Below are 115,343 nucleotides of genomic sequence, written 5' to 3' on the forward strand. Positions count from 1 at the left end.
GTCATCCCGATTTTTATTTGCGGGTGTAGTTCAATGGTAGAACTTTAGCCTTCCAAGCTAATAGCGTGGGTTCGATTCCCATCACCCGCTTCATGTTTCATTAGAAAGCCTCTGTATACAGAGGCTTTTGTTTTTTTCATAGAAACAACACCTCATTAATAATACCAATCTCCTCTATATTCGTTTGTTAAGTGAAAGAATACCTCCGAACTCCTTCATTAAATTCTGCTAAAAGAATCAAAAAATTATAAATACACTCTTTAATTTATTGCGTCACTGTGATAAAGTATACAAAAGCTTGCTTTGCCGGTCATGTTTCTTTATGTTTCGTCTGGTTTGTAACAATGGAAATCATGCAGATACGAATCGATTCAGGTACAACAAACATTCCCAGTCTAACTGTATATTTATGAAAAATTTAGAATAGGTATGAGTTATTCGAGTAATGAAAAGTACGTGAAAAAGGTATCATGCGACAGCATTTGACCATTGATCGAAGCAGAACAAGAAAATGAATAATAAAGCGTGTTTTTGTGCTATAAATCAGGGTAAATCCCCTTTTTTGCTAGTAGAAAAATAAAGATTTTCGTACCATTTTATTGTATGATGTTATGAAGGTGTCAAATTTACGTGTACGAATGGAACGATCAGATGGGAGGATAAGCATGACTGAAACTATGGTAACCGCCAGCAAAAGCCAATCCAACAACCTGCTTCGGCGAGACGTGCGGTTCCTGGGCAATATACTCGGAGAAGTTCTTGTCCATCAAGGAGGCACGGAGCTTCTAGATATCGTTGAGAAGATTCGGGAAACGAGCAAATCGTTGCGTGCAGAGTTCTTGCCAGAACTTTATGCAGAGTTCAAAACGATGATCCAGGAATTAGACTCGGAAAATCGCCATCAGGTGATTCGAGCTTTTGCGATTTATTTTCAATTAGTTAACATTGCTGAACAAAACCATCGGATCCGGCGTAAACGGGATTATGAACGTTCTGCAGGGGACGCTGTGCAGCCAGGATCGATTGAAAAAGCAGTACAAGATCTGAAGGAACGCGGACTGTCTCACACGGAAGTAGAGGATATTCTAGACGAGTTATCGCTGGAATTGGTGATGACAGCTCATCCAACCGAAGCCATGCGTCGGGTTATACTGGACATCCACAAACGGATATCCGAAGATGTCATGTCACTTGATAATCCTACGCTGACGTTGCGTGAACGTGAACAGTTGCGGGAGAAGCTGCTGAACGAAGTCATTACACTATGGCAGACTGATGAGCTTCGTGACCGTAAACCGACTGTGCTTGATGAAGTACGGAACGGAATGTATTACTTTCATGAAACGTTGTTCCATGTACTTCCGGATGTATACCAGGAGCTTGAACGCTGCCTGAATAAATTTTATCCTGACCATGACTGGCATGTGCCGACGTATTTGCGGTTCGGTTCCTGGATCGGTGGAGACCGGGATGGAAATCCTTCGGTAACTTCAGATGTAACATGGCAGACACTGTTGATGCAGCGTAAGCTCGCTTTACGTGAGTATCAACGGATTATGATTGAACTTATGGGACATCTCAGCTTCAGTACGAACATCATCCACGTATCGGATGAGCTGGTACAGTCGATTGAGCAAGACCGTAGTTGTGTAACATTGAAAAAAGTGGATATGTGGCGGAATGAAAAAGAGCCATATCGTATTAAATTGGCATATATGATTGCCAAGCTGAACAATGTCCTGGATGAGAACAAAGTAGGACAGCCTGATCGCTATGACAGCGCTCAAGGACTGATGGATGATCTGATGATTATCGATCGCAGCCTGCGTCATCACTTTGCAGACTATGTAGCGGATACGACCATTCGCAAAATGATTCGTCAAGTGGAGTTGTTCGGTTTCCATACAGCTGCATTGGATGTGCGTCAGCACAGCAAAGAGCATGAAAATGCGATGTCAGAGATTTTGGCCAAGATGAACATCGTAGAAGATTATGCTCGTTTGACGGAAGATGGCAAAATCGATTTACTGGCTCGTTTGCTGGATGATCCTCGTCCGTTGACTTCCCCTTATCACCAATACACAGAGGGGACCAAAGAGTGTCTGGACGTATTCCGTACGATCAAGCGTGCTCAGAGCGAGTTTGGGGCCGGTTGTATCACAAGCTACCTGATTAGTATGACCCAAGGGGCAAGTGACCTGCTTGAGGTTATGGTATTTGCTAAAGAAGTAGGTTTGTTCCGCAAAGAACATAACGGTGAAGTGGTATCTACGCTTCAAGCGGTTCCATTGTTTGAAACGATTGATGATCTTCATGCCGCTTCGGAAATTATGGAGAAGCTGTTCAACCTTCCGGTATATCGCGCAAGTGTGAGTGGACGGAATGAACTGCATGAAATCATGTTGGGTTACTCGGACAGCAACAAGGATGGCGGAGTGGTTACAGCCAACTGGGAGTTGCGCGTGGCGATGAATGCTATCACTGCTGTTGGTAATAAACACGGCGTTAAGCTGAAGTTCTTCCATGGTAGAGGTGGGGCGCTCGGACGTGGAGGCATGCCTCTCAACCGCAGTATTCTTGCTCAACCACCACACACCATTGGTGGAGGAATCAAGATTACAGAGCAGGGTGAGGTTATCTCTTCCCGTTATTCCCTTCAGGGCATTGCATACCGCAGTCTTGAGCAGGCTACATCGGCTTTGATTACAGCTGCACTAAACGGTCTGGAGCCGCAAGAGTCGGAATCAGAGCGTCAGTGGGACAGCATCATCAAAGATATTTCCGAAGTATCTCTGACGAAATACCAGGATCTCATTTTCCGTGATCCAGACTTCTTTACTTTCTTCAAGGAATCGACACCGCTACCTGAGGTTGGGGAACTGAATATTGGTTCACGTCCATCCAAACGGAAAAACAGCGACAAGTTCGAGGATCTGAGAGCGATTCCTTGGGTATTTGCCTGGACCCAAAGTCGTTATCTGCTTCCCGCATGGTATGCGGCAGGAACGGGACTGCAAAGTTACTATCAGGATAAAGAAGAAAATCTGGTTGTCCTGAAAGAAATGTATGAAAACTTCCCATTCTTCCGTACACTAATTGATACGGTGCAGATGGCTGTTGCCAAAGCGGATCTAGTCATTGCGAAGGAATACTCGGCTATGACTTCCAATGAGGAAGCACGTGATCGCATCTATGGTCAGATTGAATCGGAATTCAAGCTCACCAAAGACCTGATTCTGAAAATTACCGGAGAAGCTGAAATTCTGGATGATGTACCGGTGATTCAAGAGTCGATCCGACTTCGTAATCCGTATGTCGATCCTTTGTCCTACATGCAGGTCCAACTACTGAGTGAGCTCAGAGATATGCGTGAGCGTGGCGAGGATGACACAGAGTTACTGCGTGAAGTGTTGCTTACGATTAACGGCATTGCAGCAGGACTTCGGAATACGGGTTGATCGTTAATCTGCTTAAAATATATGAAGTGAATTTTCCAGCCGTATAGATAGTAAAAGCTTAATTCTTTCCTCAGCTTGAGTGAGAGATGAAACGGGACTCCTTCGGGAGTTCCCGTTTTTACTGTTTTTGGCGGATATTTTCCGGCACAGTCTTGATTTTTGACCAAAGTTGATTTACGATTTGATTGGTGAATTACAAGTGTGGACGGGTATCAGAAGGCGGAAGACCCATCAGCATGTCTGGGGGAATAAGGGTGGACAATTTGGAGAACAGGCTTGTTAAGCTGGTACTGAAGGGTGACCAGCGGGCCTTTGCAGAAATCGTTGAATTATACAAGGACAAACTGTTTCATCTGGCATACCGGATGCTGAACAATCGTCATGAAGCCGAAGACGTTGTACAGGAGACGTTTTTGCGTGTGTTTCGCAATATGGAGAAGTATGATCCGAACCAGAAGTTCTCAACCTGGATATACCGGATTGCAACCAATCTGTGTATTGACCGCTTACGGCGGAAGAAACCTTCTTATTCATTGGATGCAGAACTGAATGATCAGGAAGGGTCTGATGGTTATGCGATGCTTCCAAGCGATGATCGTACACCAGAAAGTGAAGCACTTTTGTCTGAAACACAGACACTAATCCGTGAAGCGATTGACAGTTTGCCGGCCAAGTATAAATCAGTCATGATTTTGAGATATTTACAGGACTTGTCGCTACAGGAAATCAGTGATGTGACAGGTATGCCCGTAACAACGATTAAGACTCGTGTTCATCGTGGGCGTGATTTTTTGCGTAAAAAACTGGAGTATAAGTTGTAAATGTAAAACGTCTTTTATTTGGGCGAATTTATTTGAAACATATCCGAAACGGATACGTATGTAATGTATGCAAGTCTTATGCGTGCTTTTTGGCGATGCAAGGACTAAGTGATCTAAGAAAGGATTGGCTCTCATATGGATTGCAACTCGGCCGTCTCTTTAATGCATGAATGTTTGGATGAGTCGTTGTCCCCGGCCCAGAAGGTTGAACTGAAAAGTCACCTTGTGACCTGTCCGGATTGTCGCATGCGCTTTAAAGAGTTGGAACAGACGGAAATGCTACTCTTTGCCATGAAACACTATTCACCGTCTGCCTCGGATGAGCTGACCAATCGAATTATGAATGCTCTGCCCCAGCCCAAGAGACAGCAAATATGGCTCAAATGGGTCAAAGGACATCCCGCGCTGACGGCGGCAGCCTTCTTTTTGGTCGTGATGCTCTTTAGCGCCTGGAATTTCTGGAATCAGAATAACGAAATGGTCGTTAAGGGAAATAATCTGGACCAGATCGTGATTGAAGGAAACACGGTTATTGTTCCGGAGGGCAAGTCCATTGCTGGCGATCTTACGATAGAGAATGGAACTGCTCAGGTATACGGTGATGTAAATGGCAATCTGACGGTCATCGACGGACAGTTGTATCAGGCTTCAACGGCACATATTTCCGGTCAGGTGAAAAGTATTGATCAGGCGCTGGACTGGTTCTGGTACAAAATAACCAATATGGTAAATGAAGTGGCTTACCGCTAAATCAGGGTAGATTCTTCAATGGTATATACCAAGCAGGGTACCTCCAGATTGCTGGGGTACTCTTTTTTTATCTAATGACTTTGTAATTTATGGGATTTGTGTTGTTTCTGCGCAGTTTGTGACTCCCGTAACTTGCAACCTGAACGTTAACGTTATAACCTAGATACTAAAGAGAACATACTACTACATATAGATAAGCTTTTTGCATAAATCCAAAGAGCGTCTTTCAATCCGCAAAATATAGATCGAAATAATTCTATTCGTCTATACGTTAGTTGGATCAGAGTGCTCCTTCCTGGCCAACTTTTGTACCTGAGAGTGAGCTTGAATGGATTTTGCAAATGCGAGAAAAGGATTAATTAAATCCTAATGGGTTAATATGAGAGCAGGGTTTACTCATCAATGGGGATAGCGGGGGCTGGCTTATGAACTATTTTGCTGACTTAACGTGGAAAGAGTCCATTAAGGACGTTATCGATATATTGATCGTTACCTATATTATGTACAAATTGATTTTGCTTGTGCGGGGTACCCGTGCGGTTCAGCTGCTTAAAGGTATTCTGTTCCTTGTAGTGATCTGGGCACTAAGTACGTGGCTAAACCTCTATACGCTCAAATGGCTAATGAACCAGATGTTTACGTTTGGTGTCGTTGCAGTCTTTATTATCTTCCAACCGGAACTTCGCCGCGGTCTGGAGCAATTGGGTCGAGGCAAACTATTTGGACGCTCGGCAGCAGCAAGTGATGAAGAATTAACGGTGTTAATTGGTGAGATTATTAAGTCCGTGAATTATTTGTCACGACGTAAAATTGGTGCACTGGTTGTATTCGAACGGGAAACGGGTCTGAACGATTACACGGAGTCCGGGATCCAGATGCAATCTCTGGTCAGCTCAGAGCTGATGATTAACATTTTTATTCCGAATACACCGCTCCATGATGGAGCCGTCATTATACAGGGCAAACAGATTTCGGCGGCAGCCTGTTATTTGCCTTTGTCCGAGAATCCGTTTATTAGCAAAGAGCTAGGAACGCGTCACCGTGCAGCAATCGGGATTACCGAGGTTGCGGATGCGATCTGTTTGGTTGTTTCGGAGGAGACAGGACAAGTGTCGCTTGCGATGAATGGACAGGTTGTTCGTGATATTAAGGAAGAATCATTGATTGCCAAACTGTACGAAGAACTGCGTCCAACGTCCAATCTGACTAAAAAGAATGGTTGGACTACCTTCTGGAAACGGAAGGGGGGACGTAAAAATGGATAAATGGTTCAATAACAACAATTTTGCCAAGATTCTCGCTTTAGCGGTGAGTTTGTTGCTCTGGTTCATGATACATCTGGATGAAGTACCAACTACGCCAACAATCTCGACCGGGACAACGAATAAGGTTGTGGAGCGCACTGTGCCTGTTCAGCCTTATGGACTCGACAGCAACTCCTATGTACTTACTTCATTAAGTACGGATGAGGTCCGTCTGGAGATTAAAGGGCAGCGTTCGATGTTAACTTCGATTTTTACGAATGATGATTATAAAGTGCTAGTGGATCTTAGTCAGGTGAAGGATGGGTCCAATACACTGCCATTGGTGCCTGATCTGCCTTCCGGGGTTGAGGTAGTCAGCATGGAGCCTTCCATGGTTACGGTCAACGTGGAAAAATTGGGCACCAAATCCTTCGATGTGAATATTGTACCCGAAGGAGAACCATCCGCCGGATATAACGCTGGAACGCCCGTTGTTGAACCTTCAGGTCCAGTTAAGGTAACTCTGCCGGAAGGGCAGCTTGACGCCGTAGAGAAGGTTCAGGGCAGTGTGAGCGTGAAGGATGCGAAGGATGACGTGACGCAGAAAAAAGTGAAGCTTCAGGCATATGATGCCGAAGGCAAGGTCATTGAAAATGCGATTGTTACACCAGAAACCGTAGAAGTCCGTATTCCTGTCAGTCAGCCCTATACAACTGTGCCCTTAAGAATCAAATATTCGGGACAGTTGCCGGAGGGAATGGTGCTCTCCACGGTTGAGCCAAGCGTGAAAGAAGTCTCGGTTTACGGAACAGAGGATGCGCTTGCGGGTATACAGTCCTACGACCAAGTAACCCTTGATCTTACTCAGTTCGATGAGGCAGGGACGTCGACAGTTAACGTGGACTTGACGCCGCCGCCCGGTTTTGAGAAAATCGAGCCTAGTTCGATTCAGCTTAAGGTGACGGTATCGCCTTATGATGAGCTTCAGGAGACGACCAAAGTCTTTCCGAACGTACCCATTACGCTTACTGGCGAGGGGAACGGGCTGGAAGGGACACTGGTTACTCCCAAAAGTGGCGGCTTGAATATTACGCTTAGAGGTTCTTCAACGATGCTTGAAGGTCTAAGTAGCGATGATATCAAGTTGACTGCGGATCTTGCTGGACTTGCGGTAGGTACGCATGAAATAAAGCTTGAGGCTGACTTGCCTCGGTTTGCCAAACTGGATGAATCATCAGTTGATCTGAGCGCTACCGTCAAAATTAGCGAAAAGTCTGATGATACGACGGTTGCTCCTGGCGAAGATCCGAATGATGAAGGGACGGTGGGGCCTGATCCTTCACCAGCCGAAGTCGAGAATGGGGATACCGAAACTGCTCCTGGAGAAGAAGAAACAGAATCGAATACGGACAATCAGGAGCAGAGCCAGCAGGGGAATACCAGTCGAGGTAACTCCAATAACAGTGGTAGCAGTAATAGTGGCTCCAATCCGTAAAAGAAAATGTTCAGTACAGAATTTTAAAAATAACGTTTATGCTCTTATATGATGCGAATAGAAGGAGTTAGATCATGGGGAAATATTTTGGTACAGACGGCGTAAGAGGTGTTGCCAATAAAGAGTTAACGGCGGAGCTGGCTTACAGCATCGGACGTTGTGGTGGTTATGTACTTGCTGGTGGTGTGGAAAGACCAAAAGTGGTTATCGGTATGGATACCCGAATCTCGGGGCTTATGCTGGAATCCGCACTGGTTGCAGGTTTGCTGTCCATTGGCGCCGATGTAATTCGTCTGGGCGTTGTATCCACTCCTGGAGTGGCGTATATTGCTCGTCTGCTGAAAGCCGATGCAGGGGTAATGATCTCGGCTTCCCACAATCCGGTTGAGGATAACGGAATCAAATTTTTTGGGGGAGATGGCTTCAAACTGTCGGATGAGACGGAGAACCGGATCGAAGAATTGATGGATGCAGATACGGATCAATTGCCGCGCCCTGTGGGTGGTGGTTTGGGAACCGTAATTGTGGATGAAGAATCCCGTTATCGCTATTTGGACTACCTGAAAACAACGGTAAATGAATCGTTCTCAGGACTCAAAATTGTTCTGGACTGTGCTAATGGAGCAGCTTATGAGCTGGCACCCAAATTATTCAGAGAACTTGGTGCAGAAGTCATTGCCATTGGCGCTGAGCCTAACGGCCTGAATATCAATGAGCAATGCGGATCAACTCACCCGGAGCATTTGAAACAAGAGGTGCTGAAACATAATGCGGATCTGGGCCTTGCTTTTGACGGGGATGCGGATCGACTGATCGCTATTGATGAGACAGGCGCTGAGGTTGATGGTGACTTCATTCTGTGCATCTGTGGTGATGCGATGAATCGTGCAGGCAAGCTGAAAGACAGTACCGTGGTATCTACCGTAATGAGTAACATCGGATTCTACAAAGCAACGGAGAAACTGGCATTGAAAACAGCAAAGACTGCCGTGGGTGACCGTTATGTGATGGAAGAAATGCGCCGTGGGGGTTATAACCTGGGTGGAGAGCAGTCCGGTCATGTTATTTTCCTGGATTACAATACAACAGGCGACGGCATGCTGACAGCGATTCAGCTCGTGGACACGATGAAAGCTTCCGGTAAAAAACTGAGTGAACTTAAGGCTCTGATGACCCAATATCCACAAGTATTGGTGAACGTTCGCGTTGAAGATAAGAGCAAATACGAGGGCAATTCGGCGATTGAGCAAGCTATTGCTACAGTAGAGCAGCATCTGGGTGATAATGGACGTGTACTCGTTCGTGCGTCCGGGACTGAATCCTTGATCCGCGTTATGGCGGAAGGACCAGATAAGGATGAACTTGAACAATTCGTATCTCAAATTGCAGATGTTGTGCAAAAAGAACTGGTATAGGACCTGATCTATAGGCCTTCCAAACACGGTTGTATCAAGGGAATCACTGTCTCATAAGGTTTAATCTAACAGGGTTTATGCCATACAAACCCATATTCCTACGTCCCGGCCTAGTGAGACCATGGGTCTGTTTAACCGGTCGGGATTGTGGGTAAATATGCCGAAATTGTCACAGGTACTTTGCTCCATTGCAAAATGAACCTGACGTGCATATAATGAGTGGAGTCGTCATTCAGACACAGAAAGTGAGGATCGTAAGGTACTAGTTACACAAGCGCCAGAGCTTGAAGTTGCGCGGGAAGGATTTTGATCGGTATGAATCTTGAAATAATGAAGATGCTACTGAGCAAGATCGACGGCAATCAAGCTGACGAGGTGGAGGTGTTCGGATTGTTCGGCGGGGACCTCCCGGTGATGCACCAGAGCCGTGAACCGGATTGCGGAAAATGGATGGGTGACTGTCCACACAACGTGCCGGTAGGTGCAAGATTCAACTAAAATTCAAATGAATGTGCGCGAAGAGCGTGAACAGTGCGCGGACGGGAAAATGATGTACATTCATGATTGCATCTAATAACAGCTTATGACTGCGGAGCGGCAAGAGGCTGCTCTGATCATTGATAATTGAATAATTGAAAGTTTTCATGATACGTTAGGCAATCATTTTCATTTTTTCGATATGCCGTGCCAGCCTGTTTCTCTTCGTGACACAGTATTCATATACAATCGGAGGAAATAAACTATGTGCGGTATTGTTGGATATATTGGTAATAAGAACACTCAATCGGTATTGGTCGAAGGATTGAAGAAACTCGAGTATCGTGGTTATGATTCTGCAGGTATCGCGGTATTCACACCAGAAGGTCTGCAAATCACGAAAGCTCTTGGTCGTCTTGCGAATCTTGAAGCTAAGCTGGATGGTGCACCACTGGTAGGTAATGCCGGAATCGGACACACACGTTGGGCAACTCATGGTAAACCATCGGATGAGAACTCTCATCCACACACGGATGGAAGCCAGAAGTTCTCTGTTGTGCATAACGGTATTATTGAGAACTACCTGGATCTGAAGGACGAATTGATGGCTCAAGGTCACACGTTCACTTCCGAGACAGATACTGAGGTTATTTCTCACCTGATCGCACGTGAATACAATGGTGATATCGTTAAAACAGTGCAAAAAGTGATCACGTTGTTGCGTGGCGCATTCGCACTGGGTGTATTGACAGAGCATGAGCCTGAGAAACTCGTAGCTGTGCGTCAAGCAAGCCCATTGATTATTGGTATTGGTGAAGGCGAGAACTTCATTGGTTCCGACATCCCGGCAATTCTGGAACATACACGTAACGTGTACATTCTGAATGATGGTGAAATGGCTGTATTGACACATGATGCTGTCGAATTGATGACGATTGAAGGTAACTTTATTTCTCGGGAAATGATTCGTGTCGATTGGGATGCTGTAACTGCAGAAAAAGGCGGATTCGAGCACTTCATGCTGAAAGAAATTCATGAGCAACCAAAAGCATATCGTGATACAATGCTGGGTCGCATCGATAATGAAAGCAAAAAGGTTCAACTTCCTGAGTTGAAAATGACTGAAGAACAAATCAAAAATATCCGTAACGTTCAAATCATTGCATGTGGTACAGCGTACCATGCAGGTCTGGTTGGACGTACTGTAATCGAGCAACTGGTACGTATTCCGGTAGAAACAGATGTTGCTTCCGAATACCGTTATCGTTCCCCGATCGTAAGCAAAGATACACTTGTGATCGTGGTGAGCCAATCCGGTGAAACGGCTGATACACTTGCTGCACTGCGTGAAGCACAGTCAAATGGTGCACATGTACTCGCCATCACTAACGTTGTAGGTAGCTCCATTGCACGTGATGCGGACGATGTGATTGCAACACTGGCAGGACCGGAAATTGCAGTAGCTTCTACCAAAGCGTATACTTCGCAGTTGATCGCGTTCAACCTGCTGGGTCTGTACCTTGCACAAGTTCGTGGCACGCAAACAGCAGAAGAGATTGCTCACATGCTGGCAGCAATGCAAGCATTGCCTGAGCAAGTTGAATCCATGCTGGAGCAAGCGGAAGCTATTAAAGGATATGCAGAGCAAATCTCCAAACATGAACATCTCTTCTTCATCGGCCGCGGTCTGGATTATGCAGTTGCACAAGAAGGATCGTTGAAACTGAAAGAGATCTCTTATATTCACTCCGAAGCGTATGCTGCGGGTGAGTTGAAACATGGTACGCTCGCATTGATCGAGGACGGTATCCCTGTCATTGCTCTGGCAACGCAGGAGAACGTTTTGGAGAAAACCGTGAGCAACATCAAAGAAGTGAAAGCACGTGGCGCAGACGTACTGGCAATTACGTACGAAGAGCACGTAGCACCATTGCTGAAATCCGTTGACCAAGCGTTTGCAATTCCTAAGACGCTGCCACTGCTTAGCCCGGCTCTGTCCGTTGTAGCATTGCAATTGCTTGCATACTACGCTTCCCTGGCACTGGGTCACGATGTGGATAAACCACGTAACCTGGCGAAAAGCGTAACGGTAGAGTAAGGGATTGTTAAATTCTTATAATATTTAAGTTTGTTTAATTAAAAAGGGTCCTGATGACAGTTGTCATTAGGACCCTTTTTGTTATGAACCTTTCCATTATGAATCTAACGTTAAAGTTCCTATGTCGAAATCAGTAGAGGGCACATTTGTGAAATCCTTTGACTGAAGCCAAGTCCATAGGGGAAGCACTCTGGTTATAAGGACCGCACAGAGATTTTATCTATTTTTCGAATGAAAGTAATGACTCTCTACACGATTAATTTCTAACTGGTAATGCCCACGAGCAACAGGATAATTTGAAATGAGTTTACAAATGATGCTCATAAATAGAGTTCTCCATTGGCATGTTCGTGTTGAAATTTATTGTTGGTTACGCCCAAGTCGTAATCGTTTCAACCGGGAGACGATAGGAAGGATAGCCATCTTTGGCTGCTTTACCTATGGAGATCAACATCACGGGCTGGAAACGCTCTTTATCCAAGCCGAAGGCTTCAGCGATCTTGCCTTTGTCATAACCGGCCATAGGGTTGGTATCATAGCCATGAGCACGGGCAACGAGCATGAGTTGCATGGATATGAGACCTGAGTCAATGAGATTAATATCACGTAGTTCGGATGCGTTTATGTTCGCATAATAAGGTTTTACCTGCTGCATTTGCATATCCATGATGTCTTGTGGCATGTATCCAAGTTCCACTGATTTATTGAAAATCTCTTCCATGTATTCAACGTTATTGGCATCGTAAAACACGGCAATGACAGCCGAGGACGTTAGTGCCTGTGTCTGGTTAAAAGAGGCTAGTGGTGCAAGCTTCTCTTTGCCTTCAGCACTGTCGATGACAAGAAAACGCCACGGTTGCATGTTAATCGCCGAAGGGGCACGTGAAGCTTTCGCCAGTATCTCGGTCATCTCCTGGCGGCTGATTTTGACTTCAGGGTCATAGACTTTAACGGAATGGCGCTCCAAGACGATGGTATCAAAATCATTTGTTTTGTTGAATTGGCCGGTAATTGTATTCATATGGATATCTCTCCTCATATCTAATATTGGTGAGAGTGGGTTATGGGATTACCTCAATTCGTCTCACTATGAGGATTGTAAACTATGAAGTATACTTTATAGCAAGAAAAAGAAACGAGGGCGATCCATATGAAAATTAGTGAAGTAGCCAAGAGTGTAAACCTTCCGATATCCACTATTCGTTATTATGAGAAGATAGGTATTATCACGGATGAACATATGCTGAGAGATCAAAATAACTATCGGATATATGCCGAGAGCATTATTCAGCATCTGGATGTAGTTAAACAATGTTTAGCTGTTGGTTTTACGATCCATGAGATCCAATCTATGATCTCTAAACAGGGATTTTCAAGTAATGAACAAGCGAGCATTATCCAAGCGAAAATAACAGAAATTGAAGATGCACAGAAAAAATTAGAGAATTCCAAACAAAATCTGTACGATATTCTTAAGGCGGATATCACTTGTGAGGATGGTTTTGGTAAGTATTGAGCCGCACGTCCCTCTTGAGCTTTTCATTCAGTACACTCTAACATCAAATCGAAACAATGGAATACAGACCATCCTGTATACGTAGACTACCGGGTTGCCCCGTTACAACCTTCACCTCAGTGGCAAATACCCCGGGCATACGTCCGTCTGGGAACCAGGGCATCTCTTTATCGATTACAATAAACATGCCTTCTGCGTCACCGATGGGGGCAAATTGCTTTCCGTCTCCGGCAAAGGGTTCAAGGTGATACTGTCCATTCATTTTGCTTATGGTACCGGGTACATCTTCGACAGGCAGGCCAATCTCGCTAATGCATAGAAGCTGCCTAGAATCAAAGGTTTCTTCGACTGCATTATCCAACGAATGGTGAGCGATGAACTCCATCAAATTACCACTCGGGTCATAGAAATAGAAAGCAGTTGCGTCCCAGTAGGGAAAATAGAACTCGTCTTTATCGTCCTTGGAAAGCAAAGAGATGTTTCGATCTTGAGCCCACTTCTTGGCTTCAGCAAGTTGGTTTGTCGGAATCGTAAATGCGACATGATAGAAGGGCTTTTCCTGGCCAGGAGCTTGCTGAAATGAAAGGACCGAATTTCCTGTGCGGAACGATACGGACGATGTACTCTCCTCCAGTAGCTCCAACTCCAATAACGTACCGTAAAACTGCTTCATTGCCTCCATTTGATGTGTGAACAAGTTAACCTCTTTTATTTGCAATTCAAGTCACTCTCCCTCTGAACTTATCCTTGATTAAAATAATCAATGGTTTTCTCAATGAATGCTTTGGCAGATTGGGTCAGGTAACGGTCGGACCGATGAATGATCTCAAAGTGACGGTAAGGAGCATCGTCCGTGATTCGGATGATGCGTAATGTCGGTTCATTCATTGCCTTGATCAGTGGATAGGGCAGTATCGTACCGCCAACGTTAGCTTTGACCAGACTAATAATGGAGGTTGCCGAACTTGTCTCCATAATTGTATTCAAGGTGAAACCATATTTCCGGCAATAGCCATCAACCAGTTCTCTGCCTGTGAATCCTTCTGGGAACATTACGGTCTGAATATCGCGCAGTTCCTTAATTCCAATCTCATTTCGTTCAGCCCAAGCGTGGTTTTCCGAAACGACGAGTACGTATTCTTCGCTGCACAAAGGAATGCGGACAAGACGGTCATCTGAAATGGAAGTAAGCTCAATGCCGATGTCTACTTCGTTATCCAACACTTGATTCAATACATAAATCGAAGAAACAACCTTTAATTTCACCTTGGGAAAATGGGCATGAAAATTAACGAGCAATGGAGTAAGACGGTAGTCCAAATCGGACGGTAGGACTCCAATCACCAGCTTGCCTCGCTGATCATTGCGGAATTCAGCTAATGCATCTTGGGTATTCTGTAAATGCCGAACCATTTGTACACAGTGCTCCAGAAATAGCATTCCCGCCTGCGTCATCACAATCTTTTTGCCTACCCGGTCGAACAAGGGAACACCTAACTCATCCTCCAACGCTCGAATCTGTTGGCTCAAGGTAGGTTGAGAAATGCCGATTTTATCTGCAGCACGTGTGAAATGGAGTTCCTCACAAACGACGATAAAGTTCTCCATTTGACGGATTTCCATATGCTTCCCCTCTAATCATTGGTTTTTGTAATCATTTTAATATAAACTATTGTATTGTTCAATCATTATAATACATCTATACTAGTCTTGCACCACAAAAAGATCTACAGCCTGGATCATTAGTGAATGCAACTAAATAACAATACATGAGGTGAGCCATAGTGAAACTATTTTATATCGTCCTGGCGCTTATTCTGGCTTCATTGAATTTGCGACCACCCATTACATCCATTTCTCCCTTAATGAGTACCATACAAAGTGATCTGGGTATTAGCGGAATTGCAGCAAGTCTGTTAACTACGCTTCCCGTATTATGTATGGGTATATTCGCTCCATTTTCCGTAAAGCTAAGCAGGAGGTGGGGGAATGAGGGCGCGATCGTTTTGGCTTTAACCCTCATTGGAATAGGTACGGCATTGCGGTTGTTCGTGGGTGCAACGCCTCTGATGATGTTTACTTCATTTCTATCCGGTGTTGGGATTGCATTGGCTGGTCCGTTGTTGTCCAGTTTTATCAAGCAGTATTTCCCTACGCGAGTTGCTGCTATGGTGGGGCTCTACTCTACAGCAATGGTCGTGGGGGCCAGCATTAGTGTTGGATTATCGGTTCCCCTTCAAAATCTCCTGGGGGGTTCGTGGAAGGGATCATTAGCGATGTGGGCATTGCTCGCCGTCATTGCTTTGCCGATCTGGATAAAATTAGCCTTGTCAGCACGAAAGGATCGACAATCCGGGCAGGTTTCAGCTGTGAATGTTGAAGCTCTTCCAGTGAAAAATAGTCGAGCATGGGTGCTGACATTGTTCTTCGGACTGATGGCAGCGATCTTCTATTCATTGACTGCATGGCTTGCGCCTGCGATCCAGAGCCAGGGATATACGAAAGAGATTGCCGGCAGCATCCAAACGTTATTTACGTTAATTTCATTGCCGTCTACGTTATTCATTCCAATGCTCGTTCACCGTTACCAAAGACGTGTATTCTGGCTTGTTGGATGTGCGTTAATGGAGTTAATAGGAGTCTTAATGCTGAACCTGTCCGTCAGTCCTTGGCTGGCCGCGATCCCACTCGGCATTGGTGCCGGGGGACTATTCCCTATCGCTCTAATGTTGCCCATTGATGAGACGAATAACGCTCAGGAAGCCAGCGCTTGGTCAGCCATGACCCAATCGGGCGGTTACATTCTGGGCGCCCTCGGTCCACTGGCGATCGGCTGGCTCCATGATACCACGGGCAGTTTTGTCCAAGCGTTCTATGGTCTGGCTATAATCATCGTGCTGCAAATCATAGTTCAGTTGGCGATAGGCAATAAAAAAAGCTCTCCAGCGGTTCATGATAAATCAGAGTCCAGAGTTTGACGGAAAAAGAGTGATATCAATGTGCGATGAATCGTAAACATTAAGTGGTTATTGGTGGCGGTAGTTAAACATGGTCGAGCAAGTCCAGATAGTGCTGTCGTAAGGATTCCTTTAAGGTATCGGGCTCCATGATCTTGATGGACTTGCCAAAGTTTGCGAGATAGCGAATGATGAACTCAATCTCATGGAATTCATACGACCCGACTAAATAGGCGTATCCATTTTGTCCAGTATCAGCTCCAGATTCGTTAATGATTCGCATGGATGGAAACTGTTCTTGCTGGAACAGTTCAACCCCGGCTTCATTGATCAGACATTTGAATGGGATAGCGTTCTCTGATGGTTTCCATAACGAGTGGGCATCCTGTAGATTGAGTTCATTAATATGTGGTATAGGTTCGATATCTGTCGCCTCGGATGAGGTGATCCGGTCACATCGGAACACACGGTACGCCTGTTTATCGAGATCATACGCCTGACAATACCAGTAGCCTTTCATGGCATAGAGGGCGATTGGCTGAATGGTGCGTATGCTGGGCTTAGTTTTATCGGGATTTGAGCTGGTATCTGGGTTACTGCTACTACTGCGAATATATTGATACGTAATCTGTATCACTATATTCTGTACAGCGGCCATTAATAGAAACTCCAAATGCTCACTATCCCGGATTTGCTCGGTGTGTCGAAAAGAGACCCGATGCTGGATTTGCTCAATATCCTGTCTCTGGTTTTCGGATAAGGCACTTAGAAACTTCTCGTGAATGGAACGAAAAGAGATCTGAAAGGGCAGGTTGGTAAAGCTGCGCAATGCCTGCATGGCAAAGTAGAGGGCATGAAGCTCACTTGTATTAAATGAAATGGGTGGCAGCTGCATTTGCTGAAGCAAACGATATCCCCCATAACGTCCATACTCGGCATAAATGGGAGCACCGATTTCCTCCAATGACGCGATGTCTCGTAATGCGGTTCTCTTGGATATCTGAAACTCCTGCATGAGATCTTGCAGGGTGAAGTGTTGCTTTTGATTGATAAAGCGCAGCATCTGGTTCATGCGTTCTGATTTTTTCATAAAAAAACCTCTCAATGGTGCCATGGATTGGCACCTTTTGTCGTTATAGTAAACAGTGTAATCCAATCACACGAAGGAGGCAATACAGATGAATTTTGAAGTGATCCCGTTTCTGTCGATGAATGGAGACGCTGCGGCAGCCATTGCTTTTTATGAGAAGTACCTGGGGGCCAATGTGTTGTTCAAGAAAAATTATAAAGAGATGAAGGAAATGAATCCGGGGTTTGAGTATCCTGAAGGGCAGGATGAATATATAACACATTCGGTACTCCAGATCGGGGTAAATAAATTGATGATTGCTGAGGAAGAAATGGATACGGGTCGACCGTGGCAGCAGGGAAACAGCACGTCATTATGCATTCAATCGAAAGATAAAAGTACGATGACGGAGCTGTATAATTCGCTGGTACAACATGAGCAGGTTAGGGTGTTGGTGCCTTATGAGCAAAACGAGTTTAGTCCGGGGTATGGAATCGTCCGTGATCCGTTCGGAATCGTGATTCAGCTTTGTGTGACGGTGCATGATTTTTAATTAGGTAAAAGTGAATCCGTAATGAGCCTGGAGGATGTATATCCTTTGGGCTCATTTTGAATTCTTTAGAAGTTGTGGTCTTCTTTTCCCTATACTTTTTGCAAACGGGTAGCGTCCAGCTTGGCAAGACGTTTCATCACTTTCTTCAGCATAACGGAAGCTTTGACACGGAGAGGAAGATCGTTGGATATTTCGATGCTGTACGTACCAGCGAGAATTTGCTCTTTGAGCTCGGCAACCGATGCACATGGACGATCCAGCACATTGAACACACTACCGTATTGCAGGCACTGGTGGGTATCGCTTCCGGCAGTGACGGGTTTACCGAGGGACTGGGCGAATGGTTCAACCTGACCGCGGCACGCCTCGATGCCGTATTGATACATATCCTTGGCGTTCAGATCAAAAGCGTCCAGACGTCCCAATAAATCACGGTCGAGTTGATACAGCGGGGTGGACTCGCGGAAAGGGTGTGCGCCAATTTTGAGCAAAGGCCATGCTTCGGCCATATCCAACAGATTGGCAAAAGGAATGAATGAACCTTTGGCTGTATATTGCTCCAGGCCGCTGCGGACGGCAAGAATATGTTCTTTTTGACCCACCAGCAAAATATGTCCTGTCTCCTGAATATCCACTTCCATGCCGGGAAAAATGCGCAGTCCATCTGCATCGTAGTACTCCCCGTTGTATGGATAAAGACGATCCAGCGTCTCATAGACCTCGTAGAAGTTGCGGGTGTTAAAATGTTCGGTAAGCGCAAGGGCTTCGAGCCCGCTGGCTATGGCTTCGTTGACCATTTCGGTGAAGTAATCGACCGAGAAATCAGAGTTTTTGGATAATTTGCCGTGTGTATGAAGATCAATGCGCATAGAAGACACTCCTTTATTCCATGAATGATTAATGGTATGAATAGTTACAGCATTTTATTTTGAATTACAGAATCTCGTAATGCCCGCCGAGCCAGAACAGCAGTGCAACATAGATTGCCGATCCGGCGAGAAATCCGAGGTCACGTGAGGTGATTTTCAGATGGGCGAGCTTCAGGCGTTTGGACTCAGGATGCTTCATGCCGTACGAGAAACCGCGTGTCTCCAGTGCTTCCACCGTTGTGCGGGAACGTTTGGCGGTAGCCAGCATTAGCGGGAAGAAAGACACAATGAACAGCTTCATATAGTAGACAACGAGTCGCCAGTAGAGCCATCCGTGCCGGGAGGGAACCTGACCCCGCAGTCTGTAGGACAGCATGATGTTGCGGAATTCACCGAACAGCACCGGCAATATGCGATAAGCATAAGAGAGGCTGAAAGAGAACGTCGCAGGCATGCCGAGCGCAAGTAACCCATCGCCGATCCGTTCCGGGTCCATGCCCGAAAAGACGGTGATACTCGCCAGCGAGACGATGGACAGCTTCAAGGTGAGCAGCAGCAGGGGGAATGCAGATTCCAGATTGCCGCCGAAGAACAGCGAGATGATAAACATCCAACCGACCTGGCCGATTAATCCTAAGCAGAGAATGATAATGATAAAAGGAGCGGCTCTGGACAATATGGTGGTAGTCACCATCAACAGAAACATGCCGAGCAGCACAGTTCCGTTATGAACAAACCAGGGAACGATGGCAAAAAAGAGATACCAGATCAGCATGGCACGGGGATCAATCCGCGACAGGCTGGCATGTCCGCTGCCATATACGGTATTCATCAGCTCAAGCTGAATGCGTTCAATGGATATTTTGTCAAACCAGTTGCGGACAAGCTGCATGATGCATATCCTCCTTGGTGAGTGATTGATTCAAGAGAGTATCAACAAAAGCCTCGGTTGTCGGTGAAAGTGTCGGTAGACCCATCCGGTGGGAGAGCTCCATGATCTGTGTAAGCGCAAGTCCGGAGCGGCGCAGAAGGGACTCATCCGCAAACACGTCGGCAGGTGTGCCGTCTGCTTCCACCTGACCATTGTGAAGCACGATAACGCGACTAGCCCACTGGGTAACCAGCTGCATATCATGCGTGGCAATGACGGTTGTTCGCACATGCTGATCCAGCTCATCCAGTACACCTATCAGTTCCTCGCGGGTGGCAAGGTCCAGATTGGCGGTGGGCTCATCCAGCAGCATAAGTGAAGGCTTCATGGCTGCACCGATGGCAAGTGTGACACGCCGCTGTTGTCCGCCACTGAGAAGCCGGGCATCCCGCTCTTGCAGCGGAGTAAGCCGAAAACGCTCCAGTACATGTGCAATTTGCTGGTCAGCTTCCGGGATGCGACGGTTCTTCAGGAAATACGCGACTTCTTTACGAACACTGTCTTCGATAAACATTTCGGAAGAGTTCTGAAAAATATAGGCGACCTTCCCCGCCAGCTGCTCCAAAGAGGAACGGTGCGTAACTTCACCCAGAACACTGACACTGCCTTCTTGAGGTAGGCTAATGCCAGCCATCATCTTCAGTAAGGAGGATTTACCCGCACCATTGTTGCCAATCAAGGCAATCCGTTCTCCTTCATGGAGTGAAATATTAACTCCACGAATGACTTCATGTTCTTTTTTGCCCAGTCCTCTGTAACGCAGCCGGGTTTGATGAAACTGTACAATGGGCATCAACGGTTCAGCAGCCGAGGCAGGCGTTAAACGCTTGGTATTTGCAATTTGGCTAGAAACGTCGCGTGCCAAGTTCGAATAGGATGAAGGTTCATTTTGCAAAGAAGCGGATGGAATGGATGGGTAATGCTCGGCAAAATAAACGTTTGCTTCTTCCACAGTAATCGGGAAGCGTTGTTCTGAACCTGAGAGGCCCGCAATTGTTTTTTCTCCCTGCGATAACTCTGCAGCCTGAATAGCTGCCCGTGTAACCTCAGGAGGTTGAATGCCCAGCCGTTCCAGATCCGCAATTCGATTCAAACCTTCCTTAACAGGAAGGTTCCACAAGACCCGGCCTTTGTCCATCAATACCACATCTGCGCAGAAGTCGGCGATAAATTCAGTATGGTGCTCGATGACGATAATCGTCTTGCCATATTCCGTATTCAATTTCGAAAGACACTCATAGATGAGTCTTGCATGCTGCGGGTCAAGCTGTGAGACAGGTTCATCCACGATCAGGATATCGGGGTCGAGCGACAGAGCTCCGGCCAGAGCGAGCAGATGTTTCTGCCCACCACTCAATTCCCAGATGTATCGGTTATGAATGGTATCCAGACCACACATGGCAAGTGCGCGTTCTCCGAGCTCCCGATAGTTGGGCAGTCCGTAGTTGAGTGGTGCAAAGCAAGCCTCGTCCAAGACGGTGGGACGCACGAGCTGGTTATCGAAATCCTGATAGACGTAACCGATCTTTCTGGACAGATCTGCAACACTTCGCCCTTCGGCAGGCATGCCAAGTACATGAACTTCACCGGAGAAGTCTCCTGTGTAGAATTGAGGAATAAGGCCATTGAACAACTTGCACAGGGTGGATTTGCCGCAGCCGTTGCCCCCGATAATGGCTGTAAAACTGCCTCGTGGGAGTTCGAGTGAAGCTCCGTTCAGGACGGGCTCTTCGGAGCCAGGATACGTAAAGATGACATTTTGAATGGAAATGGCAGAATCCGATGCGGAAACAGAAGCTGATGTGGACATTTCATTATGCATAAGGGCGATTCTCCGTACCGGGTACCGTTTTGTTTTTGCTTCGTTTAGCGCGCATGATCAGTAATGTCACCACAGCAACCAATGCGGCAGCTCCGATACTAATCCATATTGAAGCCGAACCATATTGATCTGCATAGTCCGTCTCCCAAACAGCGAAGTTGATATCCATTTCGGACAGGGATTCCGCACCAAAGGCCAGCCCAAGCAGCAGCACACCGATCAGGATCAGTTTCGGACGGAAGAAGCCGATTCCTTCATACTTCATCCCTGGATTACGAGGTTTGATGCCGAGCAGTGGTTCAATTTTGCCATAGAGTAGGGGTACGAGATACAGCGTAGGCAGCAGAGCGAACAGGATGCCTGAGAACAGTACGTCATTCAGAAAGCCAACCCCTTCAATCAGCACAACACTTTCCGCAAGTCCAGGGACGGCTTCCAGCTGCTCCACACCAATCCACACTTTACCGATATCCACCAGTGAACTAAGGAACTGATGAATGATGACGCCTGTCATAGCTGCGATTCCGACCTGTCTGCGATTGCGAGGATCACTGACCATACGTCCTGCGACATACATGGCAAAGGAAAAGGTAAGGAATTTCTCCAGCTCGCCCAGTCCGCCAAATTGCCCCAGCATCAGCTCACCGAAGATCACTTCGCCAAGAGCCGCACCAAGGGCAGCAATCATGGGGTGGAACAAAATGCAAAGTGTCAGCGGAATGAAGGCAAAGTACTCAACAGACAATTCAATCGGTCCAAGCTGGAGCTTGGGAATAAGCTCTGTGAACATGTTGGACAAGCCGTACAGTGACATGGATAGCACAAACACCATCATTTTCTGTGAAGACGTCAGCGTATAACGCTCAGTCATCTTCTTCATCGATACATACCTCCCTGAAAGTTGGTGATCATCATAGCCACAGTCTAGGGGCAGAGTATTAACGGGAAAGAAGATATTTGTAAATCGGATGTAATTTTTATTACACATTAAGATGTTAATGAAAAAAATATTACATACATAACCCACTTATTATTCTCTCAACTGATATACTGAGTGCAGAGCGAGAAAAGGAGTGCATACGGAATGAATTTGTTTACTCATAAAGAACAGCTGTCGCCAGGTCATCTGAAAATTGCTGATTTTGTTGAACGCAATCCGGAAGAGATTCTGTTCATGACGGAACAGGAGATTGCCGACAGGCTGGGGGTCAGTATTGCGACCGTATCCCGTTTCTGGCGGGCGGTTGGATATGACAATGCCAAAGCATTCAAAATCCGGCTTCGTACATCCGAAGACACTACACCTGCCCTTAAATTAAATAAAACCATATCCCGCATGGATACGGACAGCCTTCCCGTTCAGTTACTGGAGGCCTCCGTCAGCCATTTGCAGGAGACGTTATCCCATATGAAGCAGGGGGATCTGGAGCACGCAGCAGCGATCCTTGCTGAAGCACGAAGAGTATATGTGTATGCTCCAGGGCCTTCCGCTGGTTTGGCGGAATTATTGTCCTTTCGGCTATCCCGATTCGGATTGACGGTCATCCACCTCGCCGGAGGTGGCCATGAATTATTGGAATCACTGATGCATATGCAACGGGAGGATGTTGTGCTGCTGATGTGTTTTACAAGACTCTTGCCTGAAGCAGAGGTCATTCTGGATTATGCCAGAGATACAGGCAGTAAAGCCGTACTTGTAACAGATCGGGAAGACCTCTTATATGGATTGGGGACGGAGTTATCTTTTTACGTTAGTAGAGGGGAGCTTGGCGAATTTCATTCCATGGTTACTCCACTACTGTTAATGGAACAACTGGTGCTGGCGGTGGGATTGATGCAGAAGGACCATGCGCTGTCTAAGCTGGAGCGGCTCGCTGACTTGCGCAGTCGGTACGCAGATAAATTGCCGCGAGACTGATGGATGAAACAGGTAGCGTAATATACAGAGACGACTACTGATAACATCAAATCTATGGAAGGTTATACCATAATTAGGGGCGGTTAATCCGCTCCTTTTTGTGTTAGAATTTGCTCATGAAAAATATTGTTTAGACAGTTAGTTTATTGGGTATAAAAAGTCAAGCCGTAACGAATTGTTAGAAATTGATTTGGGAGTGATCCAATTGACTGCAATTGGAGTATACAATAATAGAGTCGTCTCTATTCAGTTGAATACATAATTGCACTACAACAGGAACTGCCAGAATGAGAACGGTTTAATCATGGGAAGAAGTCAGGGAGTGGGGATCGCTTTGCCTATAGTAGATGTGGAAAAAAAAGATGTTGTTACCGATGCGCTGGTCATTAAGGCCATGGAGAAAAGTCTGGCTATCATTCGATTCGATATGGATCGACGGGTTACGTATGTAAATGAAGTTTTTGCCCAGACGATGGGCTATTCCGTAGCTGAGATGTATGGCATGCAGCATGAGCAATTTTGTTTCGACGAATTCGTGAAAAGCCCTGACTATAATGCGTTTTGGAGTAGTATTTTTAACGGTACTAGCTTCCAGGATAAGGTTGAACGCAAGGATGCAAAGGGAAATCCCGTATGGCTTGAAGCGACATATATGCCCGTCTATGATGAATTGAATCAGAATATATTGGGTGTGTCCAAAATAGCTACAAACATCACGACCCGTCAGAATAATATTTCAGCTGTAGTTAATGAACTGAAGACGATGTCACATGATCTGAACGAACATGCTGATATCGGCATTGAGCGAAGCCGTGAGCTGATGTCCAGTATCACGTATATATCTGAAGTTTCCGCCCACAACCGAGCGACACTGAATCATTTGCAAGAACAGGCACGTTCTATCCAGGGAGTTGTTAAAACGATTCGCGAAATTGCGTCGCAGACCCAGCTTCTGGCCCTGAACGCTGCGATTGAAGCGGCACATGCAGGCGAATATGGGCGCGGGTTCGATGTTGTAGCCAAGGAAGTACGCAAACTATCGGCTATGGTCGAAAATTCCATTAATGAGATTCGGGATAGTGTGAATGGGATAACCAAAGAGATTACGAACATTTCTGGCGGAACACAGAAGGTTGAAGGCTACGTGGAGCGAAGTCAGCAGCAGATCGAGGTGGCGTTGAATGATTTTACAACCATTGCGGCGTCTGCACATCTACTTGATGAGAAGGCGCAACACGTAACCAAAATCGTATAGATAAGGTAAACTCCAATAACCCCTAGGGAAGCGGGTGCCAATAGAGGCATCTGCTTTTTTGTTGTTCAAAAAAACGGGAATTATTGTGAGCAATCGGGGAAACAATACTCTGGAATACCTGCAAGTTCATAGCGCAGAGAAATGTTGGGGTGAGGGTGATGTGGTCAACGATTTGGTCGTACGTGCCGGAGTGGCCCATATGGTTACAGGCTTTTTTGTTATGTGTCATTCCGCTATCGATTCTGAAAATAACCCGTTGGATTCGTTCTTCCGTGGATCAGGGAAGCTTCGCAATTTCTACAGATCAAAACCAAGGCAATAACGACGAGCAATCTGTATCATCAGGATCTGATGAGAACCAGGGTTTAGAAACAGGGCGTTATGCCAATATCAAGCTTACCGGGAATTATGTTACCGATTTAATTAGTTCAAAGGAGACCTTTGCTCAGAATGCTGATGTACATATTCGAGAGTTTACAATACGAGGCACGAATACAAGGGCAGCGGTCATGTATATTGATGGTCTTGTGGACCAGCAATTGATTGATGAGCATCTGATTACACCTCTGATGATCAGGGGTGTACCGGAACTGCAACAGGAGAGCTTCCTTCATCCAGCCGATATACATCAGATTAAGAACTATCTAAGTAATCAGCTTCTGCCTGTCAGCCAGATACAGGAGACCGAATCGTTACAGGAGCTGGCCTTGGGAGTACTTGGGGGTAAAAATGCACTCCTTGTGGATGGCATGCAAGGTGCACTGCTGATTGGCACACCCAAAGGAATAAGCCGCAACATTGAAGAGCCCTTGTCCGAAGCATTGCTTCGCGGGCCAAGAATTGGATTTACGGAGCATCTCAGTGACAATACAGGTATACTGCGACGCTTCGGAAGCAATCAGAGTTTGTTTATTCAGAAATTTGAAGTGGGTACCCGGATCAAGAAGGATCTTGCTATCGCGTATATAGAGGATATTGCCGATCCTGAGCTTGTGGCAGAGGTCCAGAGGCGCATAGAAGGATTGGATATGGATGTCATGCTGGAATCCGGTTATGTGGAGCAGCTAATTGAAGACGATGAGCTGAGTCCGTTTCAACAGATCCAAAACACGGAAAGGCCAGACCGCGTAATCAGCGGAATGTTAGAGGGACGTGTTGCCATACTGCTTGATGGTACACCGTTTGCCTTAATTGTGCCCGCAACCTTCAGCATGCTGCTGCAATCTCCTGAGGATTATTATGAGCGCTGGATACCAGGCACATTTCTGCGCATGCTTCGTTTTCTGGCAGCCATGATTGCGCTATTTGCTCCTGCCTTGTACATCTCCTTTATTTCATTTCATCCTGGTCTGATTCCCACGAAGTTGGCATTGACCATTATTGAGACGCGAAATGGTGTACCGTTTCCTTCCATTATTGAAGCACTCATTATGGAGACAGCCATTGAAATATTGCGTGAGGCTGGTATCCGTCTGCCCAAACCGATCGGTCCGGCGATGGGCATCGTCGGTGGTCTCATTATCGGGGATGCAGCCGTACAGGCCGGTATTGTCAGTCCATTTCTCGTCATCGTAGTTGCGGTAACGGCGATCTCCTCATTTTCCATCCCTACCTATAGTGCTGGAATTACACTGCGAATTTTGCGTTTTACAGGCATGTTCAGTGCAGCGGCGCTTGGATTATTCGGGGTGATTATGTTCTTCCTGCTTATTTGCAGCCATCTCGTGCGCCTGAAAAGCTTTGGGGTTCCCTATGTCAGCCCAGTGGTTCCGTATAGCTTGAGCGAATGGAAGGACTTGCTGATCCGTGCACCATTAAAAATGATGAGGCGGCGTCCGCGCATGATGAACCCTACCGATCCGGATCGCAAGAAATAGATGAATAGCAAGATTAACATAAACATTTTAAACCAGAGCAAAGAGGTGATAACGTGAATCGTCCCACGGATAAGCTGACGACAACCCAGACCGGAGTCATGATTATCAATTACATGCTGGGCGCTGGGATTTTGACACTTCCGCGTACTACGGTTGAGGCGGTAGACACACCGGATGTCTGGATCTCCATCATCATATCCGGGCTAATCGCCACGTTTATCGGCATTATGCTCGTCATCCTGTGCCGACGATTTCCTGGCAAAACGGGTTTTCAGTTTGTTCAGGAAATAACAGGTTCATGGATTGCTTTTATACTGGGAGCGGTTGCGATTATCTATTTTCTGGTCATTTCGGCATTTGAAATTCGGGTCATGGCAGAAGTAACCGGACTTTATCTGCTGGAAGGAACACCGGTCTGGGCTATTGTTATGGTCTTCATGTGGGTGGGCATCTATTTGAACTCAGGCGGTCTTGGTGCAGTAGCACGTTTATTCGAGATTATTTTGCCCATCACACTTATCATTTTTGTCATTGCGATTTTGCTTAGTAGCAAACTGTTTGAAATTAATAACCTGAGACCCGTATTGGGAGAAGGGATTATGCCGGTATTCAAGGGACTTAAGTCAACTTTGCTTGCGTATACGGGCTATGAAGTGATGTTTGTCATCATGGCTTATATGCAGCACCCGCAAAAAGGGATCAAAGCGGTAATGTGGGGTACGCTCGTTCCGACAGGCATCTACTTAATTACGGTAGTTATGGTAATCGGAAGTCTTTCCATTGAAGGCATGAAAACTCGAACGTGGCCTACCCTGGATCTGATGAGAAGCTTTGAGCTACAGGGATTGATCTTTGAGCGTTTTGAATCGCTGCTGCTCGTGATCTGGATCATGCAAATCTTCTCGACCTTCTCGATCACACACTATGCAGCTACCGTTGGCTGTGCCCAGTTGTTCAAAAGCAAGAAAATTTTACCTGCCATGTTTATCCTGTTGCCTGTAATTTATATCATTGCCTTAATTCCCAAGGATGTGAACGAAACATTTCAACTGGGGGATGCGGTGGGTAATTTATCCATTTACCTATTTGGAATTCTGCCTACAGTCCTGCTGTTGATTAGCATCCTCCGCAAAAAAGGAGGGAAGTACGCATGAGTCGCAAAGTCAGATTAGCGCTATTGCTGCCTGGATTAATGCTGCTGTTGTTTACCTCTGGATGCTGGAGCAGCAAAGAGATTGAGGATCTTAGTGTGTACGTGGGACTGGGTATTGATGTTGCCAAAGAGACAGAATTTGAGAAGAGTGTGAATGAACAGGGTGGACACTATCCGAAAAGGAATAATATCACAGCTACGGTTCAGATTGTTCCTAAGGGATCATCCAAGGAAGAGAGCCAGCAAGGATCCCCTGGAGCAGGGAAGTCCTATTTTAACGAACAATTAACAGGCGATTCAGTTATACAGATATTTCGTCAGTTCTCTCTGAGAAGAGACCGGCCGCTGATTGGACATCATCTGAAAGTCATCGTGGTGTCCTCCGAGGTGACCCGGAAATTCAGACTGGATCAACTGCTTGATTTTGTGTTGCGTGATAATGATATTCGGCCAAGCTGTCTGGTTGTTGTCAGTGATCGCAGGGCACTGGATGCATTGACGTCCAACGATCCCAGTGAGATTCCTTCATTCTACCTTACCGGACTTGTGGACAATGTGTATCGTACCAATAAAATTCTGCCACCAGTCTCACTCGCCAAATTGGATGCAACCATGCAATCAGGGTCGAGCTATTTGCTGCAAAATGTCATCTCCTATGAGGGGGAACACAAGTTTTCGGGAGCGGCCATTTTTAGCGGGAAAACGAACCGATGGATCGGAAGTCTGAATCAGACGGACATGGAGGGACTATCCTGGGTACAAGGAAAAGCGAAAGGTGGAGTCGTTAAGACGTATACACACAAAGACGGCAGCACTATAACCTACGAGATTAAACACATAAAATCGAAAATTATTCCCACAGTTAAGGGGGACGATATTTCATTTCATGTTCAAATTGAATCAGACGGCTGGTTTATGGAAAATTGGACAGCTCCGGAAGCGCATGGTTCTGAGCATTATCTGGATGGTCTGGAGAAGGACTTCGGTCATATGGCTGAACAACAGGTAGATCAATTGCTTCACAAAATGCAGGATGTCTACAAGGTGGATGCAGCAGGGTTTGGCGATAAGCTGCGAATCAAATATCCACGGGTATGGAAGAAAATTAAAAATAACTGGGACGAAACGTTTAGTGAAATTCCGATCACGTATGATATTAAAGTTAAAATCACAAATCAGGGATCATCGACGGAATAAGGGGACATTCTTTTTGTTTTTCTGATCGCTGCAATTAGTTTGAATTGTGCCTACGGAAGTGGTGACGGAAGCGGTAGGTATCTGATCCGTGGGGACCCAAAGCTAATTTTTGAGAAGTGACTTATACAACATGTACAGAGAAGAGCCCTCTCTATCCGATAAAGGATTGTAGAGGACTCTTTCTGCGTGCTTTTTCGATGGACACAAGCCTAGAATCTCTTTACTTAATTGAGGATAAGCGGATTGCCACCAGCTAATGAGCTTAACCAATTATTTGTTCTCCACTGAAATGGAACCCAAGGAAGTCTGTATGGAGAGCAAAGGGCCGCCGCCATTAATGTCTGTTTTTCCCTTTGCCGCACCCGAGACTTTGCCCAAATCTGTCGCTGTTTTCAACGTGTATGCAAGGTTGGCTGGGAGAATGGCTGTGACCGTGCCTACTTCTGTTGAAGCTTTAAGCTGGCTTCCTTCGGCAAGGTTGTTCAGATCGAGACGAATAGTGCCTGCATCGGATGTAATCGATGATTTTCCGTCCACTTCAACTTCGGCAAGTTCAATCGATCCCGTATTGTTGGATATATCATAACTGCCTTTCAGACCGGTGAGTGAAATAGTGCCTACCTCGGTGGATATCTCATACTCCGCGACTTGGGCAGGAACTTCCACAACATAGTTAACAGTAAAATGGGAGTTCCCCAGATTTTTGTTGGCCCAGGACCATATATCCGTTCCATCCTGTCCCTTGGCTTGAAGCTGGACGGACGTCCTCTTTCCTTTGGTTATCAAGGAGAATTCCGCATTCTGGCCGAGTTCTTCCAGCGTAGATTCACCAGAACGATTGTTTAATGCCTGAAGGGTTGTGCGGACATGAAGCCCGCTGTCTTCACTGCGACGTATCTCAATATTTCCAACGGAATTTTCAATAATCAGTGTATTGGAAACCTCCTGCAGGCTTGCTTCAGCAAGCTCCTTGTCTATGGCGTTGCTGCTAATCAACTTCATCCATCCGGACTCTGCACCTTGTGAAGTGCTGCCTTCGGATGGTGATGTGATGGGGTTATTCGTGCATGCAGCCAACAGACTGACTGAACTCAGGGCAACCAGAAGCTTTTTGTATACTCTTCGCATGTTCTTGTCTCCTTCATCCTTCATATGTTCATGTATTATTCAACGACCAGGATACGTGGGGATGCATCTCGGATCACTCTCGAGGATACCCAGGAGCCAAGAGCTGCGGCAAGAATACTTAGACAAGCAAAGATTATAATGCCTCCCCAGTTCAAAATGAGAGGAATCTGTACAATCCCGTATCCCGATAGGACTTTTTCAAGCAGACGCGGCAGCACATACACACCGACAACGACTCCAAGTACTGCGCCGATGGCGGATAGAGCTGCAACGCCCATGGCAACGGACAATCGAATTCTTCTAGAAGTCATGCCTATGGACTTGTAAATACCGTAGGTTTTGCTTTCTTTACGAATACTGATTCGGCAGGTACTAAAAATGATGATAAACGTAACGAGAATAAACAACAGACCGATGAGAGCCATGGGGTAAACGAAAATGCTTGCAGCTTCAGCATATACGGAATCAAGCAGGGTTTTCTGCGTGACGATGGAAGCAGAGTCTTTGAATTGTTCGTTTAACTGCTGCGCAATGGTCTCTGCCTGCGATGGATCATTGACATTGATAAAGGCTACATTGACATCCTCATAATTGGGGTTCACACTTCGCACAGCATCAACGGTAATACGCCCAGATACAGACAGGTTGGAGATAGCCTGGTAGACGCCTGTGATCATGAACGTACGCTGTTCACCCTCGATATAAAGGTCGATCAGGTCGCCCAAATCCTTGTTCAACATGCGTGCAACACCTACACCAATCGAAATTTCATTTTCACGTTCAGGATTGGTACCTCTCAATGTTTCGAACCCAAGCTCTTTGTAATTCCCATCAAGTACACTCAGGTAGAGACTGGTGGATTGGCCGGCCATTTTCGCTGATGACTCGGGACTGACGACCCCTGTGATGTTCCCTTGCCAGCCCACATTTTTGATGCGAGGGTCCTCTTCCAGCACCTGCTTTAACTCATCCTTGGGGAAGGTAGATTTGTTCACAACGACGGCGGCGATGTTAGCATTGTCGTAGCCCCACTTGGCAGCTGTCTGATAAATTCCGGTAATGCTGGTCAGTACAACATATCCAAGGACAAGCACAGAGGCAGCCATCGTGGTTAACAGCAGCATCAGAACAGAGCTCTTGGTATTCTTGATCAGATTTCGAATGCCAATGACGGCGGCTACTGGCAGCCGGGCAAATCCAACCCGGTTGGCTAGAGGCGAATTCATTCGTCGGGCCAAGCGGGTATTTTCTGTTTCCGACATACCGTAGCGGATGGCTTGAACAGGCTCGATGCTGCGCGCCTTTTTGGCGTATAACACAACGAATAATATTACCAGCGCAAACAGCAGTATGCCGACTAACATGGCTGCTCCGATGCCTTCCATCGGTACATCTCCATTGCCAGTTCGCAGAGAAGACACAGAAATGTTGATAATGAATTTGGATACAAACACGCTCAGCGCCAGTCCTGGAATAACGGCAATGATGGACAGCAAAGCATATTGAATAACATAGGTACCGATTGTTCTCCCGGAGGTCAATCCCAGTGATTTCAGAATCCCTATTGTTTTGTAGTTGGCCAGAATGGCATCCGAAATGGTAAATCCAATGGTGATGAGAGCGATAACCATCATGACAGCACCCAGGAAAATCATAATGAATCCAATAATCTGATTGATAATCAGATAGAAGGAAGAGATACTCTCAAACTCCATCTTGGTTTCCAAGAAAGGGGTAGGGGTCTCACTGTTGTAACGATCCCAATAGCTGGAGTTGGTTCGATAATCATCAAAATGGATACCCATCATATAATTATCTTTTCCTGCGAGTGCCTGGAAGTCATTCTGGTAGTCTGTACTGTTCATCCAGATCCTTGCCGCATTGGTGAATGGTGCACCGTAAGGTACATCGACTACAATCGCGGATACCCGAAGATCAAGCGCGGAGGACCCTGTTTTGAAATTAACGGTATCTCCTACGGCTATATCATAGGCATTCGCCATTGAAGTGGGAATCCATACGCTCCCTTGTTCGGGAGCCGAACTCTGCGCACCACTCGAAAAGATCAGTTCATCGACGGCCCAGGGCGGCTGAGGGGTATTCATCATGTACAGATAAAGGTTGGGAATGTCCATGCCTTTGAAGGCGATTCCGGACAAGGTACGATACGTGAGCAAAGGTGAAACCTCAACTCCGTCCTGTTCAGCCCACCAGTCATAGACGGCTTTAGGATCATTCAGTCCTTTATCAAACGTCAATATTTGATGGGACCCGTTGGTCCGGCTGTGCATTTCGTTGAACAGATTACCCGTGTTGGCCAGAATAATAACCGCAGTGGATACCAGAAGTGTAGACAGCAAAATGAGCAGGGTGATAAACAGATTCTGTGTCTTATTTTTGCTCAGGTAGGAAAGGCTCAGTTTCAACATAGCAGCCATAAATTACTCCTTTCCCGACACAAACGCGAAGACCATCGATTCCCGATTCTGGATCTGGTGTTCGTCATATTTGTCAAACTCGAGAATACCTCCAACCTTGCCATCCCGGATAAAGATCAGACGATCCGCCCGGCAGGCTGCCTTGATATCATGCGTAACCATCACAACAGACTGTCCCTTACGGTTGATATCGGTCAGGATATCCAGCACGGCTTTCCCGTGCTCATAGTTGAGGCTTCCCGTGGGTTCATCTGCCAAGATGATGTCCGGTGAATTGATCAGCGCACGTGCAATAGCTGCTCGTTGCTGCTGGCCACCCGAGGTTTGGGAGGGGAGACGGCTATTCTGTCCGTCGATATCCATTGCCTTCATGAGGTGGGTGGCACGTGCCTTGACCTCACTTTTTTTGCTTCCGGCAATGTAACCTGGCAAGGCGATGTTGTCCTGGATGGAAAGATCGGGCACCAGATTGATACTTTGGTAGATGTAGCCGATTCTACGGGTACGGAATTCGGATATTTCCCGCTCACTATAGGCGTCAATACGCTGATCCTGAAAATAAACCTCGCCGGCTGTTACTTGGTCTAGTCCGCTTAACAGATAGAGCAGCGTTGATTTGCCTGAGCCGGAATTACCCATGATGACAGTGAAGTCCCCTTCATAAATATCAAGATCGACGTTGCGAATGGCATGATATTGCTCGCTTCCAGTATTATATGTCTTGCATAAGTTTTGAGCGCGGATAATGGATGTTTTGGTCAAACAGATCACTCCCGATTGTAATATAGGGTTCATTCTAAAGGAGGGATATTGATGAAGCCTTATCAAATTATGAATAAAGTATTACAGGCACCATACGGACAGACAGGGTCTCTTATTCGCTCAGCAGATCGGGAGATTAAACTGAAAGATTGTACCCTGTCCTTCTTTGCTTGAAAAGGAGATATGTCCCCCGTGCGCCTCAATAATGCTTTTGCAGATAGACAAACCTAGGCCTGTCCCTTCGTGAGCGTTTCTGTTTGACCAGGAAGTCTGGCCTTTAAAATAACGTTCAAAAACAAAAGGCATGTCCTGTGCACGTATTCCCTGACCTGAATCAGCGATTGTAACGTTGAGTTGGTCGGCTTCCAACTCTACATTTATACGAATGGCGTCTCCTGGAGAAGTATGCTTAAGAGCGTTCGAGACTAGATTGGAAATGACTTGTTCAATTCGAATAGGGTCCATTTGGATTAATACATTTGGAATGTTTTTGGGTGCTTCATAAATCATTCCACTCGTTAGAACAACATGTCCAATCGGTTTTAACATACGCTCAAAGGTGGGGCTGCTATATACTTCATAAGGCTCCACCGATATCTGGCCCAGCTCCTGCAATGCATGAACAAGCAGGTCCTCGACAAGACGAGCTGTTTTGTCCGTATTGGTCTGCATGACTTTCATATACTCCATCAGAGTTTCTTTATCGGAGCATATTCCTTCCAGAATAGCTTCTATGTAGGCTTTTACTGTTGTAATCGGTGTTTTGATATCATGAGAAATATTGGTAATGAGTTCTTTTTGCGCAGTTTCCTGCCGGATACGAAGTTCGCTTAAATGCATAATTTCTGTACGCATCAGATCAAACATGGCGTATAGTTCGCTCATCTCATCCATGCGGTTATACTGTACCGGTTCATTATATTGTCCTTTGAGAATGGATTCGGCATGTTTCTTCAACTGATGAATGGGGGAGAGCAGCTGTGTCTTAAATTTTCTCTTCATCAACACTAGATAAATGCCAAGAACCATAGAGGTGATCAAAAGCGTACCCAAAATAAAGAAAGGGAATATCACCGTTTCTTTCACCATAACCATTGCCTTAGGAATCGTGAAGAGGGCATTGCCAATCTGGCTTCCTTCGGGACCAGCCATAACAGGGAAAGCGATGTTAAGCGAATCGTTTCCGTTCGTGGCCTGTACGGCATGATTCAGATCATAATGCAGGGCTGATCGCAGATTGACTTGTTTTCCTTCGGAGGTGGGAGAAGAGGACAGCAATATAGTCCCATCCAATCCAACATAAGAAAGCTCTACCCCGTTTTCCTTGACGATAGAAAGAAGATTTTCTCGTACTCTTGTTTCCTGCAGGAGATGAATATTCTGTTCCAGGTTAAGCAGGATGGGGTTAACCCGGAGACGGACTTGCTGGATGGACACAGTAGACTCAGTCGAATTTCTGGTTTCAAGCAGATTAAGAAATAAAACCAGACTGCATCCGACCAGAATAATCAGGAGGATGAATGTCGTTTTGAGCCATCGTGCGGACCATGTGTTTAGTGACAAGTTGCCTCCTCCAATCTTTGCCTATTCATGATTGAATTTGTATCCGACGCCCCAGACGGTCTTTAGAACAGCAGGATGGGAAGGGTCTGCCTCAATTTTTTCTCTTAGTCTGCGAATATACACGGTCACCGTATTTTCATCTCCGTATGCAGCATATCCCCAGATCGCATCCAGCAATTGAGACTTGGAGAAGACCTGGTTTTTATTGCTCGCCAGATAATGCAGCAGCTCAAATTCCTTGGCGGAAAGAGAAACCTCGTTACCGTCTAGGGTAACTTTATAGGCTTTCTTGTCAATTTCCAGGTTAGCCAAACGTAGCAGATCTGTTCTGTCCCGCTCGCTCGCTAAAGTTAAACTGTCATATCGTCTAAAGTGCGCATTAATTCGTGCGAGTAATTCGCTCAGGGAGAAGGGTTTGGTCATATAGTCATCCGCCCCGAATCCCAGGCCGAGTACCTTGTCGGTATCACTGCCTCGTGCACTCAATATGAAAATGGGAATGTTGTTTCTCCGCCGAATTTCCCGGCATACATCGATCCCGTCCATATCCGGAAGCATGATGTCCAGAATAATATAATCCGGCTGCAACATGTCCATCATCTGCAACCCGTCTTGTCCATTGCTGGCCACTGCGGCTTCATACTGATTTTTGGTCAAATAATCTCGCAAAATGCGCGAAATATCATGTTCGTCTTCGATAATTAAAATTTTACGTTTGGTTTCCATTGAAATCTCTCCAAATAGTAGAGTGGTAGTGTATAAGACTATCCTATGTATGAATCTGTAAGAATACTATATTTTAACTATACAGGTTTGTTTTCGTGAAGTCATGGGAACTACAAGAGGTTTTTTTGAAAGAAAGCAGCCGATTGAAATCAGCTGCTTTCATTATAAAGAAGGAAGAGGATCGAGCCACAACTACACTTATAAATGCTCCAAATCGATGGATTGATGGGCCTGGGATTTGAGATATTCAGCCGGGGACATTCCAAAGTGGGATCGGAATACCCGGTGAAAATAGGAATAGCTTGCAAAGCCGCATGTTTCGGCAATATGCTCTAGAGTCATATCGCTGTACTTCATACGCTCCAAGGCAGCGTTCAGCCGAATCTCAATCGCATACTGGATCATCGTTTGGCCATAGTGCTCCTTGAACAATCGCACCGCACGAGACAGGCTTAGTCCTGCGTAGCGGGCGGCTTCTTCGAGTTTGAAGGTCACAGTGGCATGCTCTTCAATGAATCGTTTCAGCTTCAATGTCGAGGAAACAGAACGATCCGTCTGGATATTCTCCTTGATGGCCCGATCGATATACAGACACAAACCACGCAGCAGTACGTCATTCAGTTCTATATTTTCCTCCAGCGGTCCACGGCGTTTCTCCAGGAGCATACTGCGCCAGAGACTGACCAATTTATCATCCAGCCCGATGTGGCTCACTGTGGAACGGTGGTAACGCTTCCACCAGCTATCAATCCAATCCCCTTCACAGAACAAATAATAGTCTCCGCTGGACAATCGGCCCTCCTTGTGAGGTTCTTCAACCACGAGATAGTAGTCGTCTCCGGGTTTGAGTAGCAGTAAATCCCCGCCAGTCATCTTAAATTCTTCATCCTGCACATATACCTTGCAAGATCCTTCGGTTTGCAGACGGAACAGATAAGTCTGCAACTCGCCCTTCATATTATGATTAAACGCCTTATAGTGATAGGAATAGTCACAGATCAGTACTGAGGTTTCCAAAAGATGTAATCCTCCAAATTTAAAAATTTGATCAGATAGTTCATGTTCTGACGATATTGTATATGTTCATTCTAGCCTGTTTTGCGTTAGGATGATACCAGATAGAGCAATGAAAGCAAATTTGAGAGCAGAGGTGCATCTATTATGAAAAAACTTAATATTGGTTTGCAATTGTTTACACTCCGTGATGAAACTGCAGCAGATTTCCGTGGAACTTTGCGCAAAGTAGCAGAGCTTGGTTATGAAGGTGTCGAATTCGCCGGATATGGTGACATTCCTGCCGAAGAAATGAAAGCGCTATTGGATGAGCTTGGACTAAAAGGTTTTAGCAGCCACGTTTCATTACATGCTATGCGTGAAGATCTGCAACAACAAATCGACTACCTCAAAACTATTGGGGCTCAATATATGATCTGCCCTTACCTGATGCCTGAAGATCGTCCAGAGAATGCAGAAGGCTGGACAAAACTGTTCAACGAATTGCAACAATATGGTGCAGAAGCGACTAAACAAGGTCTGATCTTCGGTTATCATAACCATGATTTTGAATTCCACGGTCAGGTTGGCGACGAAAATGCCTTTGATGCAATGTTTGTTCAAACGACACCTGAAGCGGTTCAAGTGGAAATGGACGTATGTTGGGTGCAATTTGCTGGACAAAATCCGATTGAGTATATCAACAAATATGCAGGTCGTCTGCCGTTGCTTCACTTGAAAGACTTCAGTAAAGACGAACAGGGCCAAATGAAGACATTGGAACTGGGACAAGGTTCCGTTAATCTGCCAGCTGTTATTGAAGCGGCTACAAGTGCAGGTGTAGAATGGCTGATCGTGGAACAGGACGTTTGCCAGAATCCACCGCTTGAAAGCGTAGCCAACAGCCATAACTGGCTGAAACAGAATTACTTGAACCAATTCTAATTTATTTGTCAAAGGAGACATTTGTACATGAGTAAAATTAAAGTTGCTGTATTCGGCTGTGGAGCCATTGCCGAGCGCAGACATATTCCAGAGTACGCTGCCAATGAGAACGTAGAACTTGTCGCTTTTGCCGATCCGATCGTGGAGCGTGCGGAGAAGATGGCCGAAACTTACGGCGGTAAAGCTTACTCTAGCTACGAAGAATTGCTTGCAAGCGAAGAAGTGGATGCGGTCAGCGTTTGTACGCCGAACTACCTGCATGCTTCGATGGCCATTGCTGCTGCGAATGCCGGTAAACATGTACTGGTGGAAAAACCGATGGCGGTTACTACCGAAGAAGGCGAGCAAATGATTGAAGCTGCCAAGAAAAACGGTGTGTATCTGATGGTTGGACACAACCAACGTTTGATGCCTCCACACGTAAAAGCCAAAGAAATTCTGGACTCCGGCAAACTCGGTAAAGTCCTGAATTTCCGTACTTCCTTTGGTCATCCAGGTCCGGAAGGCTGGAGCGTAGACGGTGCAGAAAGCTGGTTCTTCCGCAAAGAAGAAGCGATTATGGGAGCCATGGGTGACCTGGGCGTGCACAAATCGGACTTTATCCGCTATTTGCTGGATGATGAAGTATCCGAGGTTGCTGGTTTCATCAGCACACTGCACAAGGAAAACACCAAAGTGGACGATAACGCAACATGCCTGCTTCGCATGAAGAGCGGTGCAATCGGTACGCTGGTAGCGAGCTGGACACAATACAGAGCAGGAGATAACAGTACGGTTCTGTGGTGTGAAAATGGTGTGATGAAGATCGGAACGGTAGATGGTGACGAGGTTATCGTTGAGCTGACTAACGGCACGGTTGAAACATACAAAGTTGGCGCAATGTCTACCAACGAGAAACAAGTACCAAGCGGCGTTATTGATGCTTTTGTAGAATCGATTGTAACGCAAACACCTCCAAGCATTTCCGGTGAAGAAGGTCTGCGTTCCCTGCAAGTGATTCTGGCAGCATTTGAATCCGAGAAGACTGGTCAAATCGTGAAGCTGTAATCGTAACGATATCATCGTCATTACTTAAAAAATCTGACTATCTCATATTAAAAAGGGGCTTACCTCCAGAGAAATATTTCTGGCGGGTAGTCTCTTTTTATTACTTTTTCATGACAGCCAGATGGGTAGAATCCGTAATAGAGGACAAGTCTGGACCCGAAGTTTGGCGATTTGCTGATCCTAGCGAAAAGCGATTATTGATCCTGCCTGCGGCATGGCTACAATGGTTGAATGGTTAGCTGGCATTCCAAAAAGGACTGACCACTCCGCTACATCGCGGAAGAGTCAGTCCTTTCACCATCAAGATTGAATTAAAAGTGTATGCCAGTTTTACACGCTTGGTTTTACATTACTGCCCAAATCCAGCCAATCGAGTTCTTCACGAGTTAGTGTGATACGAGAACCTTCGTCACAGGAGAGCAATTCTGCCTGATTCTGGGCACCTATCAACGCACAGGTTGGAAACGGCTGATTCAATACATAAGCGAGAGCAATCTGGATGGGGGAAGTCTTTTTCGACTCGGCCAATTGTTCAGCACGGTGCAAACGTTCCCAGTTACCGTCACTGTAAAACACACGAACCAGATCTTCATTGTCCCGAACTTCAGGTGTGAATCGTCCGGTAAAGAAGCCACGAGCCTGGGAAGACCAGGACAGCAAAGGAAGCTTGGTGCGTTCATGCCATGCCAGTGTTTCATCGTCTGCCGATACACAGCCGGCCCAGAACGGTTCATTCGCTTTGGCGAGACTGAGATTCGGACTGCTGAATGTAAAACCTTTCAGACCGTTAGCAGCTGCATATGCATTAGCTTCTTCTAGCCGCTGCCAGGTCCAGTTGGAGGCGCCGATCGCGCCGATTTTGCCGGATTCAATATGTTCGTTCAATGCTTCGAGAATCACTCCAACGGGTGTGTTGGGATCGTCCCGATGCAGGGCATATAGCTCCACATGTTCCGTTTGCAGCCGTTCCAGACTGGTTAGAAGGTCACTGCGGATAGCATCAGCGTTAACGCGTGGGCCATTCTGGTCATGATGCGCACCTTTGGTCAAAATAACGATCTCGTTACGGTTACCCCGTTCCTGCATATAACGTCCGAGCACTTCTTCACTCTGCCCGCCACAATAAATATGCGCGGAGTCAACGGTATTACCGCCAATCGCCAAGAATGCATCCATGTTCGTAGCTGCTTTCTCATAGGAATCATGGTAAAAATAATCGGTTCCTTTAATCAGTCGGGAGATAGGTTTACCTGCACCAGCAATTTCAATGTATTCCATAATTCAGTTCATCCTCTCTACTTATAGTGTAATGCGTGTACGTTCTTCCGCTGAACGAAGACAAGCTTCGAGTACTTTCATATTGGCTATAGCATCGGATGGATCGAAGCGCAGAGCTTTACCTTGAAGCACAGCTCGTGCCATATCGTCGCCCTGGAGGGAGTAGTGATTGACCTGTGGGACTTCAATCTCCTTACGCTCACCGTCAACAGTTACGAAGAAGTTGGAGCTGCGATCCCTATTGCTGATAAAGGCAGAAGGAACCTCAATGATGCCATCTGTTCCAAGTACCTCCAGTGTGTTGCGGAAGGCTGCCCACATGCTGCTGTCAAAGGTGACGCCAATATGATTGTCGAACTCAAGCAAGCCGGAAGCCATCATATCCACATGATCATGTTCAGGGGAGAACATGCCAATGACGGTTGCCGCCGAAGGCTCTTGGCCAAGTATCAAGCGTGCTGCACTGATGGAATAACAGCCGATATCATACAGCGAACCGCCGCCCCAATCACGTCGAAAGCGAACATTACCTGTTGAGCCTGAACTGTTGAACGAAAATGTACTATGAATGCCGCGGATCTCACCAATTTCTCCGCTGGCGATAATATCCTTAATCTGATCATAACGTGGATGATGTCGGTACATGAGAGCTTCAGCGAGATGCACACCAGCGTCTTCGCAGGCTTGCACCATTTCCCGAGCTTCCTGCTCCGTCAGTGCCAGTGGTTTCTCACACAAAATATGTTTACCAGCTTCTGCGGCACGGAGTGTCCATTCCCGGTGCAGATGGTTCGGAAGCGGGATGTAGACCGCATCAATGGAATCGTCAGCAAGCAAAGCTTCATAGCTGCCATAAGCTTGAGGAATGCCGAGTTTGTCAGCAGTTTGTTTTGCTTTTTCTTCATCTCGACTAGCAATGGCAGTCACTTCATTCAACTCGGATTGCTGCAAACCTGGAATAACGGATCCTACGGCAATGCTAGCGCTACCAAGAATTCCCCAGCGCAGTTTTCGATCTGAATTCATTTGTTGTTTCCTCCTATGAATGAATGTATATTGTGATTATAAGTAATAGATGAATGAATTAAAATGATAATATATTGAAATGAGTTAACACAATATTGTTTAGAAAAGAGAATGGGCCATGATGAGACAGACTGTATTGTTAACCCTACAGGATATTCCGTATTTTTGTTATCCAGAATCCGTTGGACTTTATGTCGACCACCCTGAGCACACCGTATTACGAGAGGCTGGCGCACTTAACAACTTCAATATTCACTACGTTGCTGCGGGCAAGGGCTACGTGGAAGTGGAGGGGGTAGTGCATGAGCTTCGTGCGGGTCAGGCTGTACTGTATTTCCCGTTGCAGCGGCAGCATTACTACAGCAGCGAAGATGACCCATGGGATGTGCGGTGGGTTCATTTTTACGGTGAACGGCTGCATGATTATATGATTGAGCGGGGGTTGCATCGCAACCTGTTGTGGACGCTGCGGCAGCAGGCTCCATGGGAAGAAGCGCATATGGCCCTACTGAATGAAGCCGAGCAGAACCGGATGCTGCGTCCTGCCCAACTATCTACCCTGACCTACGCTGTGCTGGCCGAATTCGTGCAGCATGCTGTTCCACTGAAAAGCACACGCACAAGCAAGGCTGAGAGTCGTATCCTTGGACTGCTTCCACAGATGCAGCAGGAGGCATGCCAACCGTTTTTGTTACAGGATTGGGCGGATATGGCGGGTGTGAGTTCGTATTACTTTTGCAAAATGTTCAAGAGTGCCGTGGAAATGACCCCGATGGAATTTATAACCCGTTCGCGGTTGCAGATGGCGAAGCAGTGGCTGCTGGAACGGCCAACGGCCAACATTGGACAGATCGCAGAGGAGGCGGGGTACCCAAATGCCAGTTATTTTAACCGCCAGTTTTTAGCCCATGAAGGCATGACTCCGACCGATTATCGCGGGCTTTACCACAGTTAAATGTAATGATGTCCGTTTGTTTGATTCTGTGGAAATCTTCGACGTTTGACAGAGCGTTCAATCAAGTCTATTATAGATAAATTAAATCCGTATATAATGAGGTGCCCTCATGAAATATTCGAAAGCTACAAACTATGCCCTGCACACCATGCTTTTCCTGGTTGCAACCGAACCGGAACAACTGGTCAGTGTACATCAATTAGCTGAGATGCAAAAAGTATCTCCAACCTATTTGTCTAAAATATTGACCAAGCTGGTCAAAGCCGGCATGATCGAATCGACCTCGGGTGCCAATGGTGGTTATCGGCTTAGTCGGAAGAATCCGGACCCTTCATTTCTGGAGATTATCCATGCCATTGAAGGACAGGCTTCCCTGTTCGAATGCTCGCAGGACCATAACGAAGGCTGCCTGATTCAGCAGGTGATGGTTCGTGCGGAAGAAGAGATGGAGAGCTATTTGAACAATAAAAAAATGTCTGAGCTGGCTGCCCAGATGAAGGCTGCACATTCCGTATAATATATTTGCTTACATCTTAGATTTCTGGAGGGACAACACATGAGCCAAACAACCATCACAGGACTGGAACAACTGCTTGCACTGGAAAACATTCGGAACACCAAAGCTCGCTATTGCCGTTATATTGATACGAAGCAGTGGGATACATTAGGTGAAGTGTTCGCTCCGGATGCCGTAGCTGATTTCAGTACAGAAGGCAATCCCATCCCGGTATTAACAGGTCGCGACACCATCGTTCAAGTATTCCGGGATTTGGTGGATGTTGCCGTAACTGTGCATCATGTACATAGCGCCGAAGTTGAATTTGTATCCGAGAATGAAGCCAAAGTCATCTCTCCAATGGAAGATTGGGTGACGTTCCCTGAAGGCAATGACAATAAATCCTTTCACGGATTTGGACATTACCATGAAACGTTTGTCAAAATCGATGGCCAATGGCTCATCCAGCATACTAGCCTGAAGCGTCTTCGTCTGGATCTGTTTGAATAGTGTTTGTATTCATATAAATGAATATTGAAACGATGATAAACAAAACCCCAAGAGCGCTATAGCTGCGTCCTTGGGGCTTTGTTTTGTTCAAGCTTTTTCGTTCACTCAGGCTTGCATCCGAGGATCTGCTTAGAGTGAAAGGGTCTGACGTTTCTCTTTTGATAATTGTTGTGTGACAACAAGCATGCCTAATGAAATCAGAACGAGCAGTAGACATACCCAATAGGAATTTCGATATCCCCACGCTCCGGCTGTCCATCCCCCGACCAGACTACCAAATAATCTTCCCAACGTGGAGGCATTGGAATAGAGTGTTGACGCATAGCCGGGCATGGACGGAAGCAGATCCTGCATGTAACTGATACCGATAGCAGAGATGACGGCGACAAAGAATGCGAGCAATAGTTGTCCTGCCAGCAAGTGCCACAGTTCCGTGGAGAACAAAACAATGACATAATAAGCGGCACCCATCAAGGAGCCCCATAACATGAGTGAGCGGTTGGGATATTTAGAGGCGAGCAGACCCAAGCCTAACATAATCGGAATCTCGAGCCCCGCGCAAAGACTGGAGATCCAGCCAACTTCCCGGGTTCCCCCGCCCAGATGGTGAATAATGAACAGAGATGCATTCAGGTTATTCATCCAGTGTGCCATATATAGAAGTGTGGTAATGAGAAACGGCATGTAGATCCTTGCATCCTGATGCAATTTTATGTGTATGCCACCTGAAGATGCACCGATAGAAGGAGGCTCGGGAGCTTTTTTTAACAGAAAGAAAAATAATAACGCATTGATCAAAAAAATAAAACACGTTGAACTAAAAATACCGGTGTATCCAATATACGCAATCAGTAAAGTTCCGAGTAAAGGTCCTGTAATAAATCCCAGTGAAAACGCGGAGCGCAGGGTTGAATTGGCCACAGCATGATCGACGTCCGTTGCGGTATTGACCGCTTCTCTTGCAGCTGCGAACAATTGTGGCATGGCGGGAGATCCGAGCGCAGTCAGCACCGTCATATAGATAAATAATAAAGTGAAGTCGTGAATCCACAGATATCCGCCAAAAGCCAGAGCATTGCAAATCATGGCAGACACCAGAATTTTTTTGCGAGCCCCGGGTTGATCCGATCGTCTGGCGATCCAGGAACTGAACAGCACACCCGCCATAAGTGTTACTGCAGTGAATAATCCGAATGTTGCGATGGATACTTCAAGGCGGGTTGTAAAGTAGACCGCAAGAAAGGGCGCGCTGATTGAAATAGCCATACCTTGCAACAACATACAAACGAGAAACAGCCGGTATGTAGGGATACGAAATAGTGAATCAAACTGTTGAAGCTTCATGTGCGAAAGACATCCCCTTGATTTTATCATTTTCAAAATATCTATACGATCTGTTTATAATATAAGAATAACAGAGATAAAGTAATACGTATTGATACCTTATAGTCTAATAACAAACAAAAAAGCCAGAGATCAGACTCTATCGGTCCAATCCTGGCTTTCTTATATGAAGAATCTATTATAAGTAAGAACCTATATAACCTGCTTAGTGTGAAGCGATGGTTTTCTTCCGTGACTGCATTCTCAGATACACCTGGGAGAAAACAATGGATGCCAGAGCAACCACAGTCATGCCCCAGAAAATATTAGTATAAGCCGATGATAGTGGCAATTGCTGCATGGCTGTCAATGCCACGCCAGTTACGGCAACACTAAATGCTCCGCTGAAGAACTGGCTAAGCTGGAACAGTCCCATGCCTGCGCCTACCTGATCCATCGTCAGATTGCCCGACAACTCATTGGAGACACTCGTTGTCAGTGCAGAGAAGCCTACGCTAAGCAGAATGTATACGGCCATAATGGCATAGATGCTGTCGTCTGCAAATAGAGCAAACAATCCGGCCGCAGCGAGCAGCAACCATGGTGCGAACTTGAGCAGTTGTGTATTGCCGTGTCGGTCAATCATGCGGCCAATCCGATTGGATAACAGCATGGACACGATTGCACCCGGGAAGATGACAAGCCCGGACTGGGCCGGAGTCAGGCCATACAGATGTGCCAAAATTTGCGGTAGCAGGAACAGCGTTGAGAAGTTGTTAATATACGAGACAATCCCCAGTGAGCTGAGCATCATATATTTTTTGTTTTTGAACAGAGCCGGTTGCACAAAGGGATCAGCCGCACGGCGAATTCGTAGCCAGAACAGGACCAGTGCAGCCGCACCAATAACGAGGGTTACCCATTCACGTGAAGTCAGGAATAGCAGGACACCGGTTGTTCCAATCGCCAGTAACAGCGCGCCGAGCAAGTCGAATGACCCCTTTTGCGGCATCTCACTTGGAAGCAGTCTGAAAAATACAGGGATCAGAAACAAGGTTAGTCCAGTAACGATAAACAGATCATGCCATCCGAGGAACTGTGTAATACTGCCGCCGATCACAGGTCCAAGTCCAAGACCCAGTGAGCTGGCCGACATGACAACAGCCATGGATTTCCCCCGGCGGTCACTTGGAATGTAACGAGTAATAAGAACGATAGCTAGCCCTGGTACAGAAGCTGCACCCGCAGCCTGAATCAGACGTGCAATGAGCAGAAGGATAAAATGGTTACTGAAGAAACCAAGAACGGATGCCGCACCAAGCAGTGTAAGACCGGTCGTAAACAGGGTGCGAATCGGAATAAAATCCGATAGACGTGAGAACGTGATCGAGGAAATAGCAAAAACGATGGAATAACCGGTGACAATCCAGGAAGAAGAGACAGATGAGAGCATAAATTCAGCTGCAATTTTGGGTAGGGCCAGATTGAACATCATCGTATTCATAACGACAAGCACAACCGTGAAGCCAAGCAGACTTACGATTAACCCTTCCTGTATTCCTGCTGTCCGTTCCCCAGATGATGCAGTTGCGGTGTTGTTCATAAAAACCTCCTAGATTGATGTGTATTTCGCAACATTTCAGAAACGGTGTGTAACATTTGCAAAATGTGGTATAGAGTGAATCCCATGCCTGACAGCAGGGATACATAAACGAAATATGTTTGTAAGTTCGATTGGTATCGAACATTAGAAATATATCATGGAACTATGCTAAAATACAATGGATAGTCTGAAAAAAAAGGAGACTACAACGATGAAAATTTTGCACCATCCTCAAGTGCAGGATATCGAACTTTCTTCCGTATTGTACGCATTAAGTGATCCGATCCGTCTTGGGATAGTAACCGAAGCAGCCAGAAATGGTGAGCAGCCATGCAGTCATTTTCGTGTACCTGTTGTAAAATCTACGATGTCACACCATGTTCGGACCCTGCGGGAAGCCGGAGTCATTCGGGTAAGAGTACAAGGTACACAGCATTTCCTGACGCTAAGATCCGAGGATCTGGAAGTGCGTTTTCCTGGTCTGTTGCAGCCTTTATTACAAGCGGCAGCTCAGTCTGAAATACATGATTCCTAAAAAATGTCCTTTCTTCAAGTTGAAGAGGGGACATTTTTTTATGTTGGGTATATTCCATACTGCTGCGACATTCTATGTCGTACCATGCCCTCTATAATAACGGTGAACACACAAACCATATCGAAAAGAGGTTCACAAACGTTGGCAAAAACAAAAAGAGGACGCGTCCTGTGGAATCTACCATCCCGAGGAAGAGGAACATGCCCGGTGTGCAGCAGCACCCGGATTAAATTGTTGTATTCGCAAACGAAAACTGATGGTACAAGTTTGAAAGTATGCAAGAAATGCTCCAAAGCTGTGCAGTCCAGAGTGGACAAGGTAACCGTATAATATAACAGGCCTGTTCTTCGGAACGGGCCATGTCTTTTGGTATAATACAATTACGAAATACGGAATAAGCCAGGGGGGCGGGGAAATGAGCAATATGCATCGTATTCACTGGTTTGACGAGCAGATTCGGAGTGGACGTTTTCCGAACAGCAGCTGGCTTGCACGTGAATTTGAAATATCCCGGCGCCAGGCCCAGCGTGATATCGAATATATGGCGATTTCTCTACGTGCCCCCCTGGTGTATATCGCAAAATATCGGGGGTATTGTTACGAGGATCAGACCTACCGGCTGCCCCATTTATATATGACGGAAGAAGAACAGCGGGTGCTTAAGTATCTGGCGCATCGTTATCGGCATTACAATTATGATCAATCAGATGCGGTGAAGCGTGTGGCGCATTTGCTGGAGCGTTTTACGCTCGAGGAACAGCAGACAGGAAGCAGTCAGCTTCCTGTGTTTAAAGCAGATCCGCAGCAGCTTCAGTTCTTTGAGATTTTGTCCCATGCGATTGCCGAATCCCGCAAAGTACATATCCATTACAGAGATCATGCCGGAGAACGGCTATTTACCTGGTGTCCATTGAAGATGCTGTCCCAGTTCAACGCCGATTATGTGGTCGGCTATGAAATAGACCCTTTACAGCAAACGGCCATCCGACTTGAGGGCATGATTCATGTGCAGATGACGAACGAGACGTTTCAGTGTCAGACAGATAGGTTGCTGGGTGCATGGGAAGAGGCGCTGCCTGTCCGTAAACCGTTTGTCGCTGAGATAAGGCTGAAAGAAGTGCAGCAAACAGAACTGTGGCAAGGATATCGGATTCGGGAGAAGCAAGATCAGGTTCACTGGATTGAATTTTATGACACGGATGCTTTCTTACAGCATTTGTTCATTAGCGAGTGGGAGGAAATGTTGTCCCCAACGTGGCTTAGACGAAAGCTTCAGCAAAGTGCTGAAAGCATAATCGATAGGCTCGCCGTACAGCACAAGGCCAACGTGAATTAGAGCAACCACGGAGAGGAGATTTTTTTTGACTGAAGTTGTGTTAGACAACCTGATCATGAAGCGAGAGTCCAAATCGTATGTGGATAGCCTACACGCTGTATTGACCCATGCGGGTCTGTTTCAGGCTTCCAAGTATGTGCTCGCTGGATATACGGGTATGGCATTCAAACTTTCAGTGCATCGCAGACTACTGCCCATGTCGGTTACAGCCTATGGTCAATGGGGAGAATCCCATCGCCCTGGAATCGATAACTTGGGGATATTGACGATCTGGGATGGGGGACGGACACGTCATCCCACATTCGGGTATTACCAGCGGGATGCGGTGAGTTGGGTAAAACGCAGTTTGGATGGAGGCATCGGGGTGATTTACTGGATTCCGGAATTTGGTGTCATTCATGGGTATGATGACGGTGATCGCATCTTTTATGTGCAAGATGGCTGGAGTAAGGAACCACAGATTTTGCTGTATGACAATTTCGGATTGAACTTCACCGGGTTCTGGTATTGTCAGGTCTTTGGTGACCAGGTACATATGCCCGAACAAGAGATGCTGTTGGAATCATTGAGATTGGCGATTGAGGATTGGGATATTCCTTATCGACTGCTGCCTGATCGAAATATCGCTTCGGGCAGACTGGCGTATGATGTGTGGGTGCAAGCCCTACGGAGTGGAGATTACGATCATTCGGGTGCTACGTATATTTTGGAATCCTATTGCCAGTCCCGAACTGAAATTCAGATGTATTTGCAGGATGTGCGGGGCATATGGACCGAACTGGACCAAGCCTATGCATGTTATGAACAGCTTGGAGCATTGATTATACAGATGAAGGGATGCATGATTCAGGAACATAACAGATGGATCATGCAAGCAGACGCCACAGAGAAGCTGGCACAGGCTTTATTGGAAGCAAAAGCACTGGAAGAGCAGGCTGTTGATTATTTTCGTGTGATATCCCTAAAGTATCCTGACCGCAAACGGTCCACCGTGCCACGTTGGGGAGCGCACTCGGCGAGATAGAGAGGAGTAGAGGATGGGAAGCAAAATACTGCCGGATTGGATTGATTCTACACAGAGCAGGAATTCTTCACGTGAACACATATCATGGAACGGAGCGGGCTCTTATATAGATGCGATGTACAGAATTCTGGTGCATAAACAGTGGACGGATTTACCGCGTCACATGATTGCGGGAATGACCGCAAGTGTGTTTCGATTAGTAGTGGATCGGCGTCTAACGACAGAATCAATCTCAGCGTACAACTGGATGGCCGAGAACTTTGTAGCTGCTGATTTCATAGGCGTCACGACCGGACAACACGGGGGATTTTCGTTCGAGCCGACCTTTCCGCTCTATCAGAAGCAGGCCCTGTTGGATATTAAAGCTTCCATTGACCGGGGTGTAGGGGCCATTCTATGGCATGACCAGTTTGTCATTTGCACTGGATATGATGATGGGGAGCAGATGCTGTTCATTTGTGAGAGTCAAGAAAATGAAGTCATTTGTCTGCCCTATGATTCTTTTGGTCGGAACAGTACACCATACTGGTACTATCAGGTGCTTGAATCCCATTCAACTGTAGACATATGGGAAGTATGTAAGGAATCATTAATTCAGGCCGTATACAAATGGGAGACCCATGATTACATGCTACCACCTCAGGATTACGCATGTGGACCTGCTGCTTATGCAGCCATTGCTGATGCCCTACAATCTGGTGTATATGAAACCGATCAAGCTGCCATTGTTTTGCGCTATTATGCTGATTCGAGAAAGGATATGGCCTCCTATGTTGCAGAGCTTGAGCATTTATCCAATCAGATGAATCATGTTGTGCAGGCGTACGCGTTACTCGCAGACCTATATGCTCAGATGATGGAGAAGGTTGAGGATTCAACAGCGTGGGATGCGAAGGAACCAGGGCATGTGCTAAGGGTGATCCATCTGATTGAGCAAGCAGGGGAAACGGAACAGCGTGCCATTGATGCCATTAAGCAGGCCTTCCCAGAGACGATTGGCAATCGTTTTGAGGATATTGGATTAAGATGAATGGAACAGTGCACATACTTCAAAATGGAAAGATTATTGACAAATAGACCGGAAATGACCGCTGAGTGCGGTCGTTTTCGGTCTTATTTGAGTTTAAGTAAGCCACATATATGGGCGGGTTGAAAGACGACCCTCATACATTAACTGCACTAGCATTCATAGTCTCGCATGAGCTTCAATTCGAGTTGGATCCGATGGAACATGGCGGGGCCAACATTCTGGCTACATTGTCGAAGGTTGCCTGCCAGTCGGTCGTAATGATGTTCGCGATATAACCATCTGGCCGTATCATGACCAGCGTGTCGCTGGTGATGCCGTAGATACGAGTCAATTTGCCGCTGGAGTCATGGAGGACGTTTTGTTCTGAATCGTGTGCGGTATCAACGACGTAGCAGTGTAATTCGGCACCGCTGGTCGGCCAGTTCAACTTGGGAAGTATCTTGGCAGCGTTAGGACCAAAGGCAAGCAAAGTGAAGTGAGGCCCTTGATAGATGTCGAACAGACGCCGTTCCCCACCAGGTCCGTTGCAGGGAGCATCTGGCGCCCGGTCACCGACATGAAGGGTCTTTGTGGCCGATTCTTCGCTAGACGCGAGCGGCCCACCATGGTACGAAAGTCTAAGCTGTCGCTCCTCATCTCCGCGCTTCAGGCTAGCCAGGCGATTTTTGTCTAGCTTGGCGTACAGCTCGCTGGATTTGCTGAGGACGCGAGCGGCAATGGGTTGACGCTCGGCCTCGTAGCTGTGAAGCAGACTATCGGGTGCCCCAGCAGTGACCTGCCCTATTTTCCAGCCAAGGTTATAGGCGTCCTGTATACCCGTGTTGAGACCCTGTGCACCGGCCGGGGTATGGACATGAGCAGCATCGCCTGCAATGAAGACACGTCCCGACCGATAGTGTTCAGCCAGTCGAACGTTGGGGCGAAACACCGAACTCCAGGTAATGTCGTAGAGACGCAAACCTGTGAGATTGTGGAATTGAGTGGCCAGTGCGGCTTCGTCAAGGTTAGGCTTTTCATCTGGTGCCAGCCTGATCATGACTTGGAACTGATCGGAGTGTGGCAGCGGGCAGGCACCGACAAACGTGCCACGTGTGCGTGGCCACATATGCCACCTATTGCGAGACAGTTTGTCGATCGAGCCGTCAATAATGAGCGTACGGTCAGAGTCGGTAGTCTCTCCGATAAATCGGATACCTGCCCCTTTGCGAACGCTGCTCGAACCTCCATCTGCTCCGACGAGATATCTGCTGCGAACCTTCTCCCCGGAAGAGAGAGTCGCCGTTACTCCATCGGCATCCTGTTCGAATTGCTCCAACCCGTTGTTAAATTCAATGGTTAAGCCGAGACGTTTCAGTAGGCGGTGTAAGATGGCATCCGTTCGGTGTTGCGCCAACAGGAGAATGTTTGGATACGGATCGCTCGGTGTTGGTTTATTTTGCTGCTGCATGCGCCAAGGCACAGTTAGCGGTCCAATATGAAAACCGGCAAGCGGGTAAGAACTTCCCTCTGACTGAGCCTCTTCCAGCACGCCGAAGTCCTCCAAAACCTCCTGGGTTCTTGGTTGAACTCCCTTGGCACGGGAACCTTGAAAGGCGTGAGGGGCTTTGTCAACGAGTCGGACACGAAGGCCGCGTCGAAGCAGGTCGACTGCAAGAGCGGAGCCAGTCGGTCCAGCTCCAGCGATGAGTACGTCAATATCGTAATGTTGGGTCAGTTGAATCTCCTCCTGATCACCCATATCGCAATGGATGAGATATGATGCTTTGTTTATTGTTTCTTAGAAACTTTTTAATTTCCGATGAAACAATCATAGTTTAATCCTTTACTGCTGTCAATATTGTTTCCAGGAAACTTTAATTGTCGGACATACCCTGATATACTGGTATGAAGCTAACAATCGTTGGAGGAAAATTGAATGATCAACCCATCGGAAAATCAAAATAGAGATCACTTAATTCAAGAAGTATTGGAAGCAGTGAAAGATATACAGATCAGATTCCAATCAGAAGATGACGAAGAAAAACAGTGGTTGCTCCAAAATAGTCCTAATCCGGCTGTTGAAGAGCTAATCAAAGAAATGACGGTGACAATGCTGCATGTGCTGGATGCTATTGGTACACTCGAGCCAGTAAACGGCATAACCATTTCAAAGCAATTCGGCTTCTCCAAAGGGACGGTCTCCAAAATCACGAGAAGACTCGTGTCTCAAAACATCATCGTAACCGAGTCACTTCCGGATAACAAAAAAGAAGTTCTATTCCGTACCACATCGCTCGGAAAAGAGATTTATCGTTTGCATCAGGGCCTGCATCATCAGATTGATCTTGGGGTTCATCATTTCTTGCAACGGTATAACGAGGATGAGTTACAGTTTCTCGTCAACACTCTCCAAAAGACGCTGCATACATCATGGATTCATACGGAAGCAGAGGAGGAGGCTATTGAACCCGCCCCAAGAAAGGCGCATACTACTGAGGATTCAGAAGCTCATAGGGCCAATAGTTCTACATCATTGACCGATGAAATGAATGAAATCATGTCTATGCTCAACAAGTTGGATTCCCGTAATTTGAAGAAAGCAAAAACCATATTAAATGATGTTTTTTTTGTAGACTATGAGGACTAGCCACATAATATTTCATAAGGAAATGGTGTGCAGGTTTCTGCGAACAATAAATGTAGCTATAGCAAAATACCGGATAAGGCTGATAGGCCTATCCGGTATTTTTTCGTATTTTGCCACATCTGAGTCCATTGCTCATCCTTATTTCAACCTGTACAAGAAAAAATAACCATAAATTCGATTTTGGGGTAATGTGAAGCTCCCTTTGTTCCGAATATTATAATAGATGGTCTTTTTTGGATGGAGGATATTGAAGGACAACAGGGGGCGGGAGTATGGTGCATAATCCGGAAACCATTCAGGAATGTATCGAAAAGGCACGACAGAGGCTCTACCAGATTGCAAACGCTCATAAAGAACTGTGGCATCCGGAGGTCATTCGTCAATCGATGGTTCTGGATGAACTCATTAATCAATATAACAATGCCATTCGCGGAAAGACATCCCGAAGTAAATAACGGCGCGTTATAAACCTCGGGATGAAATGATGCGAATGCATTCAGTTTTAGTATACGAACCCTATTCTTTTACGGCCCCAAGCACAATTCCTTTTACAAAGAAACGCTGCAAGAATGGATACACGAGGAGGATTGGCAGTGCCCCAATAAAGATCTGGGCTGCGTTAACGGTACGCTGCGACATGTTCTGAAGCTGCGTCGCATCGACATTCATATTGGAGAAATCCTGTTGCACGATAATGGTTTGCATTAACGTAGCGAGCGGATATTTGGCTGCGTCATTCATATAGATCAACCCGTCGAACCAGGAATTCCACTGCCCCACCATGGTGAATAGGGAGATCGTTGCAATGGCCGGCATGGACACAGGCAGATAGATGCGGAACAATGTGGTGATATGGTTGGCACCATCGATGAACGCCGCTTCTTCTAGCTCTTTGGGCACGTTACGGAAGAAGTTCATCATGAGAATCAGGTTCCAGACCGCCACAGCGCCCGGCAAAATCAGAGCCCACATGGTGTTGATCAGTCCCAGCTTTTGAATCAGGATATAGGAAGGGATCAGTCCGCCACTGAACAGCATCGTGAAGATGAAAAACCACGCGTACAGTGAACGTCCCTTGAAGTTCAGACTTTCCTTGGATAAAGGATAGGCTGTTAAGGTGACCAGCACCATACTGAGCAGCGTACCGAACACGGTACGTTGCACTGAGATCCAGAGCGCGCTAAGAAAGTTACTGTTACCAAACGTTTTGGTATAAGCGTCGACTGTAAAATCAATCGGCCAGAGCGTTACCAGATTGGCGGAAGCTGCTGCTTTACCGCTGAAGGAAACCGCCAGAATGTGGACAAGCGGCAGCACACACAGCAGCGAGACGGCCGCGATGAAGAACAGGTTGAAGCCGTTAAATATACGGTATCCGGTCGTTTTGTGATACACCTTAATTCCTCCTTAGAAAATGCGGTAATTAGCGATTTTGTAAGCCATCCGGTAGGCAGTAATAACGAGGAACATGGCGACAAAGGATTTAAACAAACCAACCGCAGTCGCAAAGCTCATTTTGCCATTCAAAATACCCATCCGATAAACAAACGTGTCAATAATATCGCCTTTATCATATACAAGTGGATTGTACAGGTTGAAAATCTGGTCAAATCCAGCATTAAGAATATTCCCCAGTGATAGCGTTCCCACCACAATGATCATCGGCACGAGTGCAGGCAGCGTAATGTGTAGGGTCTGCTTAAGCCGTGTTGCCCCGTCAACTTCGGAAGCTTCGTACAGAGCAGGGTTAATGCCCGCAAGGGCTGCAAGAAAGACAATGGTACCAAATCCGAATTCCTTCCATACATCACTGATGACCACGGTTACACGGAACCAGTCGCCATCTCCCAGAAAGAAGATCGGTTCAACGCCAACAGCCGCCAGCACCTGGTTAATCAGACCGCCTTCGGGGGAAAGCATGTCCAGCAGTATGCCGCCCAGTACAACCCAAGACAAGAAATGGGGTAGGTATACCAGCGTCTGTGAGAACCGTTTGAACGTGGAATTACGTACTTCATTCAGCAAAATGGCAAACACGACCGGGGCCACGAGTCCGGCCACAATCTTCATGGCGGCAATCAGTACGGTGTTCCAGATGACCTGAACACTATCCGGATATTCGAACATGAATCGGAAGTTATCCCATCCTACCCATTTGGAGCCGGTGAATCCCAGCCATGGTTTGAAATCCTGAAACGCAATAATAATGCCGCCCATAGGCACATAGGCGAACAGCAATGTGAGCAATACCGAAGGCAGCAGCATCAGATGCAGCGGCCAATTGCGTTTGAAATTCCAGCGGGTACGTTTGCGTGGATTGTGTGTTGCCTGCCGCACCGGCGTATTGGTCGTTAGTGGTTGTTCCATAGCCATCAGGTCCCTCCTTTATATCGTCCAGCCTCTGCATAATGAGGCTAGTAAGCCTCTGCAAATAGTGGAGCAACTGAATTATAGCAATGGAAACGAGCGGGCTATAGAACAACATTTCAAGGCGGATGTTGATTTATTAACTTGTTAAAAACGTATACCGAATAGTGACTCATTTGAAATTCAGTATAGATATGTAAGGGGTTTCAATATAAAATAGGACTTCGATGTGTATCTTTACTTTAATCCGGGACAGGGTGAAGCAATGAAATTTACAGTATTCTCAAAAACAGTCATGCTGCTGGTCTGCTTGCTGGTACCCATCTTGCTGCTCTATACCTACGCGAATCAGGCGAACGTGGACATGATCGTCGAGGAGAAGCAACAGTCCAGCTTGAACCAGTTCAACTATTTTAGCTCTCAGGTGGATAAAAATATTGAACAGCTCTCGCTTTATGGGCTGACTTTACTGCGTGATCCAAGCATTCTACACTATCGTTACATGACAGAATCGACCAGCCAATATGAGAAAAACAGCATCTATCTCGATATTCTCGACAAATTGTCACTATACCAGTCCACCAGCCGCTGGAAGAACGATATTACCATTGTTCTGCCTCAGGCAGAGCTGGTCCTATCCACCATGTCCAACCGGACGGTCTTCAATGAGAAGATGTTAAACTTTCCACAGCCAGGCCGATGGCAGTTGAACGAAGGCAGCTTCACTTATTTCTTTACGGATAACTACGAGTGGAATGAAAAACCTGTGACCACGGATGTACGAACGGTGATGGAGATTGATTTTGACCCGATGAACATTGTTGCCATGCTGGATGATTTCAAGGAGGCCCAGGGAGGAGATCCCTTTCTTCTCGTCCCTGGCAACGAGCCTCTGTTAAATCGGAGTGCGGACCCCGAGCTCGTGGAAGCGGTGATGCGGGACATGCCATTAACCGAATTGGATAGTGAAGGCAACCATCAGCTGGAGGTGGGGGGCAAGCAGTACTTGGTCAGTTATGTGCTCTCCAAACAACTAAACGGAATCTATGTTAACCCGGTTGTACTGGATGATTTGCTTACGCCGATGGACAAGAGCCGAAATATGTTTATAACCTCGATTTTGCTGCTGCTCGTGCTCAGTATTGGCGCTGCCCTGTTGTTATACCGAAAGGTACAGGTGCCGATACAACGTCTGATGAGAGGATTGCAGCAGATTCGCAAAGGACAGCTGTCCACACGAATTCCGGTCGATCACTCCCGGGATGAATTCGCTTATCTGACGCAGAGCTTCAATCACATGGCCGAGCAGATTCAGGAGCTGATCGAAAAGGTATACGAGGAACGCATTCGCTCGCGGGAAGCGACGTTGAAGCATCTGCAATCACAGATCAATCCTCATTTCCTGTATAATTGTCTGTTTTATATTAAAAATATGACGCAGCTCGGCAACCGCGAAGCGGTTATTGCCATGTCGCTCAGCCTGGGAGATTACTATCGCTACATCACACGTGATGAGAACGATATGACGACCGTGGAAGAGGAAATCCGGTTGTTGGACAATTATTTGTCCATCCAACAGATGCGCACCAACCGTTTGTCGTATGAGATCGCTGTACCGCAAGAACTGATGCAGCAGCACATTCCGAGGCTGCTGATCCAGCCTATTGTGGAGAATGCAGTCATTCACGGCATTGAACCGATGGAGGGTAGCGGTCACATCGTAGTTACAGGTATGGCAGCACAAGAGCAAATCGATGGAAGGGAATACACACGATACAGTCTGTTTGTCGATAACGACGGTGTTACTTTGACGTCGGAAGAGATTGCTAGTCTTGAGCGAGAAATCAATGAACCGATGGGTGAAGAAATAGGCACGGGTACCTGGAATGTACACCAGCGGCTCGTTACACGATATGGTCATTCTTCAGGGCTTCATTTTGGAGTGATCCCTTATGGGGGTCTCAGTGTGGAAATACGATGGTTTGAGGAGGAATATCCTAATGATGAATCTAATGGTCGTGGATGATGAACATTCAGCGGTGGAATCGATTGCAGCCTCCATACCGTGGAGAGAACATGGGATTGGGCACGTATATAAGGCGTACTCGGTGAAAGAGGCATTGCAGCAAATGGCCGCACATCAGGTCCATATTATCATCACCGATATTCGTATGCCGGGCTTGTCTGGTCTGGATTTGGTGAGTCATATTCGTCAAAAGTGGGAGCGGACCAAATGTATCATTTTATCTGGACATGCATCCTTTGATTATGCGAAGCAGGCACTCCGTCATGGAACAGTGAGTTATCTGCTGAAACCAGTGCGGGATGAGGAGTTGATTGAAGCCGTGCAGCAGGCCTCCGTCCAGATTCGGCTGGAGGGAGAGAAACAGTTGATGCACCAGCGCGCCATGTATTCGGTGAGAGAACATTTACCGGAGAAGCGGGCGGGATTAATGAAGGATGTGCTGCTTGGACATAAATTTGTAGAGAGCGAACTTGTGGAGAAGCTGGAGCAATTCGAGATTGGATTCCGTCCCCAGGACAAAATGCAGCTGCTGCTTATCCGCTATGATGACCCACAGCCAACAAACAAGGCATTCCGTTTAATGAAATACGCCATCTCTAACGTCGTGGAAGAAATCTTTGGCAGCAGCTATCATCTCTGCCATACGGACGATGCGTATGATGATCTCGTTTTCATGGCAAGTCCGAAACAGGCACAGTCTGAACCGGAACTGCTGATGGGGCGGCTCGGAGAACGGCTGCTTCACAGTGTGAAGCAGTATTTAAACGCGACGATTTCACTATCAGTCAGCCGGATAGGCCGTTTTCCAGAGCAAGTTCCGCAGCTTTACCATCAAGCTGTAAGTGCCTTGCGCAAGCAGGCGGAAGCAGGCAAAGGGTTGCATCTCAATGCGGCTGCCGGCTCCCATGGATCAACATTGAAATCACTTGCGGCACTGTATGAGCCACCCGGACTGACCGCACTGCTGGAAGCAGGACGGATGGAGGACGCCAATCGCAAGATTGATGCGATTTTTGCCGAGTTATCGGATAGTGTGTTCCCGGAGCATGTCTATGTTGCTTTTCACTATCTCGCAGCCGCATTCTCCTACATGGCTCATCGGGAGGGCAGACAGTTGTCCGATGTCCTTGGTGAGCAGTATCAGCAACTGTTGAAGGACGGCTACGGCGTGTCACTTCGGAGTCTGGAAGCATGGACCCGGAGCGTGATGGAACAATGGGCTCTAAGCACAACCGATACGGGCCAGGAAAGTGGATCGAACATGATCAGACAGGTCCAGCAATGGATTGACCACCATCTGGGAGAAGATCTTTCCTTGCAAGTTATTGCGGGGGAGGTTCATCTGCACCCGGTATATTTGTCCAAAATGTATAAACAATCGACGGGTGAAGGCATTAGTGACTACATTATCCGTTCCCGGATGGAACGTGCTGTTCACTTGCTGAAACACACGGCAATGAAGATTTATGAAGTCGGTCAGGAAGTGGGATATAACAATACCCCTTATTTCATTCAAGTATTCCGTAAACATTATGGCCTGACCCCGCAGGATTTTCGGAACGGTTAACAAATCAATATGAACATTGAAATTGTGATATATGTTTGCTTCCCCGGCTGCACTATCCTTTTCATGTAAGGGTATTCAAAGTGATTGAGGAGGGGTTTCATGTATAGAAAAATGATGACTGCATTGCTTGCACTGACGATGGTTGCCGTAACGGCATGCAGTTCGGGGGCAAAGGAAGAACCATCCAAGGAAGCGGCTGCACCACTTGCGCTGCAAGATGGTAAGTATGAACCTGCGGTTCAGATGAGCTATTTGCGAGCCTGGAATGATGATACAAAGTTTAAGAACGGAGAAACTGCACAGAACAACGTGCACACCAAATGGGCCAAAGAACGTTTGGGCATCGATCTGACCACACCTTGGGCTGTATCCGTGACCAATGATGCTTTTTACACGAAGCTTCGTCTCTCCCTGTCGGCTAATGAAGAGCTGCCGGATATCGTCTCCATCCGTGGTGACTACAATCTGGTGCGTGAGTTGATTGAGTCGGGTAAATTCGCCGATGCAGGTGAACTGTTCGATAAGTATGCATCTGACACATGGAAAGGGGCTGCTGAATCCGCACCGGAAGAGTGGTACCCGTACATGTATGAAGGTAAACGGTATGGCGTTCCGATCTTTGACTATGCTTACAACGGAGACCCGGTAATGTTTATCCGTGAAGACTGGCTGAAGAAGCTTGGACTGGAAGAACCAAAAACGATCGATGAGCTCGTTACGGTGATGGATGCATTTACGAATCAGGATCCGGATGGTAACGGTAAGAAAGATACGTACGGTCTGACGGTCGGCATGAAAAATGCCCTCAATACCTGGATGACTGAATCTGGCTGGATCTTCGGAATGTATAACACGATGCCAGGACAGTGGAATCTGAATGCAGAAGGAACACTGGAATACGGCTCGGTTCAACCGGGTGTGAAAGAAGGACTTGCAACGATGAAAGACTGGTTGTCCAAAGGCTATCTGCCGAAGGAAGCCGGCGTATATGATGAGATTAAGGCGGCTGAATTGTTTACAGCAGGCAAAGCGGGAATCATTGTGGGACCGCACTGGATGCCGAACTGGCCGATCGATGATGTGAAGAAAAATGTGGACGGCGCTACCTACAAAGCAATTGCCCTTCCAACCGGACCGACTGGCGAGAGCCATCACCACGGTTCAGGTGCTAGCAACGGGGTCGTGTTGATCAACAAGGATATGGCAAACCCAGAAATATTCTTCACGTATCAAAATTATTTGTTTGATAACTTCGCTAATCCAGAAGTGGGTGGGGAGTTCGAACATGGCTTTGCCCAAGGATATGACTTTGATATTGTAGATGGCAAAGTGCTTGGTGAAGCTGATTTGAAAGACGGCGTATCCCCGCTGAAGTATACACTTACTTATGATGGTGCCCGTATTCCTAACCTGATGATGGATACGTTGGCAGAACTCGCTACAGGTAAGGAAGCAGAAACACCTTTCGAGAAAAATACGAAAATTGCCAACAAACCTGAAGTATTTGCTGCGGCTCAAGTCGTGGTAGCTCATAAGGATGATGCAATCAAGAACAAATTTACGGGTGCACCTACGGATACGATGAAGATGAAGAAAGATGCGCTCGACAAGCTGGAGAAAGATACGTTCAGCAAAATCATTTACGGTCAGGTTGGCATCGATGAATTCGACGCGTTCGTAACGAAGTGGAAATCCATGGGCGGCGATCAAATCACAACGGAAGTCAATGAATGGTTCAAAACAGTTAATTAATACCTTGAATGATTTACGAGATGAATTATACTAAAGTAATACAAGAAGGAAGAGGTATTTCGTGAATACACCGGATTTGGGCGGAAAGTCGCCTGAATCCGGTGTTTTTGTTTTGTATGCGGAATGCTTAGACATGTACGAAAGAGCTTATCCATTAATTTCTCTGCGTACAACCGTGCGTAAGACTTATTGTTTCGCAGATGCGTGAGAGAGTAAGATAATAGGTAATATACGAACATCAATACGTAATTTTTAGCATAGATGGTTTGAGGAATGATCTGATAAATGGGAAGGCGGTTGAAGCATGAGTACACTCTATGATCAGGCAATGGAAGAGATGATTGAGGTCATTGAAGAATGGTTTAGTGAACAGTTGAAGCGGGATGACCTGGAAAAGGCTGTGAAGCGAACTACGCTGCAAATGGGGATTTTTAATGATATTTTGCTGGATTACAGACCTGGACGGACTACAGTAGACAGTGTGGATCTTGGATTGGATGAGGGATTGAAATCGAAGAATCCCGGTCCCTTTACCGAGGAACAGGTACGAAATGAGATCCAGCCCAAGCTTGTAGAAGTGGTTCAAGAGAAATTGGACAAGCTGGTGGATACACCGTTGATCGATTATCGGTTTACCTTTCGCGGGAAATTTCCAACGACAGAAGGAAAGCTGCAAGTGACCATGCTCGAATATATCAACGAAGGGAAAAGGCAGCAGTTGCTTGAGCGCATTCATACATACGTAGACCATAAGCTGCTAAAAGGTTCATATCCAACAAAGCCGTTGGAATCCTTTTTTTTGACGCGTCACCTGCTTGACCCGAAATTGTTCCCTGAACTGGACGTAGCGTGGACTATAGCGCAATATGATCGCATACAGGAGTTAAATAAAGGGCGTCAGGAAGCTCTGGCGGAGCATCGTGGTGATATTATTCGTGCGATAACGTCTTGGGCGGAGAATCATTTTTTGCCACGTTACTTTGATGTACAGCCTTCTGCATACAGCGCCAATGTATATACACTTAAGCCAGGTGCTTCTTTGGAGGAGGACCAGCCAAAGAGCGAGCATGGGCAGCAGGTGGCACAGCCTATCGATCTGCTGCTATATGCAGCTGTGATGATTCTTCGTTATGAGCCTAGTTACAGTAAACCGAAAGGCCTTACTTTCTTGGAACTGGCCAAACAATTGGGTAGTAGCCGTGCGGTTCGTATGATGACGGAAGGTAGCGGAACCTATGCCAAGGAAGATATTCATGTAAAAAATGAGCAGATGGAATGCACAGCCAACGATGTGTTCTCGATCATTACTATCATCATTCGCAAGGAAGAAGTAGCTGCCTACGAACAGGCCATTGCTTTTATCACCCGTTTGCTAAAGCAGGGCTTCCCCAAAAGTTACAAGATCAAGCTCAAATCCAGCGTGAAGCAGTATCTGTCTGTTAAAGGGCTTGCGAAGTCTGACACCCATCGATTTTTCGCAAATGCGCTGGAGTACCCGGAGCTGCGTCCGCTGCTTGAAGAATATGCACGTGCAGCGATTGGAGAGTTCGAATTTTATGCGGATACAGAGGGTGAAAAGAACTGTATGCCAGGCAGTTATGCAACCTTCGGACTTGGATTGGCAGATGAGCGGTATTTCCCGTTGGTTGAATATTACATGGGTGAAGTGGATGATGAGCACCAGTTGGTACAGGATAAATTCACCGTTGCCTTTGCTGAGACACATGGTGTAACGGCCAGTTCCATACCTGCATTAGTTACCTGCCTGCGTCGCTCTACGGATTCCCTGAAGCTGAAGATTCAGCCAGAGTTGGAGGATGAGGAGAAGCTTGAACTTCTGGTCCAATCGCTGCAAGGAATGGAAACCTATGAAGTGGAGCATGTGCTGTATCCGATCTGGGGCAAGGTAGCGAAGCTTGCAACGCTGGCACGCAAGGCTGAGGGAAGACGGAAAGAGTTGCTGTTAGAGCTGTTAAAGGCCGCAGGGAAATAAGGAAAGGCCCGTTAGGGCTTTATAAAGGTTAATGTATAGGGATACAAGTAAAGGTGGATGAGTATATGGGGCCATTGAATCGAGATGCATGGAAAGGGCTGTCTGCTCAGGAAAAAGAGGAATTGTTGCGTGTGATGGTCAGTCATTTTCCTACAGGTATGAAGTATGAAGGCTTGGAGACATTTGAACGATTCGGTCAGCGAATCGAGACAGGTGTATTTTCGTATGATGAGCAGAGATTTGTGTTTGTGCCTGGTGATCGGGTGACACTCGGCTGGGATCGCTGGCAGGATGGAATGAACGAAGAAACGTCAGCCGATTTATTAGAGACGGTCAGTGAGTATGGTGTGGAAGACGTGGATTCTTTTTTAAGTAGCCAGATGTCTCCGGTCAGGGAAGTGCACATTGCTCCCATGCTGGTGGAATGCAGGAACCACTCACTTGGCTGGAGTGAAGTGACGGAAGCTGAAGCGATGGCACAAGAGAGTTCCTATTTTGCAGAAGAGTTGGAGAAATTCAAGCTGTCCGATCTGAATCAGTATGAACTGCATCAAGAGTTTCGTTTGGTTCGTCAAGGTGAGACAGTACAGATATTTTGGTTCAATGATGATTTGACGTTGGAGTATTTCATCGAGGAAGAAGCAAAAGCGGGTTTTGGTTTGCTTACTGAAGATGAGTGGGAGTATCTGTACGGAGGGGGCTGCCGCACGTTATTTCCATGGGGAGACAGCTTCGACTACACGATGAAATTGAAGCATTTTGGAAGCCTCGAAGAGGTGGAGGGAATTGTGGATGAATCGGCAGAGCCGGACCCTTCTCTAGTAGTTGAGAATGACCGTTCGTATGATCTGGAACTGCCCAATTTTTTTGGTGTCCAGTTTGCTGGAGATCCCTATAATTATGAGCTTACGCTTGATGGATCTGGAAACATGATGCTCAAAGGTGGCGACGGTGGCGCGATGATCTGTGGTGGCATGGGACCGTTGGTCGGCTTCCTACCGGCTGCGGCCGTATACTATCGTGATGGTAATGCAGGTGAGTTGGACTGGGAGGATATGATCGATTACATGAACTATCGGAGAGTGATTCGTTTAGCGGATTTGGAGGTGTAAACGTTATTTAAAAATAGATCTTCGACTGCGAACTGGAAGTAAATGTAATGAATGTTTAGGTCGGAAGTTCTATACTTAACAGGTCACATAAAATATACATTACTAGAGAAGGAGTTAAGTATGTCCAGAATATCTATTTGTTTAGTTACTGTGTTGGCTTGCGTTATGCTTTTTTCCTTACCCGGACTAACAGTTGCAGCTTCTAGCCCTGAAACCAACAAGCAAAGCACGCAATCCGCAACCACTTCTTTAAAGGAACGTGTGAGGCACAGCATTAATTTTGCGATCAGAGAACATGAGGTTGTTGTAGAAACCATCCGAACGAGTTTTGATACAGGTGAAAGAAAGGTGAATGAATATCACTTTACCGAGAATGCAGTTCTCCCCCAAATTTATACGGGCTCAACGATAACTTCAGGGCATTCTGATACAATTGTTTCCGATACACCACTAGGCTTAAAGGGTTACATAACTTACTATGCTACGGATAACAATCAATATTATTACGTCTTATATGAGTATGATTACAGTAGCAACTCTCTTCGCAAGGTACATGAAGGTGAAAATAGAATTTACTTGGAGCCACAATTAGGGATATTTTATACGCTTTATGTAAAAGAAGAACATAAACCAATATACTATTCCATGACTACAGGCAACAAGGTATATACTGGCGGGCAAATTTTGCTTGAGAAGGATTTTACCGATACGGATTATGCCATCTCACCACTCCCGCAAACCCGTAACGTTGGTGTATATTGCACAAGTAAGTACCAATGTAACTATATTGAATATGGTGGTGCCAAAGGAAAGACAGCCAAGGTGAAACAGCTTTGGATGAAGCATGACATAAAGACAGGGCTGTCTACCAAAGCTTTTCAGGCAAGTACAGATGTTAATCTGAATATCTCACAAACCAACACAAGAGACCGCAAATCCGATTGGACTGTTGTTGCGACCAAGAATGGAAAGAAAATAACACTTCTGAAAGATCGTATTGGCTATGTTCATACGTCTGTCTCACCAGAAAGAAAAACGCTGATACTGGTTACTGAGAATGGACTGGATAGTAAGATGGAATCGTCCACGGTTCATTTATATGACCTAAAGACCCTCAAACTGATTCGAACTTATGATTCTCCCTATCGTGCTCGCACAGAGGGTGTTCAGTGGATAACAGAGGATGAATACATTATTGAACAGTATTTTTCAGCTCCAGGTTCATTTCCTCCCTCTCTATATATCATTTCAGAGAATAAACATCTGAAACTGCAATATGATACATACCGAGAATGGAAGGGCTACTGGGATTCATTTCAATTTTCTGGCATATTCTTTCCTTTACAACCCGTAGCCATCAAGTCCGGAGAGGGAGTATTGAATTATAAGGGACAACCTTCATTTTATTTGGAGGGGCAACATTATGTTCCTCTAGAGGAATTTGCCAAGGCTTTTCATATTCAATATGTATTGGGTAAGGACCAAATCACATTCAGTCGTGGACAGCGTTCTTCCAGTGTGGCTCGATCCTCAAGTAAATTGCTGACACTCTATAACCAGACCTTTATTCCTTTGGGACAATGGAACAAGGATTTGGGGCTCAAAGTGTCTGAAACGAAGGCTTACTGGAGTAACAAAGAATTATTAATTAGTGATGATGAGCGTAATACGAGTACAGTCATGACACCAGAAAACCTTGCTTTTCATGCGAGTGCCCGGCGAATGGAAAGAGTAGGGGATATGTACAAGTTGGATCAGATCAATACAAAGTCATTGGAATCATTTTATCCGGATCGTATTGACGGTGTGGTTCTGAATTTTGACCGAACTTTGACTTTATCAACTTCTACTCTCCATTACATGGATCTAACTAGAGTGTTGTTTACCAATCAGGACTATACCAAGGTGCTTGGGATGTTTTCCATAACGGACATGCCAGAAGCGAGGTGGGGAATCAGTACGGAAAAGATTCCAGAGCAGGCGTTACAAGATGGTGTTCTGACCATGATTATACCAACGAAGGAAGATGAATCTACACTTGTCTACACTTTGAAACTTCCAGGCCCTTTTGACAAAAATAATTTCTAATCCTAGATGCTCAGAAGTACAGCTGAAATTTTATATAGCTGTGCTTCTGGGCATTTATTGGATCAATATAATGAAATTTGTTGTCTGACCGTACAGATGATTTTTACATAAGAAAAAAACACATCGAAGTCTCACTTGTTTATAGAGAACTTCAATGTGTCTTGATATAAATATTTATTTTTATGTTAGTTGATTTTCTAAGAATTAGCCTTTATTTCACTTTTTTCACAGATACAGCCATTTGCTCCAGCTGTGTGTGAGTCAATGCATTATTTGCCGAGCTAAGGGTTACATAGCGATCATCCAGTTTGAATGTCAGCATGTCGGTTTGATCCGGTGTGTACCATTTGGCGGTAACGCCGTTTGGCAATTTAACATTTTTACCGTCATAGCTGAAGGAATAGTCTTTAGGCGACACAGTGACATTCATGTGATTGAAGACAAAGTTTACACCATCGCCGCCAGCAGCTACGTTTTTGAATGAATCTCCGGCAATCATGTGATGTGGTGCGTAAGCAGTCTCGAATCCTTGGAATTTCGCAAAGGCTTTGCGGATGGCGGCTGACTGTTCTTGGGTATATTTCACATCAGCGAAGCCCGTAACGCCCTGATCATTGCCTTGAACCTTTTGCACAGATACAGCAACTTGCTGCAACTGAGCCTGAGACAGCTTATGGTCAGGTGAGCTTATTGTGACATAACGATCATCCAGTTTGAACGTGAGCATACCCGTTTGATCGGGTGTGTACCATTTGGCTGTGACACCATTGGACAGTTTTACGTCTTTGCTATTGTAACCGTCCGAATAGTCTCTTGGAGACACATCCACTTTCATATGATTAAAAGTAAAGCTTACTCCATCGCCGCCAGCACCTACACTTTTGAACGTATCACCTGCAATCATCTGTTGAGGAGCGTATGCTGTCTCGAAGCCGTCGAACTGTGCAAACGCCTTTTGAATGGCTTCTTTTTGCGCTGCACTATAGCTCACATTGCTCAATGTAGAAGGATTGCTTGTAGCTTCGCCGATGATCACCTGTCCTTTTTTACCGTCATACGATACAGGTACATGCAGCGCATCAGCAATGGCACGTACAGGCAGATAAGTTGAATTGTTGTAAGTGATTGGAGCCAGTTTCTTGCCGTTACCATCCGTTGGTGAGTACGCCGCACCGTCTACATTGAAGCTGATCCCATGGTTGAGATATGCCGAGATTTTCTCCAGCTGTGTACCTGCGAATACGCCCGTTGCTCCTGTTAATGTCATGCCCAGTACCATCATCGTTGCTGCGGATTTCTTGAAGTTTTTCTTCATGTGTATAACTCTCCTTTAGTTTATATAAGTTGATTTGGGGGATTTACACCTTACCACTCCGAGTGCAGTACCAACTTCCGATCGCTCTTATCCCCAGATTTTCTTGAATCCTTTTATAAGGGGGAAATCCGGGGATAAAGGCGAACGCTACGCTTCTTCAGATTGGTTCTGCCCTCTCCGTTATGGTGTAAAAGTCAGATTCAACTTATATATTTTGTTTTTTAAAATGGCTTGCTGTCCTTATGGCTTTATATTACCCGCTGAACATATCCAGAATAATTCTGAATTATCTCCAACTTGTAAACATGTGTAAGGATCTTGGCATTTGGAATTTGTTATTTACAGAGGAGAGCATTCACATTATAGATGTTGGAGAAGCAAGGAGAGAGAAATGGGAGAGAATGTAGATGATTTTGAGCAGGGATACACGCAGGAAGGTAAGTTTTTCAGCAGGAAAAGTCTTTATGAACAAATTCATTTGTGGGTGATACGTGGACTCTTGGCCATCATAAGAGAGAGGGGAATGGTTCGCCAAACCATCCCATATGTACAACGAAATTTTAAAATTACTCGAAAAGTTCAGACATGTACTTTGCTGAGAGTAAGCGCTATTCAGTTCACTAAATACAGGACGAAACCGCCTATGCCGAGAACGATGGCACCAACGTATACATAAGTAAGTTTGCTCAGATTTTGCTTGGTCCTGCGATCATATTCGGGGTTGCTGGTCTGATTCGCTTTCGAATTCCCGATGATCATGGTAGCAATTCCACCGAACAGGGCAATGCCAATAATTAAAATATAGGGCAGCAATGTCATGCGATGAACCTCCTTCATTGAAATCAATTGTTCTGTTCATTGTACTTCAAGTTTACCTTGGATGTAAGCTTTTTATTGATAAATTAAGGAAAATAAAGTCCTTCACTTACAGTATGTATGCAGTGCTGAATGGAGCGAATCACTATAATTTTAAAATTTTAAATTTGAGATAAACCTTGTTGTGGCGCGTATTTGCGGCTTTCCTGGACGGAGGATGCAATTTTTTTTTGCCCAGAAAGGTGATCCAGATTGAAGAACCCTGCGTTACACCCTATGAAGACGACGACGAGGAAACAAAGGATAAACAAAACTAACCGAGGAGTGAACACGTAATGAAAATGAAAATGAAGAAATTTATCGCACCCATGCTGAGCTTGACGTTATTAATGCCAGGAATCGCCGGGGCTGCTGCAGCACCACAGACACCAATGACTACAATGAAGGCAAGTGTTAATACACCTGCTGCTGACCTGAGAGCGAGCCTGGATCACCTGTTATCCGAACACTTTGCACTCGCAGTAACCGCAATGGCGAAGGCATATGACGGAGCAAAAGATGCAGACGCAGCTTACAAAGCACTCGACCAAAATGCATTGGATATGCAGCCGGCAATCGCTTCCCTTTACGGTGATGCAGGAGCCAAAGAATTCGAACGTATCTTCCGCGCTCATAACAAATATACAGATGATCTTGTGAAAGCAACTAAGATGGGTAACCAGGCTGGAATCAAACAGGCACAGAATAATATTAACGGTTTTGTAGAAGAATTCTCTACATTCCTCAGCACCGCAACGGAAGGCAAATTGCCAAAAGCGGCAGCTAAAAATGCTTTGAAAGTACATGAAGATCTCGTGCAAAAAGTATTTGATGAATATGTAGCAGGTGACTATACAGATGCATACAAAGCTTACCGTGAAGGTTTCAAAGAAATGTTCGACGTGAGTAAAGCACTTTCCACAGCAATCACAACACAAATGCCTGAGAAATTCGAGAATAGCAAAGCGGACACACCAGCAGCTGATCTGAGATCTGCACTGAACCACTTGGCTTCCGAGCACTTCGCTCTGTCGGCTCTGCAGATGCAAGAACAATATGATGGCCGCACAGCAGCATCCAATGCACTGGTTACAGCTGAAGCTGGAAACACAGCGGATTTCAAAGCAGCGATCGCTTCCATTTACGGTAATGACGGTGCCAATGCGTTCGAGAAAATTTGGGTAACCAACCACGTGAATGCACAAAGCGACTATGTAACAGCCGTTAAAAACAATGATGCAACCGCTCGTGCAGCTGTCGAGAAACGTATTGACGGATTCACAACGGAGTTCGCGACATTCCTGGATTCCGCAACAGCGGGTAACTTGCCAAAAGCTGCCGGACAGCAAGCATTGACTACACATGAGAAGCAAGTACAACAAGTATTGGATCAATACGCTGCGGCTAACTACGGAGGTTCGTACACGACCAACCGTGAAGGATTCAAAGTTATGTTTGGTGTAGGTCAAGCCTTGGGTAATGCAATTGTCACGCAATTCAATGATAAATTCCAAGAGCAACCCACTACACCGACAATGCCTGAAACAGAGACAACAACTGTATGGATGCAGCTGAACAGCAAAACGCTGAAAATCAATGACAAAACAACCAACATGGACACCACGCCAATGCTCTGGAAAAACACAACCTACATTCCATTGCGCTTCTTGAGCGAAGGAATTGGTGCAACCGTGAAATGGGATAAAAAAGCACAACAAGTAACTGTAATGGCTGGCAATGATACACTGAAGTTCTGGGTGAACAACAATGTTATGGAAGTGAACGGCATGAAGAAAAATGTGGGCGCAACAGTCTTTGTTAACAAAGATGGACGTACACAAGTGCCACTGCGTTTCATCGCTGAGCTTCTTGGCTGGGATGTAAAATGGGCGCAAAAAGATGGCTCCATCACACTGACTAAATCCATGTAATCACTATTTATAAAAAGAAGAACGAAAAAAGCTGCCCCATACGGCAGCTTTTTTCGTTTTCATTTCAGCGCCTTTACCTTCATCTTACTTGGTGAACCTGCAATCCAATCTGCATCACATGGACGCAAAAAGGCCACATCAAAATATTCAAAAATTTGGTATAATCAAGGGAGCCAGCAACCTCGCCGTAACGTATAATTGATCACGGTACGGTGGTGGACTGTACATAATCTGATTCACTAGCCCGTTGGAGTCATGTATGTTGTATTATTATTCGGTATGATCAAACAGGAAAAGGGGGTTCAAGCGGATGGACACAGCTTCAAAGCCTGAGCGACGGGCAAAACATATTGATACCCGTCTGTTTATTGCCTGGGCCGTATCAGTCATTGCGACTGGGGGCAGTCTTTATTTTAGTGAGATTAAGGGATACATCCCCTGTGATCTGTGCTGGTTCCAACGGATCTTCATGTATCCGTTAACGATTTTACTGGGCATTGCCTACTTCAAGGATGACGCGGGAATTACCAAGTATGTTCTTCCCCTTAGTTTCATTGGAGGCGGAATCTCGTTATACCATGTAACGATTCAGCGTATTTACTCGGCTACGGGCAGTTCAGTGGCATGCGGACAAATTCCGTGTTATACCGATTACTTGAACTGGTTTGGTTTTATCACAATTCCGTTACTTGCACTGATCGCATTTATCATCATTATTGTTATGCTGTGGGGAATTGGCAAAACACCAAAATCTTCTTCATAAGAAAGGACAGATGATTGATGAGCGGACAAGTCCGTTGGTTCATGCCCTTCATCATTCTGACCCTCCTGATCGTAGGGTGTTCGGAACAGAAGCAGTCCCAGTCAGGTGAGATGCCGGAGATGATCAAGGTGAAGCTCATGGTACCGGACAAGGTGTCCATTAAGGAAAATGTTGCCTTGCAGATCCAGCTTACACAAGGGGGGCAGCCTGTGAATGATGCGGACCGTGTGCAGCTTCAGATCTGGAATGAAGAGGATGAACCGGAGGCACCATCTCTGGAACAAGGCATGATGAGTGCAGAAGAGCTTGAAGCCAAGGGAGCCATCACCGCGAAATCAGCAGGTGAAGGATTATACGAAGCAAGCTACACGTTTGAGCAATCCGGAGTCTATATCGTACAGGTCCATGTTACTGCTGGTGCAATGCACACCATGCCCCGAACGAAGGTAACTGTGAAAGAATAAATCGATAAATACAGCCCGATAATGTTGACGTACAAGCTACTTCCGGCCGCGTCGTTTATCGGGTTTTTGCATGTGTAATTCGTGATTGTAAATTTCTCGTTTTTATACCTTGACCTTGAAGTATACTTCAAGGTTTATCCTTGATGTATTACAACATGTTGGAGGTAAGTCGATGAGAATTTTGGAATGGATTTTGGTCATTGTGACGGTTATTAGCGCAGTAGTCATATTGATGGCTCCCAAACGTCGGGCAGTGAAAGTGGGTACGTTGTCGGCATTGGCACTGGTTATTCTATTGCATGGGGTAATCGATCGTTTTCGTGTGCAGCTGTTGCCCACCTATATCGTAGCCCTTGTTTTACTGATTGTATTGGCGATTCAGCTGTGGAAGTCCGGACGCAATATGCAGAACATACAAAAACCGAAACGTCGTTCGTGGTTCAAAACCATCTTGGCATCTATTCTGGTGCTGGCTCTCAGTGCAGGTTCAATGGTGCTAACGTCGCTTTTCCCTGCATTCACGATGCCTGAACCGACAGGTTCATTCGCCATAGGCACCTATTCGCAGCAGTTAACGGATGAATCTCGGGAAGAGACCAAGACGGCTGAAGCGGGTGATAAGCGAGAACTTATGATTAATGTCTGGTATCCTGTAGATCAGGAAACAGCCAAAGGATTACCGCTAGAGCATTATCCTGCCGAGTTGGGAGAGGCGATCAGTCTCGTATTTGGCATTCCACCGGTGGTGTTCAGTTATCTTGATACGATTCCCACGCATGTGGTCAAAGGCGCTGAGGTGTCTGCCGCACAGAGCAAGTATCCAGTATTGCTGTTTTCACCTGGAATACGCTCTGCACGCTTTCAAAGTATGACCGCGATTGAGGAACTGGTAAGCCACGGCTACATTGTTGTTGGGATCGACCATCCGTATACCTCAGCTCAAGTGACATTCCCGGATGGACATGTTGCTTCGTATGAGCCGGATCCTGACGATCTAACGTCAGAGGAAGTGTATCAACATAATATAGAAGGTGTTGGCATTCGTGCAGCTGACGCAAGCTTTGTACTGGATACGCTCACCCAGTGGAATAAACATGATCCGAATCAACTGCTCGAAGGCAAGTTTGATCTGGATCATGTCGGTATCTTTGGTCACTCTTATGGTGGTGCGACAACAGCGGAAGCACTAGCGCAGGATAGCCGTTTCAAAGCAGGACTCAGTTTGGAAGGCGGATTCTGGGGGAGCGTATCCACTACAGCCTTGAAACAGCCGTTTATGTATATCATGTCAGGTGGAACAGCCAAAAGTTTTGACCCGAACGCCACTGCCAAGGATAAAGTGTTTTATCCCGAGTTTGAAACGGATTTGGATCGGGTGATGACAAGCAGTCTCAATGACACGTATTACTTGACCGTGGATCATTTCTTCCATCAGAGTTTCACGGATATTCCGTTAATTTCACCTAAACTGTTTGCCAAAGGCATAACACCAGAGCATAATGTGGACATTACAAGATCATATACATTGGCCTTCTTTGACCGTTACTTGAAGGGAGAAGAGCAGCAGCCTTTGCTGGAAGGGTCGTCAGACCGTTTTCCCGAGGCTACTTATGATAACAAGTATACCAAGTTGCGGAGCAACCAGGCGGAATAACGCGGAGATGGATGGAGGAGTAGCATGAAAACCATGACAAGAGGAGAGTTAGCCAAACGTACGGGTGTGAGCATGGCAACGCTCCGGTATTACGAGGACAGTGGAATTCTGCCTGCTCCCCGTCGTTCGTCCAACGGATATCGTGTGTATACCGAGGATTATCTGGTTAAGGTCAAATTCATTAAGGATGCTCAATCGCTGGGTTATTCTTTAAAAGAAATACAGGATACGTTACAGCTGCTTAGTCAAGAGGACATGGAGAGTGAAGCACTTAAAACACTTGTACGTGACCGAATTGAAGAGATTCAGTCGCATATCGATAACCTGCAGCAGATGCAGACACTTCTTGCCGGGTTGCTCCTGACGCCAGAGCATGATATTCACAATTACATTGAATCTTTCCGGATCAACAAGGAAGAAGGCAATTCATAAGATAACCCTTTAATCAATAAACACCTTCATAGATCATCCCTGACGCGTTTGGCGTGAGAGATATCTTTGAAGGTGTCTTTTATGTTTCCGGCTCTGCATAACGATTCAAGCAATTCAAAACAGGCCTGCTTCGCGCAGGAAATGGTGCACAATTTCTGTCTGGTATTTGATCCGGTCTGATCGGTTCAGACTCCAGCAGGTCTCCACGGTAACCGAGCGGGCTTGAAGCAGGCGAGCTGCGGCTGTTCGTGCTGAACCGGGCAACTCGTGTTGCTTCAGATTGAAGTGCCTGTCACGAATGGGAATCGACCGATTCATTCGCCCTATAATTCGTTTGCATAACGGAACAGCCTTGCTGCCCGGATTGGTAATCAGAGTTTGTCCTAGTACCCGTGAGCTGCGTTGGGATAATCCATTGGCTTCATGCAGGTCCAGCCACCAGGTAGGTCCATATTGACGAGCAAGCCGAAAGACAGCGGAAGCAAGCGGATGTTTGGCTTTGCCAGAAATATGCCGCGGGAAGGTGCGATTTAAATCAGGTTTTCCTCGGCTTTTGTTTCGATAAGCCTTTTGATTTACTCGTGGAATAATAATGAGGAGTCCACGAGCCACGTGTCGACGCCCTGCCATGCAGTCATTAGCCAGCTTCTGCGCAGCGGCCATGCTCGCGGTTTCATTTCCGTGAACTCCCGATGTAATCATGATAACGGGTCCTGGCTTCGTGCCTCGAACGAGGTAATAGGGAGTGGCGTGTGCACTGGATGCAGCAAGTGTGTGTTTGGTAACAAGCATGACACTTCACCTCCGCTATTACAGTACGTTATGTCCTTCCCGTATGTAACGGCATTTGAACAGGCCTTCATCCAGTTCTGAATAAAATAGGCCAGTCAGTACACTCGATGAATAATATCCTCGAAATCCGGTTCTTTCATCTCGACATCCTCAATCTCGCCCCATTGTTCGAGCTGTTTCAGAATGTCCATTGTGCTCCACTTTTTTCGATTTACCTCGACATTGACGATCTGGCCCTCTGCCCCTGTGATCTGAATGGCGGATGATATAACATCCGGGATATGATACGAACCGCGATACGTAACTCGAATAATCGTTGGCAGACCGATGGTGTCCCGCAGAGAGGGGATGGAACCGTCATACGTAAGTTGACCGTGATTGATCACCATCACCCGACTGCATAGCTGCTCAATGTCGTCCATGTCATGAGTGGTCAGCAAAATCGTTTTGCCAAACTCTTCATTTAACGTACGAAGAAATTGACGTATGTTCCGCTTTGCGTTCACATCCAGTCCAATCGTCGGCTCATCGAGAAAAAGCAATTCCGGGTCATGCAGCATGGAAGCTGCCAGGTCGGCACGCATTCGCTGTCCAAGCGAGAGCTTGCGGACAGGCGTAGCCCAGAACGATTCCAGATCCAGCAGCTCGGCGAACTGGGCCAATCGTTTCGTTTTGTCCTCCGCACGAACTCCGTACATCTCGGCCAGAATATCATACGAATCCTTCACGGGCAGGTCCCACCAGAGCTGGCTGCGCTGTCCGAACACAACACCGAGACGTCCAACCGTGCGGCGTCTTTCCTGGTGTGGATTCATACCACCGAGCAACACCTCACCCGAGGTCGGATGAAGGATGCCCGTCAGCATTTTGATCGTGGTGGATTTGCCAGCCCCATTGGGGCCGATATATCCAACAAATTCTCCTTTGCCAATATCAAAGCTAATGTCTCGAACCGCTTCCTTGGACAGATACTCACGTGAAAACAAGGTGCGAAGCCCGGAGAACCGGCCCTCGCGAACCACAGGGGTTTTGAATTCCTTTTGCAGATGCCGCGCTGTAATCATAGTCATGACGATATTCTCCTCCTTAGCTACCTGTACTTTGATATTTGGTTAAACCGAATTTCCAGAAACGCAGACTTGCGGCCAGACTCAGGAAGGCTACAACAATAATGGCACCAAGAACCCACGCACCTAGTTCGCCGCGAAGCAAATAAAGTGACGGAACATAGTTAACGAAACCCACCGGGATTACGGTCAGCAGAATGCCAGACATCCATTTGGGATACAACGTCAGCGGATATTGGGCAGCCGTACGCGCCGCATCCTCGGTGATCGTCTGCAATTCCTCAATGCGTGTGGTCCAGAATCCAAGCGTTGCCGTGGCAAGCCCAATCGAAAAAAGAATGATGGCACCGGTCAAGATGACGAGCAGTGAGAAGGGGATGACAGTCCAGCTGATCTGTCCGCTATGCATCATGCCTGCCAGAGACCAACAGAGAATAAAACCGCCTTGTAACACTTCACCAGCCATGATCCGGAAATTTTGTGGCAGTAAGGCCAGCAACACGGGCATCGGACGGGTTAACAGTTGATCGAGTTCGCCGCCGACCAGATACTTTTCCAGATGATGCACTTCGTTGCCAAACGTTCGATACAGTGTCTTGGATAGGGTCATGATCGCGAAGAGGTAACCAATTTCATGAAGGGACCAGCCTTTAATGGCTCCGAATTTGTGCAGCACCAGAGCAACCATCAGAAACTCGGAGATTTGAATCAATGCGGCCAGAACGGAGGCCATGACAAAATTGAACTTGTATTGCATCCGACTGCGGATGCTTGTTCGAATGAGCATTTTATATAAAGTGAGCCAGGAAGTTGTTTTCATCCGCCCTGCACCTCCACTTTACGGCGCAATACCTGGGTGATCGCCAGACAGACGAATGTCATGAGGACGCACCAAATCAAGGTTCCCCATAACAAGGAGCCATTTTCATAACCCAGATAGATTCGGGTCGGGACATAGAGCAGGAAAGGATAGGGAGATAACCAGGCAATTCGTTCAAGCCAGTCTGGCAGCCATTCCAGCGGAATGAAGAAACCAGCAAGCAGATTCATCATGGCGTGATTGCCCCAATGCAGCCAGGAGGACTCCGTAGTCCACATCGCGGTGGCGCCAATAATGTAATTCATACAGATGGATAAATAGGATGCGCCGGCAAGACCAATTGCGGCAAATAACAGGGTTGAAGCTTCTGAGGGCCATTGCAGAGAAAATACGATGGAGAAGAGTAGGTAAATTGGAATGCTTTTGTACACGAACTGGTAGGCAATCTGCCCCCATTCACGTGCCATCAGGTGGGTGAACAGATGAACCGGCCTCATGAGATCAAGCGCGATCTGCCCTGTCCTGACCGTGAGTGGAATACCAAGTCCATTGGTGAGAAAACCCGAGATCCAGAGAGAGGATTGCGTAAACGCAATGTAACTGATCATCCCCTGTGTCCCGTACTCTCCGAGAGAATGATCGGCCCCGATGCCAATCCAGAGACAGGCATACATGTAACCGAACATGGCGCTTGCCAGGTTATGTACCATGTGGGCCCCGCGGTATTGCAGGTTCCGGGAGTAGGCTTTGGAAGCCAGAGTGAAATAAAGCATGTGACACCTCCGATAAGTTGGTTGAACGGCGGTTCCGTTCACTTCAGTCAAGGCGAAAAAGAGAGAAGGACAACAGCATACCAATATATTCCTTCACAGGCAAGACATTTTTTTGGCATATACCGGAAGAAATGAGGCTGTTCAACAATGCGCCACAAGACAGTGGTTTGTCCGTTCCTTTATAATTGGGGGGCAAAGACGCAAACGTTTACAATATGAACTATTCAAATTTTAAATAATCCGCCGGGCATGTGCCTGACGATTGAGGATACAGCTTCAACAATCCGGCAAGAGAGAAGGTTGGAATGAGTAAAATTGCATGGGTCACGGACAGTACGAGCACACTCGATCCGCTATTTGCTGAGCAGAATCATGTGTACATCGTACCTCTTCGGATCGTTTTTGGAGAGGAATGTTATCGGGAGACAGAAGACATCTCGTCGGAATTATTCTATGAGAAACTGGATGGGGCTTCACGCGCAAGCAGCTCACAGCCGCCGATTGGTGAATTTATAGAACTGTATGAGTCGTTGAAAGGTAAGTACGATGAGATCATTACCATTCATTGCTCCACTGCGCTTAGCGGTACGCTGCACACATCGATGCAGGCTGCCGAAATCGCAGGTGTGACGGTTACCGCCATTGATTCCAGAGCAGGGGCTTATCCGCTGCGGGAGATGATTTTGCAAGGATTGGAATGGCAGAAGCAAGGCCAGACAGCATCCGAAATCAAACTTCACATCGAACAGATGATTAATAACATGTCCTTTTACCTCATTCCGGCCAGTCTTCAGCATCTACACCGCAGTGGGCGTGTGTCGGGGACCCAGCTTATTCTTAGCCAATTGTTGAAAATTCATCTGCTGCTTCGATTCGAAGAGGGCAAAGTGGTTGTGAATGAGAAAATTCGTACGTTCAAACGGGCCAAACAGCGCATGCTGGATGTGCTCAAGGTGGATATGGGGAAAGTGAAGCATGTATGTATCATGCATGCGAACAATCAGGAAGAAGCCGTTACAATCAAACAGCAGATTGCAGATTTGCTTCCCCGCTTGAAGACGGAAATTATGCCTTTTATCCCTGTGGTCGGAATTCATGCAGGTGCGGGCACGATTGGACTGTGCTGGATACGAAGCGAGACGGTATAAGGTTGTAAATGAGACCTGGCAGGAGGTTCACTTTGAAACATGAAGTGGCGAACCTGCCGGGTTTTTCGTATTTCATTGCCAATTGATGCAAACTGTGAGGTAATAAAGGAAAACGTTCAAGTTGGAGGGAATCTCGTGTCAAGTTATCGCTTGCTGCTTGTTGAAGATGATCGCTCAATTAGTGAAATGGTCGGTCCTTATTTGGAAAAAGAGGGCTATGACGTCTCTTATGCATATGACGGACTGGAGGCGGAACGTCAATTCAGCCAATCACCGTCAGGCTATGACTTGGTCATTCTCGATCTGATGCTGCCACACAAAAATGGGATGGAAGTGCTCCAGACCATCCGTGCCACCAGTCTGGTGCCAGTGCTCATCCTGTCTGCTAAGGACGGAGAGGTGGACAAAGCCCTCGGCCTGGGATTCGGCGCTGATGATTACTTGAGCAAACCATTCTCGCTGATCGAGCTGACAGCTCGGATCAAGGCGGCTATTCGTCGTGCCAACTATACCGCACAGCCTGCAACTGTGGTCGCTCCGAAGGTACAGCGCATTCACATTGGCGGACTTGTGGTCGATACGGAAACGTATGAGGTCGAGCGTGATGGCATACCTGTAAAGCTTACTTCCAAGGAATTTGGGATTCTCAAAATGTTTATCACCCACCCTGGCAAAGTATTTACCAAGGCTCAAATCTACGCTTCTGTCTGGAATGATCATTATTATGGCGACGAAAATATCATTAATGTTCATATGCGCCGTCTGCGCGAGAAGCTGGAAGTTGACCCCTCCAACCCCCAGTATATCAAAACATTGTGGGGGATCGGTTATAAGCTGGAGGTGGACCCGGCATGACGTTGATCTTGGCTTTTTCTACCGGGATCTTGGCTCTTGTCGTCATTTTGTTGAGCGTAAGGCTGCATAAACGCAGTACCCATCTAACTTACATACATGAGAAATTGACCTCTATTATAGATAAGAACACATTTGAACGCCTGCTCGTCTTTAACAGTGACCTCCAGATAAGCCAGCTCCTTAAGGACATGAATCAGTTACTGGATCATGCACATCGGGCTGAGGCGGGTTATGCCAATCAGGAGAAGGAGATGCGCAACATGTTCTCCAATATCTCACATGATCTGAAGACGCCGCTTACGGTTGTGCTTGGTTATAGTGAAACGCTGCTGCATAGCACTTCCCTAACCGATCAGGAACGCGTAATCATGACAGCCAAAATCCAGGATAAAGCGCAGGAGGTGCTGCGTCTGATTCATTCCTTTTTTGACCTGGCGAAGCTGGAGTCGGGGGATAACGAGCTTGCTCTGACTAGGGTCAATGTAAGCGAATTGTGTCGCTTGAAGATGATCTCTTTTTATGACATGTTAACGAATCTAGGTCTGCAAGTGGAGCTGTCCATTCCGGAAAGCGATGTCTTCGTGAAAGGTAATGAGGAAGCACTGGACCGTGTGCTGGATAATCTGATCACCAATGCCATGAAATATGGAGCAGATGGCAAGGTGCTTGGCCTTTCACTGGAGTATTCAATAGGCGAACAAGTAACACTTAGCATCTGGGATCGAGGCAAGGGCATTCCTGAACAGGAGCACAGCCGTGTATTTGAACGTATGTATACGCTGGAGGATTCCCGTAATCGTCTCTATCAGGGAAGTGGTCTGGGTCTGACCATTACGAAGCGGCTGGTGGAGCGGATGGGTGGAAGTATTGAGTTGCATAGCGTACCTTTTGTACGAACTGTATTTTCGGTTTCTTTGAAACCTTGTTAGGCGCAATTTATACCTTTCACGATAAGCTTAAGGTTTTTGTAAGATTTGATTAATAAAAAAGAAGACTTTTCTCTTTACAATACAGATATAAGAACTCGTCAGGGACGAACGTAAAGGAGAATAAAGAACATGACCTATATTGCGCGGACCATAGGTGTGACTAAGACGTATGCAGGGGCAGAGGTTGTATCGAACGTCAATATGAGTATCAAGCAAGGGGAGATTTACGGGTTTCTTGGTCCGAATGGTGCGGGGAAAACGACGATGATGAAGATGCTCACCAACCTCGTGAAGCCGACTGTAGGCGAGATTGAATTGTTTGGAGAAAAGCTCACGCCTACTTCTTATGAATTGCTGAAACGAATGGGCAGCATCATTGAATATCCTTTTTTCTACGATAATCTGTCGGCCAAGGAAAATCTGGATCTCCATTGTGAATACATGGGGTTTCATAACAAAAAGGTCATTAACGACATGATGGAAAGTGTAGGTCTCAAGGACACAGGCAAGAAGCCTGTTCGTGACTTTTCCCTGGGGATGAAGCAGAGACTGGGCATCGCTCGTGCGCTGATCACAACACCGGAACTTCTCATTCTGGATGAACCGATTAACGGGCTCGATCCCGTAGGCATCAAGGAGATGCGCGATTTGTTCAAACGTCTCAGCTCCCAGTATCGTATTACCTTGCTGATCTCCAGCCATATTCTTGGGGAAATCGAGCAGGTTGCAGACACCGTTGGGGTCATTCGAAATGGGCGGCTGGTTGAAGAAGTATCCATGGACAGCATTCGTGGGAGCCACAGCGAGTACATTGAGCTGCAAACGTTGGACCCACGTAAAGCGACCTATGTGATGGAACATCAGCTAGGGTTGAAAAATTATAAAATGATCGATGACCATACCGTACGTATCTATGATCCGGGCATTGCTCCATCGGAATTGACAGGCAAGCTGATCGGGCATGGCGTTGAGATTGAATCCATTTTCAAACGTGCTCATTCATTGGAAGAACACTTCATGAGCTTAATGAAAGGGGATGGGGACGTTGCTTAAACTGATCCAGCTGGAACTGCGCAAACATCGGTTTGCTCGAAATTTCAGAACGGCAGGAATCGCCAATCTCGTCCTTATCCTGTTTCTCATCATGATAGGATTCACCGACCAAGGGGCAGAAGATTATACTTTTGCTGATTACCATGTCTCCTTCATGTTAATAGATACGTTCGCCAGAGCCGTATTTATCATCTTGGGCGGTGCGCTGATAGCGAAACTGATTATTAGTGAGTATCGAAATAAAACGATGAACGTCATGTTTACCTATCCGATCAAGCGCCAGAAAATCATTGCTGCCAAGTTGATTATCATCTTTATTTTTACCTTTATGATGATTTTGTTTACCGATCTGCTGATGGGAGCCTTGCTGGTTATCACAAACCAATTCTACTCCTTCATTCCCGACACGTTGACGATGAGTGATGCACTGGTACTGCTGCTGAAGTACACGATTAGTTCCTTGTCCGCTGCGGCCATGGCTCTGATCCCTCTATTCTTCGGAATGCGCAAACATTCGGTCACGACCACACTGGTATCATCCATTCTGCTTGTACTTGTGGTGTGTTCCGGATTTAATGGACCTTCTGTGTCAATTAACTCTATCGTCTTCATTCCATTAACACTGGGGGCGATCGGACTGTGGATTGCTTCGCTGTCCATGATTCGTCTGGAGACAAAAGATGTGAACTGATTCCTTTGGAAACCATACTCCGTATGGCTTCACATGCCATTGACATCTGCTCGTACAAGGGATAGGATAATGTCAACTGAAGGACGAAGGAGAATGCAACTACCATGACGATTCCAAAAACATTAACAATCGCTGGTTCGGATACGAGCGGCGGTGCTGGGATTCAAGCAGATTTGAAAACTTTTCAGGAGCTTGGTGTGTATGGCATGACTGTGCTGACTACTGTTGTGGCTATGGAGCCTGATACGTGGGATCACCAGGTCTTTCCTGTGGAATTAAATGTAGTCGAAGCTCAACTGCGCACCGTTCTGGATGGCATCGGCTTTGATGCAATGAAGACGGGCATGCTGGGTTCTGTAGACATCATTGAATTGGTTGCGAAGCACATCCGCCGGAGCGGACTGCCACAGATCGTTATCGATCCGGTAATGGTCTGCAAAGGTACGGACGAAGTGCTGCAACCTGAGAATACAGAAGCAATGATCGAATTCCTGTTGCCGGGTGCTGATCTGGTTACCCCGAATCTGTTTGAAGCATCGCAGCTCGCGAAAAGTGGACTGATCCGCTCCAAGGAGCAGATGGAAGCTGCAGCAGCTGTCATTCACGATCATGGGGCGAAACATGTCCTGATCAAGGACAGAGGCGTTATTAACCCGGGTAAAGCAATGGATCTTCTCTATGACGGAACGAACTACGAATGGTTTGAAGCCGATGTTGTTGGCTCCGGATATACACATGGTGCAGGCTGCACCACATCTGCGGCAATTACCGCAGGTTTGGCGCGCGGTCTTACTGTGAAAGAGGCTGTTCGTGAAGGTAAAGCCTTCGTGACCAAAGCGATTGCTGGCGGATTCCCGCTGAACCGCTTTGTTGGCCCAACGTTGCATGTAGCACACCGACTGGAGAATCAACGCTAAGCGGTGCGCACATGTAGTGTGTAATCGCGGAGAAAAAACGTGGTCTCAGCCGGAAGTAGCTGTCAATGAGCAGGGGTTTGCTCGTTGACGGCTTCTTTTTTGTGCAAAAACGTATGGGATTTAGTAACTTATGGTATATATTAATCGTATATAAGATGGAGTTCATTCCAGAACATGGCTGGACACACGGACGACACACGGAATCGTTATGTTAACAACAGAATGCTAAAAGGAGAGTCGGCCATGGTCAGAACAGTGCTTCTGGTGGAAGACGAAAGCCGCATTCGTGAGATTGTGGCCGATTATTTCATAAAAGAACAATGGAACGTTATTGAAGCAGAACATGGGGTAGAGGCGCTGGAATTGCTGGCACTGCATGAAGTCGATCTAGTCATTCTAGATGTGCTGATGCCGGAAATGGATGGATGGACCCTCTGTGGGCATATTCGTTCCCAGTCGACCGTACCTATTATAATGCTGACTGCCCGATCCGAAGATGATGACAAGATTCATGGCTTCCAGCTCGGCGTGGATGATTATGTTACGAAGCCATTCAGTCCTCGTGTACTGGTGGCACGTGCAGAGACATTAATGAAGCGAGTAGAGGGTGCCGTTAGCAAGGAGCAGAGTGTGATCCGGTTTGGATGTGCGACAATTGATCCCTGGGCGCGGCGGCTTGAGAAGGATGGAATCGAAGTGGAGCTTGCTCCCAAAGAATATGACCTGCTGCTGTATTTAACTCGCAATCAGGGAATTGTACTGTCCCGTGATGCCATACTTAATCGGGTATGGGGATATGATTTTGAGGGCGATTCGCGTGTGGTGGATACCCATATCAAAAAGCTTCGCAGCAAACTTGGGGATGAAGCCAAGTGTATCCGAACCGTTATCGGTACGGGTTATCGATTCGAGGCCGAGGCATGAGACGTAACGGTGTAACGATGAAACTGTTTCTGGTCATGGCCGGGTTTCTGCTTCTTCTATATGGAACAACGGTGATCGCCCAACTCGTCTGGTTCCCGGACTTTTACCAGCATCAGAAGATCAGCAGCATTAAGAAGAAATTGACGAAATTCGAACAACAATATTCCACTGGACATTGGAACGATGTGCAGCTGGCCAAGGAAACCGGGAAATTCATGCGGCAGAATCAGTCGCATCTAGTCATCCTGACGAATACAGGTAAGCTGGTCAATGACCCATTCCACATCGTGCTTCTGCAAGAGGATGGCAAGCAGGTAAATATATCGCTGTCGTTGTTTATCAACAGCGAGAACGCAGGATGGCTTGCTTCACACTTGAAATATGGTCAGCAATTGACCGTTACAGGCTCAGCAAGTGGAATGAATGATCCTATGGTTTATCCACTCAGGATAAAGGATCAGAGCTCCGTGGTCAGTGGAACGGAAGATTTTCAGGAGTTAACAGAGCCGGTAGAAGAATGGTCAGGAACATTGAAGGACGTTGTTCTTCCCAACCTGGGGACATGGAGCCAGAGACAGGGTCTGCTCGTGCAGGCGCTGGATAGCCGCTTCCCGCTGTCTACGGAAGATCAGCTTAGTCTCGCCAACGGAAAAATGATTAATGAGGAATGGACCGATAGCTGGAGTGGTGTACGAAATGTGCTTACGATTGCTCCGGTGCACAGCTCGGGACCCCAGCAACAGCTCATTTTTTCCCTGACGTCCCTGCAGGAGATGAGGGAGGCGAGTGAAGCTACACAACTATTTTATGCGTATTTTGGTATTGCTGCATTTGTGCTGATTGTTTTCCTTTCACTGCTTCTGTCCCGAATTGTCACCAAGCCATTGCTTGCCCTGAACCATGTTGCCAAAAAGATGTCCACCCTTGATTTCACAGTGAAATCGCCCATCCGCCGCAATGACGAGATTGGCAGTCTGTCCAACAGTCTCAACGCGCTGTCGACGACATTGGGTCAGACTTTGGAAGAACTAAGGCAGGCGAACAGTCAGATGCGTACCGATATGGAGATGAAGCAGCGGATTGAACAGCGTCAACGGGAGTTTTTTGCCGATGCATCCCATGAGCTCAAAACGCCTATCAGCATTATCAAAGGGTACTCCGAAGGGTTGAAAGATGGAGTCAGTGAGAGCAAACGTGAGCGTTACATCGAGATCATTGCCGATGAAGCGGTCAAAATGGAAACGATGGTCGAAGAGATGCTGGATCTGGTACGGTTGGAATCCCAAGCGATTAAGCTGAACACCGATGCAGTGGCTCTTGGAGATATGATTGAAGATATTGCCGGACGTCTGGGTCCACAACTGAAGGAAAAGGAACTGGAGGTTGTACTGGTCTCCACCACAGAGCAGACCGTTGAGGGAGACCGCAGCAAGTTGGAGCAAGTCTTCTACAATATGATGATGAATGCTATACGTCATGCCGTTCCTAAGACCGATATTATGATTGAGATCAGCAGGCCGGAAGGGCAGGTTCGAATCTCCATCGAGAATCAGGGTGAGCAGATTTCGGAAGCGGAGCGGCAGTACATCTGGGAAAGATTCTACCGCGTGGAACGCTCGCGTAATCGCAAAATGGGGGGGACCGGGCTCGGCCTGGCCATCGCGAAGCAGATTCTCGATTTGCATGGATGCAGTTATGGCGTGGAGAACACGCCGGACGGAGTCCGTTTTTATATTATTTTTCCTAATGCTTAGTACGAAGGGGAGTCAAGTCTATGAAATCTTTACCGTCCATTCTAACGTTGGGCAACTTAACTTCAGGCATGCTAGCTGTCATTATGGCTATTCATGGTGAGTTTGCGCTGGCCGTGACGATGATCTGGGTAGCCATGTTCTTTGATCTGTTCGATGGGTTTGCAGCCCGCAAGCTGCATTGCGAGGGGGAATTCGGCAAAGCGCTGGATTCATTGGCTGATGTTGTTTCGTTCGGGACCGCACCTGTGTTGATCCTATATTTGAACTCCATGAATGAGGTAAGTACACTGGGTATGGCGCTGACAGCATTATTCCCGGTTTGTGGTGCATTGCGTCTTGCCCGTTACAATTGCCAGAAGACAGCAAGCCATGGTTTTGTGGGCATGCCGATTACGTTTGCAGGCGGTCTTATGTCCTTTTTCGCGCTCTGGAGTCCTTATTTTACTCATGGTGTAGCCTATCTTGTCATTATCGTATTATCCGGTCTAATGGTTAGCCAAATCCGATTCCCGTCTCTAAAACAAGTGCTAGCCCCCCATGAGAAGGATATTGTGGAACCGAAATAAGGAGCGAGTCAGTATGGAATTTGCAAGAGAATTTATTGGTCAATATGGTTATTTCGCAATTTACGGACTGCTGGCTCTTGGCGTGATTGGCATGCCTATTCCGGATGAGGTGATGATGACCTTTGTCGGTTATCTCGCCTCCATCTCGGTGCTGAATTATTCGGTGTCCATCGTTGTCAGTTTTGGTGGAGCGTTTACTGGAGGACTTCTGAGTTACACGATTGGTAAGAAGGCCGGGCGGCCACTGGTTGAGAAGTATGGTAAATGGGTCGGAGTCAACGCCAAACGGCTGGGCAGGGTGGAGTCCTGGTTTTTGAAATACGGGTACTGGTCCATCATACTGGGCTACTTCATTCCAGGCATTCGTCATCTGATGTGCTGCTTCTCCGGGATCAGCCGTATGGCTATAGGACGATACGTCCTTTTCTCCAGCATTGGGGCATTTATATGGTGTGTTGTGTTTATATCGATCGGCTTTTATGTAGGTGTGTTAACTTAAAATGGGACAGCCTGTTATGAACTGGCGAGGATAAAGACCTCTTGTTAATGGAGTGGTCTTTTTTTGTTTGTATTTAATAAAATCCCTTGAAAAATGAAAAGCCCACCGCAATATGCACGGTGAGCTGATAATAAATTTGGCTTCACCCATTCAAATGGGATTCCTCAATGCCTTTTTCAACCTGTGGCTCCCCTTTTTTGCGTGCAAAGGTGATTTTGAGTAAAGGTGGCGTAACCAGGGTTGTAACGATAACCATGATGACTACACTGGTGAAGTACTCAGGGTCGAGTAATCCGGAAGCAAGTCCAGTGGAAGCAATAATGAGAGCAACTTCCCCTCGGGAAATCATGCCTGCACCGATGGCGAGGGAGGACGAGCGATCAAATCCGGTCAGACGCGCACCTGCTCCTCCGCCCAGCAGCTTGGTTACAATGGCGATGAGACTGATGACGATAATGAACCAGATCTGTGAACCCACGCCGTCAAAAGTCACGTTCAAACCGATGCTTACAAAGAATACCGGAACAAAAATCCCGTACGCGATCGGTTCAAGTTTCGTTTCGACCTCATGTTTGAAGTTCGTTTGAGAGATGGCGATACCTGCCGCAAAAGCCCCGATAATGCCTGCAACACCCATCCATTCCGCAAAGTACGAAAAGCCAAAACAGATGATTAGTCCGGCTGTAATAACGGTCTCCGTGACCTTCAGCGGTGCCATCCACTTCATGATCCGTGGAACAAGGAACCAGCTGGCAGCGATAATGACAACAAAGAATAACAGCTTTTTGCCAATGAGCAGAGGGATTGAAGTATCGGTTGCCCCTGTTCCGAGCAAACTCATCATGACAGCGAGGATGACAACAACCAGTACATCATCGACGACAGCGGCTCCAAGAATCGTTGTACCCTCACGAGAGCTGAGCTGATTCATGTCTTTTAACGTTTGAACCGAAATGCTGACCGAAGTGGCACAGAACAGAAGTCCAAAGAACAAAGCGTGTGTCTGCGACATGCCGAACGCAGCGGCAGCTCCATAACCTCCGATGAATGGTAGAATGATACCACCCACGGCAACCGCAAAGGCTGCCTTCCAATTTTTCTTCAATTGCTCCAGATCCGTTTCGAGTCCAGCAATGAACATGAGCAGTAATACCCCAATTTCGGACATATAGTGGATGAAATCATCCGGCTGAACCCAGCCGAGCAGGGCAGGTCCAAGAATAACACCGACGATCAATTTGCCCAATACCGATGGTTGACCGAGTCTTACCGACAAATCTCCAGCCAACTTGGTGAAAATAAGAATGAGTGCGAGTACCAAAATAAATTCCATAGTTGTTCTCCCTTCCAGTAATAGCGTTTATAGGGTAACCAGCCCAAGGGAAGATCATTCCAGCCTTAAAAACAGAAAAAGGCATAAAACGGCGTATGTTAGTGTGCCGCTTTATGCCTTAAAAAAAGACAAGGAGGGCCCTTGGTGACAGGCTCCTCCAGTTCAACGCGTATGTGATTAATTACATTAATTATACCATGAATACAGGGTGGGGTAAACCAGTGATGGTGGGCTTTTAATGAAAATGGCCTGAAGGGGGCACTTTAAAGGTATCTGACGAGGCTTTTTGTTCAGAGTGTTGTCACTTAACAGTCGAGAAATGGCAAGATATAATGAGATAGAACATAGAAGTTAGGATATGAGGAGGATTTTTCATTGGGCAAACAGGACAAAGGGGACCCGAACATTCAATCCAATCAGATTGCCCCGACCAGTAATAAAAATTTTGCAGGTCTCATTATTACCATTTCCATTATCGCCAATGTCATTATTTTATTGTTGTTCTTTGCACCGTCGATCGGATACAAAGGCGATGTAGCCTTTGACATTACAGTGTTGCCGCGGTTTAACGCCGTTTTCAACAGCTTCACCTTTATCTTCCTGCTTGCGGCCCTGATTGCCATTATCAAGCGGAATGTGAAATTGCACAAACGTTTCATCCTTGCTGCATTTTCAACGACCCTTTTATTTCTCGTTACGTATCTGTCGTTCCACTATTTGTCTCCGGAAACGTCCAAATACGGCGGGGAAGGCATCATTCGTTCCATCTATTTCTTCATTCTGATCACACACAGCATTCTGGCAGCGATTATTGTGCCGCTTGCTTTGTTCACTCTGGTATGGGGCTGGACGAATCAATTGAAGAAACACCGTAAAATTGCTCGCTGGACGATGCCAATCTGGCTCTACGTGAGTTCCACGGGTGTAGTTGTATATCTGATGATGGCACCGTACTATTAATAATTTCACATATCATGGGCATATCCGGCTCGCCTTGCGGGTAATGGTTTCATGGAAGGAGGATTCACGCTTATGTACAGAGTCGTATTGATTCGCCATGGACAGAGTATGTGGAACGTGGAGAACCGTTTTACCGGTTGGACGGATGTGGATCTGACGACCGATGGATACGGAGAAGCGCGCAAAGCGGGAAAGATCCTGAAAGAACAGGGTTTTGATTTTGACTACGCTTATGCTTCAGTCCTCAAACGCTCCATTCGAACACTGGATATTGCACTTGATGAGATGGACCGGATGTGGATTCCGATCACGAAGACGTGGAAACTGAACGAACGTCACTATGGTGCACTGCAAGGACTGAATAAACAGCAGACTGCGCTGAAGTACGGTGAGGATCAGGTGAAGGAGTGGAGACGCTCCGTTAGCGTATCTCCCCCAGCACTGGACGAAACTGATGATCGGTATGTTCAGGACCAGGACAAGTATCAACGGTTGGGCTGCACCATCCCTCGTACCGAGAATTTGATGGATACATCGAAGCGGGTGCTGGAGTATTGGAATGCGGAGATCAAACCGGTTGTGTCAGCGGGCAAAAGGGTACTTATCTCCGCGCACGGGAATACGCTCCGTTCACTCGTCATGCATTTGGACCAAATGTCCGAAGCGGACGTAATGGCGCTTAATATCCCGACAGGCATTCCGCTGGTCTATGAACTGGATGAAGATCTGCATCCGATCGGGCATTTCTACCTCACTGCGGATGGCTCCACCTACAAACATGAGGAAATGACTCATGTCGCACCACCGTCCGATTGAAAGGACGATTGTTATGACTAAGCAGGTTATACAGTAGTAACAATGATCTCGACTTATACATCATGTTTGAAGATGGCTCCTGAATTTTCAATTTCAGGGGCCATCTTTTTTACGCTGTAATAAGCCATTCTCTAATTTAAGGCATCGCATCTGACGATTCGTTTTTCTCCCACAGGGTAATCTCAAGCAAGAGACGATGTACATTAATCCTGAAGGAGGAACAACATATGTCTAAAAAAAGTGGAATTATTGTAACAGCCATTGGAGCAGGCGTGACTTATTTGATGAGGAATAAAGAAGCAAGGGATAAGCTGTTCAGTACGGTATCAGGACTGATGAAAAACTCTAGTCCATCTTCAAAACCGTCTTATGGAAGCAAAAAAGGTTCACGTGTGATTTAAAATAGATTTTGGCATAGAGTCAATTAGCATGAGAAGCCCGGAGCTGGTATGGTCCCGGGTTTTTGTGTGCGCTCATATGTCATATGCGATTTTTGCCAGCAAGAATGATACAATGGAAACTTGCAGAACGTATGGAAGGGGATGCACAACATATGAAGAAAAATCGTCTGGGTTCATCCGAACTCATGGTTGGTGAAATTGGGTTAGGCTGTATGTCGCTTGGAACCGAAGTGAAACCTGCCGTAGCCTTGATTCATGAAGCATTGGATCGTGGCGTTAATCTTCTGGATACCGCTGACCTGTATGATGCAGGATTAAACGAAGAAATCGTGGGCCAGGCTATCCAGGGACGCCGGGAGCAGGTCATTGTGGCAACCAAGGTTGGTAATCGTCGCATACCGGGAAAAGAAGGCTGGTCATGGGACCCGTCTAAAGCCTATATAAAACAGGCTGTACGAGACAGCCTGAAACGGTTGCAGACAGATTATATCGATCTGTATCAACTGCATGGTGGCACTCTGGATGATCCAATTGAAGAGACGATCGAAGCCTTTGAGGAACTGAAGCAGGAAGGTCTTATCCGGTATTACGGCATATCCTCCATCCGGCCTAACGTGATTCGTGAATATGTGCAGAGAGCTTCCATTGTCAGCGTGATGAACCAATATAGCGTTGCGGATCGCCGGGCCGAAGAGGAAGTATTGCCTTTATTGGAGCAAAAGGGCATTAGCGTTATCGCTCGTGGACCTGTGGCAAGTGGGGTTCTCGCCGATTCTGGTGCTGCCAAGGCAGATAAGGGTTATTTGGATTATACTCCTGAGGAGTTGCACATCATACGAGAAGGCCTGAGCCGTTTGGTTACAGACAATCGCAGCATGGCTCAAACGGCCATTCGTTATGCTTTGGCGCATCCGGCTGTTGCCGCTGTCGTGCCAGGTGCCAGTTCGAGAGAGCAGTTGTTGCATAATATCGCTGCTTCGGAATCTGCACCACTTTCGGCTGCGGAGATTAACGAAATACGGGAGCTGAGTCCCGCCAATCTCTACAAGCAGCACCGTTAAACGTTGGCAGCCTATTTTCAATTGTAACTATACGAGGTACAATGAAGGTCAACCATAAAGAATCAAATAAGGGAGAGAAGACATATGGAAAGAATTCAAAGTGAACAACAATATCGCGATACAATTAATTCTGACGGAATGACCGTCATTAAATTTGATACAATCTGGTGTCCGGATTGCAAAAACCTGGATCGCTTTATCGGGGACGTTATCGACCAGCATGCGGATAAAACCTTCTATGCCCTCGATGCAGAAGAGTTCCTGCCGTTTGCTGAAGAGAACGGTGTACGCGGCATTCCAAGCCTGCTCGTATTCCAGAACGGCAAGAAAATTGCACATCTGCACAGCAAATGGGCAAAAACGCCTGCTCAAATCTCGGAGTACCTGCAAACTTTGGAGTCCAAGGTATAACCATAATCAGTTCGTTTAGATTGCAGTAGTTATATGAAACGCCTCCTATCGCTGATAGGGGGTGTTTTGGTGTTGGGGGAGGGGTGTAAAGGCAGAAATGAAAAATCCGTTTGTTGAAAAGGTTGTGCAAATTAAAAATGGCAACCTGGTTCCGAAAGGAACAGGTCGCCATTGGCTTTTTTGTTACATGACTTGAAGATAGGGTTACATCATTAAAATGATAAAGAATACGGCTGCCAGCACGAAGCGATACACTGCAAAGACGGTCAGACTCAGTTTTTTCAAAATAGACAGGAACGTCTTAATGGCAAGCATGGCTACGATAAATGCGGCAATGAATCCAATCGCGAAGATCGGGAAATCGCTGGTATTCAGATGATCGATACTTTTGTATAGATCATATCCTGTGGCTCCAATCATAATCGGCACAGAGACCAGGAATGTAAATTCTGCTGCGGCAACTCGGCTTACCCCTGCGAACAGTCCACCGGAGATCGTCGAACCGGAACGGGAGAAGCCTGGCCATAATGCGAGAATTTGAAAAAGACCCACTACAAATGCCTGTTTATACGTAATATCGTCTACATCATGGGTTGTAATGCGCTCGCTGCGGTGGCTCCAACGTTCAGCGATAATCATCAGAATACCACCAATAACAAGGCTGTACAGCACCGTTTGTGCTCCAAACAGATGCGCCTTGATCCAGTCCCGGAATACAAGTCCAATGACTACGGCAGGAACCATCGCCAAAAAGATATGTATGAGGTTCAGGCGGGAGGTGTAGCTCCTTTTGCCTCCGGTGAAGCGGAACATATCAATGAATTTGTTCCAGTACAGCACAACGACAGCTAGTACAGCTCCGAGTTGCACAACCACCTCAAACGTTTTGACTGACTCGTTGTCCTCCGATAATCCCAGCAAGTGGGCAGTCAGAATCATGTGTCCGGTTGAGGACACGGGCAAAAACTCAGTCAAACCTTCGATGATGCCCATAATAATCGATGATATAAAGTCCAATTCTCTTCCTCCTTGAAATGCAGATGACAGCTTATAGGCTGTCCTGCGTGACAATGCCTGCTCATTAGAACAAGGCTATCATCTATTATGATCACAAATGCGCCCAACTTCAACTTATGCTCGTAATGAATTGTTTAAAACCATATTGACAAAAACCTAGTTATCCAATAGGATATACATTAACTGACTGACTGATCAATCGGGAGGATAGGCAAATGTCTAAAAACAATCATTTGGAACCCGGAGAAGAACGCCGGGACCAAATTATACGCATAGCGATGGAGCGTTTTGCGACCCAGGGCTACCATCAGACGAAAATTTCCGATATTGTCCGGGAAGCCGGCGTCGCGCAAGGTACTTTTTACTGGCACTTCAAAAGTAAGGAGGCCATTGCGTCGGAAATTGTACTGACCGGCAGGGAGAAGTTGCTTGAAGCGATCGGACAAGGCTACCGCAAGGATGCCGGATCGGTTGAAGATATGGTGAGAGCTTCGGAACGGCTGTTTACCGACTTATTCTCCTTTGCAGCGGACAATCGTTATTTTATGGAGTTGTTGCTTAAAGGCATCGTGTCCGAGGATTCAGTACGGCGTCTGGTCGAGGAGACACGTAATGCAGTGGAACAAGCATTTCGCCACAACATGCAACGGGCCATTGAGCTGGGCATGCTGCCGGAATCCATGGATGTACCGCTTCGCGCTGCGCTGCTGGTTAGCATGATTGAAGGCATGATTACGCGCTGGCTGTTTGGCTCGGAGGAGTTGCACAGCAAGTTTTCATCAATGACAGCAACAAAGCTCGCAGCTGAGGCGGCAAGCTTTGAATTTTATGGACTGCTCGGCACATAAAAGTGTGCTGGCCCTGGTGCTTTATTTTCAACAACTGGATTAAATATTCACATGATTAAGCCAGCAGCAGGGAATAATGGGTACAACTGCAGTTTAGGAAGACAGGAAACAGAAAAATTTCAACAAGACATGACTACATGGATGAGAGGAAGTTAATGACATGAATAAAACATATGGAATGAAATCTCGCAAAGGCTGGACTTTAACAGCCCTGCTGCTAATGACCGTGCTGGTACTCAGCGCTTGTGGCAGTAAAACTACGGACAATGGAAGCAGCAATGGAGCACAGGCGAACAATGAACTGGAGCAGATCAAGTCTGCTGGCGTCATCAAAGTGGGCATGATGGGCACGTACGCTCCATACAACTTCCTGAACGATAAGAAAGAAATGGACGGCTACGATGCAGATATCGCACGTGAGGTTGCGAAGCGTCTTGGAGTTAAGGTGGAATTTGTATCCCAGGAGTTCTCCGGCCTGACACCAAGTCTGCAAGCCAAAAAGCTGGATGCCATTATCAGCCAGATGACCATTACTGATGATCGTAAGAAAGTACTGGATTTCAGTGATCCGTATATCACGAACCAAGTTAAAATCATTGTCAAAGAAGACAATAACGATATTACCAAGCTGGAAGATTTCAAAGGTAAAACGATTGGCGTAGGTTTGGGTACGAATGATGAATCATATCTGCGTAATGAAGTGTTGCCAAAAGTGGGAGACTTCACGATCAAAACCTATGACGATGTCATCTCTTCACTCAAAGATCTGAATGCTGGACGGATTGATGCCACAATCAACAACATGTATGCACTGAAACCCATTGTGGATGCCAACGGCTTCAACATCAAAGCCGTAGGTGAGCCAATCAAGAGTGACCAAGCTGGTATCGCTGTTCGCAAAGACAACCCGGAACTTGTAGCTGCATTGAATGATGCACTGAAAGGCATGAAGGATGACGGTACGTACAATACCATCTTCAAAAAATGGTTCGGTGAAGAGCCTGCGCAATAATGAACCGGCAGGGCGAAGGGAAGTTTGATCCATGGAATTGGTATTTGAGAATATCCCCTTCTTTCTGAAGGGGGCATATTACACGCTGTATGTAACTGTGATTTCAATGTTTTTTGCTTTTATCATTGGGTTGCTCGTCGCTATCGCGCGTCTGAAAGGACCGATGTGGCTTAGAATGATCGCCCGTTTCTACGTATCCATCATGCGGGGAACCCCGCTGTTGGTGCAATTATTCGTTATTTATTATGGGCTGGTCGATTATGGCGTAACGTTGGGCTCGCTCACCGCAGCCTGTCTCGGGCTTAGTCTGAATGCGGGTGCATTTCTGTCCGAAACGTTCCGCGGAGCAATTCAAGCTGTACCAAAAGGGCAGACGGAGGCCGCATATGCTACAGGCATGACACCGGCTCAAACGATGAGAAGGATTATATTCCCCCAAGCGGTGCGTATCGCGATCCCTCCAATGGGCAATACGTTTATCGGCATGCTGAAAGAAACATCACTTGTGGCAGCCCTCGGGGTTACGGAGTTGCTTCGCTCGGCACAGCTACTGGTCGCGCAATATTACGTTAATATGCCGTTTTATCTGGCGATTGGCGTGATCTACTGGATCATGAGTATCGGATTCTCGGCCATTCTGGAACAAGTGGAGCGCCGGCTTGCCCGGGCTTACTGATAGGAGGGGAGAACCGGTGATTACAACAACAGGATTGACCAAACGTTTTGGAAAAAATGAAGTTCTCACAAATATAGATCTGCATGTCGATGCCAAAGATATTGTGGTATTGCTCGGACCGAGTGGCTCTGGCAAGAGTACCTTACTGCGCTGTCTAAACGGACTGGAAGAGTTATCTGGAGGACAGATTGAAGTGAACGGTGTTGTGGTTAACAGCGCAGATCCGCTGCGAGTCCAGCGTGCCCGGGTACTGGAGATTCGTCGCCAGACCGGCATGGTCTTCCAGCAGTTCAATCTGTATCCGCACAAGACGGTGCTTGGCAATGTGATGGAAGGGCTCGTGACTGTGAAAAAAATCAAGCGGGACGAAGCGGCCGAACGCGGCCGGATTCTGCTGGATCGGGTCGGTCTTTCGGACAAGCAGGATGCATATCCATCCCGTTTGTCTGGTGGACAGCAGCAGCGCGTAGCGATTGCCCGCGCACTTGCCATGGAGCCTGAGGTGATGCTGTTTGACGAGCCTACCTCAGCCCTTGATCCCGAACTGGTGGGAGAAGTGCTCTCCGTTATGAAGGAGTTGGCACAGGAAGGCATGACGATGCTGGTCGTTACGCATGAGTTGAAGTTCGCCCGGAATGTGGCTAACAAAATCGTCTTTATGGCGGATGGATCAATTGTGGAAGAAGCGAGTCCACAGGCCTTTTTTGAACACCCGACCCAGGAGCGGACACGCAGATTTTTGCAGCAAATTACTGAATTCTAAGAAAGAAGGATAAACATCATGAATGTAACAACGGTATGGAAAGGCAAACGCGCATTTACTTCCGAAGGACCCTCTGGCTACGCGGTTGGCATGGATGCCACAGCAGCCTATGGTGGTGACAGCAAGGGTGCTACACCCATGGAATTGTTACTGGCAGGTCTCGGAGGTTGTATGGGGATCGATATCACGATGATTCTGGACGCTTTCCTGGACAAAATTACTGGCATTGAGATTGAAGCACAGGGTACACGTAGTGAAGGTATGCCGAAAGGATTTACTTCCATTGACCTGATCTTCAAGGTGGACGGCGATATCCCGGATTATCGGATCTGGAAAGCCATCCAAATGGCTGAAGAGAAGTATTGTGCAGTTTCCGCTTCGCTTAGCGCTGATATTCATCCCAAGCTGATTCTGAATGGGGTAGACACACCCCGTCCATAGCGGGACGGACATGGTTAAAGTATACAATGAAGAGGCACTTCCAATCATGGGAGTGCCTTTTTGATTGTTCTAACATTTCGACCATTAGGAAGTAAGGTCACGCTGGATGTTGAGCAAGGTCCCAGATGCCCATAATTTCGGTGATAGCCTGATCAAGCGTTGCAAAAGGGATACCGTCCCGGGCTTGTGTAGAAATGCCTTGCATAAAGGTATCAAATACGGTGGTCAGCATTGCCACATTCGTGGAGGCAGGCAGTTGGCCGATTTCTACAGCGCGCTGGATGCAAGCCTGCAGGCGGTTGCGAGTCAGCTTTCTTTTCTCGGCAGTTATGTCACGGATATGATTGTTTTTGGAAGAACATGTGCTGGCTGACAGCACAATTAAACAGCCAGATGGATGTGCGCTGTCTGTTTGCATTTTGGCGGTACTTCTTAAAGTTGTTTCAATTGCTTCTCTTGGAGATAGCGTAAGATCCGAGAAGCTTTCCGTAACGCGTCCAAATGAACCCATATATCGTTCAACCGCTTCTTTATAAAGAGCTTCTTTGGATTCAAAGGCTGCATAGAAGCTGGCTGCTGAAATATCCCCCATGACCGCTCGAAGTTGAAGCAATGAGGTGGCTTCGAATCCTTGTTCCCAAAAGAGCATCATTGCCTGCAACAGGGCTTCATCCCGATCAAAAATGCGCGGACGTCCGGTTCTTGCCATAAGAGATTCCCCCTCGTTTTTCTTAATTATATACTAATCGATCCAAAAGTCGTTGACAAGGTAGGAGAGGGTGGATAATATAAGGAATGATCGATCCATAATTCGATTCTATGTCCTATATTATTTAAAAAGGAGCTGCACAGATGTTCGATAAATCTTCTCAACGTTTCCCATGGTTTGGGCTGCTGGCCTTGGCGATGGCTGGTTTTATAGCTATTATGACTGAAACTCTTCCCGCGGGGTTGCTGCCGCAAATCAAGGAAGGGCTGCAGGTCTCTGAGGCAGGCGCAGGGCAGCTTGTCACATTTTATGCAGTAGGTTCTCTGATTGCCGCCATACCTGTGGCCGTGCTGACAAGGGGTTGGCGACGCCGTCCGCTTTTACTTCTAGCGATTATCGGTTTCCTGGTCTTCAACACCATTACAGCCCTCTCTTCAAACTATGTATTGACCCTTGTTGCTCGGTTTTTTGCCGGTGTTGCAGCCGGTGTCTCCTGGGGCTTGATTGGTAGCTATGCACTACGGATGGTGCCTGATCATCTCAAAGGCAGGGGCATGGCTGTTGCGATGATCGGTACACCGATTGCCTTATCATTCGGTGTTCCTGCAGGTACATTGCTCGGTTCCTTTATGGGCTGGCGCTCGGTATTCTGGCTGATGTCGCTGCTGGCGTTTGTATTGATCTTCTGGGTGCTCTGGAAAGTACCTGATTATCCGGGGCAGTCTGCTGATCAGCGCATTTCTTCAATAAAGGTGCTGCTGACTCCTGGCGTAATTCCCATTCTGGCTGTCGTTCTGGCCTGGATGCTTGCTCATAATATTTTGTACACCTATATTGCCCCTTTCCTCGCCGATGTCGGTCTGGAATCAAAGGTTGGACTTATGTTACTTGTATTTGGCCTGATGGCATTGGTGGGCATCTGGATTACAGGTATTCTTATTGATCGTTGGTTGCGTATGCTGGTTCTCATCAGTCTTGCGGGCTTTGCCCTGATCTCTCTGGTATTGGGTCTTTGGAGCGAGCACATTGCCGTTGTATTTAGTTCAGTTGCGCTCTGGGGTCTAACTTTTGGCGGTGCGGCTACACTGTTGCAGACCGCCCTTGCCCAAGCTGCCGGGGAGCAGGGTGTGGATATCGTTATGCCAATTAATACGACCGTTTGGAATCTCGCTATTGCTATTGGTGGATTAGCGGGAGGTGTGCTTCTGAATCAATGGGGAGCCTCGTCCTTTACCTGGGCTATCCTGTTCCTATCACTTGTAGCTCTGGTTGTTGCGCTGCGTGCCAAAGGACACGGTTTCCGCTCAGCACGCAGCCGCTAAGCCATCTGTTTTACTTCTTACATTAGAAATAGTTATACAAACTTCATGTTTGTTTTTCACTCAGCATACAGCCTTTTTTTGAAGCCCTCTTGTAGGGCTTTTGCTGTTATGTGGTATGATGAATTGGAAGGGCAGGCGTAATATGTACTGACCTTTATATGTAAGCGCTTATAAGCGACGGAAGGTGCAGATATGTTTAAAAGGCTCATACGAACATCCAACAATCTTAAATTAAAGCATAAATTGCTCATATCCTATGTACTTGTCGTCATGATTCCGGTACTGATTATTGGCCTGGCTGTAACCGGATACTTTCGGAAGCAGGCGCTGGATAATGCCATTGGACAGACGATTAACAACGTGGACAAAGTCAAAAGTCAGACCACCACATTGCTGCGTGTGCCTACGGATATTTCCAACATTCTGATGTTCAATAATGATTTGAAAGAAATTGTGAACAAACAATACCAAAGTGTTGTGGAGCTGACCTCGGCTTACCTCGCATACAAAGATTTTCAGGAATACAAGCGTCTGTACCGCGAGGTTGCGGGCATCCGGTTTTACTCCACCAATCCGACGCTGATCAACAATCTGGAGTTCATTCCTGTGGACAAGCAGACCGAGGAGAGCTACTGGTACCAGAAGGCACTGAAAACGACGAGCATCGGCTGGTTTTATATTCCTGACAAGGGAGATAATCCGGTGCACAAGCTAAGTCTGGTGCGCAAAGTGCCTTTTGCCGAATATCGGACCGAGGGTGTGCTGATGATTGTAATCAATCAGGATGAGCTGAATGGATTATTACGTCAGGAACCGTTCGAGACGTTGATTACGGACGAACAGGGTTATGTGGTTGCGGCCAAAAATACCGAACTAGTGGGCAAGACGCTGGACGAGCTTGATTTTGGTGTAGATCTACAAAATCAGACCAAAGGCACAATTGAAGCAGATTTTCGGGGGGAGCCATCCAATATTGTAATTGATGAGCTGCGCCCTGGATCGAGCATGAACAGCCTGAAGATCATTTCCGTTTTTGCCACCAAAAATATTGTCAAAGACGCGAATACCATTAGCATGATCGGTATGCTCTTCATTACGCTTGTGCTGGTCATTGCATTGTTGCTTGTATATATCATTTCATTTCTCACGTCAAACCGATTGTTACGCCTTAGCAAACATTTGAATAAGCTCGCACTGGGTGATCTGAACGTCACCTCCCGCATTGATGGGAATGATGAGATTGGGCAACTGTCGAGGCAGTTCAATTACATGGTGAAGAGCATTAATGAACTGATGACTCAGGTAGTGGAGGCAACGGAACAGAACAATCAATTGGAAATCGCACAGAAAGAGATTAAACTGAAAATGATGGCCAGCCAGATCAATCCTCATTTTTTGTTTAATGCACTGGAGTCGATCCGCATGAAAGCCCATATCAAAGGCGAGGCGGAGATTGCCAATATTGTCAGGCTGCTAGGCAAACTGATGCGCAAGAGTCTTGAGATTGGCAGCGGCAAAACGACGTTCAGAGCCGAACTGGAGATGGTACGTTCTTATCTGGAAATTCAGAAATTCCGTTACGGCGATCGGCTTGCTTTCCAGATCCATATCGATCCGGAGGTGGAGAAGATGTACATTCCTCCTTTGATCATTCAGCCTCTGGTTGAGAATGCGATTGTGCATGGTTTGGAAAATAAAGAGGGCACGGTCCGTGTGAATATAAATATTCGTTTGGTGGAGGATGTCGTTCAGGTGCGTGTCGATGATGATGGGGCAGGCATTACGCCGGAGCGTCTGGCTGAAGTGATGCAGTTCATCTGTGGACCGGAAGAACAGGAGAAGAGCCGGATTGGCATGCGTAACGTACATCAACGTTTAACGTTGACTTACGGCGAGCCATACGGATTACAGATTAAGAGTGTGTACGGGGAAGGAACAGAGGTTTCTTTCACCTTGCCAGTAGGAGGAGACCAGCATGTATAAAGTGTTATTGGTAGATGATGAACCGAGCATACGTGAAGGACTGACAACGATCATTGATTGGGAAAAATACGGCTTTCAGGTGATTGGTACAGCTGCCAGCGGGCGTGAGGCCATCACCCGCTTCGAAGAGCTGGAACCGGACCTGACGATCATCGATATTCGCATGCCCGGCATGACCGGGCTGGATGTGATTGAAGAAGTGCGGCAGCACCATCCGGAGTCGCACTTTTTGATCCTGAGTGGGTACGCGGATTTTGATTATGCCAAGAAAGCCATCAGTTTTGGCGTGGATGGGTATCTGCTCAAACCGGTGGATGAAGAGGAGATTATCAGTGAGCTGGAGCGGATCTCTGTGATGCTGACAAGGGAGCGTCTGACACTGGCCCGCCATGCTGGTGAGGATACAGCCTACCGGGAGCACCAAATTGAAGCATTGCTTTTCGATAGCCTGGAAGGTACAGAAACGATGGAAGCAAATGCTCTAGGATTGAATTGGTCGCAGTATCAGGTTGTGCTGCTGGAGATGCATGCCGAACCTGATTTACAGCGTGGTAGTGTAGTGAAACGCAGACTGGCGGAAGCTTTTGACCAGAAAGATCAGGGCATTGTGTTTTCGTTCCATTCCGGACTGGGACTGTTATGTAAAGAGCCTATTTTGACTGTCCAATCTGCCCAGAGTTTATATGATGAGTTGGAAGGGCTGCTGGGAGAGTGGAATATTCACATGTACGCGGCAGCAGGTCAACCTGTAAACTCCACAGCAGACATCGCACATTCCTATAATCAGGCCAACGGCGTATTGGGCGGACGTTTCCTGTTCGCGGAACAACGTATTATGTTATGGAACGAAGGCGAGAAGAGCAAAAGTGCTTCTGGGCCGGTTATTGCGCTGGATGAAGTTAGTGGTGAACCGGATGAAGCAGAATTGGCGGACAAGCTGTATTATGCGCTCGACATTCGGAGTAGCGAGTCCGTGATGCGTGTGCTGACCGAAATCGAGGAACGTCTGATCCCCCATCATCAGACAGAACAGGCGATTAAGACGGCGTTCTCCCAAGTGTTTTCATTGGCTATTAACAAACTTGCGGCAACGAATCAGCATATGCAATCTATTATGCAGGAGCATTCCGTTCTAATTACGGAGGTCTACCATCAATTAACGTTACTGGATCTCAAAGTAATGGCTGCTCAACACCTGAACCGGCTTATTCAGCGCATGGGTGGAGGAAGCAAGGATACGGTACTGAAACAAATGATTGAATTTATCCGTCGTAATCCCGGCGAAAATCTCAAGCTGGAGGTACTCGCTGAGGTATTTAACTACAATAGCAGTTATTTGGGCAAGCTGTTCAAAAACCATACCGGGGAATATTTCAATGCATTTCTCGATAAGGTCCGAATGGAGAAGGCGAAGGAACTTCTCGATGAAGGCTTAAAGGTGCACCAGGTTGCCGCGAGGGTGGGGTATGCCAACGTGGATTACTTCCACGGCAAATTCAAGAAGTATGTAGGGGAATCGCCTTCCGCATACAAACATGCTAGAGAGCTTGCTAGATCACAGCCCAAAGATTCTTCAGGAGAGCCAGAACGGGAGTAGCCCATGTTTCAGAGGATGGTACTTCTGGAGTTTGGTATTTCTCCTGATTAGGTAAAAAACGTTTTCGAACTAATAGTCTATTTGAAGGACCCTGGAGGTCCTTTTTCTTTTTAGTTTTACATGAAGTAAACGATTTCTATAAAACGTTTTCGATCATTACCAATTTCAAATTAAATTCCCTTGTAATTTCAATAATTATTAATAGATAGCGTCATTATCACTAATTTTATAGATATAATATCGGATTTTATAAGGGGATATCTAATTTTCATATGATTTTCTCTAAAATCCAGATGGTATTTTGAAAACGCTCTATCAGGTATGATTATTTTATAAATCAGAGGAGGGGGAACGGAGATGGAAACGCTAACAGAAAAATCCGCTTCCGCGAAAAAAAGCAGTGACCCCAATCCGCCAACACAAAAACGGCGGAACAGAGTTTGGGACAGTATGAAACAGCAAAAGTATCTCTATCTCATGTCATTGCCATTCGTAGCTTGGGTTTTTGTATTTAACTATCTGCCACTATGGGGATGGACGATGGCTTTCCAAAACTATAAACCGGCCAGATCGTTCGGTGATCAACAGTGGGTTGGTTTTAAACACTTTGCAGAGCTATTCAGCGATGATCGCTTCTATCTGGTACTTCGAAATACGCTTGCAATGAGCTTGATGGGACTGGTTATCGGTTTTATCGTGCCGATTTTCTTTGCGATTCTCTTGAATGAGATGAAAGGCATGTTTTTCAAGCGCGCCGTGCAAACGGTATCATATCTGCCTCACTTTGTATCCTGGGTCGTAGTGGCAGGGATTATTACCAAGATGCTCTCCACCGATGGAGGGATTATCAATGACCTTTTGGTAAACCTAAACATTATCGATCAGCCGATCCAATTCATGGCTAAGGGGAACCTGTTCTGGTACATTGTAACCGCTTCAGATATGTGGAAGGAAACCGGCTGGAATGCGATCATCTATCTGGCGGCCATTACCGGTATTGACCAAGAACTTTACGAAGCTTCCCGTGTAGACGGAGCGAACCGCTGGAGACAAATGTGGCATATCACGTTGCCAGGCATTCGGACTACGATCTCTGTACTGTTCATCATGTCCATCGGGCATCTGATCAGTATCGGTTTCGAGAAGCAATTTTTGCTGCAAAACAGTCTAGTGCTAGACTACTCGGAAGTGCTTGATCTATACGCGCTCAACTATGGTTTGAATATGGGACGATTCTCGTATGGTACAGCCATAGGCATATTCAACTCCGTTGTCAGTATCATCCTTCTGTTTACAGCGAACGGATTGTTCAAAAAATTCACCAAAGAAAGCATCATGTAGGGAGGGGACGACATTATGGCGAACAAAGCATTCAATGCTACTCGGGGCGATAAGCTGTTCGATATATTCAACATCCTCGCGATGACCCTGGTGCTGATTGTAACACTGTATCCATTCCTGAACGTACTGGCTATCTCACTCAATAACTCGACAGATACCGTACGTGGTGGAATTTACTTGTGGCCACGTGATTTCACATTGCAAAACTACAAAACGATTTTCCAATACGATGGATTGCTGCAAGGTTTGCAGGTATCCATTCTACGTACAATTGTAGGTACCGTACTCGGTTTGATCAGTTCCTCAATGATCGCATTTACACTGAGTCGTCCTGACTTTAAGTTGAGAAAGTTTGTTTCTACTGCACTTGCACTCACGATGTATTTCTCCGGTGGTCTGATTCCGGTGTACATCCTGATGCGTGACCTGAACCTGATCGGTACATTCTGGGTATATGTATTGCCAGGTATGATCAGTGCGTTTAACGTGTTCATTATCCGTTCCTTCATTGATGGTCTGCCGTATGCATTGCAGGAATCAGCCAAGTTGGATGGTGCGAATGATTTTAAGATCTATTACAAAATCATTTTGCCGCTCTGTAAACCGGTACTTGCAACCATCGCGTTGTTCCTGGCTGTAGGCCAGTGGAATGCTTGGTTCGATACGTACCTGTATAATGGTTCGAAGGCGCATCTGACCACGCTCCAGTACGAGCTGATGAAAGTACTGCAAAGTACACAGCAAGGCTCGGGAGCCGGACGTAACGCCAATGACATGGCACAGCAAATGACACAGATTTCACCGGAATCCATCAAAATGGCGATCACGATCGTTGTTACGGTTCCAATCCTGATTGTGTATCCATTCCTGCAAAAGTATTTTGTTGGTGGTATGACATTGGGTGCAGTAAAAGCTTAAGCAAGTTTGTACAGGCCGCCACATAGATAGAGTGGCCGTATAATAAAAGAAGCATCAGAATGCCCGAAGCGCAGCCATTTGGCCTGCGCTTCACCGTATAGGGCTGCGGAGTGGCATTCATGAAGCTATAGACAGGGACAAAAAAGTCCCGGATAGACAGACATATGAAACGGGAGGATTACCATTATGGCAAGAAACAAAATGAAGATTGCACTGGCTCCAGTGCTTGCGATGTCTTTGCTCGCAGGTTGCGGTGGAGGAAACAGCGGCGAAACGTCGTTTAAGGACACTAGCGGTGATACGTCTCCGATTACTTTTGACTTTTTTAGCGTCGATCCCAGTCCGAACTGGAACGGTATGAAGGATGAAGTGGGGAAGGTCCTTACAGAGAAAACAGGAGTAACCCTTAACGGTGAGTTTGCCGTCAGTGGTGGTCAGGATAAAGTATCCTTAATGGCAGCAAGCGGAGACTATCCGGATATCGTTTCACCCAAAGGAGAGCTAAGCAAGCTCGTGGATGCTGGGGCAATGGTCGATCTGACTGATCTGATCGAGCAATATGCTCCCAATCTGAAGAAGCTGTATGGTAATTACATGGACCGGCTGAAATATAGCAACGAAGATCAAGGAATTTATGTACTGCCTACGTATTATGCGGTAGACCAGAAGTATTTTGATGCAGGCGGCGGATTTGGGATTCAGCAGCGTGTATTGAAAGAGCTGGGATACCCTGAAGTGCGTACACTGCAGGATTATGAAAATGTATTGAAGGCATATAAGGAGAAACATCCAACGATTGACGGTCAACCAACGATTCCGTTATCCCTGGACGCAGATGACTGGAGAATCATGATTACGGTAACGAATCCGGCCTTCCAGGCAACAGGTGCTCCGGATGACGGCGAGTACTATATTGATCCTGAGACATATGAGGCAAGTCTGCATTACAAACGTCCGGAAGAGAAAGAGTATTTCCGTTGGTTGAACCATATGTACGAAGAAGGACTGCTTGATCAGGACAGCTTCGTACAGAAAACAGATCAATACAAATCCAAAATTGCAAGTGGACGTGTTCTGGGCGTCATAGACCAGGATTGGGGTTATTCCGATGCGGAAAACGCATTGAAAGCAGCGGGCAAAGATGAAGCGACCTATTCACACTTCCCGGTAACTCTGTCTAAAGATATCAAGGATCATTCCTTCCAGGACCCTGGTTTTGTATCTGGATGGGGTGTAGGGATTACAACATCGAATCCGGACCCGGTTCGTACAATTAAATTCTTTGATTACCTAGCTTCTGAGGAAGGCCAAGTGTTGATGAACTGGGGTATTGAAGGTGAGCAGTACGAAGTGAAAGATGGCAAACGTGTGATTCCGGCCGATATTCAGGACCAAAAAACGAATAATGCTGCCGTATTCCAGAAAGAAACAGGTATTGGCCTCTATACCAATATGTCTGGTCACTATGGAGATGGTGTCAAGGATTCAACGGATAACTATTACACAACGAATTTCCCTGAACAGATTGTAGCGGCGTATTCCGATGCAGAGAAAGAGACACTCAAAGCATACGGCGCAACAACGTGGAAAGATCTATTCCCAAGTGAAGATGAGTTCCCGGTTAAACCATGGGGAGCAGCGTACAATATGCCAACTCCAGGTGACTCGGATTACAACGTTATTTTCCAAAAAACACAGGATATTATCCGTAAACGGATCCCTGAAGCGATCCTCAGTTCCCCTGAACAATTCGATGCCATTTATGATGGGATGATTGCCGAGCTGAATAAAGCCGGAGCAGAGGACATGGAAAAACAATACACTGAGCTGGTACAAAGCCGTGTTCAATTGTGGAGCGGTGAAGAGAGCAAGTAATTCGTTTCAGCAGAATAGTTTTTTCGAAAAAAGGGCCCAGGAAACTGGGTTCTTTTTTATACCTAAAACGTTTTCCGAAAAACGTTTTCAATTTTGTGAATTCACTATTGACAAGGACTTTTAGAGGGATTATTATTCAAATATGAAAGCACTTTCATTAGTGATTTATCAAGGCATGTACATGAATCTCTTCAGTCAAAAGGAGTACGGATTAGTTCCTCAAATTACTGGATAGAGCGAGTGTTTTTCACTTCATTTTAGAAAACGCTTTTTATGTTATAAAATCAAACGTTTTACAATGAGAATCACCCAATTACGGTATGTGCAGGTCAGCCTGTTCTACAATAGATAGCTTCATTTTATCCATAAGGGGGATTACACATGAAGGGCAAAACACCAAAAACATTCGCAATGCTTCTGTTAGCCAGCGCTCTTGCCATTACAGCAGGATGCAGTGGTAGCGGAGGAGGAACTACGGCTTCAGAAACACCAACGGACACAGGGGATACGACCAGTCCAATCACCTTCACGTTCTTTGGTGCTGACGCAAGTCCAAACTGGAACAACATGAAGGACGCAGTCGGCCAAGAAATTACGAAACAAACAGGTGTTACAATTGAAGCTGAGTATGATGTGAATAATGGTGGCGACCAAAAGATACCTTTGATGGCTGCCAGCGGTGAATACCCTGATATTATCTATCCTAAAGGCAACTTGTCTAAACTTGTGGATGCAGACGCGATGCTTGACCTGACAGATCTGATTGACAAATATGCACCTAACCTGAAGAAAATCTATGGGGACCAGATGAACCGTCTGAAATACAGTTTGGAAGATCAGTCCATTTACACGATCCCAACGAACATGGGTGTAGATAATGTTGCGTTTGATGCTACAGGCGGATTCGAGATTCAGCAAAAGGTATTGAAAGAACTCGGCTACCCAGAAGTGAAAACGCTTGAGGATTACGAGAAAGTTCTGAAAGAATATTATGCAAAACATCCAACACTTGACGGACAGCCAACCATTCCGCTGACGCTGAATGCAGATGACTGGAAGATTATGATTACGGTAACGAATCCAGCCTTCCAGGCAACAGGTGGACCGGATGACGGTGAATATTATATTAACCCTGAAACATATGAAGCGGTGTTGCACTATAAACGTCCAGAGGAGAAAGAATACTTCCGCTGGTTGAACAAAATGTACAATGAAGGCATTCTCGACAAAGATACATTTGTGCAGAAGGACGATCAATACAAATCCAAAATCGCAAGCGGTCGGGTACTGGGGCTGATTGACCAGGAATGGAACTATGGTGAAGCTGAGAATGCTTTGAAATCAGTTGAAAATGGCGAGAATACCTACGCTCACTTCTCTGTATCCCTCAACAAGGATATTGTGGATCATACGTTCCAACCAACCGGATTCGATGGATATGGCATCGGAATTTCCAAAACTGCAAAAGACCCTGTACGTATTATCAAATTCATGGATTGGCTCGCTTCGGATGAAGGCCAGGTGCTGAGAAACTGGGGGATTGAAGGCGAACAATACAAAGTGGAAAATGGCCAACGTATCATTCCTGAGGATGTACAGGACCGCAAGACCAATGACAACTCGGCGTTTACCAAAGAAACAGGAGTCGGTATGTATAACATCTTCAGCGCAAGATATGGCGATGGTGTCAAAGATTCCACAGGCAATTACTACACAACGAACTTCCCTGAGCAGATCCAAGCAGGTTATACTGCGGCAGAGAAGGAAACATTGAAAGCTTATGGCATTACAACGTGGAAAGATTTCTATCCTTCTGAAGACGACTTGAAGCTGAAAGATTGGGGCGCAGCATATAACATGCCTGTACCTTCGGATACGGATTATAACGTAACGTTCCAGAAAACGCAGGACATTATCCGTAAACGTATTCCTGAAGCCATCCTTGCCAAACCTGAGAAATTCGACCAAGTGTATGATGATCTCCTGGCTGAACTTGATAAAGCAGGGGCGGTAGACATGGAGAAACAATATACCGTTTGGATCAAGGAACGTGTATCTCTCTGGACAGGTAAAGACGTGAAATAATACTGAAAATAAGGTATGATAAACGATCATTTTCGAAGCAAAATGGGTCCCTTAAAAGGGGCCTTTTTTGTTGTTGACGAAAGGGGGAGGATAGCATATAATCGTTAATGTAAGCACTTTCAGTAAGCGTTTTAAATTATTTTTCGAAAACGTTTTATGTAAGTTGATAAGAGAGTTTTCATTGGTTTAGATTTTGATAAAAAGAGTGCAAATTTAATTTTTAGTAAGCGCATACAGAAATGCGTCTTATAACGGTATCCTCAGGCTTAAAGCCTGTTATACAGATAAAACCTTCATAAATAATAGGGGGACTAGACAATGAGAGGCAAAATGAAAGGCAATACACCCAAGACGTTTGCAATGTTGATGCTCGCAAGTGCAATGCTGGTTACAGCTGGCTGCGGAAATTCGGGAAGTAAAGAAGCCTCAGAGTCCAGTGGAACCGAACCGGTTACTTTCACATTCTTTGGTGCGGATGCGAGTCCAACCTGGAACAAGATGCAGGATGCAGTCGGTAAAGAGATTACCAAGCAAACAGGCGTTACGATTGAAGCTGAGTATGATGTAAACAATGGTGGAGACCAGAAAATTGCACTTATGGCGGCTAGCGGTGAGTACCCTGATATTGTTTTTCCAAAAGGTAACTTGTCTAAACTAGTAGATGCAGGGGCAATGCTTGACCTGACGGATCTGATTGAGGAGCATGCTCCAAACCTGAAAAAAATATATGGGGACCAGATGAACCGGCTGAAATACAGTTCGGAAGATCAGGCCATTTATACAATCCCAACGAATATGGGTGTTGATAATGTTGCGTTTGACGCAACAGGCGGATTTGAAATTCAGCAAAAAGTACTTAAAGAGCTCGGATACCCTGAAGTGAAAACACTTGAGGATTACGAGAATGTATTGAAAGAATATGTGAAAAAACACCCAACGATTGACGGTCAGCCGACCATTCCATTGACGCTGAATGCAGATGATTGGAAGATTATGATTACAGTAACGAACCCGGCCTTCCAAGCAACTGGAGCACCCGATGATGGAGAATATTATATCAACCCTGAAACATATGAAGCGATGTTGCACTACAAACGTCCAGAGGAGAAAGAATACTTCCGCTGGTTGAACAAAATGTACAATGAAGGACTGCTGGACAAAGATACATTTGTCCAAAAAGATGACCAATATAAATCCAAAATCGCAAGTGGTCGCGTACTCGGTCTGATTGACCAGGAGTGGAATTATCAAGAAGCAGAAAATGCACTCAAATCAGCGGGCAAAGATGACAGCACATATGCTCACTTCTCTGTATCCCTGAACAAGGACATTGTGGACCATACATTCCAGCCAACCGGATTTGACGGATATGGCATCGGGATTACAACTTCTGCCAAAGATCCGGTTCGTATTATCAAATTCATGGACTGGCTCGCTTCGGACGAAGGTCAAGTTTTGAGAAACTGGGGCATTGAAGGTCAACACTACAATGTAGAGGATGGTCAACGGGTGATTCCTCAAGATATTCAGGATCGTAAAACCAATGACAACTCCAACTTCACCAAAGAAACAGGAATCGGTATGTATAGCGTGTTTAGTGCGAGATACGGTGATGGCGTGAAAGATTCCACGGATAACTTTTACACAACGAACTTCCCAGAGCAGATCCAGGCTGGTTATACTGCCGCAGAGAAAGAAACGTTGAAAGCATATGGCATTACAACATGGAAAGAATTCTATCCTTCTGAAGATGATTTGCAACTGAAAGACTGGGGCGCAGCATACAACATGCCTGTACCATCAGGTACAGATTATGAGGTAACGTTCCGAAAAACACAGGATATCGTGCGCAAACGTATTCCTGAAGCTGTTCTGACTACAGCTGCGAACTTTGATAAAGTATACGATGATTTCCTCGCCGAGTTGGACAAAGCCGGCGCAGTTGAAATGGAGAAACAGTACACTGTTTGGGTTAAGGATCGTGTTTCCCTGTGGACAGGTAAAGACGTTAAATAACTTATGTTTTAATTGAATAGGCAGATATACAAAAAAGGCCCTGAGCAAGGGTCTTTTTTTGCTGTCCATGTGATGTTTAACATTGACGCAAATTTCGAAATCAAATATAATTTTCTTACTGTAAGCACTTTCAGATAAACGACAATTTAGCCTTGTAGGTAAGCGGATTTCAATCAAGTAAAACAGTATTTATATTGGTTATTTAGCTATACCGAAAACGTTTTAGTAATGAATGAAAAATAGTTGATTAGGAACAGGAGTTATCTATGACCCCATTTAATGAGAGAACAAAAGAAAATCGTCTGTGGTATCGTCAGCCTGCTACTCGCTGGGAAGAGGCGTTGCCTATCGGTAATGGTCGCCTTGGCGGTATGGTATACGGCGGAGCATCGGGTGAACAAATCCAGCTAAATGAAGATACATTGTGGTCCGGATTTCCACGCGACACCATTCAGTACAGCAGTCAGCGGTATCTGAAACAGACCCGTGAACTGATTATGTCCGGGCAATATAGCGAAGCTGAACAATTGCTGAACCGCGAAATGCTGGGACGTGATGTGGAAGCTTATCAGCCGATGGGCCACTTTAAGTTGCAGCACGATGAACTGGATGGGATCCCGTACGATGAATTTGAGCGGGAGCTTGATCTCCATAGCGGCATTGCAACGACGAAGTATTCATATCAAGGCACTCGTTATGTACGTGAAGTTTACGCCAGTGCAACAGATGATCTCATGATCTGTACCATCACTGCTGATCGTATGGGATCTGTAAACGTAAGCGTTACGTTGGACAGTCCACATCCTTATAATGTTCAGACTTCGGACGATGCACTTACACTGTTGAGTCGCTGTCCGAGTCATGTTGAATCGAATTATTTCAGGGATCATCCGGAGTCTGTCATCTACGAAGAAGATCGTGGAACGGCTTATGCTATGCGACTGGCCGCGACTGCGACGGGCAAGAATGCCGAAGTAACGGTTATGGACGGAAGACTTCATATTCAGGGAGCTGACCAGGTTATTTTTTATCTGACAGCGGCGACCGCCTTTGAAGGCTATGATGTGATGCCTGTTAAAGATGGTGTGCTTCTGGATCAGGAGTGCAGGGAAGTAATCACAAAAGCGATGGCTCATGGCATGAAGGCTCTTCGGGAGCGACATGTCCTGGATCATGGGACTTTATTTTCAAGAGTATCTATTGATCTCGGCGCTTCAGCCAATGAAGAATTGCCTACAGATGAGCGACTGCAAGCGTACCAGGCTGGAGCCAATGATCCTGGCCTGGAGGCACTCTATTTTCAATATGGTAGATATTTGTTAATGGGTAGTTCACGTGAAGGTAGCCAGCCAGCCAATCTGCAGGGAATCTGGAATCATCAGGTGGAGCCGCCCTGGCACAGTGATTACACGATTAATATCAATACCGAGATGAATTACTGGCCGGCAGAAGTATGCAACCTGAGTGAATGCCATGAGCCGCTGTTTGGCTTGTTGGAGGATCTAAGCGATACCGGGAGAAGAACGGCACGTATTTTGTACGGAGCACGTGGCTGGACAGCCCATCATAATGTAGATATTTGGAGGACATCCACGCCTACAGGCGGAGACGCAAGTTGGGCGTTCTGGCCAATGGGCGGCGTGTGGCTGACCTCACATCTATGGGAGCATTATCTGTTTACCCGTGATCAACAATTTCTCGCGGAACGCGCGTATCCAATCATGAAGGAAGCGGCACTCTTCTGTCTGGACTGGTTGGTGGAGGGACCAGACGGATATCTGGTTACGGCTCCATCGACCTCTCCGGAGAACAAGTTCCTGACTGAGGAAGGAGAGGCTCGCAGCATCTCCATGGCTTCGACGATGGATATGACATTGATTCGTGAGTTGTTCGATCGGTGCATTGAAGCAACGAAGCAGCTGGATGTGGATCAGCAGCTGGCGAAGGAGTGGAGCGAAGCACGCAGCAAGCTCTATCCATTCAAGATCGGAAGCGAGGGGCAGCTGCAGGAATGGTTTAAGGATTTTGCCGAATCCGAACCAGGGCATCGTCACGTCTCCCATCTGTATGGTTTGTACCCAGGGGAGCAGATCAACCGACTGGATACGCCGGAACTGGTGGAAGCAGCACGAGTGTCACTTGAACGTCGCATCTCACAAGGTGGCGGGCATACAGGTTGGAGCTGTGCCTGGTTGATCAATCTGTATGCGAGGCTGCTGGATAGCAAGCTGGCACATCAGTTTGTCCGTACGCTGCTGGCTCGATCCACGCATCCTAATCTGTTCGATGATCATCCGCCGTTCCAGATCGATGGCAACTTTGGTGGCACTGCCGGTATTGCGGAGATGCTGTTGCAAAGCCATTTAGGCGAATTACATCTGCTGCCAGCGCTGCCTGAGTACTGGGCCAGTGGCAGTGTGAAAGGGCTTCGGGCACGAGGTGCATACACGGTGGCAATCGCGTGGGCAGATGGCAGACTCTCAAGCGCCGAAATTAAGGCTGATCACGCTGGTTCGATAACCATTCGGAGTGCATACCCACTGCGTGTGGAAGGAAACGATCAGCCTAAGGCGCAGTTAACACCTCAGGGTGATTATGTAGTGATTTTAACCATGACCGCAGGACAGACGATCCGCGTGTCATCATGAGACGGAGGAGTAGACGATGACGATTTTTAAATTTCCACAAGATTTCCGCTGGGGAACAGCAACAGCTTCCTATCAAATAGAAGGTGCAGCGCAGGAAGGCGGACGCGGGGTATCCATCTGGGATACGTTTGCCCGTACACCCGGCAAAGTATTCAATGGAGATAATGGTGATGTCGCATGTGACAGTTACCACCGCTATGAGGAAGACATCGAGCTGATGAAAAAGCTTGGGATCAACACCTACCGGTTCTCGATCGCCTGGCCGCGTATTATTCCTGATGGAGATGGCGAGATCAATCGGGAAGGATTGGACTTCTATCATCGATTCGTAGATAAGTTGCTTGAAGCGGGAATCGAACCTTTCTGTACGCTGTATCATTGGGACCTGCCTCAGACGCTGGAGGATATCGGAGGTTGGGGCAATCGTAGGACGGTGGATGCATTTGTAAAATATGCTGAGGTCATCTTTAAGGAGTTTACCGGTAAAATTAATTTCTGGCTGACTTTCAATGAACCATGGTGTATTGCTTTTCTGTCCAACTTGCTCGGCATTCATGCACCAGGAAATAAGGACCTGCAAACATCCATTAATGTTGCTCACGGACTGCTGGTTGCTCACGGTAAAGCCGTTCAGTCGTTCCGTCGCTTGGGTACAACAGGACAGATTGGTATTGCACCCAATGTATGCTGGGCTGAGCCTTACAGCAAATCTCCAGAAGATCAGGCAGCCTGCGACCGTTCCATTGCACTGAATACCGATTGGTTCCTAGACCCGATCTACAAAGGATCGTATCCACAATTTATGGTGGACTGGTTCGCTGAAGCTGGAGCTACCGTACCAATTCAGGAAGGTGATATGGAAATCATCTCGCAACCCATTGATCTGTTGGGCATTAACTATTACACCATGGGAATCAATCGTTTCAATCCAGAGGCGGGTGCATTGCAATCCGAAGAGGTCGATATGGGACTTACTAAGACAGATATTGGCTGGCCTGTGGAATCACGCGGACTGTATGAGTTCATGCATTACTTGCAAAAATACGGAAATGTGGATGTCTACATCACAGAAAATGGTGCATGCATCAATGATGATTTGGAAAATGGCAAAATCAATGATGATCGCCGGATTGCATACTATGAGCAGCATTTGGCCCAAATTCATCGGATTATCAACGACGGAATCAACCTGAAAGGCTACATGGCTTGGTCTTTGATGGATAACTTTGAGTGGGCGGAAGGATACCGTATGCGCTTTGGTCTTGTGCATGTGGATTACCGTTCATTGGTCAGAACACCTAAAGAAAGCTATTACTGGTATCAAAATGTGATCAAAAATAATTGGTTGGAGACACGAATTTAAGCTTTAATTTCAATAATTCCAGGAAGAAGTGCTCAGAACCTGACATAACTAAGTAATTACGTTATTTCAATTGTTAAATGCAGGGACATACGTGTTTAATCAGAAAAAAGACGTTGATTCGATTATCCGAATCAACGTCTTTTTTATTGTTTTATTTTCAGCCAGGACTCACATGTTCATGAAGGTTTCATAAGGTCTAAGCTGTTTCATGTTATGAGGAGAGCGTTTTTGGGTTATAAGAAGTAAGAAGAAGTGATCTGCTCCTTGTCAACAGTTAAAATACAAATAAAGTGTCCAAATTGCGAAATAAATTTGAACATTTGTTGACTAAAAATCATACTGATGTGGTATATTGGTATAAGGAAAGCACTTACAAAAAGGGAAAAGGAAGTGTTTACTATGGCATCGAAGACAGCAATGGTAAGCCAATTGGAACGCAAAGATAAAAATATGCGGCGTGCAGTGCTAACGATGACAGTTCTGGCTTGGATTGCCCTCATTACGGGAGTAGTCATGTGCCTGATCAACCTGAATGATTTTAATGATCGTAACCTCGGATTAATGGTGGGTATCGGTTTCTTGGTTGGCAGTGTATTTATTTACGTTATTGCCAAATCGATTGGACTTGTTCATACACGCCGGGAAGACGAAGGCGCCGATTAAATAATCTTGCGTTAATTCGTTCATAATAAGACTGGATGAGCACCCGGAATCCCAGTCAATAAAGCCCTTTGCGGATTCGTTGATACTGTTCAACGGGACTGCAAAGGGTTTTATTTTGTGACTTGAAGTGTAAAGATTACAATGAGGAAATATCAAGTATGCAAGTGATTTGTGAGAAAAAATTCACACATTTAAGGTGTAAAATCGACAAATTTGTTAACATGAACAAAAAAGTTGCTCATTTCTGATATCTTTAGAAGGAAGAGAGTAGTATACTGTTTTTTCAGTATGAGCGAATTTAAGGAGAGGGGATCAAGATGAACAAGAAACCTAGGTCGCTAATTCGGATAATTATTCCGGTTGTCCTGACGTTGGTTACAATTGCATTGATTGTCTGGCCAATGCTGGCAGGCGGGCAGTACGTTGTTCTGGATCCGAAAGGGCCTGTTGGCGCTTCGCAGAGAGATTTGATTGTCATTTCGACAATTCTGTGTGCAGTCGTTATTGTGCCTGTATTGATTTTGTCTGCTGTAATTGTATGGCGTTACCGCGACAAACCGGACAATAAATCTGCTTATGAGCCTAACTGGTCTCATAGCACTAAAGCGGAGGCTATCTGGTGGACCGTTCCGATTATTATTATTGGGTTGCTGGCGGTTGTAACAATCCGCTACACCTATGATCTGGAACCTTCGAAGCCATTGGCTTCCGAGAAAGCACCGGTGACCATTCAAGTATCTTCACTGGACTGGAAATGGTTGTTTATGTATCCGGAGCAAGGTATTGCAACGGTCAACACGTTGAATATCCCGGCAGACCGGCCCGTAAAATTTGAGCTCACCGCGGATTCACCGATGAACTCGTTCTGGATTCCGCAGCTTGGTGGACAGATTTATACAATGTCGGGTATGGCGATGACCTTGTACTTGCAAGCTGATCATGAAGGTCAATATTGGGGTTCAGGTGCCAACTTTACCGGGGAACACTTCGCCCAAATGCGTTTTGACGTCAATGCTACATCGGAGGAAGACTTCGACAAATGGGTGACTGAAGTGAAACAACAATCCCAACCGCTGACGCAAGAAACGTATAAAACACTGGCGGAACCGGGAACAAGCAATGTAGCTTATTATTCTTCCTTCCCTGAAGGACTGTTCCAAGACATCGTGACCAAGTATGTTATTGACGGTCAAAGCGCTCACAGCAAGCACGGTGAAGCTTCAGGTGCCAAAGAGATTACTACGCAAGACGTGGACAAGAGTGCTAACTAAAGATTCGAAAGGAGGCCCCCAATGTTAGAGAGACTTAAGGAGTTTGCATCGGAGTTTTTCGTTACCGGTGATCCGCTGATTTATGGTGCGGACGTGGCGATCGGAATTACGATGATTACCATCGTAGCGGTGTTGACTTATTTCAAAAAATGGGGCTGGCTCTGGCGTAACTGGTTAACTACCGTCGATCACAAAAAGATCGGTATTATGTATATTATTGCTTCCATTATCATGCTTTTCCGTGGTGGTGTGGATGCACTGATGATGCGTCTTCAGCTAGCTATGCCTAACATGGATTTCTTACATCCTGAGCATTATAATCAGGTCTTTACGACTCATGGTACGATCATGATCTTGTTCATGGCGATGCCGTTTATGTTCGGTTTATTTAATGTTATTGTACCGCTTCAAATAGGGGCAAGGGACGTTGCGTTCCCATTCCTTAATGCACTAAGCTTCTGGTTATTCTTCTTGGGAGCAATGCTGT

Annotated in this window: 103 protein-coding genes and 1 tRNA gene (1 of these 104 running past the window's edge); 73 read left to right on the forward strand and 31 right to left on the reverse strand. The window is 46.4% G+C overall.

Features of this window, described 5'->3' with window-relative positions:
• The first annotated feature begins 19 nt into the window (after nt 1-19).
• From BLV50_RS28275 to BLV50_RS28310, 8 genes are all read left to right on the forward strand, one after another.
• A tRNA-Gly gene (locus BLV50_RS28275) sits at nt 20-90 on the forward strand.
• A gap of 575 nt (nt 91-665) precedes the next feature.
• Complete coding sequence (gene ppc, locus BLV50_RS28280) at nt 666-3,458, forward strand: phosphoenolpyruvate carboxylase (protein ID WP_090811288.1); 2,793 nt, start codon at nt 666-668, stop codon at nt 3,456-3,458.
• Nucleotides 3,459-3,712: 254 nt separating this feature from the next.
• Nucleotides 3,713-4,279, forward strand: a complete 567-nt coding sequence (sigW, locus tag BLV50_RS28285; RefSeq protein WP_017692117.1) for an RNA polymerase sigma factor SigW — start codon at nt 3,713-3,715, stop codon at nt 4,277-4,279.
• A 135-nt stretch (nt 4,280-4,414) separates the two neighbouring features.
• Nucleotides 4,415-5,029, forward strand: a complete 615-nt coding sequence (locus BLV50_RS28290) for a zf-HC2 domain-containing protein (protein ID WP_063567043.1) — start codon at nt 4,415-4,417, stop codon at nt 5,027-5,029.
• 425 nt (nt 5,030-5,454) lie between these two features.
• Nucleotides 5,455-6,294 (forward strand): diadenylate cyclase CdaA, encoded by an 840-nt coding sequence (gene cdaA, locus BLV50_RS28295; RefSeq protein ID WP_063567044.1) that lies wholly within the window; start codon nt 5,455-5,457, stop codon nt 6,292-6,294.
• Nucleotides 6,287-7,768, forward strand: coding sequence for a CdaR family protein (locus BLV50_RS28300; protein ID WP_177031286.1), 1,482 nt, complete (start codon nt 6,287-6,289; stop codon nt 7,766-7,768). Before cdaA ends, BLV50_RS28300 begins: the two co-directional genes overlap by 8 nt.
• A 74-nt stretch (nt 7,769-7,842) precedes the next feature.
• Nucleotides 7,843-9,183 carry a phosphoglucosamine mutase gene (glmM, locus tag BLV50_RS28305; protein WP_063567046.1) on the forward strand — a complete coding sequence of 447 codons (1,341 nt, stop codon included), beginning with the start codon at nt 7,843-7,845 and terminating at the stop codon, nt 9,181-9,183.
• Between the two features lie 330 nt (nt 9,184-9,513).
• The gene (locus BLV50_RS28310) at nt 9,514-9,681 is read left to right on the forward strand and encodes a hypothetical protein (RefSeq protein ID WP_218135446.1); all 168 of its coding nucleotides are present in this window, start codon (nt 9,514-9,516) and stop codon (nt 9,679-9,681) included.
• Here BLV50_RS28310 and BLV50_RS33235 read toward each other — a convergent pair.
• Complete coding sequence (locus BLV50_RS33235; protein WP_218135447.1) at nt 9,674-9,829, reverse strand: hypothetical protein; 156 nt, start codon at nt 9,827-9,829, stop codon at nt 9,674-9,676. The two genes, BLV50_RS28310 and BLV50_RS33235, sit on opposite strands and share 8 nt — an antisense overlap.
• Before the next feature lie 96 nt (nt 9,830-9,925).
• Here BLV50_RS33235 and glmS point away from each other — a divergent pair, with 96 nt between their 5' ends.
• A complete protein-coding gene (glmS, locus tag BLV50_RS28315; RefSeq protein ID WP_063567048.1) occupies nt 9,926-11,758 on the forward strand; it encodes a glutamine--fructose-6-phosphate transaminase (isomerizing) in 1,833 nt (610 codons plus the stop codon).
• A gap of 370 nt (nt 11,759-12,128) precedes the next feature.
• On the opposite strand, the gene BLV50_RS28320 is transcribed toward glmS, so the two are convergent.
• Nucleotides 12,129-12,779, reverse strand: a complete 651-nt coding sequence (locus BLV50_RS28320; protein ID WP_090811292.1) for a nitroreductase family protein — start codon at nt 12,777-12,779, stop codon at nt 12,129-12,131.
• 129 nt (nt 12,780-12,908) lie between these two features.
• On the opposite strand from BLV50_RS28320, the gene BLV50_RS28325 reads away from it, so the two are divergent.
• The gene (locus tag BLV50_RS28325) at nt 12,909-13,274 is read left to right on the forward strand and encodes a MerR family transcriptional regulator (RefSeq protein ID WP_063567050.1); all 366 of its coding nucleotides are present in this window, start codon (nt 12,909-12,911) and stop codon (nt 13,272-13,274) included.
• Between the two features lie 43 nt (nt 13,275-13,317).
• Here the strand turns inward: BLV50_RS28325 and BLV50_RS28330 are convergent, their stop codons facing one another.
• Together BLV50_RS28330 and BLV50_RS28335 are read right to left on the reverse strand one after the other, a co-directional pair.
• On the reverse strand, nt 13,318-13,992 hold the full coding sequence (locus BLV50_RS28330) for a VOC family protein (protein WP_090811296.1): 675 nt from the start codon (nt 13,990-13,992) through the stop codon (nt 13,318-13,320).
• A gap of 23 nt (nt 13,993-14,015) precedes the next feature.
• Nucleotides 14,016-14,897 (reverse strand): LysR family transcriptional regulator, encoded by an 882-nt coding sequence (locus BLV50_RS28335; protein WP_090811298.1) that lies wholly within the window; start codon nt 14,895-14,897, stop codon nt 14,016-14,018.
• A 161-nt stretch (nt 14,898-15,058) separates the two neighbouring features.
• On the opposite strand from BLV50_RS28335, the gene BLV50_RS28340 reads away from it, so the two are divergent.
• Nucleotides 15,059-16,252, forward strand: a complete 1,194-nt coding sequence (locus tag BLV50_RS28340; protein WP_090811300.1) for an MFS transporter — start codon at nt 15,059-15,061, stop codon at nt 16,250-16,252.
• 64 nt (nt 16,253-16,316) lie between these two features.
• On the opposite strand, the gene BLV50_RS28345 is transcribed toward BLV50_RS28340, so the two are convergent.
• A complete protein-coding gene (locus BLV50_RS28345) occupies nt 16,317-17,321 on the reverse strand; it encodes a helix-turn-helix transcriptional regulator (protein ID WP_079697705.1) in 1,005 nt (334 codons plus the stop codon).
• Nucleotides 17,322-17,409: 88 nt separating this feature from the next.
• On the opposite strand from BLV50_RS28345, the gene BLV50_RS28350 reads away from it, so the two are divergent.
• Entirely contained in the window at nt 17,410-17,853 is a 444-nt protein-coding gene (locus BLV50_RS28350) for a VOC family protein (RefSeq protein ID WP_063567055.1), read from the forward strand.
• Between the two features lie 89 nt (nt 17,854-17,942).
• Here BLV50_RS28350 and BLV50_RS28355 read toward each other — a convergent pair whose 3' ends face one another.
• The 4 genes from BLV50_RS28355 to BLV50_RS28370 form a co-directional block, all read right to left on the reverse strand.
• Entirely contained in the window at nt 17,943-18,722 is a 780-nt protein-coding gene (locus tag BLV50_RS28355) for a PHP domain-containing protein (protein ID WP_090811302.1), read from the reverse strand.
• Nucleotides 18,723-18,786: 64 nt separating this feature from the next.
• The gene (locus BLV50_RS28360) at nt 18,787-19,614 is read right to left on the reverse strand and encodes an energy-coupling factor transporter transmembrane component T family protein (protein ID WP_072735608.1); all 828 of its coding nucleotides are present in this window, start codon (nt 19,612-19,614) and stop codon (nt 18,787-18,789) included.
• The gene (locus BLV50_RS28365; protein WP_256338067.1) at nt 19,589-21,475 is read right to left on the reverse strand and encodes an ABC transporter ATP-binding protein; all 1,887 of its coding nucleotides are present in this window, start codon (nt 21,473-21,475) and stop codon (nt 19,589-19,591) included. The genes BLV50_RS28360 and BLV50_RS28365 overlap by 26 nt, the downstream gene beginning before the upstream one ends.
• Nucleotides 21,468-22,355: a DUF8171 family membrane protein gene (locus BLV50_RS28370; RefSeq protein WP_063567058.1), complete on the reverse strand. Its 888-nt coding sequence runs from the start codon at nt 22,353-22,355 to the stop codon at nt 21,468-21,470. Before BLV50_RS28370 ends, BLV50_RS28365 begins: the two co-directional genes overlap by 8 nt.
• Before the next feature lie 204 nt (nt 22,356-22,559).
• On the opposite strand from BLV50_RS28370, the gene BLV50_RS28375 reads away from it, so the two are divergent.
• The 5 genes from BLV50_RS28375 to BLV50_RS28395 all read left to right on the forward strand — a co-directional run bounded on the left by BLV50_RS28375 (nt 22,560) and on the right by BLV50_RS28395 (nt 28,875).
• Nucleotides 22,560-23,393 (forward strand): MurR/RpiR family transcriptional regulator, encoded by an 834-nt coding sequence (locus tag BLV50_RS28375; protein ID WP_079697702.1) that lies wholly within the window; start codon nt 22,560-22,562, stop codon nt 23,391-23,393.
• 304 nt (nt 23,394-23,697) lie between these two features.
• Complete coding sequence (locus tag BLV50_RS28380) at nt 23,698-24,648, forward strand: methyl-accepting chemotaxis protein (RefSeq protein ID WP_063567060.1); 951 nt, start codon at nt 23,698-23,700, stop codon at nt 24,646-24,648.
• 158 nt (nt 24,649-24,806) lie between these two features.
• Nucleotides 24,807-26,525, forward strand: coding sequence for a spore germination protein (locus BLV50_RS28385; RefSeq protein ID WP_090811305.1), 1,719 nt, complete (start codon nt 24,807-24,809; stop codon nt 26,523-26,525).
• A 53-nt stretch (nt 26,526-26,578) separates the two neighbouring features.
• A complete protein-coding gene (locus BLV50_RS28390; RefSeq protein ID WP_072735605.1) occupies nt 26,579-27,679 on the forward strand; it encodes a GerAB/ArcD/ProY family transporter in 1,101 nt (366 codons plus the stop codon).
• Nucleotides 27,676-28,875, forward strand: a complete 1,200-nt coding sequence (locus tag BLV50_RS28395) for a Ger(x)C family spore germination protein (protein ID WP_090811307.1) — start codon at nt 27,676-27,678, stop codon at nt 28,873-28,875. The genes BLV50_RS28390 and BLV50_RS28395 overlap by 4 nt, the downstream gene beginning before the upstream one ends.
• A 270-nt stretch (nt 28,876-29,145) precedes the next feature.
• On the opposite strand, the gene BLV50_RS28400 is transcribed toward BLV50_RS28395, so the two are convergent.
• The 6 genes from BLV50_RS28400 to BLV50_RS28425 all read right to left on the reverse strand — a co-directional run bounded on the left by BLV50_RS28400 (nt 29,146) and on the right by BLV50_RS28425 (nt 36,509).
• A complete protein-coding gene (locus BLV50_RS28400) occupies nt 29,146-30,003 on the reverse strand; it encodes a DUF4097 family beta strand repeat-containing protein (protein ID WP_090811309.1) in 858 nt (285 codons plus the stop codon).
• 35 nt (nt 30,004-30,038) lie between these two features.
• Nucleotides 30,039-32,432 (reverse strand): ABC transporter permease, encoded by a 2,394-nt coding sequence (locus BLV50_RS28405; protein WP_256338068.1) that lies wholly within the window; start codon nt 32,430-32,432, stop codon nt 30,039-30,041.
• 12 nt (nt 32,433-32,444) lie between these two features.
• A complete protein-coding gene (locus BLV50_RS28410; protein ID WP_177031287.1) occupies nt 32,445-33,203 on the reverse strand; it encodes an ABC transporter ATP-binding protein in 759 nt (252 codons plus the stop codon).
• A 120-nt stretch (nt 33,204-33,323) separates the two neighbouring features.
• Nucleotides 33,324-34,766 (reverse strand): sensor histidine kinase, encoded by a 1,443-nt coding sequence (locus tag BLV50_RS28415; RefSeq protein WP_090811312.1) that lies wholly within the window; start codon nt 34,764-34,766, stop codon nt 33,324-33,326.
• 21 nt (nt 34,767-34,787) lie between these two features.
• Nucleotides 34,788-35,492 carry a response regulator transcription factor gene (locus tag BLV50_RS28420; protein ID WP_090811313.1) on the reverse strand — a complete coding sequence of 235 codons (705 nt, stop codon included), beginning with the start codon at nt 35,490-35,492 and terminating at the stop codon, nt 34,788-34,790.
• A 198-nt stretch (nt 35,493-35,690) separates the two neighbouring features.
• The gene (locus tag BLV50_RS28425) at nt 35,691-36,509 is read right to left on the reverse strand and encodes a helix-turn-helix domain-containing protein (RefSeq protein WP_082935232.1); all 819 of its coding nucleotides are present in this window, start codon (nt 36,507-36,509) and stop codon (nt 35,691-35,693) included.
• Between the two features lie 144 nt (nt 36,510-36,653).
• Between BLV50_RS28425 and BLV50_RS28430 the strand changes: the two genes are divergently transcribed.
• Both BLV50_RS28430 and BLV50_RS28435 read left to right on the forward strand, forming a co-directional pair.
• Nucleotides 36,654-37,430, forward strand: a complete 777-nt coding sequence (locus BLV50_RS28430; protein WP_063567070.1) for a sugar phosphate isomerase/epimerase family protein — start codon at nt 36,654-36,656, stop codon at nt 37,428-37,430.
• Nucleotides 37,431-37,457: 27 nt separating this feature from the next.
• Entirely contained in the window at nt 37,458-38,477 is a 1,020-nt protein-coding gene (locus BLV50_RS28435; protein ID WP_063567071.1) for a Gfo/Idh/MocA family protein, read from the forward strand.
• 330 nt (nt 38,478-38,807) lie between these two features.
• Here the strand turns inward: BLV50_RS28435 and BLV50_RS28440 are convergent, their stop codons facing one another.
• Complete coding sequence (locus BLV50_RS28440) at nt 38,808-39,755, reverse strand: aldo/keto reductase (protein WP_063567072.1); 948 nt, start codon at nt 39,753-39,755, stop codon at nt 38,808-38,810.
• Between the two features lie 21 nt (nt 39,756-39,776).
• Entirely contained in the window at nt 39,777-40,781 is a 1,005-nt protein-coding gene (locus BLV50_RS28445) for a Gfo/Idh/MocA family protein (protein ID WP_090811315.1), read from the reverse strand.
• Between the two features lie 118 nt (nt 40,782-40,899).
• On the opposite strand from BLV50_RS28445, the gene BLV50_RS28450 reads away from it, so the two are divergent.
• The 3 genes from BLV50_RS28450 (at nt 40,900) to BLV50_RS28460 (ending at nt 42,742) form a co-directional block, all read left to right on the forward strand.
• On the forward strand, nt 40,900-41,736 hold the full coding sequence (locus BLV50_RS28450) for an AraC family transcriptional regulator (RefSeq protein ID WP_072735596.1): 837 nt from the start codon (nt 40,900-40,902) through the stop codon (nt 41,734-41,736).
• Nucleotides 41,737-41,845: 109 nt separating this feature from the next.
• Nucleotides 41,846-42,253, forward strand: coding sequence for an Rrf2 family transcriptional regulator (locus BLV50_RS28455; RefSeq protein WP_063567075.1), 408 nt, complete (start codon nt 41,846-41,848; stop codon nt 42,251-42,253).
• Between the two features lie 39 nt (nt 42,254-42,292).
• Complete coding sequence (locus BLV50_RS28460) at nt 42,293-42,742, forward strand: nuclear transport factor 2 family protein (RefSeq protein ID WP_090811317.1); 450 nt, start codon at nt 42,293-42,295, stop codon at nt 42,740-42,742.
• A 129-nt stretch (nt 42,743-42,871) separates the two neighbouring features.
• Here BLV50_RS28460 and BLV50_RS28465 read toward each other — a convergent pair whose 3' ends face one another.
• Together BLV50_RS28465 and BLV50_RS28470 are read right to left on the reverse strand one after the other, a co-directional pair.
• Entirely contained in the window at nt 42,872-44,086 is a 1,215-nt protein-coding gene (locus BLV50_RS28465; RefSeq protein ID WP_090811319.1) for a sugar efflux transporter, read from the reverse strand.
• A gap of 205 nt (nt 44,087-44,291) precedes the next feature.
• Entirely contained in the window at nt 44,292-45,668 is a 1,377-nt protein-coding gene (locus tag BLV50_RS28470; protein ID WP_090811321.1) for an MFS transporter, read from the reverse strand.
• Nucleotides 45,669-45,879: 211 nt separating this feature from the next.
• Here BLV50_RS28470 and BLV50_RS28475 point away from each other — a divergent pair, with 211 nt between their 5' ends.
• From BLV50_RS28475 to BLV50_RS28495, 5 genes are all read left to right on the forward strand, one after another.
• Complete coding sequence (locus tag BLV50_RS28475; RefSeq protein WP_063567079.1) at nt 45,880-46,203, forward strand: ArsR/SmtB family transcription factor; 324 nt, start codon at nt 45,880-45,882, stop codon at nt 46,201-46,203.
• Nucleotides 46,204-46,344: 141 nt separating this feature from the next.
• Nucleotides 46,345-46,533: a hypothetical protein gene (locus BLV50_RS33630; protein WP_072735590.1), complete on the forward strand. Its 189-nt coding sequence runs from the start codon at nt 46,345-46,347 to the stop codon at nt 46,531-46,533.
• A gap of 85 nt (nt 46,534-46,618) precedes the next feature.
• A complete protein-coding gene (locus BLV50_RS28485; protein ID WP_079697139.1) occupies nt 46,619-47,539 on the forward strand; it encodes a helix-turn-helix transcriptional regulator in 921 nt (306 codons plus the stop codon).
• Between the two features lie 25 nt (nt 47,540-47,564).
• Nucleotides 47,565-48,563, forward strand: coding sequence for a cysteine peptidase family C39 domain-containing protein (locus BLV50_RS28490; RefSeq protein WP_256338069.1), 999 nt, complete (start codon nt 47,565-47,567; stop codon nt 48,561-48,563).
• A gap of 13 nt (nt 48,564-48,576) precedes the next feature.
• The gene (locus BLV50_RS28495) at nt 48,577-49,593 is read left to right on the forward strand and encodes a hypothetical protein (RefSeq protein WP_079697138.1); all 1,017 of its coding nucleotides are present in this window, start codon (nt 48,577-48,579) and stop codon (nt 49,591-49,593) included.
• Between the two features lie 175 nt (nt 49,594-49,768).
• Here BLV50_RS28495 and BLV50_RS28500 read toward each other — a convergent pair whose 3' ends face one another.
• Entirely contained in the window at nt 49,769-51,331 is a 1,563-nt protein-coding gene (locus tag BLV50_RS28500) for an FAD-dependent monooxygenase (protein ID WP_256338070.1), read from the reverse strand.
• Between the two features lie 177 nt (nt 51,332-51,508).
• Here BLV50_RS28500 and BLV50_RS28505 point away from each other — a divergent pair, with 177 nt between their 5' ends.
• Together BLV50_RS28505 and BLV50_RS28510 are read left to right on the forward strand one after the other, a co-directional pair.
• Entirely contained in the window at nt 51,509-52,219 is a 711-nt protein-coding gene (locus tag BLV50_RS28505; RefSeq protein ID WP_090811323.1) for a MarR family transcriptional regulator, read from the forward strand.
• A 272-nt stretch (nt 52,220-52,491) separates the two neighbouring features.
• On the forward strand, nt 52,492-52,674 hold the full coding sequence (locus BLV50_RS28510) for an aspartyl-phosphate phosphatase Spo0E family protein (RefSeq protein ID WP_063567084.1): 183 nt from the start codon (nt 52,492-52,494) through the stop codon (nt 52,672-52,674).
• A 61-nt stretch (nt 52,675-52,735) separates the two neighbouring features.
• Here the strand turns inward: BLV50_RS28510 and BLV50_RS28515 are convergent, their stop codons facing one another.
• Together BLV50_RS28515 and BLV50_RS28520 are read right to left on the reverse strand one after the other, a co-directional pair.
• A complete protein-coding gene (locus BLV50_RS28515; RefSeq protein ID WP_063567085.1) occupies nt 52,736-53,614 on the reverse strand; it encodes a carbohydrate ABC transporter permease in 879 nt (292 codons plus the stop codon).
• 12 nt (nt 53,615-53,626) lie between these two features.
• Nucleotides 53,627-54,586 (reverse strand): ABC transporter permease, encoded by a 960-nt coding sequence (locus BLV50_RS28520; protein ID WP_371129284.1) that lies wholly within the window; start codon nt 54,584-54,586, stop codon nt 53,627-53,629.
• 265 nt (nt 54,587-54,851) lie between these two features.
• On the opposite strand from BLV50_RS28520, the gene BLV50_RS28525 reads away from it, so the two are divergent.
• The 6 genes from BLV50_RS28525 (at nt 54,852) to BLV50_RS28550 (ending at nt 65,124) form a co-directional block, all read left to right on the forward strand.
• Nucleotides 54,852-56,612: a sensor histidine kinase gene (locus BLV50_RS28525; protein ID WP_063567086.1), complete on the forward strand. Its 1,761-nt coding sequence runs from the start codon at nt 54,852-54,854 to the stop codon at nt 56,610-56,612.
• Nucleotides 56,587-58,179, forward strand: coding sequence for a response regulator transcription factor (locus tag BLV50_RS28530; protein ID WP_063567087.1), 1,593 nt, complete (start codon nt 56,587-56,589; stop codon nt 58,177-58,179). The genes BLV50_RS28525 and BLV50_RS28530 overlap by 26 nt, the downstream gene beginning before the upstream one ends.
• A gap of 99 nt (nt 58,180-58,278) precedes the next feature.
• Nucleotides 58,279-59,931, forward strand: a complete 1,653-nt coding sequence (locus BLV50_RS28535; protein WP_063567088.1) for an extracellular solute-binding protein — start codon at nt 58,279-58,281, stop codon at nt 59,929-59,931.
• A 304-nt stretch (nt 59,932-60,235) separates the two neighbouring features.
• On the forward strand, nt 60,236-61,924 hold the full coding sequence (locus tag BLV50_RS28540) for a DUF6138 family protein (RefSeq protein ID WP_072735585.1): 1,689 nt from the start codon (nt 60,236-60,238) through the stop codon (nt 61,922-61,924).
• 65 nt (nt 61,925-61,989) lie between these two features.
• Nucleotides 61,990-63,036 carry a hypothetical protein gene (locus BLV50_RS28545; protein ID WP_090811325.1) on the forward strand — a complete coding sequence of 349 codons (1,047 nt, stop codon included), beginning with the start codon at nt 61,990-61,992 and terminating at the stop codon, nt 63,034-63,036.
• Between the two features lie 645 nt (nt 63,037-63,681).
• Nucleotides 63,682-65,124, forward strand: a complete 1,443-nt coding sequence (locus BLV50_RS28550; protein ID WP_218135448.1) for a hypothetical protein — start codon at nt 63,682-63,684, stop codon at nt 65,122-65,124.
• Between the two features lie 211 nt (nt 65,125-65,335).
• Here the strand turns inward: BLV50_RS28550 and BLV50_RS28555 are convergent, their stop codons facing one another.
• Together BLV50_RS28555 and BLV50_RS28560 are read right to left on the reverse strand one after the other, a co-directional pair.
• The gene (locus BLV50_RS28555) at nt 65,336-66,439 is read right to left on the reverse strand and encodes a stalk domain-containing protein (protein ID WP_072735582.1); all 1,104 of its coding nucleotides are present in this window, start codon (nt 66,437-66,439) and stop codon (nt 65,336-65,338) included.
• 612 nt (nt 66,440-67,051) lie between these two features.
• A complete protein-coding gene (locus tag BLV50_RS28560) occupies nt 67,052-67,258 on the reverse strand; it encodes a hypothetical protein (RefSeq protein WP_063567093.1) in 207 nt (68 codons plus the stop codon).
• A 332-nt stretch (nt 67,259-67,590) separates the two neighbouring features.
• Between BLV50_RS28560 and BLV50_RS28565 the strand changes: the two genes are divergently transcribed.
• The 5 genes from BLV50_RS28565 to BLV50_RS28585 all read left to right on the forward strand — a co-directional run bounded on the left by BLV50_RS28565 (nt 67,591) and on the right by BLV50_RS28585 (nt 72,538).
• Nucleotides 67,591-69,225 (forward strand): copper amine oxidase N-terminal domain-containing protein, encoded by a 1,635-nt coding sequence (locus BLV50_RS28565; RefSeq protein WP_342671834.1) that lies wholly within the window; start codon nt 67,591-67,593, stop codon nt 69,223-69,225.
• A gap of 310 nt (nt 69,226-69,535) precedes the next feature.
• Nucleotides 69,536-69,988, forward strand: a complete 453-nt coding sequence (locus tag BLV50_RS28570) for a disulfide oxidoreductase (RefSeq protein ID WP_064640640.1) — start codon at nt 69,536-69,538, stop codon at nt 69,986-69,988.
• A 17-nt stretch (nt 69,989-70,005) separates the two neighbouring features.
• Nucleotides 70,006-70,452, forward strand: a complete 447-nt coding sequence (locus BLV50_RS28575; RefSeq protein WP_090811329.1) for a FixH family protein — start codon at nt 70,006-70,008, stop codon at nt 70,450-70,452.
• A gap of 172 nt (nt 70,453-70,624) precedes the next feature.
• Nucleotides 70,625-72,106: an alpha/beta hydrolase family protein gene (locus BLV50_RS28580; RefSeq protein WP_090811331.1), complete on the forward strand. Its 1,482-nt coding sequence runs from the start codon at nt 70,625-70,627 to the stop codon at nt 72,104-72,106.
• Nucleotides 72,107-72,130: 24 nt separating this feature from the next.
• Nucleotides 72,131-72,538: a MerR family transcriptional regulator gene (locus BLV50_RS28585; RefSeq protein ID WP_090811333.1), complete on the forward strand. Its 408-nt coding sequence runs from the start codon at nt 72,131-72,133 to the stop codon at nt 72,536-72,538.
• 114 nt (nt 72,539-72,652) lie between these two features.
• On the opposite strand, the gene BLV50_RS28590 is transcribed toward BLV50_RS28585, so the two are convergent.
• From BLV50_RS28590 to BLV50_RS28605, 4 genes are all read right to left on the reverse strand, one after another.
• Nucleotides 72,653-73,330, reverse strand: a complete 678-nt coding sequence (locus BLV50_RS28590; RefSeq protein ID WP_090811335.1) for a M14 family metallopeptidase — start codon at nt 73,328-73,330, stop codon at nt 72,653-72,655.
• Nucleotides 73,331-73,425: 95 nt separating this feature from the next.
• Nucleotides 73,426-74,394: an ABC transporter ATP-binding protein gene (locus BLV50_RS28595; protein WP_090811426.1), complete on the reverse strand. Its 969-nt coding sequence runs from the start codon at nt 74,392-74,394 to the stop codon at nt 73,426-73,428.
• Between the two features lie 22 nt (nt 74,395-74,416).
• Nucleotides 74,417-75,217, reverse strand: a complete 801-nt coding sequence (locus BLV50_RS28600; protein ID WP_079697123.1) for an ABC transporter permease — start codon at nt 75,215-75,217, stop codon at nt 74,417-74,419.
• Nucleotides 75,214-75,990: an ABC transporter permease gene (locus BLV50_RS28605; RefSeq protein WP_024631448.1), complete on the reverse strand. Its 777-nt coding sequence runs from the start codon at nt 75,988-75,990 to the stop codon at nt 75,214-75,216. The genes BLV50_RS28600 and BLV50_RS28605 overlap by 4 nt, the downstream gene beginning before the upstream one ends.
• 305 nt (nt 75,991-76,295) lie before the next feature.
• On the opposite strand from BLV50_RS28605, the gene BLV50_RS28610 reads away from it, so the two are divergent.
• The 10 genes from BLV50_RS28610 (at nt 76,296) to BLV50_RS28655 (ending at nt 85,326) form a co-directional block, all read left to right on the forward strand.
• Nucleotides 76,296-77,138 (forward strand): DegV family protein, encoded by an 843-nt coding sequence (locus tag BLV50_RS28610; protein WP_064640635.1) that lies wholly within the window; start codon nt 76,296-76,298, stop codon nt 77,136-77,138.
• A 135-nt stretch (nt 77,139-77,273) separates the two neighbouring features.
• On the forward strand, nt 77,274-77,993 hold the full coding sequence (locus BLV50_RS28615) for a response regulator transcription factor (protein WP_305367661.1): 720 nt from the start codon (nt 77,274-77,276) through the stop codon (nt 77,991-77,993).
• On the forward strand, nt 77,990-78,922 hold the full coding sequence (locus BLV50_RS28620) for a sensor histidine kinase (protein WP_090811339.1): 933 nt from the start codon (nt 77,990-77,992) through the stop codon (nt 78,920-78,922). The genes BLV50_RS28615 and BLV50_RS28620 overlap by 4 nt, the downstream gene beginning before the upstream one ends.
• 129 nt (nt 78,923-79,051) lie before the next feature.
• Nucleotides 79,052-79,975: an ABC transporter ATP-binding protein gene (locus BLV50_RS28625; protein WP_079697120.1), complete on the forward strand. Its 924-nt coding sequence runs from the start codon at nt 79,052-79,054 to the stop codon at nt 79,973-79,975.
• Nucleotides 79,968-80,666, forward strand: coding sequence for an ABC transporter permease (locus tag BLV50_RS28630; RefSeq protein WP_063567103.1), 699 nt, complete (start codon nt 79,968-79,970; stop codon nt 80,664-80,666). The genes BLV50_RS28625 and BLV50_RS28630 overlap by 8 nt, the downstream gene beginning before the upstream one ends.
• A 104-nt stretch (nt 80,667-80,770) precedes the next feature.
• Nucleotides 80,771-81,583: a bifunctional hydroxymethylpyrimidine kinase/phosphomethylpyrimidine kinase gene (gene thiD, locus BLV50_RS28635; protein ID WP_063567104.1), complete on the forward strand. Its 813-nt coding sequence runs from the start codon at nt 80,771-80,773 to the stop codon at nt 81,581-81,583.
• A 243-nt stretch (nt 81,584-81,826) separates the two neighbouring features.
• Entirely contained in the window at nt 81,827-82,507 is a 681-nt protein-coding gene (locus BLV50_RS28640; RefSeq protein WP_064640631.1) for a response regulator transcription factor, read from the forward strand.
• Nucleotides 82,456-84,261, forward strand: coding sequence for a sensor histidine kinase (locus BLV50_RS28645; protein ID WP_143038168.1), 1,806 nt, complete (start codon nt 82,456-82,458; stop codon nt 84,259-84,261). The genes BLV50_RS28640 and BLV50_RS28645 overlap by 52 nt, the downstream gene beginning before the upstream one ends.
• Nucleotides 84,262-84,281: 20 nt before the next feature.
• Nucleotides 84,282-84,827: a CDP-diacylglycerol--serine O-phosphatidyltransferase gene (gene pssA, locus BLV50_RS28650; protein ID WP_064640629.1), complete on the forward strand. Its 546-nt coding sequence runs from the start codon at nt 84,282-84,284 to the stop codon at nt 84,825-84,827.
• 13 nt (nt 84,828-84,840) lie between these two features.
• The gene (locus BLV50_RS28655; RefSeq protein WP_063566540.1) at nt 84,841-85,326 is read left to right on the forward strand and encodes a DedA family protein; all 486 of its coding nucleotides are present in this window, start codon (nt 84,841-84,843) and stop codon (nt 85,324-85,326) included.
• Nucleotides 85,327-85,468: 142 nt separating this feature from the next.
• Here the strand turns inward: BLV50_RS28655 and BLV50_RS28660 are convergent, their stop codons facing one another.
• Complete coding sequence (locus tag BLV50_RS28660; RefSeq protein WP_063566541.1) at nt 85,469-86,659, reverse strand: cation:proton antiporter; 1,191 nt, start codon at nt 86,657-86,659, stop codon at nt 85,469-85,471.
• Nucleotides 86,660-87,034: 375 nt separating this feature from the next.
• Here BLV50_RS28660 and BLV50_RS28665 point away from each other — a divergent pair, with 375 nt between their 5' ends.
• The 5 genes from BLV50_RS28665 (at nt 87,035) to BLV50_RS28680 (ending at nt 90,308) form a co-directional block, all read left to right on the forward strand.
• Complete coding sequence (locus BLV50_RS28665) at nt 87,035-87,619, forward strand: DUF420 domain-containing protein (RefSeq protein ID WP_170867957.1); 585 nt, start codon at nt 87,035-87,037, stop codon at nt 87,617-87,619.
• 72 nt (nt 87,620-87,691) lie between these two features.
• The gene (gene gpmA / locus BLV50_RS28670; RefSeq protein ID WP_063566542.1) at nt 87,692-88,435 is read left to right on the forward strand and encodes a 2,3-diphosphoglycerate-dependent phosphoglycerate mutase; all 744 of its coding nucleotides are present in this window, start codon (nt 87,692-87,694) and stop codon (nt 88,433-88,435) included.
• 227 nt (nt 88,436-88,662) lie between these two features.
• Nucleotides 88,663-88,836, forward strand: a complete 174-nt coding sequence (locus tag BLV50_RS32970; RefSeq protein ID WP_161490622.1) for a hypothetical protein — start codon at nt 88,663-88,665, stop codon at nt 88,834-88,836.
• Nucleotides 88,837-88,988: 152 nt separating this feature from the next.
• A complete protein-coding gene (locus BLV50_RS28675; protein ID WP_090811341.1) occupies nt 88,989-89,897 on the forward strand; it encodes an aldo/keto reductase in 909 nt (302 codons plus the stop codon).
• A gap of 84 nt (nt 89,898-89,981) precedes the next feature.
• The gene (locus tag BLV50_RS28680; RefSeq protein ID WP_090811343.1) at nt 89,982-90,308 is read left to right on the forward strand and encodes a thioredoxin family protein; all 327 of its coding nucleotides are present in this window, start codon (nt 89,982-89,984) and stop codon (nt 90,306-90,308) included.
• 204 nt (nt 90,309-90,512) lie between these two features.
• On the opposite strand, the gene BLV50_RS28685 is transcribed toward BLV50_RS28680, so the two are convergent.
• Nucleotides 90,513-91,301: an undecaprenyl-diphosphate phosphatase gene (locus BLV50_RS28685; RefSeq protein ID WP_063566628.1), complete on the reverse strand. Its 789-nt coding sequence runs from the start codon at nt 91,299-91,301 to the stop codon at nt 90,513-90,515.
• A gap of 239 nt (nt 91,302-91,540) precedes the next feature.
• Between BLV50_RS28685 and BLV50_RS28690 the strand changes: the two genes are divergently transcribed.
• From BLV50_RS28690 to BLV50_RS28710, 5 genes are all read left to right on the forward strand, one after another.
• A complete protein-coding gene (locus tag BLV50_RS28690; protein ID WP_090811345.1) occupies nt 91,541-92,173 on the forward strand; it encodes a TetR/AcrR family transcriptional regulator in 633 nt (210 codons plus the stop codon).
• 178 nt (nt 92,174-92,351) lie between these two features.
• The gene (locus tag BLV50_RS28695; protein ID WP_090811428.1) at nt 92,352-93,185 is read left to right on the forward strand and encodes a substrate-binding periplasmic protein; all 834 of its coding nucleotides are present in this window, start codon (nt 92,352-92,354) and stop codon (nt 93,183-93,185) included.
• Between the two features lie 31 nt (nt 93,186-93,216).
• Nucleotides 93,217-93,861, forward strand: coding sequence for an amino acid ABC transporter permease (locus BLV50_RS28700; protein WP_090811347.1), 645 nt, complete (start codon nt 93,217-93,219; stop codon nt 93,859-93,861).
• A gap of 16 nt (nt 93,862-93,877) precedes the next feature.
• Nucleotides 93,878-94,624, forward strand: coding sequence for an amino acid ABC transporter ATP-binding protein (locus BLV50_RS28705; protein WP_072735571.1), 747 nt, complete (start codon nt 93,878-93,880; stop codon nt 94,622-94,624).
• Nucleotides 94,625-94,642: 18 nt separating this feature from the next.
• Complete coding sequence (locus tag BLV50_RS28710) at nt 94,643-95,065, forward strand: OsmC family protein (RefSeq protein WP_024631426.1); 423 nt, start codon at nt 94,643-94,645, stop codon at nt 95,063-95,065.
• A 97-nt stretch (nt 95,066-95,162) separates the two neighbouring features.
• Here the strand turns inward: BLV50_RS28710 and BLV50_RS28715 are convergent, their stop codons facing one another.
• Nucleotides 95,163-95,774 carry a TetR/AcrR family transcriptional regulator gene (locus BLV50_RS28715; protein ID WP_063566548.1) on the reverse strand — a complete coding sequence of 204 codons (612 nt, stop codon included), beginning with the start codon at nt 95,772-95,774 and terminating at the stop codon, nt 95,163-95,165.
• 143 nt (nt 95,775-95,917) lie between these two features.
• On the opposite strand from BLV50_RS28715, the gene BLV50_RS28720 reads away from it, so the two are divergent.
• From BLV50_RS28720 to BLV50_RS28780, 13 genes are all read left to right on the forward strand, one after another.
• The gene (locus tag BLV50_RS28720; protein ID WP_090811349.1) at nt 95,918-97,096 is read left to right on the forward strand and encodes an MFS transporter; all 1,179 of its coding nucleotides are present in this window, start codon (nt 95,918-95,920) and stop codon (nt 97,094-97,096) included.
• Between the two features lie 192 nt (nt 97,097-97,288).
• The gene (locus BLV50_RS28725; protein WP_079697115.1) at nt 97,289-99,079 is read left to right on the forward strand and encodes a sensor histidine kinase; all 1,791 of its coding nucleotides are present in this window, start codon (nt 97,289-97,291) and stop codon (nt 99,077-99,079) included.
• Nucleotides 99,072-100,676: a response regulator transcription factor gene (locus BLV50_RS28730; protein ID WP_090811351.1), complete on the forward strand. Its 1,605-nt coding sequence runs from the start codon at nt 99,072-99,074 to the stop codon at nt 100,674-100,676. The genes BLV50_RS28725 and BLV50_RS28730 overlap by 8 nt, the downstream gene beginning before the upstream one ends.
• A 357-nt stretch (nt 100,677-101,033) precedes the next feature.
• Nucleotides 101,034-102,017, forward strand: coding sequence for an ABC transporter permease (locus BLV50_RS28735; RefSeq protein WP_063566552.1), 984 nt, complete (start codon nt 101,034-101,036; stop codon nt 102,015-102,017).
• Nucleotides 102,018-102,032: 15 nt separating this feature from the next.
• The gene (locus tag BLV50_RS28740; protein WP_063566553.1) at nt 102,033-102,935 is read left to right on the forward strand and encodes a carbohydrate ABC transporter permease; all 903 of its coding nucleotides are present in this window, start codon (nt 102,033-102,035) and stop codon (nt 102,933-102,935) included.
• Nucleotides 102,936-103,121: 186 nt separating this feature from the next.
• Nucleotides 103,122-104,810 carry an ABC transporter substrate-binding protein gene (locus BLV50_RS28745; protein WP_090811353.1) on the forward strand — a complete coding sequence of 563 codons (1,689 nt, stop codon included), beginning with the start codon at nt 103,122-103,124 and terminating at the stop codon, nt 104,808-104,810.
• Nucleotides 104,811-105,191: 381 nt separating this feature from the next.
• Nucleotides 105,192-106,895, forward strand: coding sequence for an ABC transporter substrate-binding protein (locus BLV50_RS28750; RefSeq protein ID WP_090811356.1), 1,704 nt, complete (start codon nt 105,192-105,194; stop codon nt 106,893-106,895).
• 330 nt (nt 106,896-107,225) lie between these two features.
• Nucleotides 107,226-108,911, forward strand: a complete 1,686-nt coding sequence (locus tag BLV50_RS28755; protein WP_063566630.1) for an ABC transporter substrate-binding protein — start codon at nt 107,226-107,228, stop codon at nt 108,909-108,911.
• 266 nt (nt 108,912-109,177) lie between these two features.
• Nucleotides 109,178-111,559 carry a glycoside hydrolase family 95 protein gene (locus tag BLV50_RS28760; RefSeq protein ID WP_090811358.1) on the forward strand — a complete coding sequence of 794 codons (2,382 nt, stop codon included), beginning with the start codon at nt 109,178-109,180 and terminating at the stop codon, nt 111,557-111,559.
• 16 nt (nt 111,560-111,575) lie between these two features.
• The gene (locus BLV50_RS28765; RefSeq protein WP_090811360.1) at nt 111,576-112,922 is read left to right on the forward strand and encodes a GH1 family beta-glucosidase; all 1,347 of its coding nucleotides are present in this window, start codon (nt 111,576-111,578) and stop codon (nt 112,920-112,922) included.
• A 399-nt stretch (nt 112,923-113,321) separates the two neighbouring features.
• The gene (locus tag BLV50_RS28770; RefSeq protein ID WP_024631414.1) at nt 113,322-113,585 is read left to right on the forward strand and encodes a hypothetical protein; all 264 of its coding nucleotides are present in this window, start codon (nt 113,322-113,324) and stop codon (nt 113,583-113,585) included.
• A 317-nt stretch (nt 113,586-113,902) separates the two neighbouring features.
• Complete coding sequence (gene cyoA / locus BLV50_RS28775) at nt 113,903-114,856, forward strand: ubiquinol oxidase subunit II (RefSeq protein ID WP_063566558.1); 954 nt, start codon at nt 113,903-113,905, stop codon at nt 114,854-114,856.
• 21 nt (nt 114,857-114,877) lie between these two features.
• Nucleotides 114,878-115,343, forward strand: the start of a protein-coding gene (locus BLV50_RS28780) for a cbb3-type cytochrome c oxidase subunit I (protein WP_063566559.1). The gene runs 1,505 nt beyond the window's last position; 466 of the gene's 1,971 nt are visible here — the first part of the coding sequence; it begins with the start codon at nt 114,878-114,880; the stop codon falls past the right edge of the window.

The organism is Paenibacillus sp. 276b, from assembly GCF_900107875.1.
GTDB lineage: Bacteria > Bacillota > Bacilli > Paenibacillales > Paenibacillaceae > Paenibacillus > Paenibacillus marchantiae.

Bases quoted from the DNA above. Each gene is read 5' to 3' on its own strand.
- BLV50_RS28565 (WP_342671834.1), top strand. From the start codon at position 67,591: ATGAAAATGAAAATGAAGAAATTTATCGCACCCATGCTGAGCTTGACG.
- BLV50_RS28545 (WP_090811325.1), top strand. From the start codon at position 61,990: ATGGGGCCATTGAATCGAGATGCATGGAAAGGGCTGTCTGCTCAGGAA.
- BLV50_RS28725 (WP_079697115.1), top strand. From the start codon at position 97,289: ATGTTTAAAAGGCTCATACGAACATCCAACAATCTTAAATTAAAGCAT.
- glmS (WP_063567048.1), top strand. From the start codon at position 9,926: ATGTGCGGTATTGTTGGATATATTGGTAATAAGAACACTCAATCGGTA.
- BLV50_RS28435 (WP_063567071.1), top strand. From the start codon at position 37,458: ATGAGTAAAATTAAAGTTGCTGTATTCGGCTGTGGAGCCATTGCCGAG.
- BLV50_RS28750 (WP_090811356.1), top strand. From the start codon at position 105,192: ATGAAGGGCAAAACACCAAAAACATTCGCAATGCTTCTGTTAGCCAGC.
- BLV50_RS28405 (WP_256338068.1), bottom strand. From the start codon at position 32,432: ATGTTGAAACTGAGCCTTTCCTACCTGAGCAAAAATAAGACACAGAAT.
- BLV50_RS28350 (WP_063567055.1), top strand. From the start codon at position 17,410: ATGAATTTTGAAGTGATCCCGTTTCTGTCGATGAATGGAGACGCTGCG.
- BLV50_RS28335 (WP_090811298.1), bottom strand. From the start codon at position 14,897: ATGGAAATCCGTCAAATGGAGAACTTTATCGTCGTTTGTGAGGAACTC.
- cyoA (WP_063566558.1), top strand. From the start codon at position 113,903: ATGAACAAGAAACCTAGGTCGCTAATTCGGATAATTATTCCGGTTGTC.
- BLV50_RS28325 (WP_063567050.1), top strand. From the start codon at position 12,909: ATGAAAATTAGTGAAGTAGCCAAGAGTGTAAACCTTCCGATATCCACT.
- BLV50_RS28760 (WP_090811358.1), top strand. From the start codon at position 109,178: ATGACCCCATTTAATGAGAGAACAAAAGAAAATCGTCTGTGGTATCGT.
- BLV50_RS28690 (WP_090811345.1), top strand. From the start codon at position 91,541: ATGTCTAAAAACAATCATTTGGAACCCGGAGAAGAACGCCGGGACCAA.
- BLV50_RS28685 (WP_063566628.1), bottom strand. From the start codon at position 91,301: ATGGGCATCATCGAAGGTTTGACTGAGTTTTTGCCCGTGTCCTCAACC.
- BLV50_RS28460 (WP_090811317.1), top strand. From the start codon at position 42,293: ATGAGCCAAACAACCATCACAGGACTGGAACAACTGCTTGCACTGGAA.
- BLV50_RS28765 (WP_090811360.1), top strand. From the start codon at position 111,576: ATGACGATTTTTAAATTTCCACAAGATTTCCGCTGGGGAACAGCAACA.
- BLV50_RS28360 (WP_072735608.1), bottom strand. From the start codon at position 19,614: ATGCAGCTTGTCCGCAACTGGTTTGACAAAATATCCATTGAACGCATT.
- BLV50_RS28540 (WP_072735585.1), top strand. From the start codon at position 60,236: ATGAGTACACTCTATGATCAGGCAATGGAAGAGATGATTGAGGTCATT.
- BLV50_RS28375 (WP_079697702.1), top strand. From the start codon at position 22,560: ATGAATTTGTTTACTCATAAAGAACAGCTGTCGCCAGGTCATCTGAAA.
- BLV50_RS28720 (WP_090811349.1), top strand. From the start codon at position 95,918: ATGTTCGATAAATCTTCTCAACGTTTCCCATGGTTTGGGCTGCTGGCC.
- gpmA (WP_063566542.1), top strand. From the start codon at position 87,692: ATGTACAGAGTCGTATTGATTCGCCATGGACAGAGTATGTGGAACGTG.
- BLV50_RS28385 (WP_090811305.1), top strand. From the start codon at position 24,807: ATGTGGTCAACGATTTGGTCGTACGTGCCGGAGTGGCCCATATGGTTA.
- BLV50_RS28465 (WP_090811319.1), bottom strand. From the start codon at position 44,086: ATGAAGCTTCAACAGTTTGATTCACTATTTCGTATCCCTACATACCGG.
- BLV50_RS28655 (WP_063566540.1), top strand. From the start codon at position 84,841: ATGGAATTTGCAAGAGAATTTATTGGTCAATATGGTTATTTCGCAATT.
- BLV50_RS28440 (WP_063567072.1), bottom strand. From the start codon at position 39,755: ATGGAATACATTGAAATTGCTGGTGCAGGTAAACCTATCTCCCGACTG.
- BLV50_RS28345 (WP_079697705.1), bottom strand. From the start codon at position 17,321: ATGAAAAAATCAGAACGCATGAACCAGATGCTGCGCTTTATCAATCAA.
- BLV50_RS28745 (WP_090811353.1), top strand. From the start codon at position 103,122: ATGGCAAGAAACAAAATGAAGATTGCACTGGCTCCAGTGCTTGCGATG.
- BLV50_RS28370 (WP_063567058.1), bottom strand. From the start codon at position 22,355: ATGAAGAAGATGACTGAGCGTTATACGCTGACGTCTTCACAGAAAATG.
- BLV50_RS28525 (WP_063567086.1), top strand. From the start codon at position 54,852: ATGAAATTTACAGTATTCTCAAAAACAGTCATGCTGCTGGTCTGCTTG.
- BLV50_RS28505 (WP_090811323.1), top strand. From the start codon at position 51,509: ATGATCAACCCATCGGAAAATCAAAATAGAGATCACTTAATTCAAGAA.
- BLV50_RS28755 (WP_063566630.1), top strand. From the start codon at position 107,226: ATGAAAGGCAATACACCCAAGACGTTTGCAATGTTGATGCTCGCAAGT.
- BLV50_RS28395 (WP_090811307.1), top strand. From the start codon at position 27,676: ATGAGTCGCAAAGTCAGATTAGCGCTATTGCTGCCTGGATTAATGCTG.
- BLV50_RS28735 (WP_063566552.1), top strand. From the start codon at position 101,034: ATGGAAACGCTAACAGAAAAATCCGCTTCCGCGAAAAAAAGCAGTGAC.
- BLV50_RS28500 (WP_256338070.1), bottom strand. From the start codon at position 51,331: ATGGGTGATCAGGAGGAGATTCAACTGACCCAACATTACGATATTGAC.
- BLV50_RS28675 (WP_090811341.1), top strand. From the start codon at position 88,989: ATGAAGAAAAATCGTCTGGGTTCATCCGAACTCATGGTTGGTGAAATT.
- BLV50_RS28600 (WP_079697123.1), bottom strand. From the start codon at position 75,217: ATGAAAACAACTTCCTGGCTCACTTTATATAAAATGCTCATTCGAACA.
- BLV50_RS28595 (WP_090811426.1), bottom strand. From the start codon at position 74,394: ATGATTACAGCGCGGCATCTGCAAAAGGAATTCAAAACCCCTGTGGTT.
- BLV50_RS28580 (WP_090811331.1), top strand. From the start codon at position 70,625: ATGAGAATTTTGGAATGGATTTTGGTCATTGTGACGGTTATTAGCGCA.
- BLV50_RS28590 (WP_090811335.1), bottom strand. From the start codon at position 73,330: ATGCTTGTTACCAAACACACACTTGCTGCATCCAGTGCACACGCCACT.
- BLV50_RS28620 (WP_090811339.1), top strand. From the start codon at position 77,990: ATGACGTTGATCTTGGCTTTTTCTACCGGGATCTTGGCTCTTGTCGTC.
- BLV50_RS28400 (WP_090811309.1), bottom strand. From the start codon at position 30,003: ATGCGAAGAGTATACAAAAAGCTTCTGGTTGCCCTGAGTTCAGTCAGT.
- cdaA (WP_063567044.1), top strand. From the start codon at position 5,455: ATGAACTATTTTGCTGACTTAACGTGGAAAGAGTCCATTAAGGACGTT.
- BLV50_RS28550 (WP_218135448.1), top strand. From the start codon at position 63,682: ATGACTACAGGCAACAAGGTATATACTGGCGGGCAAATTTTGCTTGAG.
- BLV50_RS28640 (WP_064640631.1), top strand. From the start codon at position 81,827: ATGGTCAGAACAGTGCTTCTGGTGGAAGACGAAAGCCGCATTCGTGAG.
- BLV50_RS28740 (WP_063566553.1), top strand. From the start codon at position 102,033: ATGGCGAACAAAGCATTCAATGCTACTCGGGGCGATAAGCTGTTCGAT.
- BLV50_RS28730 (WP_090811351.1), top strand. From the start codon at position 99,072: ATGTATAAAGTGTTATTGGTAGATGATGAACCGAGCATACGTGAAGGA.
- BLV50_RS28610 (WP_064640635.1), top strand. From the start codon at position 76,296: ATGAGTAAAATTGCATGGGTCACGGACAGTACGAGCACACTCGATCCG.
- BLV50_RS28710 (WP_024631426.1), top strand. From the start codon at position 94,643: ATGAATGTAACAACGGTATGGAAAGGCAAACGCGCATTTACTTCCGAA.
- BLV50_RS28300 (WP_177031286.1), top strand. From the start codon at position 6,287: ATGGATAAATGGTTCAATAACAACAATTTTGCCAAGATTCTCGCTTTA.
- BLV50_RS28380 (WP_063567060.1), top strand. From the start codon at position 23,698: ATGGGAAGAAGTCAGGGAGTGGGGATCGCTTTGCCTATAGTAGATGTG.
- BLV50_RS28355 (WP_090811302.1), bottom strand. From the start codon at position 18,722: ATGCGCATTGATCTTCATACACACGGCAAATTATCCAAAAACTCTGAT.
- BLV50_RS28475 (WP_063567079.1), top strand. From the start codon at position 45,880: ATGAAAATTTTGCACCATCCTCAAGTGCAGGATATCGAACTTTCTTCC.
- BLV50_RS28320 (WP_090811292.1), bottom strand. From the start codon at position 12,779: ATGAATACAATTACCGGCCAATTCAACAAAACAAATGATTTTGATACC.
- BLV50_RS28560 (WP_063567093.1), bottom strand. From the start codon at position 67,258: ATGACATTGCTGCCCTATATTTTAATTATTGGCATTGCCCTGTTCGGT.
- ppc (WP_090811288.1), top strand. From the start codon at position 666: ATGACTGAAACTATGGTAACCGCCAGCAAAAGCCAATCCAACAACCTG.
- BLV50_RS28450 (WP_072735596.1), top strand. From the start codon at position 40,900: ATGATGAGACAGACTGTATTGTTAACCCTACAGGATATTCCGTATTTT.
- BLV50_RS28700 (WP_090811347.1), top strand. From the start codon at position 93,217: ATGGAATTGGTATTTGAGAATATCCCCTTCTTTCTGAAGGGGGCATAT.
- BLV50_RS28495 (WP_079697138.1), top strand. From the start codon at position 48,577: ATGGGAAGCAAAATACTGCCGGATTGGATTGATTCTACACAGAGCAGG.
- BLV50_RS28535 (WP_063567088.1), top strand. From the start codon at position 58,279: ATGTATAGAAAAATGATGACTGCATTGCTTGCACTGACGATGGTTGCC.
- BLV50_RS32970 (WP_161490622.1), top strand. From the start codon at position 88,663: ATGTCTAAAAAAAGTGGAATTATTGTAACAGCCATTGGAGCAGGCGTG.
- BLV50_RS28570 (WP_064640640.1), top strand. From the start codon at position 69,536: ATGGACACAGCTTCAAAGCCTGAGCGACGGGCAAAACATATTGATACC.
- pssA (WP_064640629.1), top strand. From the start codon at position 84,282: ATGAAATCTTTACCGTCCATTCTAACGTTGGGCAACTTAACTTCAGGC.
- BLV50_RS28430 (WP_063567070.1), top strand. From the start codon at position 36,654: ATGAAAAAACTTAATATTGGTTTGCAATTGTTTACACTCCGTGATGAA.
- BLV50_RS28530 (WP_063567087.1), top strand. From the start codon at position 56,587: ATGATGAATCTAATGGTCGTGGATGATGAACATTCAGCGGTGGAATCG.
- BLV50_RS33235 (WP_218135447.1), bottom strand. From the start codon at position 9,829: ATGAAAACTTTCAATTATTCAATTATCAATGATCAGAGCAGCCTCTTG.
- BLV50_RS28510 (WP_063567084.1), top strand. From the start codon at position 52,492: ATGGTGCATAATCCGGAAACCATTCAGGAATGTATCGAAAAGGCACGA.
- BLV50_RS28680 (WP_090811343.1), top strand. From the start codon at position 89,982: ATGGAAAGAATTCAAAGTGAACAACAATATCGCGATACAATTAATTCT.
- BLV50_RS28660 (WP_063566541.1), bottom strand. From the start codon at position 86,659: ATGGAATTTATTTTGGTACTCGCACTCATTCTTATTTTCACCAAGTTG.
- BLV50_RS28770 (WP_024631414.1), top strand. From the start codon at position 113,322: ATGGCATCGAAGACAGCAATGGTAAGCCAATTGGAACGCAAAGATAAA.
- glmM (WP_063567046.1), top strand. From the start codon at position 7,843: ATGGGGAAATATTTTGGTACAGACGGCGTAAGAGGTGTTGCCAATAAA.
- BLV50_RS28605 (WP_024631448.1), bottom strand. From the start codon at position 75,990: ATGCTTTATTTCACTCTGGCTTCCAAAGCCTACTCCCGGAACCTGCAA.
- BLV50_RS28310 (WP_218135446.1), top strand. From the start codon at position 9,514: ATGAAGATGCTACTGAGCAAGATCGACGGCAATCAAGCTGACGAGGTG.
- BLV50_RS28445 (WP_090811315.1), bottom strand. From the start codon at position 40,781: ATGAATTCAGATCGAAAACTGCGCTGGGGAATTCTTGGTAGCGCTAGC.
- BLV50_RS28555 (WP_072735582.1), bottom strand. From the start codon at position 66,439: ATGAAGAAAAACTTCAAGAAATCCGCAGCAACGATGATGGTACTGGGC.
- thiD (WP_063567104.1), top strand. From the start codon at position 80,771: ATGACGATTCCAAAAACATTAACAATCGCTGGTTCGGATACGAGCGGC.
- BLV50_RS28290 (WP_063567043.1), top strand. From the start codon at position 4,415: ATGGATTGCAACTCGGCCGTCTCTTTAATGCATGAATGTTTGGATGAG.
- BLV50_RS28715 (WP_063566548.1), bottom strand. From the start codon at position 95,774: ATGGCAAGAACCGGACGTCCGCGCATTTTTGATCGGGATGAAGCCCTG.
- BLV50_RS28455 (WP_063567075.1), top strand. From the start codon at position 41,846: ATGAAATATTCGAAAGCTACAAACTATGCCCTGCACACCATGCTTTTC.
- BLV50_RS28365 (WP_256338067.1), bottom strand. From the start codon at position 21,475: ATGCATAATGAAATGTCCACATCAGCTTCTGTTTCCGCATCGGATTCT.
- BLV50_RS28485 (WP_079697139.1), top strand. From the start codon at position 46,619: ATGAGCAATATGCATCGTATTCACTGGTTTGACGAGCAGATTCGGAGT.
- BLV50_RS28585 (WP_090811333.1), top strand. From the start codon at position 72,131: ATGAAAACCATGACAAGAGGAGAGTTAGCCAAACGTACGGGTGTGAGC.
- BLV50_RS28420 (WP_090811313.1), bottom strand. From the start codon at position 35,492: ATGGAAACCAAACGTAAAATTTTAATTATCGAAGACGAACATGATATT.
- BLV50_RS28520 (WP_371129284.1), bottom strand. From the start codon at position 54,586: ATGGAACAACCACTAACGACCAATACGCCGGTGCGGCAGGCAACACAC.
- BLV50_RS28695 (WP_090811428.1), top strand. From the start codon at position 92,352: ATGAAATCTCGCAAAGGCTGGACTTTAACAGCCCTGCTGCTAATGACC.
- BLV50_RS28470 (WP_090811321.1), bottom strand. From the start codon at position 45,668: ATGAACAACACCGCAACTGCATCATCTGGGGAACGGACAGCAGGAATA.
- BLV50_RS28625 (WP_079697120.1), top strand. From the start codon at position 79,052: ATGACCTATATTGCGCGGACCATAGGTGTGACTAAGACGTATGCAGGG.
- BLV50_RS28575 (WP_090811329.1), top strand. From the start codon at position 70,006: ATGAGCGGACAAGTCCGTTGGTTCATGCCCTTCATCATTCTGACCCTC.